This is a genomic window from Verrucosispora sp. WMMA2044, from assembly GCF_027497155.1.
GTDB classification, from domain to species: domain Bacteria; phylum Actinomycetota; class Actinomycetes; order Mycobacteriales; family Micromonosporaceae; genus Micromonospora; species Micromonospora palythoicola.
Map to the genome: position 1 here is coordinate 4,650,485 of NZ_CP114913.1, position 115,098 is coordinate 4,765,582.

The 115,098-nt window shown below is 71.2% G+C and carries 102 protein-coding genes, 1 tRNA gene and 2 pseudogenes (2 of these 105 only partly in view); 42 read left to right on the plus strand and 63 right to left on the minus strand.

All coding sequences use genetic code 11. The annotated features are described in order from the left end of the window. The 3 genes from O3597_RS21095 to O3597_RS21105 form a co-directional block, all read right to left on the minus strand. Positions 1-683, minus strand: partial view of a geranylgeranyl reductase family protein gene (locus O3597_RS21095; protein WP_281602177.1) — the 5' portion only. It extends 460 nt beyond the left edge of the window; only the first 683 of its 1,143 coding nucleotides appear in the window; its start codon is at positions 681-683; its stop codon lies off the left edge, out of view. Positions 684-1,006: 323 nt separating this feature from the next. After that, the gene (locus tag O3597_RS21100) at positions 1,007-1,861 is read right to left on the minus strand and encodes a hypothetical protein (protein WP_281602178.1); all 855 of its coding nucleotides are present in this window, start codon (positions 1,859-1,861) and stop codon (positions 1,007-1,009) included. A gap of 31 nt (positions 1,862-1,892) precedes the next feature. Further along, entirely contained in the window at positions 1,893-3,743 is a 1,851-nt protein-coding gene (locus tag O3597_RS21105) for a phosphoenolpyruvate carboxykinase (GTP) (RefSeq protein ID WP_164446123.1), read from the minus strand. A gap of 417 nt (positions 3,744-4,160) precedes the next feature. On the opposite strand from O3597_RS21105, the gene O3597_RS21110 reads away from it, so the two are divergent. Beyond that, positions 4,161-4,688, plus strand: coding sequence for a GtrA family protein (locus O3597_RS21110; RefSeq protein ID WP_235944505.1), 528 nt, complete (start codon positions 4,161-4,163; stop codon positions 4,686-4,688). Positions 4,689-4,751: 63 nt separating this feature from the next. Next, entirely contained in the window at positions 4,752-5,468 is a 717-nt protein-coding gene (locus O3597_RS21115) for a GtrA family protein (protein ID WP_281602180.1), read from the plus strand. Between the two features lie 39 nt (positions 5,469-5,507). On the opposite strand, the gene O3597_RS21120 is transcribed toward O3597_RS21115, so the two are convergent. Together O3597_RS21120 and O3597_RS21125 are read right to left on the minus strand one after the other, a co-directional pair. Beyond that, entirely contained in the window at positions 5,508-6,065 is a 558-nt protein-coding gene (locus O3597_RS21120; protein ID WP_164446126.1) for a PH domain-containing protein, read from the minus strand. Between the two features lie 166 nt (positions 6,066-6,231). After that, positions 6,232-7,107, minus strand: a complete 876-nt coding sequence (locus O3597_RS21125) for a biotin--[acetyl-CoA-carboxylase] ligase (protein ID WP_281602181.1) — start codon at positions 7,105-7,107, stop codon at positions 6,232-6,234. Positions 7,108-7,182: 75 nt separating this feature from the next. Here O3597_RS21125 and O3597_RS21130 point away from each other — a divergent pair, with 75 nt between their 5' ends. Further along, on the plus strand, positions 7,183-8,766 hold the full coding sequence (locus O3597_RS21130) for an acyl-CoA carboxylase subunit beta (RefSeq protein ID WP_164446127.1): 1,584 nt from the start codon (positions 7,183-7,185) through the stop codon (positions 8,764-8,766). A gap of 49 nt (positions 8,767-8,815) precedes the next feature. Here O3597_RS21130 and O3597_RS21135 read toward each other — a convergent pair whose 3' ends face one another. The 3 genes from O3597_RS21135 to O3597_RS21145 all read right to left on the minus strand — a co-directional run bounded on the left by O3597_RS21135 (position 8,816) and on the right by O3597_RS21145 (position 11,004). Continuing rightward, the gene (locus tag O3597_RS21135; protein ID WP_281602182.1) at positions 8,816-9,700 is read right to left on the minus strand and encodes a hypothetical protein; all 885 of its coding nucleotides are present in this window, start codon (positions 9,698-9,700) and stop codon (positions 8,816-8,818) included. Then, complete coding sequence (locus O3597_RS21140; RefSeq protein ID WP_164446742.1) at positions 9,690-10,193, minus strand: SigE family RNA polymerase sigma factor; 504 nt, start codon at positions 10,191-10,193, stop codon at positions 9,690-9,692. The genes O3597_RS21135 and O3597_RS21140 overlap by 11 nt, the downstream gene beginning before the upstream one ends. A 70-nt stretch (positions 10,194-10,263) precedes the next feature. Beyond that, positions 10,264-11,004: a M50 family metallopeptidase gene (locus O3597_RS21145; RefSeq protein ID WP_164446129.1), complete on the minus strand. Its 741-nt coding sequence runs from the start codon at positions 11,002-11,004 to the stop codon at positions 10,264-10,266. Positions 11,005-11,233: 229 nt separating this feature from the next. Between O3597_RS21145 and O3597_RS21150 the strand changes: the two genes are divergently transcribed. Beyond that, the gene (locus O3597_RS21150; RefSeq protein WP_204004703.1) at positions 11,234-11,983 is read left to right on the plus strand and encodes a GH25 family lysozyme; all 750 of its coding nucleotides are present in this window, start codon (positions 11,234-11,236) and stop codon (positions 11,981-11,983) included. Positions 11,984-12,089: 106 nt separating this feature from the next. Here the strand turns inward: O3597_RS21150 and O3597_RS21155 are convergent, their stop codons facing one another. Both O3597_RS21155 and O3597_RS21160 read right to left on the minus strand, forming a co-directional pair. After that, positions 12,090-12,326, minus strand: a complete 237-nt coding sequence (locus O3597_RS21155; RefSeq protein WP_164446131.1) for a hypothetical protein — start codon at positions 12,324-12,326, stop codon at positions 12,090-12,092. Between the two features lie 1,474 nt (positions 12,327-13,800). Beyond that, a pseudogene (locus O3597_RS21160) lies at positions 13,801-14,961 on the minus strand (serine/threonine-protein kinase); the annotation flags it as partial. Between the two features lie 92 nt (positions 14,962-15,053). On the opposite strand from O3597_RS21160, the gene O3597_RS21165 reads away from it, so the two are divergent. The 5 genes from O3597_RS21165 (at position 15,054) to O3597_RS21185 (ending at position 19,818) form a co-directional block, all read left to right on the plus strand. Continuing rightward, complete coding sequence (locus tag O3597_RS21165; protein ID WP_164446132.1) at positions 15,054-15,266, plus strand: acyl-CoA carboxylase subunit epsilon; 213 nt, start codon at positions 15,054-15,056, stop codon at positions 15,264-15,266. 110 nt (positions 15,267-15,376) lie between these two features. Continuing rightward, positions 15,377-15,877 carry a hypothetical protein gene (locus O3597_RS21170; RefSeq protein ID WP_164446133.1) on the plus strand — a complete coding sequence of 167 codons (501 nt, stop codon included), beginning with the start codon at positions 15,377-15,379 and terminating at the stop codon, positions 15,875-15,877. 1,351 nt (positions 15,878-17,228) lie between these two features. Beyond that, complete coding sequence (mycP, locus tag O3597_RS21175) at positions 17,229-18,389, plus strand: type VII secretion-associated serine protease mycosin (RefSeq protein ID WP_281602183.1); 1,161 nt, start codon at positions 17,229-17,231, stop codon at positions 18,387-18,389. A gap of 109 nt (positions 18,390-18,498) precedes the next feature. Continuing rightward, positions 18,499-19,155 carry a nucleoside triphosphate pyrophosphatase gene (locus O3597_RS21180; protein ID WP_164446134.1) on the plus strand — a complete coding sequence of 219 codons (657 nt, stop codon included), beginning with the start codon at positions 18,499-18,501 and terminating at the stop codon, positions 19,153-19,155. Between the two features lie 9 nt (positions 19,156-19,164). Next, complete coding sequence (locus tag O3597_RS21185) at positions 19,165-19,818, plus strand: O-methyltransferase (protein WP_281602184.1); 654 nt, start codon at positions 19,165-19,167, stop codon at positions 19,816-19,818. 173 nt (positions 19,819-19,991) lie between these two features. On the opposite strand, the gene O3597_RS21190 is transcribed toward O3597_RS21185, so the two are convergent. Continuing rightward, positions 19,992-20,747: an ABC transporter permease gene (locus O3597_RS21190; protein WP_164446136.1), complete on the minus strand. Its 756-nt coding sequence runs from the start codon at positions 20,745-20,747 to the stop codon at positions 19,992-19,994. A 17-nt stretch (positions 20,748-20,764) separates the two neighbouring features. Further along, entirely contained in the window at positions 20,765-21,724 is a 960-nt protein-coding gene (locus O3597_RS21195; RefSeq protein WP_093406253.1) for an ATP-binding cassette domain-containing protein, read from the minus strand. A 185-nt stretch (positions 21,725-21,909) separates the two neighbouring features. On the opposite strand from O3597_RS21195, the gene O3597_RS21200 reads away from it, so the two are divergent. After that, a complete protein-coding gene (locus tag O3597_RS21200; RefSeq protein WP_164446137.1) occupies positions 21,910-23,664 on the plus strand; it encodes a biotin carboxylase N-terminal domain-containing protein in 1,755 nt (584 codons plus the stop codon). A gap of 13 nt (positions 23,665-23,677) precedes the next feature. On the opposite strand, the pseudogene O3597_RS21205 reads toward O3597_RS21200, so the two are convergent. Next, positions 23,678-24,574: pseudogene (locus O3597_RS21205) on the minus strand (LysR family transcriptional regulator ArgP). A gap of 71 nt (positions 24,575-24,645) precedes the next feature. On the opposite strand from O3597_RS21205, the gene O3597_RS21210 reads away from it, so the two are divergent. After that, complete coding sequence (locus O3597_RS21210; protein ID WP_164446139.1) at positions 24,646-25,242, plus strand: LysE/ArgO family amino acid transporter; 597 nt, start codon at positions 24,646-24,648, stop codon at positions 25,240-25,242. A 14-nt stretch (positions 25,243-25,256) separates the two neighbouring features. After that, complete coding sequence (locus O3597_RS21215) at positions 25,257-26,696, plus strand: GuaB1 family IMP dehydrogenase-related protein (RefSeq protein WP_164446140.1); 1,440 nt, start codon at positions 25,257-25,259, stop codon at positions 26,694-26,696. 28 nt (positions 26,697-26,724) lie between these two features. Here O3597_RS21215 and O3597_RS21220 read toward each other — a convergent pair whose 3' ends face one another. Continuing rightward, entirely contained in the window at positions 26,725-27,405 is a 681-nt protein-coding gene (locus O3597_RS21220) for a TetR/AcrR family transcriptional regulator (protein WP_281602185.1), read from the minus strand. Between the two features lie 85 nt (positions 27,406-27,490). Here O3597_RS21220 and O3597_RS21225 point away from each other — a divergent pair, with 85 nt between their 5' ends. Further along, positions 27,491-27,937, plus strand: a complete 447-nt coding sequence (locus O3597_RS21225; RefSeq protein ID WP_164446141.1) for a DoxX family membrane protein — start codon at positions 27,491-27,493, stop codon at positions 27,935-27,937. Positions 27,938-27,969: 32 nt separating this feature from the next. Here the strand turns inward: O3597_RS21225 and thrS are convergent, their stop codons facing one another. Beyond that, the gene (gene thrS / locus O3597_RS21230; protein WP_281602186.1) at positions 27,970-29,190 is read right to left on the minus strand and encodes a threonine--tRNA ligase; all 1,221 of its coding nucleotides are present in this window, start codon (positions 29,188-29,190) and stop codon (positions 27,970-27,972) included. 521 nt (positions 29,191-29,711) lie between these two features. Between thrS and O3597_RS21235 the strand changes: the two genes are divergently transcribed. Beyond that, positions 29,712-30,356, plus strand: coding sequence for a DUF998 domain-containing protein (locus O3597_RS21235; RefSeq protein WP_281602187.1), 645 nt, complete (start codon positions 29,712-29,714; stop codon positions 30,354-30,356). Here O3597_RS21235 and O3597_RS21240 read toward each other — a convergent pair. Next, the gene (locus O3597_RS21240) at positions 30,290-31,693 is read right to left on the minus strand and encodes an NAD(P)H-quinone dehydrogenase (RefSeq protein ID WP_164446144.1); all 1,404 of its coding nucleotides are present in this window, start codon (positions 31,691-31,693) and stop codon (positions 30,290-30,292) included. The genes O3597_RS21235 and O3597_RS21240 overlap by 67 nt on opposite strands. A 106-nt stretch (positions 31,694-31,799) precedes the next feature. Here O3597_RS21240 and O3597_RS21245 point away from each other — a divergent pair, with 106 nt between their 5' ends. After that, positions 31,800-32,255, plus strand: coding sequence for a gamma-glutamylcyclotransferase (locus O3597_RS21245; protein WP_281602188.1), 456 nt, complete (start codon positions 31,800-31,802; stop codon positions 32,253-32,255). 96 nt (positions 32,256-32,351) lie between these two features. On the opposite strand, the gene O3597_RS21250 is transcribed toward O3597_RS21245, so the two are convergent. The 3 genes from O3597_RS21250 to O3597_RS21260 form a co-directional block, all read right to left on the minus strand. After that, positions 32,352-33,089 (minus strand): hypothetical protein, encoded by a 738-nt coding sequence (locus O3597_RS21250; RefSeq protein ID WP_281602189.1) that lies wholly within the window; start codon positions 33,087-33,089, stop codon positions 32,352-32,354. An 86-nt stretch (positions 33,090-33,175) separates the two neighbouring features. Further along, the gene (locus tag O3597_RS21255) at positions 33,176-34,099 is read right to left on the minus strand and encodes a hypothetical protein (RefSeq protein ID WP_281602190.1); all 924 of its coding nucleotides are present in this window, start codon (positions 34,097-34,099) and stop codon (positions 33,176-33,178) included. 4 nt (positions 34,100-34,103) lie between these two features. Further along, positions 34,104-34,736 carry an MBL fold metallo-hydrolase gene (locus tag O3597_RS21260; protein ID WP_281602191.1) on the minus strand — a complete coding sequence of 211 codons (633 nt, stop codon included), beginning with the start codon at positions 34,734-34,736 and terminating at the stop codon, positions 34,104-34,106. Positions 34,737-34,850: 114 nt separating this feature from the next. Between O3597_RS21260 and O3597_RS21265 the strand changes: the two genes are divergently transcribed. Further along, a complete protein-coding gene (locus O3597_RS21265; RefSeq protein ID WP_281602192.1) occupies positions 34,851-35,819 on the plus strand; it encodes a DUF4349 domain-containing protein in 969 nt (322 codons plus the stop codon). Here the strand turns inward: O3597_RS21265 and O3597_RS21270 are convergent. Then, positions 35,776-37,035: an amidohydrolase gene (locus tag O3597_RS21270; RefSeq protein ID WP_164446148.1), complete on the minus strand. Its 1,260-nt coding sequence runs from the start codon at positions 37,033-37,035 to the stop codon at positions 35,776-35,778. The genes O3597_RS21265 and O3597_RS21270 overlap by 44 nt on opposite strands. A gap of 467 nt (positions 37,036-37,502) precedes the next feature. Then, on the minus strand, positions 37,503-39,086 hold the full coding sequence (locus O3597_RS21275) for a methylmalonyl-CoA mutase family protein (RefSeq protein WP_281602193.1): 1,584 nt from the start codon (positions 39,084-39,086) through the stop codon (positions 37,503-37,505). A 208-nt stretch (positions 39,087-39,294) separates the two neighbouring features. Between O3597_RS21275 and O3597_RS21280 the strand changes: the two genes are divergently transcribed. Continuing rightward, positions 39,295-41,424, plus strand: coding sequence for a serine/threonine-protein kinase (locus O3597_RS21280; protein WP_281602194.1), 2,130 nt, complete (start codon positions 39,295-39,297; stop codon positions 41,422-41,424). Positions 41,425-41,472: 48 nt separating this feature from the next. Beyond that, positions 41,473-43,155, plus strand: a complete 1,683-nt coding sequence (locus O3597_RS21285) for a phospho-sugar mutase (protein WP_281602195.1) — start codon at positions 41,473-41,475, stop codon at positions 43,153-43,155. A 51-nt stretch (positions 43,156-43,206) separates the two neighbouring features. Here O3597_RS21285 and O3597_RS21290 read toward each other — a convergent pair whose 3' ends face one another. Together O3597_RS21290 and upp are read right to left on the minus strand one after the other, a co-directional pair. After that, entirely contained in the window at positions 43,207-43,896 is a 690-nt protein-coding gene (locus O3597_RS21290; RefSeq protein ID WP_164446151.1) for a GPP34 family phosphoprotein, read from the minus strand. 53 nt (positions 43,897-43,949) lie between these two features. Beyond that, entirely contained in the window at positions 43,950-44,582 is a 633-nt protein-coding gene (gene upp / locus O3597_RS21295; protein ID WP_164446152.1) for a uracil phosphoribosyltransferase, read from the minus strand. Positions 44,583-44,716: 134 nt separating this feature from the next. On the opposite strand from upp, the gene deoC reads away from it, so the two are divergent. The 10 genes from deoC to O3597_RS21345 all read left to right on the plus strand — a co-directional run bounded on the left by deoC (position 44,717) and on the right by O3597_RS21345 (position 56,491). Further along, on the plus strand, positions 44,717-45,706 hold the full coding sequence (gene deoC / locus O3597_RS21300) for a deoxyribose-phosphate aldolase (protein ID WP_281602196.1): 990 nt from the start codon (positions 44,717-44,719) through the stop codon (positions 45,704-45,706). Positions 45,707-45,711: 5 nt separating this feature from the next. Then, on the plus strand, positions 45,712-47,142 hold the full coding sequence (locus O3597_RS21305; RefSeq protein WP_281602197.1) for an aldehyde dehydrogenase family protein: 1,431 nt from the start codon (positions 45,712-45,714) through the stop codon (positions 47,140-47,142). After that, positions 47,135-47,959 (plus strand): aldehyde dehydrogenase family protein, encoded by an 825-nt coding sequence (locus O3597_RS21310; protein ID WP_281602198.1) that lies wholly within the window; start codon positions 47,135-47,137, stop codon positions 47,957-47,959. Before O3597_RS21305 ends, O3597_RS21310 begins: the two co-directional genes overlap by 8 nt. Before the next feature lie 281 nt (positions 47,960-48,240). Beyond that, complete coding sequence (locus O3597_RS21315) at positions 48,241-48,759, plus strand: BlaI/MecI/CopY family transcriptional regulator (protein WP_348650296.1); 519 nt, start codon at positions 48,241-48,243, stop codon at positions 48,757-48,759. A gap of 10 nt (positions 48,760-48,769) precedes the next feature. Next, on the plus strand, positions 48,770-49,675 hold the full coding sequence (locus O3597_RS21320; protein WP_164446157.1) for a M56 family metallopeptidase: 906 nt from the start codon (positions 48,770-48,772) through the stop codon (positions 49,673-49,675). Positions 49,676-49,788: 113 nt separating this feature from the next. Then, positions 49,789-51,042: a cytochrome ubiquinol oxidase subunit I gene (locus O3597_RS21325; RefSeq protein ID WP_281602199.1), complete on the plus strand. Its 1,254-nt coding sequence runs from the start codon at positions 49,789-49,791 to the stop codon at positions 51,040-51,042. A gap of 10 nt (positions 51,043-51,052) precedes the next feature. Continuing rightward, the gene (locus O3597_RS21330) at positions 51,053-52,060 is read left to right on the plus strand and encodes a cytochrome d ubiquinol oxidase subunit II (protein ID WP_281602200.1); all 1,008 of its coding nucleotides are present in this window, start codon (positions 51,053-51,055) and stop codon (positions 52,058-52,060) included. Next, on the plus strand, positions 52,057-53,730 hold the full coding sequence (cydD, locus tag O3597_RS21335; protein ID WP_281602201.1) for a thiol reductant ABC exporter subunit CydD: 1,674 nt from the start codon (positions 52,057-52,059) through the stop codon (positions 53,728-53,730). The genes O3597_RS21330 and cydD overlap by 4 nt, the downstream gene beginning before the upstream one ends. A 76-nt stretch (positions 53,731-53,806) precedes the next feature. Next, positions 53,807-55,753, plus strand: coding sequence for an ATP-binding cassette domain-containing protein (locus O3597_RS21340; protein ID WP_348650297.1), 1,947 nt, complete (start codon positions 53,807-53,809; stop codon positions 55,751-55,753). 66 nt (positions 55,754-55,819) lie between these two features. Further along, the gene (locus O3597_RS21345; protein WP_281602202.1) at positions 55,820-56,491 is read left to right on the plus strand and encodes a permease prefix domain 1-containing protein; all 672 of its coding nucleotides are present in this window, start codon (positions 55,820-55,822) and stop codon (positions 56,489-56,491) included. A 2-nt stretch (positions 56,492-56,493) separates the two neighbouring features. On the opposite strand, the gene O3597_RS21350 is transcribed toward O3597_RS21345, so the two are convergent. Beyond that, positions 56,494-56,835, minus strand: a complete 342-nt coding sequence (locus tag O3597_RS21350; protein WP_164446160.1) for a helix-turn-helix transcriptional regulator — start codon at positions 56,833-56,835, stop codon at positions 56,494-56,496. Positions 56,836-56,914: 79 nt separating this feature from the next. Between O3597_RS21350 and O3597_RS21355 the strand changes: the two genes are divergently transcribed. The 3 genes from O3597_RS21355 (at position 56,915) to O3597_RS21365 (ending at position 61,684) form a co-directional block, all read left to right on the plus strand. Continuing rightward, positions 56,915-57,928 (plus strand): DNA primase, encoded by a 1,014-nt coding sequence (locus O3597_RS21355; RefSeq protein ID WP_164446161.1) that lies wholly within the window; start codon positions 56,915-56,917, stop codon positions 57,926-57,928. Between the two features lie 64 nt (positions 57,929-57,992). Continuing rightward, positions 57,993-60,317 (plus strand): transposase, encoded by a 2,325-nt coding sequence (locus tag O3597_RS21360; protein WP_281602203.1) that lies wholly within the window; start codon positions 57,993-57,995, stop codon positions 60,315-60,317. 149 nt (positions 60,318-60,466) lie between these two features. Next, positions 60,467-61,684, plus strand: a complete 1,218-nt coding sequence (locus O3597_RS21365; protein ID WP_164446162.1) for an ABC transporter substrate-binding protein — start codon at positions 60,467-60,469, stop codon at positions 61,682-61,684. Positions 61,685-61,780: 96 nt separating this feature from the next. Here the strand turns inward: O3597_RS21365 and O3597_RS21370 are convergent, their stop codons facing one another. The 4 genes from O3597_RS21370 to O3597_RS21385 all read right to left on the minus strand — a co-directional run bounded on the left by O3597_RS21370 (position 61,781) and on the right by O3597_RS21385 (position 66,713). Then, entirely contained in the window at positions 61,781-62,374 is a 594-nt protein-coding gene (locus tag O3597_RS21370; RefSeq protein WP_281602204.1) for an ATP/GTP-binding protein, read from the minus strand. Between the two features lies 1 nt (position 62,375). Further along, positions 62,376-62,753 carry a DUF742 domain-containing protein gene (locus O3597_RS21375; protein WP_091634396.1) on the minus strand — a complete coding sequence of 126 codons (378 nt, stop codon included), beginning with the start codon at positions 62,751-62,753 and terminating at the stop codon, positions 62,376-62,378. 100 nt (positions 62,754-62,853) lie between these two features. Further along, positions 62,854-63,258, minus strand: coding sequence for a roadblock/LC7 domain-containing protein (locus tag O3597_RS21380; RefSeq protein ID WP_013731521.1), 405 nt, complete (start codon positions 63,256-63,258; stop codon positions 62,854-62,856). Next, entirely contained in the window at positions 63,255-66,713 is a 3,459-nt protein-coding gene (locus O3597_RS21385) for a nitrate- and nitrite sensing domain-containing protein (RefSeq protein ID WP_281602205.1), read from the minus strand. The genes O3597_RS21380 and O3597_RS21385 overlap by 4 nt, the downstream gene beginning before the upstream one ends. 460 nt (positions 66,714-67,173) lie before the next feature. On the opposite strand from O3597_RS21385, the gene O3597_RS21390 reads away from it, so the two are divergent. Next, positions 67,174-67,518, plus strand: coding sequence for a hypothetical protein (locus O3597_RS21390; RefSeq protein ID WP_281602206.1), 345 nt, complete (start codon positions 67,174-67,176; stop codon positions 67,516-67,518). Between the two features lie 18 nt (positions 67,519-67,536). Here the strand turns inward: O3597_RS21390 and O3597_RS21395 are convergent, their stop codons facing one another. Then, on the minus strand, positions 67,537-68,616 hold the full coding sequence (locus O3597_RS21395) for an adenosine deaminase (protein WP_164446163.1): 1,080 nt from the start codon (positions 68,614-68,616) through the stop codon (positions 67,537-67,539). Positions 68,617-68,760: 144 nt separating this feature from the next. Between O3597_RS21395 and O3597_RS21400 the strand changes: the two genes are divergently transcribed. Continuing rightward, complete coding sequence (locus O3597_RS21400; RefSeq protein WP_281602207.1) at positions 68,761-69,630, plus strand: putative RNA methyltransferase; 870 nt, start codon at positions 68,761-68,763, stop codon at positions 69,628-69,630. On the opposite strand, the gene O3597_RS21405 is transcribed toward O3597_RS21400, so the two are convergent. The 10 genes from O3597_RS21405 to O3597_RS21450 form a co-directional block, all read right to left on the minus strand. Next, entirely contained in the window at positions 69,627-70,307 is a 681-nt protein-coding gene (locus O3597_RS21405) for a DUF4272 domain-containing protein (protein ID WP_164446165.1), read from the minus strand. The genes O3597_RS21400 and O3597_RS21405 overlap by 4 nt on opposite strands. Before the next feature lie 106 nt (positions 70,308-70,413). Beyond that, the gene (locus tag O3597_RS21410) at positions 70,414-71,694 is read right to left on the minus strand and encodes a thymidine phosphorylase (protein ID WP_281602208.1); all 1,281 of its coding nucleotides are present in this window, start codon (positions 71,692-71,694) and stop codon (positions 70,414-70,416) included. A gap of 217 nt (positions 71,695-71,911) precedes the next feature. Next, positions 71,912-72,616, minus strand: a complete 705-nt coding sequence (locus O3597_RS21415; RefSeq protein WP_164446167.1) for a cytidine deaminase — start codon at positions 72,614-72,616, stop codon at positions 71,912-71,914. A gap of 87 nt (positions 72,617-72,703) precedes the next feature. Then, positions 72,704-73,672: an AfsR/SARP family transcriptional regulator gene (locus O3597_RS21420; RefSeq protein WP_216592684.1), complete on the minus strand. Its 969-nt coding sequence runs from the start codon at positions 73,670-73,672 to the stop codon at positions 72,704-72,706. Between the two features lie 418 nt (positions 73,673-74,090). Beyond that, the gene (locus tag O3597_RS21425) at positions 74,091-75,371 is read right to left on the minus strand and encodes an ABC transporter permease (protein WP_164446169.1); all 1,281 of its coding nucleotides are present in this window, start codon (positions 75,369-75,371) and stop codon (positions 74,091-74,093) included. Between the two features lie 3 nt (positions 75,372-75,374). Beyond that, the gene (locus tag O3597_RS21430; RefSeq protein ID WP_281602209.1) at positions 75,375-76,703 is read right to left on the minus strand and encodes an ABC transporter permease; all 1,329 of its coding nucleotides are present in this window, start codon (positions 76,701-76,703) and stop codon (positions 75,375-75,377) included. 60 nt (positions 76,704-76,763) lie between these two features. After that, positions 76,764-78,509: an ABC transporter ATP-binding protein gene (locus O3597_RS21435; RefSeq protein ID WP_281604604.1), complete on the minus strand. Its 1,746-nt coding sequence runs from the start codon at positions 78,507-78,509 to the stop codon at positions 76,764-76,766. Between the two features lie 161 nt (positions 78,510-78,670). Beyond that, the gene (locus tag O3597_RS21440) at positions 78,671-79,735 is read right to left on the minus strand and encodes a BMP family ABC transporter substrate-binding protein (protein WP_164446745.1); all 1,065 of its coding nucleotides are present in this window, start codon (positions 79,733-79,735) and stop codon (positions 78,671-78,673) included. A gap of 277 nt (positions 79,736-80,012) precedes the next feature. Then, complete coding sequence (locus tag O3597_RS21445) at positions 80,013-80,354, minus strand: hypothetical protein (protein WP_164446171.1); 342 nt, start codon at positions 80,352-80,354, stop codon at positions 80,013-80,015. A gap of 18 nt (positions 80,355-80,372) precedes the next feature. After that, entirely contained in the window at positions 80,373-81,344 is a 972-nt protein-coding gene (locus tag O3597_RS21450; protein ID WP_281602210.1) for a hypothetical protein, read from the minus strand. Positions 81,345-81,446: 102 nt separating this feature from the next. Here O3597_RS21450 and O3597_RS21455 point away from each other — a divergent pair, with 102 nt between their 5' ends. Continuing rightward, positions 81,447-82,043, plus strand: a complete 597-nt coding sequence (locus O3597_RS21455) for a TetR/AcrR family transcriptional regulator (protein ID WP_216592687.1) — start codon at positions 81,447-81,449, stop codon at positions 82,041-82,043. A 73-nt stretch (positions 82,044-82,116) separates the two neighbouring features. Here the strand turns inward: O3597_RS21455 and O3597_RS21460 are convergent, their stop codons facing one another. From O3597_RS21460 to O3597_RS21470, 3 genes are all read right to left on the minus strand, one after another. Beyond that, complete coding sequence (locus O3597_RS21460) at positions 82,117-82,971, minus strand: sugar ABC transporter permease (protein WP_348650298.1); 855 nt, start codon at positions 82,969-82,971, stop codon at positions 82,117-82,119. Continuing rightward, a complete protein-coding gene (locus O3597_RS21465) occupies positions 82,971-83,987 on the minus strand; it encodes a sugar ABC transporter permease (RefSeq protein ID WP_164446174.1) in 1,017 nt (338 codons plus the stop codon). Before O3597_RS21465 ends, O3597_RS21460 begins: the two co-directional genes overlap by 1 nt. Before the next feature lie 105 nt (positions 83,988-84,092). After that, positions 84,093-85,397 (minus strand): extracellular solute-binding protein, encoded by a 1,305-nt coding sequence (locus O3597_RS21470; RefSeq protein ID WP_164446175.1) that lies wholly within the window; start codon positions 85,395-85,397, stop codon positions 84,093-84,095. A gap of 330 nt (positions 85,398-85,727) precedes the next feature. Between O3597_RS21470 and O3597_RS21475 the strand changes: the two genes are divergently transcribed. Both O3597_RS21475 and O3597_RS21480 read left to right on the plus strand, forming a co-directional pair. Continuing rightward, the gene (locus O3597_RS21475; protein ID WP_281602211.1) at positions 85,728-86,810 is read left to right on the plus strand and encodes a LacI family DNA-binding transcriptional regulator; all 1,083 of its coding nucleotides are present in this window, start codon (positions 85,728-85,730) and stop codon (positions 86,808-86,810) included. A 168-nt stretch (positions 86,811-86,978) separates the two neighbouring features. Beyond that, positions 86,979-88,619: a glycoside hydrolase family 13 protein gene (locus tag O3597_RS21480; protein WP_164446177.1), complete on the plus strand. Its 1,641-nt coding sequence runs from the start codon at positions 86,979-86,981 to the stop codon at positions 88,617-88,619. 149 nt (positions 88,620-88,768) lie between these two features. Here the strand turns inward: O3597_RS21480 and O3597_RS21485 are convergent, their stop codons facing one another. The 5 genes from O3597_RS21485 to O3597_RS21505 all read right to left on the minus strand — a co-directional run bounded on the left by O3597_RS21485 (position 88,769) and on the right by O3597_RS21505 (position 92,929). Further along, on the minus strand, positions 88,769-89,206 hold the full coding sequence (locus tag O3597_RS21485) for a hypothetical protein (protein WP_281602212.1): 438 nt from the start codon (positions 89,204-89,206) through the stop codon (positions 88,769-88,771). Between the two features lie 73 nt (positions 89,207-89,279). Beyond that, on the minus strand, positions 89,280-90,203 hold the full coding sequence (locus tag O3597_RS21490) for a YhjD/YihY/BrkB family envelope integrity protein (protein WP_164446179.1): 924 nt from the start codon (positions 90,201-90,203) through the stop codon (positions 89,280-89,282). 63 nt (positions 90,204-90,266) lie between these two features. Then, a complete protein-coding gene (locus O3597_RS21495; RefSeq protein WP_164446180.1) occupies positions 90,267-90,836 on the minus strand; it encodes a 2'-5' RNA ligase family protein in 570 nt (189 codons plus the stop codon). Positions 90,837-90,872: 36 nt separating this feature from the next. Next, positions 90,873-91,898 carry a tryptophan--tRNA ligase gene (trpS, locus tag O3597_RS21500; protein WP_164446181.1) on the minus strand — a complete coding sequence of 342 codons (1,026 nt, stop codon included), beginning with the start codon at positions 91,896-91,898 and terminating at the stop codon, positions 90,873-90,875. 32 nt (positions 91,899-91,930) lie between these two features. Then, positions 91,931-92,929 (minus strand): hemolysin family protein, encoded by a 999-nt coding sequence (locus O3597_RS21505; RefSeq protein ID WP_281602213.1) that lies wholly within the window; start codon positions 92,927-92,929, stop codon positions 91,931-91,933. 81 nt (positions 92,930-93,010) lie between these two features. Here O3597_RS21505 and galE point away from each other — a divergent pair, with 81 nt between their 5' ends. Further along, positions 93,011-93,994 carry a UDP-glucose 4-epimerase GalE gene (gene galE, locus O3597_RS21510; RefSeq protein ID WP_281602214.1) on the plus strand — a complete coding sequence of 328 codons (984 nt, stop codon included), beginning with the start codon at positions 93,011-93,013 and terminating at the stop codon, positions 93,992-93,994. Beyond that, a complete protein-coding gene (gene galK, locus O3597_RS21515) occupies positions 93,991-95,160 on the plus strand; it encodes a galactokinase (RefSeq protein WP_281602215.1) in 1,170 nt (389 codons plus the stop codon). The genes galE and galK overlap by 4 nt, the downstream gene beginning before the upstream one ends. Positions 95,161-95,245: 85 nt before the next feature. On the opposite strand, the gene cysN is transcribed toward galK, so the two are convergent. From cysN to O3597_RS21560, 9 genes are all read right to left on the minus strand, one after another. Continuing rightward, positions 95,246-96,547 carry a sulfate adenylyltransferase subunit CysN gene (gene cysN / locus O3597_RS21520; protein ID WP_164446184.1) on the minus strand — a complete coding sequence of 434 codons (1,302 nt, stop codon included), beginning with the start codon at positions 96,545-96,547 and terminating at the stop codon, positions 95,246-95,248. Further along, positions 96,547-97,455 (minus strand): sulfate adenylyltransferase subunit CysD, encoded by a 909-nt coding sequence (gene cysD, locus O3597_RS21525; protein WP_164446185.1) that lies wholly within the window; start codon positions 97,453-97,455, stop codon positions 96,547-96,549. Before cysD ends, cysN begins: the two co-directional genes overlap by 1 nt. A gap of 74 nt (positions 97,456-97,529) precedes the next feature. Beyond that, on the minus strand, positions 97,530-98,363 hold the full coding sequence (locus tag O3597_RS21530) for an inositol monophosphatase family protein (protein ID WP_164446186.1): 834 nt from the start codon (positions 98,361-98,363) through the stop codon (positions 97,530-97,532). A gap of 180 nt (positions 98,364-98,543) precedes the next feature. After that, entirely contained in the window at positions 98,544-99,134 is a 591-nt protein-coding gene (gene pth / locus O3597_RS21535; RefSeq protein ID WP_281604605.1) for an aminoacyl-tRNA hydrolase, read from the minus strand. A gap of 116 nt (positions 99,135-99,250) precedes the next feature. After that, on the minus strand, positions 99,251-99,940 hold the full coding sequence (locus O3597_RS21540; protein WP_164446187.1) for a 50S ribosomal protein L25/general stress protein Ctc: 690 nt from the start codon (positions 99,938-99,940) through the stop codon (positions 99,251-99,253). Between the two features lie 244 nt (positions 99,941-100,184). Beyond that, complete coding sequence (locus O3597_RS21545; RefSeq protein ID WP_164446188.1) at positions 100,185-101,165, minus strand: ribose-phosphate diphosphokinase; 981 nt, start codon at positions 101,163-101,165, stop codon at positions 100,185-100,187. A gap of 63 nt (positions 101,166-101,228) precedes the next feature. After that, a complete protein-coding gene (gene glmU, locus O3597_RS21550; RefSeq protein ID WP_348650299.1) occupies positions 101,229-102,764 on the minus strand; it encodes a bifunctional UDP-N-acetylglucosamine diphosphorylase/glucosamine-1-phosphate N-acetyltransferase GlmU in 1,536 nt (511 codons plus the stop codon). A 73-nt stretch (positions 102,765-102,837) separates the two neighbouring features. Then, positions 102,838-102,908, minus strand: a tRNA-Gln gene (locus O3597_RS21555). A 47-nt stretch (positions 102,909-102,955) separates the two neighbouring features. After that, positions 102,956-103,807, minus strand: a complete 852-nt coding sequence (locus tag O3597_RS21560) for a helix-turn-helix domain-containing protein (protein WP_281602216.1) — start codon at positions 103,805-103,807, stop codon at positions 102,956-102,958. 133 nt (positions 103,808-103,940) lie between these two features. Here O3597_RS21560 and O3597_RS21565 point away from each other — a divergent pair, with 133 nt between their 5' ends. Then, positions 103,941-104,900 carry an acyl-CoA desaturase gene (locus O3597_RS21565; RefSeq protein ID WP_164446191.1) on the plus strand — a complete coding sequence of 320 codons (960 nt, stop codon included), beginning with the start codon at positions 103,941-103,943 and terminating at the stop codon, positions 104,898-104,900. A 106-nt stretch (positions 104,901-105,006) separates the two neighbouring features. Then, the gene (locus O3597_RS21570) at positions 105,007-105,690 is read left to right on the plus strand and encodes a TetR/AcrR family transcriptional regulator (RefSeq protein ID WP_281602217.1); all 684 of its coding nucleotides are present in this window, start codon (positions 105,007-105,009) and stop codon (positions 105,688-105,690) included. Between the two features lie 17 nt (positions 105,691-105,707). Here the strand turns inward: O3597_RS21570 and O3597_RS21575 are convergent, their stop codons facing one another. From O3597_RS21575 to O3597_RS21600, 6 genes are all read right to left on the minus strand, one after another. Continuing rightward, positions 105,708-106,184, minus strand: coding sequence for a DUF4383 domain-containing protein (locus tag O3597_RS21575; RefSeq protein ID WP_164446192.1), 477 nt, complete (start codon positions 106,182-106,184; stop codon positions 105,708-105,710). A gap of 336 nt (positions 106,185-106,520) precedes the next feature. After that, a complete protein-coding gene (locus O3597_RS21580) occupies positions 106,521-106,976 on the minus strand; it encodes a DUF4383 domain-containing protein (RefSeq protein WP_164446193.1) in 456 nt (151 codons plus the stop codon). 123 nt (positions 106,977-107,099) lie between these two features. Then, positions 107,100-108,902 (minus strand): ABC-F family ATP-binding cassette domain-containing protein, encoded by a 1,803-nt coding sequence (locus O3597_RS21585; RefSeq protein WP_164446194.1) that lies wholly within the window; start codon positions 108,900-108,902, stop codon positions 107,100-107,102. 268 nt (positions 108,903-109,170) lie between these two features. Continuing rightward, positions 109,171-110,118 carry a 4-(cytidine 5'-diphospho)-2-C-methyl-D-erythritol kinase gene (locus O3597_RS21590; RefSeq protein WP_281602218.1) on the minus strand — a complete coding sequence of 316 codons (948 nt, stop codon included), beginning with the start codon at positions 110,116-110,118 and terminating at the stop codon, positions 109,171-109,173. A gap of 77 nt (positions 110,119-110,195) precedes the next feature. Continuing rightward, positions 110,196-111,068, minus strand: coding sequence for a 16S rRNA (adenine(1518)-N(6)/adenine(1519)-N(6))-dimethyltransferase RsmA (gene rsmA, locus O3597_RS21595; protein WP_281602219.1), 873 nt, complete (start codon positions 111,066-111,068; stop codon positions 110,196-110,198). A gap of 18 nt (positions 111,069-111,086) precedes the next feature. Next, positions 111,087-111,995 carry a TatD family hydrolase gene (locus O3597_RS21600; protein WP_164446196.1) on the minus strand — a complete coding sequence of 303 codons (909 nt, stop codon included), beginning with the start codon at positions 111,993-111,995 and terminating at the stop codon, positions 111,087-111,089. An 89-nt stretch (positions 111,996-112,084) separates the two neighbouring features. Between O3597_RS21600 and O3597_RS21605 the strand changes: the two genes are divergently transcribed. Together O3597_RS21605 and O3597_RS21610 are read left to right on the plus strand one after the other, a co-directional pair. Beyond that, positions 112,085-113,341: a hypothetical protein gene (locus tag O3597_RS21605; RefSeq protein WP_281602220.1), complete on the plus strand. Its 1,257-nt coding sequence runs from the start codon at positions 112,085-112,087 to the stop codon at positions 113,339-113,341. 83 nt (positions 113,342-113,424) lie between these two features. After that, positions 113,425-114,276 (plus strand): alpha/beta hydrolase, encoded by an 852-nt coding sequence (locus O3597_RS21610; RefSeq protein WP_281602221.1) that lies wholly within the window; start codon positions 113,425-113,427, stop codon positions 114,274-114,276. Positions 114,277-114,376: 100 nt separating this feature from the next. Here O3597_RS21610 and metG read toward each other — a convergent pair whose 3' ends face one another. Then, positions 114,377-115,098: the end of a methionine--tRNA ligase gene (gene metG, locus O3597_RS21615; RefSeq protein WP_281602222.1), read on the minus strand. Its footprint extends 1,081 nt past the window's final position; 722 of the gene's 1,803 nt are visible here — the last part of the coding sequence; the start codon falls outside the window, past its right edge; the stop codon is at positions 114,377-114,379.

Here is a 115,098-nt window from a genome sequence, read left to right on the forward strand (position 1 = left end):
GCGAGCCGGTCGAGCAGGTGCGCGCGGGTCAGCGACTCGCCCCGCAGCACCTCCCCGTACCCGACGTTCGCCCGGCCGTCACCGATCGGAAACGACCAGGCGTACGCCGGCCAGCGGGCGGCCGAGGTGACGATGAGCTGCGCGGGCGGACCGGGCGGCGCGGGGGCGTACCCCCGGATGGCCAGCGCCAGGTGACGGTCCGGATTCGTCGGCTCGCCGAGTGCCCGGCGCACGACGGACCCGGCGCCGTCGGCACCCACCACGACCCCGGCGGAGATCTCCCCGTCCAGCACGACCCGGTCGGCGCGCACCTCGACCCGGCGCACCGCCCGCCGGCTCAGCGGCACGCCGCCCAGGACCGCCGCCGCCACCAGCCGGGCATCGAACACCTGCCGCGGCACGGTGTACGCGGGCCTGGGCAACGCCCGCGCCACGGCACCGCCGTCCGGTGCCACCAGCCGCAGGGCCGGCACCGGCGCGAACCCGTCCACCGCGTCGCGCACACCCAGTTCGGCGAGAACGTCAAGCGCGTGCGCGGCGATACCGTCTCCGCAGGCCTTGTCCCGGGGAAACTCGGCCCGGTCCAACAGCAGGACCTCGGCACCCGCCCGGCGGGCCGCCAGCGCGGCAGCCGCCCCCGCCGGCCCCGCCCCGACCACCACCACGTCGAACTCGTCGCGCACAGCCCCTCCCCGCTGCAAAGCATCCCGCTGTCCCGCTGTCCCCTGCCCCGCTGCCCCGCCTCGACTGCGCGGCACTCTCTGCTCTGCCGCCTTTGCTCTGCTTCACCCCACGCACTGCGATCGTCCCGGATCCAGTGCGCCCGTTGAAGCAGAGCAAGGAGCCCGGCTCCGAATTGTCGTCCAGCCGCACGTCAAGATCCGGACAACTCGCCGCCGGGGGAACAGGAAGGAGCAACATCAGCGATGTTGTCCCCTCATCGGCACGCGAGACAGCAACATCGGCGATGTTGTCCGCTCGGGCGGGGGCGGAGGCGGGGTGGGGGTCAGGGTGGGGTGGGGGTGGGGTGGGTGGCGCGGTGGATGCCGTAGACGGTGAGGGCGGCGGCGACGACCAGCGGCGCGCCGTCGCGGATCAGGCCGTCGACGCCGAGCAGCCACCAGCACAGCGGAAGGTCGACGGCGAGCACGGCGACCGTGACGACGACGAGCAGGGTGCCCGCCCAGCGTCGACCGCGCAGCAGGAACGCCGTGCAGAACAGCACCAGGTAGCTGGTCGCGATACCGGCTCCCAGCCAGAGCAGCACGGCGGGCACGGCGAGCAGTTGGCCGTCCAGGATCGCGGCGGTGGCGACCAGGGCCGGCACCAGCATCAGCGGGCTGTAGGTGAACGCCGCCACCCGGGCGGTCAACAGCCAGGCGCTCGCCTCAGGCCGGCGCGGTGGCGTTTCCCGCCAGGAGATGCCGGAGCGGTCGATCACCAGTCGGGACCGGTGCCGTACCAAATGCTCGGCGAGCGCCGGCGACCGGTACAGCAACCAGACCACTGTCGCGCAGAGCGTGGTGAGCAGGGCGAAGCCGAGCAGGCCGGGCAGCGGCGGCACGCCCTGGCGGGGCACGATCAGCCGGCCGACCGCGAAGACCGTGGTGACGGCGAGGATCAGGCCGAACGGGCGGGCCACCGTCCGGCCGCGCCGCACGTGCCCGATGAGCAGCAGGAAGCCGAACGAGCGCAGCATCGCCCAGCCGGTGCCTACGGCGAGCCCGAAGCCCTGCTCCGGCGCGTACCACCAGTTGAGCACCTCGACCACGACGGTGGCCGCGGCCGTCACGGCCAGCAGTGCGGTCAGGGCCCGGACGGCGGACGGCCGCCGGACCTCGGTCTCGGCGGCCGTCCTCATGGGATCCGATGATGCCCGGATCCGTCGTCGATCACACCCCTCGCTGCGGTTGCTCCGCGTCGAGCCGAGCCCGCAGTGCGTCCAGCTCGGCCCAGAGGACACCGGGCAGCTTGTCGCCGAACTTCTCGAACCACTCGGTGACCAGCGGCAGTTCGTCGCGCCACTCGTCCGGGTCCACCTTCAGCGCGATGCGGACGTCCTCCGGCGTCATGTCCAGCCCCTCGACGTCAAGCGAGTCCAGGGTCGGCACCATGCCGATCGGGGTCTCCACGGCGTCCGCCCGGCCCTCGATCCGCTCGACGATCCACTTGAGCACCCGCGAGTTCTCGCCGAAGCCCGGCCAGAGGAACCCGCCCTCAGGGTCCTTGCGGAACCAGTTGACGTAGTAGACCTTGGGCAGCTTCGACTCGTCGCCGTCGGCGCCCTTGCCCATCTCGATCCAGTGCCGGAAGTAGTCGCCGCCGTGGTAGCCGATGAACGGCAGCATCGCCATCGGGTCGCGACGGACCACACCGACCGCACCGGAGGCGGCGGCGGTGGTCTCCGAGGAGAGCGTGGCGCCCATGTAGACGCCGTGCACCCAGTCCCGGGCCTCGGTGACCAGCGGCACGGTGTCACGACGGCGGCCACCGAACAGGATCGCGTCGATCGGTACGCCGTTGGGGTCGTAGTAGTCCTCAGCCAGGATCGGGCACTGGGTGATCGGGGTGCAGAACCGACTGTTCGCGTGCGAGGAGAGGTTCTCGCTCTCCGGCGTCCAGTCGTTGCCCTTCCAGTCGATCAGGTGGGCCGGCGGTTCACCCATGCCTTCCCACCAGATGTCACCGTCGTCGGTGAGGGCGACGTTCGTGAAGATGGAGTTGCCCCGGTCCAACGTCCGCATGGCGTTGGCGTTGGTCTTCCAGTCGGTGCCCGGTGCGACGCCGAACAGGCCGTACTCCGGGTTGATCGCGTAGAGCCGGCCGTCCGGGCCGAACCGCATCCAGGCGATGTCGTCACCGATCGTCTCGACCTTCCAACCCGGGATGGTCGGCTCCAGCATGGCCAGGTTGGTCTTGCCGCAGGCCGACGGGAAGGCACCGGCGATGTGGTAGACCCGACCCTCCGGCGAGGTGATCTTCAGGATCAGCATGTGCTCGGCGAGCCAGCCCTCGTCACGGCCCATCACGCTGGCGATACGCAGCGAGTAGCACTTCTTGCCGAGCAGCGAGTTGCCGCCGTACCCGGAGCCGAAGGACCAGATCTCGCGGGTCTCCGGGAAGTGGGAGATGTACTTGGTGTCGTTGCACGGCCAGGCCACGTCCTGCTGACCGGGAGCCAGCGGTGCGCCGATCGAGTGCAGGGCGTGCACGAAGTCGGCGTCGTCGCCCATGGCCTGCAGGACGGAGGCGCCCATCCGGGTCATGATCCGCATCGAGGCGACCACGTACGGGCTGTCGGTGATCTCGACGCCGAACATCGGGCTCTCGGCCTCGACCGGTCCCATGCAGAACGGGATGACGTACATCGTCCGGCCGCGCATCGAGCCGCGGTAGAGCTCCGTCATGGTCCGCTTCATCTCGGCCGGCGCCATCCAGTTGTTGGTGGGCCCGGCGTCCGCTTCGTCCACGGAACAGATGAAGGTGCGCTCCTCGACCCGGGCGACGTCCGTCGGGTCGGTACGCGCGTAGAAGGAGTTGGGCTTCTTGTCGGGGTTCAGCCGGATGAGCGTGCCGGCTTCGACCAGCTCATCGGTGAGGCGACGCCATTCCTGGTCGGACCCGTCCACCCAGACGACCTGGTCAGGGGTGGTCAGTTCAGCGACCTCACGGACCCAGGCGAGGAGTTTCGGGTGGGACGTAGGGGCCTGATCGATACCCCGAACGGTGGCCGGAGCAACCATGACACATCTCCTTGTGGTCGACGCTGACCGGTCTATGGAGTGCACGAGTCTCGGCGCCGCGATGCGCGTCGCCTTCGTGGAAACCTGGGATTGGCCTCAGCGTAAACCGAGGGACCTCTCCAGTCAGTGGGACTGGTTGTGAAGAACTGCACAAGGTGCGGTCACGCTGCGGCATCACGAGCCTTTACCCGCTTTCACGCGCAGTTTCACGCAAATCCTTCGGTGGACCTCCTGCTGACGGCACCCACACCGGCGTTTTTCGACCGGGCGTACCGAAGCGGTGAACAACACCCGATCGCACGGATCCGGTTACGCTCCGTTCGTGCCCGTCCGTGCCGCGGCACCGCCGCACCCCGGTGCCGGTTGCTACCCGCTCCCGGGGTCGCCAACCGGTACGCTCGCACGGTGGCCGCCACGATGACCGGGGAGCCAGGCTCCCGGCAGACCCGCTCGGGTCTGGTTCACTCCCTGATCGACCGTTTCGGTCACCTCGTCCGGGAGATGAGCAAGTTCGCAACCGTCGGCGGGATCGCCTTCCTCATCGACTTCGCACTGTTCAACTACCTGATCGGCCCGCAGGGCGTGGAGCAGATCACCGCGAAGACGATCGCGACGGTCATCGCCGCGACCTTCGCCTTCCTGGGCAACCGGTTCTGGACCTGGCGGCACCGTAAGCGCTCCCACCCGGCCCGGGAGTACGCGCTGTTCTTCTTCTTCAACGCGGTGGGCTTGGGCATCGCGGTCGCCTGCCTCGCGATCAGCCACTACGGGCTCGGCAGCATCTGGCCGTCCGTCTTCCAGACCCGGGTGGCCGACAACGTGGCCAGCTTCATCGTGGGCACCGGGTTCGGCACGCTGTTCCGATTCTGGTCGTACCGACGGTTCGTCTTCGTCGAAGCGGGAACGCCACCCGTCGCGGAAGCGAACCAGGACCGCCGGGCGTGACCTGCCGCCCACTCGTTCGGTCGGAGCCAGCCGACCCCGACCCACTGCCCTAAGGTGTTGCGCATGCCTCTCGTCCGTCTGCTGCCTGAGCGCTGGCAGAAGTTCATCCACGAGGCACTCAAATTCGGCCTGGTCGGTGGCATCAACACGGTCATCAATTACGCCGTGTTCAATGCGCTCGCACTCACGGTCTTCGTCGACGGTCAACTGAAGGCGACCGTCGTCGCCACCATCGTGGCCACCATCACGTCATATCTGATGAATCGGCACTGGACGTACCGTGATCGTCCGAAATCTGCGATGCAGCGCGAATACGCCCTGTTCTTCCTTTTCAACGGCGCGGGGCTGCTGATCGAACTCGGCGTACTCGCCGCCGCCAAGTACGGACTGGGCGTGACCGGGCTGCTGGCGCTGAACATCGCGAAGACCGGCGGTGTGGTGCTCGCGACGCTGTTCCGCTTCTGGTCGTACCGGACGTTCGTCTTCCAGCCCGCCGCGCCGGCCGAGGCGACGCAGCGGTGGCACGGCCTGCCCCGCGACGAGTGGGACACCATGGCCGGAATGGACCCGGTGGCCGAACTCGCGGAGTCGGTGACGGAGCTGGAGGAGGAGCAGCCGCCGGCCGCCCGACCCGGCGTGACCCCCCGGCCACTCCAGCCGAGGTCCGCGTCGCTGCCCGACGAGGCCCGGCTGGCGGCGGAGTTGGACGCCGAGCTGGAGGCCGAGCTGGCCGCCCAGTTGCAGCCCGCCCCGGCTCCCCGTCGCCCTCGCCGACGCTGACCTGTCGCTGCGCGGGGCGGTCGCGCCGGATTCGGGAGGTTACGCCCCGGCAGCCGTGTCGCGCTCGCCGAGAATCTCGCGCAGTTCGCCGTCACCGAGCGAGTGCCGGTCGTCGAATGCCTCCACGAGCTCGTACAGCTTCGTCTGAACCCGGTCGACCCTCGGCACGTCGTGCAGCACGGACTGTCCTCGCTCACCGGCCGACTCGATGGTCAGGGTTCCGTAACCCAGCAACCGGCCGGCGAACTGCTGACTCATCGAGTGGTCGTTGACCCGGCTGAGCGGAATGTCCCGGCGATCGCGGGAGAAGACGCCGTGCTGCAGCACAACCCGTTCGCTGGTGAAGAGGTAGTGGGTGCTGCGCCAGGAGACGTACGGCCACACCGCCAACACCAGCACGGCCAGCAGGGCCAGCCCGCCGATCACCGCGAGCGCCACGGAACCGCCACCGCCCGAGGGCAGGAACAACACGCCGACCACCACCGCCGCGACGGCGAGCACCAGCACCGCCACCGGTCGGATCAGCGCCTTCCAGTGCGGATGCAGGTGCAGCACGACGTGCTCATCCTCACTGAGCACGTCCTCGGGAAACGCCACGGAACCCTCCTCGCCGAAACGGACGCCCAGACCGTAACCCCCTGCGACCACCACCCCCATCCGCCACGCGGCTCATCACTCCCGCCCCATCGCACCGATCATGAAGTTGTTGTCACTCGGACGCGATCCACTCGACAACAACTTCATGATCAACAAATAGGGGCGGTCAGCGGAGGTGGTGGAGGTCGGCGGCGGCCAGGGGGCGCTGGCCGGTGGGGGTGGTGAGGAGGAGTTGGCCGTCGGGGTCGACTCCGGTGGCGGTGCCGGTCAGGGTGGTGCCGTCGGGGAGCAGTGCCCGGACCTCGCGGCCGATGGTGCCGCACGCCGCCAGGTACGCCTCGCGCAGACCGCTGGCCGCCGCATCGCCGCCAGCCGCACGCCACCGCGCGTACCAGTCGGCGACCGAGCGGAGCAGGGCCCGCAACAGCGGATCCCGGTCGGTGGCCGACGCGCCGGCCAGTTGCAGCGAGGTGGCCGGCAGACCGGTCGGAAGCTCCGGCAGTTCGTCGGCGCGCAGCGTCACGTTCAGCCCGATACCGACAACGACCGCCGGCGGGGCGCTCAGCCCCGGCCCGGGCACCCCCTCGGCGAGAATCCCGGCGCACTTGGCACCCCCGACGAGCAGGTCGTTCGGCCACTTCAGGGTGGCGTCCAACTCGGCCAGCAGCGTCACCGCCTCGACCAGCGCCACGCCGGCCAGCAGCGGCAGCCACCCGTACCCCGAAGGTGGCGCCGGCGACCAGCCGCGGGCCGGCACGGCCTCGCCGGGCCGCAGCAGCACGCTGGTGGCGATGCCGGCGCGTGGCGGCGACTGCCAGACCCGCCCGCGCCTGCCCCGGCCGGCGGTCTGCCGCTCGGCCACCACGACCAGGCCCTCCGGCTCCCCCGCCCGGGCCGCCTCGGCGACGTCGGCGTTCGTGGACCCGGTCTCCGTCCGCAACTCCAGCCGGGACCACGGCCCGTACGGCGCGACCAGCGCCCGACGCAGCCGGGCCGCCGACAGCGGCGGACGATCCAGATCGGTGTACGGAGAACCCGGCACACAACCAGCCTACGGGTAGCCCGGTGAGGCGTAGTGCACAGCGGCGGCGACCTGAACCATCGTTATATTCCCAGGGTGACTACCGAGACCGGGACCAACATCCACAGCACCGCGGGCAAGCTGGCGGACCTGGCCAGACGGGTCGACGAGGCGGTGCACGCCGGGTCGGCCCGCGCCGTGGAGAAGCAGCACGCGCGCGGCAAGAAGACCGCCCGGGAGCGCATCGAGATGCTGCTCGACGAGGGGTCGTTCGTCGAGCTGGACGAGTTCGCCCGGCACCGGTCCACCAACTTCGGGCTGGACCGGACCCGCCCGTACGGCGACGGCGTGATCACCGGCTACGGCACCGTCGACGGCCGGCAGGTCTGCGTCTTCGCCCAGGACTTCACGGTCTTCGGCGGCTCGCTCGGCGAGGTCTTCGGCGAGAAGATCGTCAAGGTGATGGACCTGGCCATGAAGATCGGCTGCCCGGTCATCGGCATCAACGACTCCGGTGGTGCCCGGATCCAGGAGGGCGTGGCCTCACTCGGCCTCTACGGCGAGATCTTCTTCCGCAACGTCCGCGCCAGCGGTGTCATCCCGCAGATCTCGCTCATCATGGGCCCGTGCGCCGGCGGCGCCGTCTACTCCCCCGCGGTCACCGACTTCACCGTGATGGTCGACCAGACCTCGCACATGTTCATCACCGGTCCGGACGTCATCAAGACCGTCACCGGCGAGGACGTCGGCATGGAGGAGCTGGGCGGCGCCCGCACCCACAACAGCCGCAGCGGCAACGCGCACTACCTCGCCACCGACGAGGCCGACGCGATCGACTACGTCAAGGCGCTGCTGTCCCACCTGCCCTCGAACAACCTGGACGAGCCGCCGGTCTTCGACGCACCGGCCGACCTGGAGATCAGCGACGCGGACCGGGAACTGGACACGCTGATCCCCGACTCGGCCAACCAGCCGTACGACATGCACCGGGTGATCGAGCACGTGCTCGACGACGGGGAGTTCCTGGAGGTCCAGCCGCTCTACGCGCAGAACATGGTGGTCGGCTTCGGTCGGGTCGAGGGCCGGCCGGTGGGCGTGGTGGCTAACCAGCCGATGCACTTCGCCGGCACGCTGGACATCGCGGCCAGCGAGAAGGCGGCCCGCTTCGTCCGCACCTGCGACGCCTTCAACATTCCGGTGCTCACCTTCGTGGACGTGCCCGGGTTCCTGCCCGGCACCGGTCAGGAGTGGGACGGCATCATCCGCCGGGGCGCGAAGCTCATCTACGCGTACGCCGAGGCCACCGTCCCGAAGGTCACCGTCATCACCCGGAAGGCGTACGGCGGGGCGTACGACGTGATGGGCTCCAAGCACCTGGGGGCCGACCTCAACTTCGCCTGGCCGACCGCCCAGATCGCGGTGATGGGCGCGCAGGGCGCGGTGAACATCCTCTACCGGCAGGAACTGGCCACCGCCGAGGACCCGGCCGCGGTCCGCGCCGAGCGGATCGCCGAGTACGAGGACACCCTGGCCAACCCGTACGTGGCCGCCGAGCGCGGGTACGTCGACGCGGTGATCCCGCCGCACGAGACCCGTACCCAGATCGTCCGGGCGCTGCGGGTGCTGCGTACCAAGCGGGAGACGCTGCCGCCCAAGAAGCACGGCAACATCCCGCTGTAGCTGTCACGAGCGTGCCCCTCCCGAGCGTCGGCGCGTCGGGAGGGGCGGGTCAGCACGGGGGATTGGTGGCGGCGCACATCCGCCCGGCGGCGAGCACCGCCAGCCGACGCAGCTCGGACTCGCTCTCACCGGCCTCGACGTCGACGACCGTGACCAGGTCACCGACCCGCACCACGGCGATGATGTCCGGCGGCGTCGGTCCGGCGAGCACCTCACCGTCGGCGTCGCCTCGACGCGTCTCACCGACCCGGTGGCGGATCAGCACCGACTCGTCGCCGGCGAACTGCCGATCCACCACCTCCCAGTGCTGCACCGCGTGGAACTCGACCCACTCCGCCATGTCGTCGATCGCACCGACCACGACACTCTCCCAGCTCAGACAGTTTCCGATCCGCCGATCGAGGCTGGCGAAGAGGGTTTGCGCCACCTGCGGAGTGATGCGGTACACGTCCTGGGATAGCACGATCGAGATGCCGCTTCCCAATGCCATCCCGTCCTCGATCCGGACATCCTGCGGACGACGCATGGACTGAGAACGGGAGTAACGAGACATCTCCCAGGCCGGAGACATTCCCTTCGCCTGTAGGCACCTCGCCAGCTCAGGATCGACCACGATCGGCTCGGCCAGGCCCGCATTGACGATCGGGGCGTCGACCTCCACCCGCAGATCCTCGGGTTGCAACAGTGCCTCGAACGGAATCTCCGCCCGGCTGATCGCACCTGTCTCCCCCGGCACCGTCGGCGGCCGGGACGGCAGTGCGACGGCGGTCACCAGCGGGATGGACAGCACGACGACGCCGACGGTCACCGCCGCTGCCCTGAACCGGCTGCGTCGCCGCGCCACTGCGCGCACCTCGGCGGTGTCCAGCCAGCGGACGGCCCGCAGCTCCTGTTGCACCCGTTCCACCAGGCCGATGTCGTCGTCAGATCGCATCGGTCGCCTCCTCCAGATCTGACACGACCAACAGCCCGGCCAGTGCGGCACGTCCCCGAGAAAGTCGGGCCTTGACCGTGCCGACCGGCGCGCCGGTCTCCCGGGCGACATCGGCGACGGGCAGGCCCACCAGGTAGTACAGCGCGATCGCGACGCGCTGTTCCTCGGGGAGTTGGCGCAGGGCGGCGACCACCTCGACGGTGTCGGTGGTCGGTTCCGGCACGCTGTCGACCGCGCCGTGTCGCAGGTAGGCCCGGGCCCGGCTACGCAGACTGCGCCAGCGGCTGACCGCGATCCGGGCCGCCACCACGCGTACCCACGCCTCCGGGTCGTCGTAACCGCCCACGCTGGACCAGCGCTGCCAGGCCCGGATGAAGGCCTCCTGCACGGCGTCCTGCGCCTCGGTGAGGTCGCCGGTCAGCACGTAGACGTACCCGAGCAGCCGTTGCCGGCTGCCCCGGTAGAACTCGTCGAACCCCTCGACGTCGGCCACCCGCACCTCCCCGTACCTGACAGAGCACACGCACCGGAGGGTGGTGCGGGTTGCCGGCCGACCGACGGAATCAGGTGAGGCCGGCCTCGGCGAGCAGCGGACCGGCCAGCATCAGGCCGCCGGTCACCAGCACGGTGAGGTTGACCAGGCCGAAGAGGACCACCCAGAAGAACGCCGGCAGCGGGGTGATCCCGGCCAGCTGGTCCGCGTCGGAGGCCGGCATGCCGCGCCGGGCCCGCAGCCGCTGCAACTCCACCACCGGGCGCACGCCACCGAGCAGCAGAAACCACACGCCGGTCCAGGCGAAGGCGGCCTGGACCTGCGGGCTGGCGTACCAGGAGACGGCGAGCACCGCACCCCCGACGATCACCAGTGTCAGCGCGCCGTAGAGGTTGCGGATCATCACCAGCATGGCCAGCAGCAGGAGCACCGCGATCCACAGCAGCAGGGTGATCCGGTTGCCGGCGAGCAGCCACGCCCCACCCAGGCCCACCAGGGGCGGGGCCAGGTAGCCGGCGAGCAGGGTGAGTACCATGCCCGGGCCGGTGGGGCGGCCGGCGGACAGCGTCAGGCCGGAGGTGTCCGAGTGCAGCCGGATGCCGTGCAGCTTGCGCCCGGTGAGTACGGCGACCAGCGCGTGACCACCCTCGTGGGCGATCGTGATCGCGTTGCGGGCGATCCGCCACGGCAGCCGGGTGACGACGACGAGGAGCGCGACCAGCCCGGTGAGCACCACCAGCAGCGGAGGCGGATCAGGCTGCGCGCCGAAGAGGCGTTCCCAGAAGTCGGCCATGCCCTCGATCGACACCATGAGGCGGCAGCCTACCGCTCACGTTCCGCCGCCGGCGTCGCGCCGGGTGACCGTTCCGGTGCCGGTCCCGGGCCGTTCCGCTGGCGGATCGATCCGGCCACGCTGCGTTGATCGCCAGGTGGGTCGCCACCACAACCGGTACATCGAAAGTTGTCTTGATCTCTCTTGCCCTGGCCGACGATCACCTTCAAAGATGTCTGTCTATCGACAGTCGTCTCAGGAGGACGCCATGGGTCGGACCAGATCACTGCGCCGGCTGACCGCCGCCGCACTCGCCGTACTCGCCACCGCCGCCGCCGGGCTGGTCGCCACCGCGACCCCGGCCGCCGCCGCCACCGTGCCGGGCATCGACGTCTCGCGCTACCAGGGCACCATCAACTGGACGAGCGTCCGCAACTCCGGCATCCAGTTCGCCTTCATCAAGGCCACCGAGGGTACGAGCTACCGCGACCCGAACTTCAACACCAACTACGTGAACGCGTACTACGCGGGAGTGATCCGCGGCGCGTACCACTTCGCCCGGCCCAACATCTCCTCCGGCGCGGTCCAGGCGAACTTCCTGGCCTCCAACGGCGGTGCCTGGTCCGCGGACAGCCGCACCCTGCCGGCCGCGCTGGACCTGGAGGCGAACCCGTACAGCGGCGGCTACTGCTACGGCCTGAGCACCACCGGCATGCGTAACTGGGTGCAGGACTTCCTCAACACCTACCGGTCCCGCACCGGCCGGTACGCGGTCATCTACACCACCACCAGCTTCTGGAACCAGTGCACCGGCTCCTGGAGCGGACCGTGGAACAACCACCCGCTGTGGGTGGCCCGCTGGTCGTCCTCCGTCGGGGCGCTGCCGGCCGGCGCGCCGTTCTGGAGCTTCTGGCAGTACACCGACTCCGGCAGCGTCCCCGGCATCAGCGGCGGCGTCGACCGCAACTACTGGAACGGCGACCGCAGCCGGCTGATCGCGCTGGCCAACAACACCTGACGTACGCCGCGACGGCGGGCCGACGTCCTTCGCTCGGAGCGGACGTCAGCCTGCCGTCGCGCCGCACCCGGACCGCTGTCGTCGCGCCGGGTGTCGGCGGGAAATCTCAGGCCCGCCGCCGCGCGGTCATCGCGACCGGCACGCTCATTCCCGCGCCACGGGACACGCTGCCCCGGCGGGTGAGGTGCCAGCCGGCGAACGCGGCTCCGGCGAGTGTCACCAGACTCAGCATGGTCGCCAGCACCGCGACTCCGACCGTGGCGACCAGCAGCACGACGTTGCCCAGCACCACGGCCGTCCACAGTGCCAGCCGGGGCCGGGCATCCCTTCCTCGGTAACCCATCTCGGGCCTCCCTTCCGTCGTCGGAGATCAGATACCCCGAACGGCGGAGGGCCATGCCTGTCGATCAGTCCTGCCGGTCCGGCACGAACTCGCGGAAGATCATCTCGAAGTTCGCCAACTCCTCGTCCCAGTCGCGGTTCGCGACCTCCCAGCGCAGCGCGAAGCCCCGGTTGCTGGCGGTGACGAAGGCCCGGTTACGGACCCTTATCCGGGTGCCGTCGCGGGTCTCCAGCCAGTCCCAGTCGGCGCAGGTCCGCCACTTGCACTCGAACGAGGAGATGTCGATGTACTTGTAGTCGCGGACCAGGTTCTTCCGGTTAGGCTCCTGCGATCGCCAGTCGGCTTCGGCGTCCCGCTTCGGCGTGTCGGTGCGGTCGATGAGCAGTTCCCGTACCCCGTCCGGCTCTTGGTAGATAACCGAAGTGCCGCTGGTGCTGCGTCGCCAGCCGTCGGGGATCGGCACCTTGAAGCCCACCGGGTCGGTCTTTAGCGTCCACCCCTCCGGCAGGCCACCGGCCGATTCCGAGGCGCTGGGCGAGGCCGACGGGCTGGGCGACGCCGACGGGCTGGCCGGCGGGTCACTCGGCGGTGGGGCGGCCGGTTCCGAGCTCGCTGGGGCCGGCGCGCTGCTGGTGCCGTTCGCGGCCGGCGGAGTCCCGCCGTCCTCGTCGCCACCGTTGAGCAGCGGTACCGCCACCACCACGCCGAGCAGCAGCAGCGCCACCACGGCACCGACGAGCACTGCCCGCCGGGTCCGCTCCGAACGGAACTGCCCGGCCTTGAAGACGTTCCCGCGCGTCGGGGCCGGGCTGACCGGGGCCGCCGGCATGACCGAGGTCGGCTGCGGCGTACGCCGGCTGCCGTTTCCTGCCGGCTGATCCACCCGGGTGCGGCCGCTCACCGGCCGGTCACCGCTCGCCCCGTCCGGCGTGCCGCTCGACCGGACCGCCGCTCCGGGCTGCGGACCGCGATCCGTGACCGCACCGCCCGTTCGGGCCGTGTCCGTCGCGGCCCCGCCGTGCACACCGGTCGCCGTCCCGGAGGTTGCGTCGCCCGCGGTCGCCGCACTTTCCGAAGCGTCGGCGTCCGACACGGCGTCGTCCGGGTGCGCCTCGCCGGCCGTCGCACCGTTGTTGGTCTCGTCCGGCGCCGCGTCGGCCCCGGCACTCGTCGGATCCGCCGGGTCAGAGCCGGTCCGGTCGCCGGTGGCGGCATCCGATCCGTCCTGCTCGTCGGGCGGCGCGGGTTGCCCGTCGCCGGTGCCGTCTCCCGGCGCTCCGACCGCGCCAGCGACGACCGGAGCGGTACCACCCTCCGGCCCACCGGCTGCCGCTGCGGCGGTCGACGCGGTGCCGGCAGCGGCGGCCAGGGCGATGTCCCGGTCGCCCGCCGGCGAGTCGCTCCGAGGCTGCCGGTGCTCCGAGTCGTCCGGACCGGCGTCGGTCAGCCCGACTTCCGATTGCCTGCTCGGCGAGAGCTTGGCCGTCGGGTCGGCAGTGGCGCCGCTCTCCGGGCCGGCGACCCGTGTCGTCGAAGCGGCGTCGGCGCGGCCGGCCGAATCGTCGACCTTCGTCGTCGGGTCGGCGTCCGCGCCGGGCTGGTCACCTGTCGAACGGTCCGCTGTGGAACCAGCGGCTGCCGCACCACCGGCCAGCAGCCCTGAGGTGGGTGGCGTACGCGGTGCGGGCGGGGTGACCGGAGTGGACGGCCGCTCGCCGGAGGGACGCGGCGCCGGCACCAGCGGCGGGCGTGGCTCGCGCGGTCCGTTCGGCCCGGGTCGGCGTACGCCGTCGAGCAGTGAGATGCCCCGGGCCCGGCGCCCACCGGCCCGGCGCAGCATGCGTTCGGCCGACTCGGCGGTGATCCGCTCCTCTGGGTCCTTGCGCAGCAGCCCGGCGAGCACCTGCTTGAGCGGGCCGGCGTTGCGGGCCGGCGGCACCGGCTCGGTGGCCAGCGCGGCCAGAGTGCTGATCGCGGACGGGCGCGCGAACGGAGACTTGCCCTCGACGGCGGCGTACAGGGTGGCACCGAGCGACCACAGGTCGGCCTCCGGGCCGAAGGTGCCGTCGCGGGCCCGCTCCGGCGCGATGTACGCGGGCGAGCCGAGCACCATGCCGGTCCGGGTGACGTTCGGGTCACCGGGGATCGTGGCCAGCCCGAAGTCGGTGAGCACCACCCGACCGTCGGTGCCGAGCAACACGTTGCCGGGCTTGACGTCGCGGTGCATGATGCCGGCCTTGTGCGCGGCCTTCAACGCGTTCAGCACGCCCAGACCGATCTCCACGGCACGCGCCGGTGACACCGGGCCGTCCTCGGCGATGGTGTCCTGCAACGACTTGGACGCCACGTACTCCATGACGATCCACGGATCGCCGTCGGTGCGGAGCACGTCGAAGATGCGCACCACGTTGATGTTGTTGAGCCGGGCGATGGCACGCGCCTCGCGGAGCGACCGCTCGCGCATCTCGCGACGTTCGTCGCTGGTCAGGCCCGGCGGCGGAACCAGCTCCTTGATGGCGACGTCGCGGTGCAGTACCTCGTCGCGCGCCTTCCATACCCGACCCATGCCGCCCTGACCGAGCGGCGAGAGCAGCCGGTACCGGTCGGCGACGAGTTGGGGGGCAGCTTCTGACATCGCTGAGACGGTACCCGGCAGCGCAGACGGTCACACCGCCGGCACGCCACTGTCCGACGAAGGTCGGCCTCCGGCCCGCGTACCCTGAGGTCATGTCTGTCGAAGAGCCGTTGTTCCGGGTGGTGCGCGGCGTGCCGACCGCCGAGGAACTGGCCGCGTTGGTGGGCGTGATCGCCGTCCGGTCGCGCCCCACGGCCCGGTCCGCGCCGGCCCCGGCGTCGGTCTGGGCGCGCAGCGGCCGTCCGACGGGTGCGGGGCTGACGCCCGGTGCCGGCAACTGGCGCACCGCCGGCCTCCCTCGCTGACCCCGTCTGGTTCCCGGCAGCTCTGTCGGGCCCGGTCAGGGCTGCCGGAGGGGGCGTTCACCGTCTAACCTCACTCAGGGGAGCGAGCCCGTGACAGATTGGGAGGGCCGATGATCCCTGAGGAGGATCGACACGCGTCCTGGCTGAGTGGTTCCGGGGGCGTCGAGGCCGACATCCGGCAGCTACGCGACTTCGCCGAGCAGCTCCGCGCCGAGGTGGAGAGCAGTTATGCACCGCACCTGCGGTACATCGCCGACGACATGCTCACCGCCGTGCCCAACCCGGCCGACGCGTTCGTCGAGCTGGTGCTCTTCATGCGTACCCACTGGGAGACGCAGCAGGCGACGACCAACGCCGTCTGGGGCGTCGGTGACGCCACCGGCCACCTCGCGGCGGCCGCGAAGCTCGTGGCCGATCAGTACGCCGACACGGACGCTTTCGCCGCCGCCCGCGTCGCCGACGTCCACCGAGCATTCGAGGAGCGGCACGCCGCGCCACCCGTCAGCGAGACGCTCGGGCAGCCGGGCCCGCCGCCAACCTCGGCCGTGGCCTCGCCACCGCTCGTCGACCCGACCGGCACCGACAACACCGGCCCGGTGGTGGTGCCATGAGGGAACCGGGCGTCGGCCGCAGCGGCGGCCTGACGGAGTGGCATCTGATGAACGTGGCCGACATGTGGGCCTGCCTCCAGGGCCACCACACCGACAACCACTGGCGTCACGTCGCCGGCTGGCGAAAAATCGCCGAGCTGTCCGGTCAACATCTCGGCCGGCTGAGAACGTACCGCGAACGCCTGGCCCAGGCCTGGCCGCCCGAGACCAACGCGGCCTCCCACGCCTACCTCGTCAAGCTCGACGAGCTGATCGAACAGGTGCAGCGCACCCACGACGCCGCCGCCACCAACCAGACCGCGCTGTCCGCCGCGACCCTGGCCCTCAGCAGCAGCCGAGACAAAATCGAAAAAATCCACCAGGAGTACGCCGACAAGCTGCAACAGAAGCGATCCTGGGAACAAACCGCCGCCGACCCTAAAGCTGCCGCCGCCAGCCGAGCCATTCAGTCACCGGTCACCGACTCGGACCTGGAGCGGTTGAACACCCAGGCCCGCAACATCATGTACGGCCTCAGCACCGAACTCCAACAAGCCCAAACCCAACTCCGCCACCCCCCACCCCCCTCTCGCGTTAAACCCGGTAGCGACCAGATGCTTGGCGAGAACCAGGCTGCGTCCCCGATAATCCCTCCGGTCATGCCGGTACCAAGTCAGTCAACTAACCCGCATGCGTCAGGGCGCGCACCAACCCTAGCGTCGACAGATGTGCCGACAGTTATTAGGCGAAGCACATCGGAAGTGGGTCCAATCCTTGGCGGAATTCCTGCCCCGGCACCGTCGTCTCCCACGGCTTCGGCGGCTTTACCCCCGACTCCCACCCTGAACTCCGCAAGCAGCACTTCCGGTCCGCCACCATCGATCATTCGATCGCCAACCGTCCCCAGGATAGGGGATTCCCATGAAGTGCGGCCTAGACAACCCGACTTCGGCAGGTCACCCGACTCGCCCCCCGGGAGAGCGAATTCGACTGCGAATCTACCGGGGGGGATAATCGGAGGCGGGCAAACTCCGATTATCGGCCAGCCGTCCGGTAGCCCTGAGGCCCGTCGGGTCAACCCGGTCGGAGGTATCATCGGCGGGGCCGCCGGAACAGGCCCTGCCGGTGCTGCTGGATCCCGCCCCGGCGCTGGAAGGTCGATCAGCCCAATCTACGGTTCCACACCAATCGGCGGTTCACCTCACCAATACCACTCGAACTCGCAACGAGGTTCGCAGGGATCAAGTCTTGCGGAAGCCCGTCATTGGGATCCCGACATGCCTTGGAAGGCGATGGAAGGGGTGCAGCCCATCTTGCGACCACCTGACGACGAGGGTCCGATCGATCCAGGCCCGGCCATCGGTCTTGCGCGGTGAAATTACCCGCCTCCAAGCCCTACGTAGCACCGCTCACCGCTTCGCTCACCTTACTATTCGCGATAATCTCCACTCCAGCGCCAGCTTTGGCAACCCACCAAGCCATCGAGGAGAAACGCCTACAGCAGTGGCATCTTCAGTACCTCTCAGTAAGAGAAGCACACCGAATCAGCAAGGGCCAAGGTGTTACTGTTGCCGTACTCGACACCGGCGTTTATCCGCATGCTGAACTAAAACAAAATCTGCTCCCTGGCACAGATTTTACGGAGAAGGGAGGCAGCGGATTGCAGGACGTTGATGGACACGGCACAGCCATGGCGGGACTTATTGCTGCCCGAGGCCGGGATTCAGCAGTAGGGATTGCACCTTACGCAACCGTCCTCCCGATCAAGTTCAAAGACGATAGCTCCGAAGGAACAGCCGATGGCCTTGCCCAATCAGTAATCTACGCGGTCCAGAGTGGGGTCGAGGTAATTAGCATCTCAGCAGGAGGAGAACAAGACATTGCCGAACAGGAAGCGGTTCAGGCTGCGCTTGACGCTGACATCATCGTCGTTGCCGCCGCCGGAAATCGGCCTCGTGATCAAACTGTGCGCTACCCTGCGGCCTACCCCGGTGTCATTGCCGTAGGCGGCATAGACAAAAAGGGTAATCAGGCCGACGTTTCCGTTACCGGCGACAGAATCGACGTTGTGGCACCGGCCGTTGAGTTGGTTAGCACCAATTTCGATGGTGGTTACCGGGTAGGTACGGGGACTTCTGGGGCGGCGGCGATTGTGGCGGGGGCGGCAGCTTTGGTCCGGGCCAAGTATCCGTATCTGCCGGCTGATGAGGTGGCGCATCGGCTGACTGCGACTGCGATCGACAAGGGGCCGCCGGGAAGGGACGACCAGTACGGCTACGGGGTCATCGATCTGGTGGCGGCGCTGACGGCAGACGTACCGCCGAGGGGTTTCGGGTCGGTGCCGGCGGACGCGCCGGACACGGCCGGTCCTAGCACAGCGGCGGCTGATGGGCCGCCGGCTGACGAGGGGCGGGCGGCGACTGTCCGCGGTCTGGTCACGCTGGGGGTGCTGGTGGCGGCGGGTGGCGCTTGGGCGCTGGTGGCCCGGCACCGACGCCGCTCCGATGATCCGCCACCTCGGATCACTCGCTGACGCATCGGAATTGCGTTTCCCCCGGGCCGTGGGTGCGCGGGGAAGGCCCCAGGTCTGCGGGCGGCGGTGCGCGGTGAGGCGTACGCGGGCAGGCGGTAACGTCGGCGGGGTGTCTGATGCTTTGCCGCTTCGCCTCGTGCTCGCGTCGGCGAGCCCAGCCCGCCGCAAGTCTCTCCAGGCTGCCGGCATCGAGCCGGACGTGCTGGTCAGTGGAGTCGACGAATCGCTCGTGGTGACCGAACGGGCGGAGGATCTCTGCCTCGAGTTGGCTCGGCTCAAGGCGCAGGCCGTGCTGGGTCGGCTGCGTCCCACGGACGACGAGCGCACCCTTGTGCTCGGCTGCGACTCGGTGCTCGCCTTCGACGGCGAGATCTTCGGCAAGCCCGACAACGAGGCCGACGCGACCCGACGGTGGGAGCGGATGCGTGGGCGCAGCGGGGTGCTGCACAGCGGGCACTGTCTCGTCGACATCGCGGCCGGGCGACGCGCGGAGGCGGTGGCCTCCACCGTGGTGCACTTCGCCGACATCAGCGACCACGAGATCGCCACCTATGTCGCGACCGGCGAGCCGCTGGCGGTGGCCGGTGCGTTCACGATCGACGGACTGGGCGGGCCGTTCGTGGAGCGGATCGAGGGGGATCCGGGGACGGTCGTCGGGCTTTCCCTGCCGCTGCTGCGGAGGCTGCTCGGCGAGTTGGATCTGCGGATCACCGATCTGTGGACGAAGGTCGCGCCTGGTAACCAGATCGTCGAACCGCTCGGTTAGGTTCCGAGGATGACGCTGAAGTCGATTCCACTCACCGACGACCTGCACCGGTACCTCGTGGCGCACGGCGCCCCGCCGGACGAGGTCATCAGCGACCTGGCGCGGGAAACGCTCGCGCTGCTTCCCGAGCACGCGTCGATGCAGGTCGCGCCGGAACAGGCCGCATTCCTGACGTTCCTGACCCGGCTGATCGGTGCCCGACAGGCGGTGGAGGTGGGCACCTTCACCGGGCTGTCGTCGCTGGCGATCGCCCGTGGGCTGGCCGAGGGTGGGCGGTTGACCTGCTTCGACATCTCGGAGGAGTACACGAGCGTGGCCCGCCGGTACTGGGCGCGGGCCGGTGTCGACGACCGGATCGACCTGCGGATCGGACCGGCCGGTGACACGCTGCGCGAACTGCCGCACGACCGGCACCTGGACTTCGCCTTCATCGACGCCGACAAGACCGGCTACCCGGTCTACTGGGCCGAGTTGGTGCCTCGGATGCGGCCGGGTGGTGTGATTGCCGTGGACAACGTGCTGCGTAACGGTCGGGTGGTGGCACCGCAGAGCGTCGACGACCGGGCGATCGCGGCGTTCAATGAGGATGTGCTGGCCGACGTACGGGTGGATGCCGTGATGCTGCCGATCGCCGACGGCCTGACCCTCGCCCACGTGCACTGACACCGACGCCGGGGGCATCGACCGACTCCGGTTGCGGCATGTCGCGGCCTCGCGGAGACGGGAAACCGCGACATGCCGCAACTCGGGCCGCCGGCCGCCCATGCCGGACCGGGCCGCCGGCCGCCCCGCCGGACTGGGGCGGTCGGGGGGCGCGGCGGTCGGGGTGGGTGGGGTCAGCGGACGCTGCGGGCGAACTGGCGGGCGGCCCAGTAGACGCCGGCCGCGGCGAGCACCGCGATGATGCTCAACCCCTGCCAGACCCGGTCGTCGCCGATGTCGCCGTTGAACAGGGCCCGGGTGCCGTCGACCGCCCAGGAGAACGGGTTCCACTTGGCGACGCCCTGCAACCAGCCCGGGGCGAAGGCGAGCGGCAGCAGGATGCCGGAGAGCAGCAGCACCGGCTGGGCCACGGTGTTCATCAGCGGCGCCAGGGCGTCCTCGCTCTTCACCTTCAGCGCGACGCCGTAGGAGACCGCCGAGGTCATCAATGCGATCAGGGCGAGCATCAGGTACGCCAGCAGCAGGTCACCGATGAACACCCGCAGGTCGAACAGGAGCGCGAGCAGCGTGATGATGACGGCCTGGGTCATCAGCGACACCACGTCGCGCAGCGACCGGCCGAGCAGCAGGGCGAGCCGACTGACCGGGGTGACCCGGGAACGTTCGATGACCCCGGCCCGTAGTTCGGCGATGAGTCCGAAGCCCTGAAAGAGGCCACCGAAGATGGCCAGCAGAACCAGCAGACCAGGCACGAAGATCTTGTAGGCCTCGGCCTGGGTGGCTGCGCCCAGCGCCGGCTTGAGCAGCGGGGCGAACAGCAGCAGGTACATCACCGGTTGGAAGACGCCGACGAAGACCCACACGGGGTTGCGCAGCAGCAGGTGCAGCTGCCGTTGGAAGATCAGCCAGGTGTCGCGAGCGAGCTTCATGAAATCTCCGGGTCGGGTCAGGACTCGCGCAGCGAGCGGCCGGTCTTGGTGAGGAAGACGTCGTCGAGACTCGGGCGGTGCAGCTCGATCGACCTGAGGTCGAGCCCTGCCGCGTCGACCCGGCGCAGGATCCGCGGGATGGCGGTGGCACCCTCGTCGACGAAGAGCCGCAACCCGCCCTCGTCGAGCAGTTCCAGCCGGTTCACGTACTCCTCGCCGTCGAGCAGTTTCTCGGCCTCGCCGGTGGCGGTGACGTCCAGGCCGACCTGGACCACGTCGCCGGAGATCTCCCGCTTGAGGTCGGCCGGCGTACCCTCGGCGACCACCTCGCCGTGATCCATGATCGCGATGCGGTCGCAGAGCGCGTCGGCCTCGTCGAGGTAGTGCGTGGTGATGAAGACGGTCATCCCGTCGGCGCGCAACCGGCGGATCTCGTCCCACATGTGCGCGCGGCTCTGCGGGTCGAGCCCGGTGGTCGGCTCGTCCAGGAAGACGATCTTCGGCTCGTGGATGATGCCGAGCGCGATCTCGACCCGGCGTCGCTGGCCACCGGAGTACGTCTTGCACTTGCGGTCGGCGAACTCGACAAGTTGGAACGCCTCCAGCGCCCGGGCGGCCCGCCGCTGCGCCTCGGTCTTGCGGATGCCGTACATCCGGGCCTGGAGCACCAGTTCCTCGCGGCCGGTGGATTCGTCCCAGGTGCTTCCGCCCTGGGCCACGTAGCCGATCCGGCGACGCACCTCACCCGGGTCCTTGAGCAGGTCGGCGCCGGCAATGGTGGCCTGACCCCCGTCCGGCTCGATCAGGGTCGCCAGCATCCGCAGCGTGGTGGTCTTGCCGGCACCGTTCGGGCCCAGGAACCCGAAGATCTCGCCGGCCGGGACGTCGAGGTCGACGCCGCGTACCGCCTCGACGGTTTTCGTCTCCCGACCGGCCCGGCTGCGGAACGACTTCCGCAGCCCTCTGGTCTCGATCATGTCCTGCTCCCCGCTCGTGGCCGTTGTCGGCCATCATCGTCACCGGCACTCGACCACATCGGTACGACACCACGCCGCTCAATTACCTCGCCCGGACAGTGCGCCATCCCACACTGAGCGATCGTTAGGGCAATCGGGGTGCCCGATAAACTCCCGGTCAGTAACCCGCCGGGAGGAGCCACCAGGTGCGCAAGGTACTCATCGCCAACCGAGGCGAGATCGCCGTCCGGGTCATCCGCGCCTGCCGGGACGCGGGCCTGGGCAGCGTCGCGGTGTACGCCGACTCGGACCGGGACGCCCTGCACGCCACGCTCGCCGACGAAGCGTACGCCCTGGGTGGTGACACCGCCGCGGATTCCTACCTGCGCATCGACAAGCTGATCGACATCGCCCGACGTTCCGGCGCCGACGCGGTGCATCCCGGGTACGGCTTCCTCTCCGAGAACGCCGACTTCGCCCAGGCGGTCATCGACGCCGGCCTGACCTGGATCGGTCCGACCCCGCAGGCGATCCGCGACCTGGGCGACAAGGTGACCGCCCGGCACATCGCCCAGCGGGCCGGCGCCCCACTGGTCCCCGGCACCGCCGACCCGGTCGGCAGCCCCGACGAGGTGATGGCCTTCGCCGTCGACCACGGCCTGCCGGTGGCGATCAAGGCGGCTTTCGGCGGCGGTGGGCGCGGGCTGAAGGTGGCCCGCACGATGGAGGAAATTCCGCAGCTGTTCGAGTCGGCCACCCGGGAGGCGGTCGCCGCGTTCGGGCGGGGCGAGTGCTTCGTCGAGCGGTACCTCGACCAGCCCCGCCACGTGGAGGCGCAGGTGCTGGCCGACCAGCACGGCAACGTGATCGTGGTGGGCACCCGGGACTGCTCGTTGCAGCGCCGCCACCAGAAGTTGGTCGAGGAGGCGCCGGCGCCGTTCCTCACCGCCGCGCAGCGGGCCCAGATCCACGACAGTGCCAGGGCGATCTGCCGGGAGGCCGGCTATCACGGTGCCGGCACCGTCGAGTACCTGGTCGGCAGCGACGGCACCATCTCCTTCCTGGAGGTCAACACTCGACTCCAGGTGGAACACCCGGTCACCGAGGAGACCGCCGGCATCGACCTGGTCCGTGAGCAGTTCCGCATCGCCGACGGCGAGAAGCTGCGGTTCACCGAGGACCCGACCCCGCGCGGGCACTCCATCGAGTTCCGGATCAACGGCGAGGACCCGGGCCGCAACTTCCTGCCCGCCCCCGGTACGGTCACCGCGCTGCGGCTGCCCACCGGCCCCGGGGTACGGGTGGACGCCGGCATCTCGGCCGGCGACGTGATCGGCGGCAACTTCGACTCCCTACTCGCCAAGGTCATCATCACCGGTGAGACCCGGACCGAGGCGTTGGAGCGGGCCCGCCGGGCACTTGACGAGATGGTGGTCGAGGGGATGGCCACGGCGCTGCCGTTCCACCGTCTGGTGGTGCGCGACCCGGCGTTCACCGCCGAACCGTTCACCGTGCACACCCGGTGGATCGAGACGGAGTTCGACAACACCGTGCCGCCGTTCACCGCCGCCGCCGGGGCTCTTGCCGGCCCGGCGGAGCGCGAGACCGTCGTGGTCGAGGTGGGCGGCAAGCGGTTGGAGGTGAGCCTTCCCGCCGGTCTCGGCGCCGGTACGGTCGGTGCCGCCGCGCCAGCCGCGCGGAAGCCCACCCGTCGGGGTGGTGGGACAACGGCCGGCGCGGCGGTGAGCGGTGATTCGCTCACCTCGCCCATGCAGGGCACCATCGTCAAGATCGCGGTCGCCGACGGCGACACGGTCGCCGAGGGTGACCTGGTGGTGGTGCTGGAGGCGATGAAGATGGAGCAGCCCCTGCACGCCCACAAGGCCGGCACGGTCAGTGCCCTGTCGGCCGAGGTCGGCGCGGTGATCACCGCAGGCGCGGCGATCTGCACCATTGCCTGAGGTGTGACGGGCGTCAGCGGAGGGTTTCCGCGGCGACGGCGCAGACTGCGGCGGTCAGTGCGGTCAGCACCTGCGAGTCGAGGCGCCAGTGCTGCCAGTACAGCGGCACGTCCAGCACCCGGCCGGGTGCGATGTCCACGCAGCGCCCGGCGGCCACGTCGGCGTCGGCGAGCTGCTCCGCCATCAGCCCTCAGCCGAGCCCGAGTCGGATCGATTCGTTGAAGGCCGGCACCGACGGCACGTAGTGCACGGGCGGGTCGAGGGCGCCCCCGGTCACCGTACGCAGGAAGCGGTGTTGGATGCGGTCCTTGCGGTCGAAGACCACCACGGGCGCGACGGCGGCCGACGTCCGGGTCAGCCCGTCGGCGAACCAGCGGTCCGCCAGTTCGGGTGCGGCCAGGGCCCGGTAGCGCATCGCGCCGAGCCGGCGTACCCGGCAGCCCTGCACCGCTTCGCGCTGGGCGGTCACCGCGGCGGTGACCGTACCGGCACGCAGCAGCTCGGCGGTGTGGTCCTGGTCGTCCTGCCGGATGTCGAAGGACAACTCCGGCTGGTCGGGCAGCCGGGCGAGCGCGGCCGGGAACCAGGTGGCGAGCGAGTCGGCGTTGACCACGATGGCGACCCGGGTGCGGCCCCGGTCGCCGCCGAGCGGGCCCCGCGCGTCGGCGAGTGCCTCCCGTTCCAGCAGCGCGAGTTGGCCGGCCAGGCGCAACAGCGGACGTCCGGCCTCGGTGGCGTCGCAGGGCCGGTGGCGCCGGACGAGCACCTGCCCGACGGTCTCCTCCAGCGCCTTGATCCGTTGGCTGACCGCCGACGGTGTCACGTGCAGCAGGCGGGCCGCCGCCTCGAAGCTGCCCTCCGCGACGATGGCCGCGAGGGTACGGAGCTGGGTGGAGTCGACGCCACTCATGAAGCTGAGCTTAACTAGCTGAAGAATCTTTAGCTGGACTCAGGAAAGCAGGCGCCTCTAGCGTCGGCCACATGCTCACCTCCGTCGTCGCCGGCTTCTCCCTCTCCATCGCCCTCATCGTCGCCATCGGCGCGCAGAACGCCTTCGTGCTGCGTCAGGGCCTGCGCCGGGAGCACGTGGTGCCGGTGGTGCTGACCTGCGCGCTCTCCGACGCGTTGCTGATCGGGGTGGGCATCGCCGGGGTGGGCTCGATCGTGGCCGGCCGCCCGGTCCTGCTCACCGCGATCCGTTGGGGTGGGGCGGCCTTCCTCCTCGGGTACGCGGCCCTCGCCGCCCGCCGGGCGTTGCGGCCCGCCGCGCTCGCACCGGCCGACCGGCCACCGGCCCGGCTCGGCCCGACGCTGCTGGCCTGCCTCGCCTTCACCTACCTCAACCCGCACGTCTACCTCGACACGGTGCTGCTGCTCGGCGGGATCGCCCAGCAGCACCCGCACCGGTGGCTGTTCGGGGTGGGCGCGACGACGGCCAGCGTGCTCTGGTTCGCGGCACTCGGTGCGGGCGCGTACCGGCTCGCTCCGCTGCTCGCTCGCAGGCGGGTCTGGCAGGTGCTCGACGGCGTGATCGCGGTGGTGATGATCGCAGTGGCGCTGGCCCTGGTGCTGGGCTGAGTCATGATGGCCGGGTGCGGTTCCTCAACGGCGTGAATCCCGGGTACGACCTGACCTACAACGACGTCTTCATGGCACCGGCCCGCTCGGAGGTGGGTTCGCGGCTCGACGTGGACCTGGCCACCGGCGACGGCACCGGTACCACCATCCCGCTGGTGGTGGCGAACATGACGGCGGTCGCCGGCCGACGGATGGCCGAGACGGTGGCCCGACGTGGCGGCATCGCGGTGATCCCGCAGGACATCCCGATCGACGTGGTGGCGGAGGTGGTCGCCTGGGTCAAGCAGCGGCACCTGGTGCACGACACGGCGATCTCGTTGGGCCCGAACGACACCGTCGGTGACGCCATCCACCTGCTGCCCAAGCGGGCGTACGGCGCGGTGATCGTGGTGGACGACGACGGTCGCCCGGTGGGGGTGGTGACCGAGGCCGACACGGTCAGCGTGGACCGGTTCACCCAACTGCGGCACGTGATGTCGACCGAGTTGCACACGGTGCCCGTCGACGCGGATCCGCGTACCGGCTTCGACCGGCTCTCGGCGGGCCGGCGGCGGCTGGCGCCCGTGGTGGACGACGCGGGCCGGCTGGTCGGCGTGCTCACCCGCCCCGGTGCGCTGCGGGCGACGCTCTACAAGCCGGCGGTGGACGCCCACGGTCGGCTGCGGATCGCGGCGGCGGTGGGCATCAACGGCGACGTGGCGGGCAAGGCGAAGGCCCTGCTGGAGGCCGGGGTGGACACCCTGGTGGTGGACACCGCGCACGGCCACCAGGAGCGAATGATCTCCGCCCTGCGGACGGTACGCGGCCTCGACCCGGCCGTGCCGGTGGCGGCCGGCAACGTGGTCACCGCCGACGGGGTACGCGATCTGGTCGACGCGGGTGCCGACATCGTCAAGGTGGGTGTCGGTCCGGGCGCGATGTGCACCACGCGGATGATGACCGGGGTCGGTCGGCCGCAGTTCTCGGCGGTACTGGACTGCGCGGCGGCGGCCCGGGCCCTGGGCCGCCATGTCTGGGCCGACGGTGGCGTGCGGCATCCTCGGGACGTGGCGCTGGCGCTGGCCGCCGGTGCGTCCAACGTGATGATCGGCTCCTGGTTCGCCGGCACCTACGAGTCCCCCGGTGACCTCTTCACCGACGAGGAGGGCCGGCGCTACAAGGAGAGTTTCGGCATGGCCTCGGCGCGGGCGGTGAGCGCGCGTACCGGCGACGACAGCCCCTACGACCGCGCCCGAAAGGCGATCTTCGAGGAGGGCATCTCGTCGGCCCGGATGTACCTGGATCCGACCCGTCCCGGGGTGGAGGACCTGATCGACGAGATCATCTCGGGGGTGCGGAGCGCCTTCACCTACGCCGGTGCGCGCACCCTCGACGAGTTCCACGATCGGGTGCTGATCGGCGTGCAGAGCACCGCCGGCTACACCGAGGGCATGCCCCTGCCGACCAGTTGGTGAGGTCGGGGCAGGTGCCGGCTGACGATGTTCAGTCGCTGCCCGGCACCGGGGTGAAGAGGTGTCGGATCACCGACCGGGCGGCGTCACCCGGGTCCTCGCCCAGCCCGGCGGGGAGTGCCCCGGCCAGCCAGAGGGTGGCGAAGCCGTGCACGATCGACCAGGCCGCCAGCACGTCTCCGGGCGGTCGGGTGGCGCGGGTGGCGGAGGGCAGCGAGCGGGCGGCCCGGCCGGTGCGGCCGTCCCGGTCGCCGTGTCCGGCATGCCGCTCGGCGGTCTCCATCGTGCCGGCGGCGGGCGTGGCACCGCCGGACCGGTGTGCCAGTCCGGCGCGCAGAACGGCGCCGGAGCGTTCCCGGGCGGCCCGCAGCTCGGAGTCGTCGGCCCGGTAGAGATCGGGATGGAACATCACCTCGAAGTGGGCGCGGTGTCGAACGGCGAACTCCACGTAAGCCACGCCGAGATCCAGCAGCTCGTCGCCGGCCTCGGTGAGCGCGTCGGCGAGGGCGTCGAAACCCTGCACCGCGATCGCGGTGAACAGGCCGGCGCGGTCGCCGAAGTGGTGTGCCGGTGCGGCGTGCGAGACGCCGGCCCGGCGGGCCAGGTCGCGCAGGCTCAACGCCGCCGGCCCTGACTCCTCGATCGTCTGCACGGCCGCGGAGAGCAGGGCGCGGCGCAGGTCGCCGTGGTGGTAGCCGCGGGTGTCACGCATCACCCCACCCTATCTTGTCATTGACAAGATGCGCACCTAGCGACAATCTTGACAGCGACAAGATTTGCGGTTGAGGGAGGTATCCATGGCCCCGCTGATCGCCCTGGTCGCCGGCACCGGGCTCGCCCGACTGGTTGGCCTGGCCGGGCTCTCCGCGCTCGACGGATGGCACCCGGCGCTGCGGGTCGGGCTGGCGCTCATGTTCGTCATGACCGGGATCGTGCACTTCGTCGGCCGTCGGCGGCAGGACCTGATCGCCATGGTGCCGCCCCGGCTGCCACGGCCGGATCTGCTGGTCACGGTGACCGGCGTGCTGGAACTCGCGGGCGCGGTCGGGTTGCTCGTGCCGGCCACCGCCCGCTGGGCCGCCGCCGGGCTGGCCCTGCTGCTGCTGGCCATGTTCCCGGCGAACGTCTCCGCCGCCCGCCGCCGGCTCACCCTGGCCGGACGCCCGGTCACTCCGCTCGGCACCCGTACCGCGCTGCAACTTGTGTTCCTCGCCGCCGCGATCGCGGTCGCGGTCGGACCGTGAGCGGATCCGAGCACGACCGCGACCCGTCGGCGTCAGCGGGCCGGCAGCAGGTCGCCGGAGTGGGCGGCCACCACCGCGCCGATCAGCCCGATCGCCTCGGCCGCCGGCTGCGGCTCCAGCGAGCGGCCGTCGCGCAACCGCAACGCCACCCGGCCGTCGGCCGCCTCCCGGGCGCCCACCACGGCGGCGTACGGGATCCGGCGGCGTACCGCATCGCGGACCCGGGCACCGAGCGAGCCGGCATGGTCGACCTCGACCCGCAGGCCCGCCTCGGTGGCCTGCCGGGCCAGGTCGGCCGCGGCCGGGGCCTGGTCGTCGCCGACCGGCAGGACGACCAACTGCACGGGGGCGTACCAGGGCGGGAAGGCACCACCGTGCACCTCGATCAGGTACGCGAACAGCCGCTCCATGCTGCCGGCCAGGCTGCGGTGCACCATCACCGGACGCCGGCGGGCACCATCGGCGTCGGTGTACGCCAGGTCGAACCGCTCCGGCTTGTCGAAGTCGAGCTGGACGGTGGAGAGGGTGTACTCGCGATCGGCCGCGTCCCGCACCTGGATGTCGATCTTCGGGCCGTAGAAGGCGGCCTCGCCGGGCGCCTCGGTGTACGGCTCCCCGTCGAGGGCGGCGCGGAGCAGGTCCTCGGCCCGCGCCCACTGCGCGTCGTCGCCGACGTACTTCTCCCCCGGCCCGCGCAGCGACAGCCGTACCCCCGCCGGCCGCACGCCCAGCGCCGCGTGCGCGGCCCGGATCAGCCGCAGGATCTCCGACACCTCCTGGCCGACCTGCTCCAGGGTGCAGAAGTTGTGCGCGTCGTTGAGGGTGATGGCGCGGACCCGGGAGAGCCCGCCGAGCACTCCCGAACGTTCCGCCCGGTACATTCCCCCGATCTCCGAGACCCGCAGCGGCAGTTCCCGGTAGGAACGCCCACGGGACCGGTAGACCAGGGCATGGTGCGGGCAGAGCGCCGGACGGAGCAGCAACTCGTCGTCGCCCTCCCCCGGCCGCATCGCGGGAAACATCTCGGCGGCGAAGTAGCCGAGATGTCCGGAGACCTCGAACAGCTCCCGTCGGCCCAGCGGCGGGGTGTACACCTGCTGGTAGCCGGCCCGGCGTTCCAGCTCACGCAGGTACTCCTCGACGGCGTGCCGGGCGGCGGCACCGGCCGGCAGCCAGATCGGCAGGCCGGCACCGCAGAGCGGATCGGTGGCGAACAGGTCCAGGTCCCGGCCCAGCCGGCGGTGGTCGATCATGACAGGCTCCTTGGCGGTAAGCCCCGACACGACCCCTGACCCACGACGCACAAGTGCCCCGGGCGGATCGCCCGGGGCACTTGCGTAGACGAAGACGTCAGTGCGGCGCGCCAGGCTTCCCCGGCGTCGTCGTCAGCACCGCACTGCACATGCGCGGAAGCGTATGCCCGCGCCGCGCACCGCCGCACCTCTTTTTGACCGGGCCGCTGGCACGGGACCTGCCAGCGGCCCGGCGGCGGCCCGGGCGTCAGGAACGGGGGACCCGACGCTCACCGGGCCGCGCGCCGACAACGGTACGCCGCCGAGGGAGATTTCGGCGACCGTGCCTCGCCGTCAACCCTCATCGATATGTTCACGCCTGCGCCGCGCATCCGGTCAGAAGTCCCGCCGGCCGGGTGCCCGACCGCCCGGAGCAGCCGGTCACCCGGGGAAATCCGGATGACCCGTCGGGGTGGTCCCGGGGTCGGATTTCGGTGCTCGTCCCGGATCCGCCCAGGGTGCCCGCGACGACAGGCTGAGACATGCCTGGAATCCGGAGTTACGGAGCACTGGCCCTCGGTGGGATCGTCGTCGCGGCGGTGCTCACCGTCGTCGGTCACGCCGGGGTCAACGACCTGGATCCGGTCAGTCTGACCGTCAGCGACTACGCCGTCTCCGACTCCGGCGGGATCATCCACGTGGCCATGCTGCTGCTCGCCGCCGCCTCCGCCGTGCTCATCCCGACACTGGGTCAGCTCGGTCCACCGCGCGGTAGGCGATCCGCCGCCGCCGAGTGGCTGTTGGCGGCCTGGGCGGGCGGGCTGCTGGTGTCGGGTCTGGTGCCGACCAACCAGCCCGGCACCGAGATGGGTACGACCGCCTACGTGCACCGGTACGCCTCGGTGATCGCCTTCCTGGCGCTGCCGGTCGCCGGCTGGTTGCTCGCCGCCCGGCTGCCCGCCGGTGCCCGGGCCGGGCGCTGGCTGCGGGCGCTGACCGTGACCAGCCTGCTGCTGGCCACGGTCATGGCCTGGTCCGCCTACCCCGGCGACCGCGCCTACTACGGCCTCATCGAGCGCTTGCTGATCCTCGCCGAGGTGGCCCTGCTCGTCGTCATCGCCTACTCCAGCTCGTGGAGCATCAGTTGGCGGCCGGCTTCGGTGACCGAGCCGGAGAGGCTGGGGTAGATGGTGATGGTCTGAGCCAGCTCGTTGACGGTGAGGTTGTTCTCCACGGCCAGCGTGATCGGCATGATCAGTTCGCTGGCCTTCGGTGCGACCACCACTCCGCCGATCACCTGTCCGCTGGCCGGGCGGCAGAACAGCTTGACGAAGCCGTCCGGGATCTCGTCCATCTTCGCCCGGGCGTTGCCACCCAGCGGCAGCATCACCTGACGCGCCGGCACCTTGCCGGCGTCCACCTCGTCCTGGGAGACCCCGACCGTGGCCAGCTCCGGGTCGGTGAAGACGTTCGCCGAGACGGTACGCAGCCGCAGCGGCCGGACCGCCTCACCGAGCGCGTGCCACATCGCGATCCGGCCCTGCATCGCGGCGACGCTGGCCAGCGGCAGCACTCCGGTGCAGTCGCCGGCCGCGTAGATGCCGGGCACGTTGGTCCGGGACACCCGGTCCACCGTCACGTAGCCACCCCGAGCCAGCTCGACGCCGTACTCGGCCAAGCCCAGCTCGGCGGTGTTCGGGATCGAACCGACCGCGATCAGGGCGTGCGACCCGGTGACCGTACGACCGTCGGAGAGCTCGACCTCGACGCCGTCGGCGGTGCGTCGGACGCCCTCGGCACGGGAGTTGTTCAGGATGCTCATGCCCCGGGTCCGGAAGACCCGCTCGATCGCCTGGGCGGCGTCGGCGTCCTCGTGCGGCATCACCCGGTCGCGGCTGGAGACCAGGGTCACCTCGACGCCCATCGCGAGGTACGCGCTGGCGAACTCGGCACCGGTGACGCCGGAACCGACCACGATCAGGTGCTCGGGCAGTTCGGGCAGGTCGTACACCTGCCGCCAGGTCAGGATGCGCTCCCCGTCGGGCAGCGCGGTGGGCAGTTGGCGGGGCGTGGCACCGGTGGCGATCAGCACGGTCGAGGCATCGATGGCGTACGCGGCCTCCTCGCCGTCCGGCGTGACGATCACCCGGTGGGTGTGACCGAGCGTGTCCTCGCCGAGCCGGGCGCGCCCGGACACGAAGGTGACCCCGGCCTTGACCAGCTTCGCGTGGATGTCGGCGGACTGTGCCAGGGCGAGCCGCTTGACCCGGTCGTTGACCGCCTGGGCGTCGACGGTGACCGCCTCCAGCCCGTCGGAGTGCACCCCGAAAACCTCGGTGTCGCGGTAGCCGGTCACCACCTCTGAACTGGCGATGAACGTCTTCGACGGTACGCAGTCCGACAGCACGCAGGCGCCACCGGCGCCCTCGGCCTCCACGACTGTGACGTCGGCGTCCAACTGGGCCGCCACCAGTGCCGCCTCGTAGCCCGCCGGCCCCCCGCCGATGATCACGATCCGGCTCACCACGACCGTCCTTCCTCCATGCTCACAGTGACTTTCTTCTCCCCGACGCGTCCGACACGCACCGTCGTATTCTCCCCCACGCTCCGGCCGGGCTATCGTCATCGCCGTGCGTCATTACGCCGCCTACGGCTCGAACCTGGACCCCGCGCGAATGCGTGCCTACTGTCCGCATTCCCCGATGGTGGGCATCGGCTGGCTGGAAGGCTGGCGGCTCACCTTCGCCGGTGAGGACGTCATCGGCTGGGAGGGCGCGGTCAGCACCGTGGTCGAGTCGCCCGGCGACCGGGTGTTCGTGGCGCTCTACGACATCCACCCGTACGACGCCGCCCAGTTGGACGAGATCGAGGGGGTCACCTCCGGCACGTACCGGAAGCTGACCGTCCGCGTCTCGACCCTGGACGGCGACGTCACCGCCTGGGTCTACGTCTTCGACGGTTACGAGGGTGGCCTGCCCACGTCCTGGTACCTCTCCGAGATCGCCAACGCCGCCGAGAAGGCGGGCGCGCCGGACGACTACGTCACCGACCTGCGGACCCGGCCCACCGGCACCGCGTCGGCGTAGCTCGTCGTCTCCCACCGTCCCAGTCTGCTACCGGTGGTGGTGGCGCCGGGCGCCGACCCCGGGTCTCGGGAAGATCGTCCCGGGATGGCCCGGTTCTCACCGCTGTGCGTGGGTCCGCGCCAGGGTCAGCAGCTCGACCAGTTCCGCACCGTCGGCCGGACCCAGCGCCGTGAACGCCGGAGCGACGAGCCGGTCGGTCATCGCCTCGGCCCACAGCCGCCGCCGCACCAGCGGTCCGACCGGCGGGTACGGTGGCGGCCAGCCGCAGGCCATCGCGCCGCTGGCCCCCTCCGGGCCGGCCAGCACCGCCTCCAGCGGCGTCATCCCGCTGGCACGCACGGCCACCAGGTGCGCCCCGGTGAAGTGTTCGCGCAGCAGGCGTAGGCCGGCGGCGACCCGGGCACCGGCCGTCGCCGCGTCCGACGGCATGGCCCGCCAGGCGGCGAACAGGGGCATCGCGCTCGCGTCGGCCGCCGCGACGGCCCGTTCCACGAGCACCGCGAGACGGTCGACGCGGGGCAGGTCACCCAGCACCTCCTCACCCCACCGGCAGCACTCGGCGAGGCTGGCGGCGGCCACCTCGGCGGGCCGGACCGTGCGGGCGGCGGCGTCCCAGCCGTCGGCCACGGCGTCGGGGGCGATGAAGCCGAGCGCCGCCGCCACGGTCTCGGCCCGTACGTCACCAAGCGCACCGGCCCGACCGGTGACGTAGAAGGCCCACCCGGAGATGCCGAGCAGCCGAGCCCGACGCAGCGTGGTCGGGCACCTGGTGTACGCCTCCCCGAGGGTGAGCACCGCCGGTTTGCTGGCCGCCGCGACCTGCTCCGGCGTCATCCCGCCCCGCCCGCACGTGGTCCACCCGACGCCATGTACGTGAAGGATCCACCCGAAGGTCCGTCCATGGGGGACCAGTCTGCCGGTCAATCGTCGGCGTCGGCATCCCCCTCCTCGGCGTCCAGCGCCTCCATCGCGGCCTCGACCTCGCCGGCCCGTCGCCGGGCGGTGGTGAGCGCCCGTTCGGCGGCCCGACGGGCCAGCCGGGAGCGGCTGAGTTCCTGCTCGGCGACGGCCCGGCGGCGTTCCAGTTCGGCCAGTTCCGCCTCGACGGCGTCCAGCGCGGCCGTCCCGTCGCGTTCGGCCTCGACCGCGCCGGCCAGGTCCGTCTCGGCCCGGTCCTGGTCGGTACGCGCCCGGTCCAGCTCCTTCTGCAACGCCCTACGGCGACGGGACCGTTCGGCACGGGCGGCCCGCTGCGCCTGTTCGGCGCGCAGCGCACCCCGGTCCGGTGGGCGCTGCCGGACCGGCGCGGCGGGCGGCGGTTCCTCGTCGCCGGTCACCAGGCGCAGCTGCGGACGGGGCACCTCGCCGAACCCCGCGTAGTGGGCCGGGCGCAGCAGCCGCCCGGAGCGCACCTGCTCGGCCACCTCGACGTCGGAGAGCGCGGCGTTGAGGGTCGCCTCCACCTCGGCCAGTGGCAGCTTCCCACCCGACGGGGCACCCTCGACGCCGGCGGCGAGCCGGCGTACCTCGGCGACCAGCGCGCCGACCACCGCCCGCCGCTGCGCGGACAGCTCCCGCAGCCGCGGGCCGCGCAGCTCACGCTGCGCCTCCCGCAACGCCTCGGCCAGCTGCGCCAGCTCGGACACCAGCTCCGGTCGCTCCAGCGCGAGCAGGTTGACCAGCCAGGCGGCCACGGTGGGTCGGCGCAGCCGGGCGATCTCCCGGGCGGTGCCCGGGTCACCGGCGCGGCGGGCCTGCGCCACGGCGTCGTCCCGAACGGCGACGAACCGGTCCGGCGGCGTGCGGTAGAGCTGCTCGACGAGGTCGGGGGGCGGGCCGGGCATCGGCTCAGCCGTCGATCCGGCTGCCCGGCTCCAGCCGCTGGTACTCGCTGCCGGACAGCGCCGTGTACTGCCGGTCGAGCACCGCGTAGCCGTTGCCGTTGAGCAGGGCGTCGTGCAGCGCGAAGACCCGACGCGGCGCTACCGCCCGGATGAAGTCGACGACCTCGGAGAACTTCGACCAGGGGGCGTGGATCGGGGCGAAGAGGGTGTCGACCTGGACGTCGTCCGGGACGTACAGGGCGTCGCCCGGGTGGTAGACGACGTCGTTGAGCAGGTAGCCGAGGTTGTCGATCACGGGGATGTCGGGGTGGATCACCGCGTGCCGGCCGCCGTAGGCGCGTACCGGGATCCCGGCGGCGGTGAACGCCTCGCCGGGAGACACCGGGCGCAGCACGTCGGCCGCGTCGCCGAGCGCACCGGCCAGCGACGCCGGCCCGTGGATGACGAAGGGACCCCGCGCCAACTGCCGGTTCACCGCCTCGACGTCGAGGTGGTCCGGGTGCTCGTGGGTGATCAGTACGGCGTCGGCCCCGTCCAACGCCACCGCCGGCTCACTGAACATTCCCGGGTCGATGACCAGCACTCCCCCGTCGTGCTCGACCCGCAGGCACGAGTGGGCGTACTTGGTGAGCCGCATCGTGATGCCTCCCATATCGATTCGTGACGTCCTGAGCGCAGTCTGCCGGAACCCGCGCGGTGGTGTGTGGCGTCCGAGCCATTGCCCGCTCGGGCAGCAGAGAGGGGAACGGGGATGGAGATGCGAAGAGCCCGCCGGCACGGGACCACGGCGGTGGCGACTATGGCCGCGCTGCTGATGCTCGCCGGCTGCGGCAGCGGCAGCGACTCGGGGACCACCGACAGCGCCGCCGCGCCGGCACCGGCCCAGGAAGGCGGGGGTGCCCCGGCGGAGGCCGGCGGTGACGCGCAGGGCGGGGCCGGGGCGGCGGTGGACACCCGGGTGGACCAACGGTCCATCATCTACACCGGATCGATCCGGGTTCAGGTGGACGATGTGGACCTCGCCGCCCGGGACGCCGCCGCGGCGGCCACCCGGGCCGGCGGCTTCGTCGGCGGCGACCAACGCCGCAGTACCGACGCGGACGCGGTGGCCGACCTCGAACTACGGGTGCCGGCGGAGCGGTTCTACGCGGTCGTGGAGGAACTGGCGGGTCTCGGCACCCAGGAGCGCCGGGAAATCGGCACGCAGGACGTCACCGAGGAGACCATCGACCTCGACGCCCGGATCGCCAGCCAGCGGGCCCGGGTGGAGAGTGCGCGACGGCTGCTCGCCCAGGCCGACTCGATAAGCGATCTGGTGAGCATCGAGAACGAACTGGCCCGGCGGGAGGCCGACCTCGCGTCACTGGAGGCGAAGAAGCGGCGGCTGAGCGACCTCACCGCGCTGTCCACCATCACGGTCACCCTGGTGGGTCCGGGCGTCACCAGCGCCGATGAGGAGGACCAGATCGGCTTCCTGGTCGGGCTCAAGGGTGGTTGGCAGGTCTTCCTGTCCTCGATGACCATCCTGCTCACCGTGCTGGGGGCGATCCTGCCGTGGCTGCTCGCGTTCGGCGTACCGGCGGGGGCGCTGTGGTGGCTGGCCCGGCGTCGCCGCCGGAACCGGCCGGCGGTGCCGGCCCTGGTCGCACCGGTCGGCGCGCCACCACCGCCGGGTGTCAGCGCGCCGCCGCCAGTGCCTGGAGCGCGGTCAGCACCATGAGGCGTACGCCCACCGGGATGGCCCGTTCGTCCACGTCGAACGACGCCCGGTGCAGGTCGACGTTCGGCCCGGAGCGGCCGACCCCGAGGCGGGCCAGGGCACCGGGGACGTACTCCAGATACCAGGAGAAGTCCTCGCCGCCCATGCTCTGCGGGGTCTCCGCGACGCCCTCCGGGCCGAGCGCGGCGGCGGTGGCCGCGTTGAGCACCCCGATGGCCCGCGCGTCGTTGCAGACCGGTGGGCGACCGCGTAGGTACTCCAGGTCGACGGTGGCCCCGGTGGGCGCGATGACGTCCCGGACCACCTGCGAAACGATCTTCGGGGCCAGTTCCCAGGTGTCGCGATCCATCACCCGCAGGGTGCCGGAGGCGGACGCCTCGGACGGGATGACGTTGTACCGGGTGCCCGCGGAGGCGTGCCCGAAGACCAGCAGCAGTCCACTGTTCGCCGGTACCCGACGGTTGACCAGGGCGGGCACCTCGGTGATCAGCCGGCCGAGCGCGTCGACCAGGTCCACGGTCAGGTGCGGGCGGGCGGTGTGACCGCCGGGGCCGGTGAGCCGGACGGTGACGTTGTCGGCGGCGGCGGTGATCGGGCCGACCCGCAGGCCCACCTGACCGACGGGCAGGCTGGGGTCGCAGTGCAGCGCGAAGATCTGCACCACGTCGTCGAGGCCGCCGGCCTCGATCACCTCAAGTGAGCCGCAGGGCAGGATCTCCTCGGCGGGCTGGAAGATCAGCCGGACCCGGCCCGGCAGCTCGCCCAGGTCGGCCAGCTGCGCGAGCAGCATGCCGACGCCCAACATGATCGTGGTGTGCACGTCGTGACCGCAGGCGTGGCAGACCCCGTCGACCGTGGAGCGGTACGGCACGTCCTTGACGTCGGCCAGCGGCAGCGCGTCGATGTCGGCGCGCAGCGCGATCACCGGACCGTCCGGGCGGCCGTTGATGTCGCAGATCACCCCGTTGCCCTTGGGCAGCAGGCGCGGCTGCAACCCGGCCAGGGAGAGTTCCCGGGCGACCAGGGCCGCGGTCTCGAACTCCGCGCCGGACAGCTCCGGGTGGGAGTGGATGTGACGGCGCGTGGCGATCAGGCCCGGTACCCGGAGGGCGAGCAGGTGGTCCAACTCGAAGGGCAGGGGCTGGGAACCGGTCGGCCCATCCGGCCAGGACGGCGCCAGCTGGTGACCGGTCGGCATCGTCAACGCACTCGTCACGTCGAATTCTCTTCGATCACTAGAAATGGATGGATCATCGGGAACAGCAGACAGCGTAGACCCCCGACGGTAACTCTGCGCAACCTCGTTCCAGTGATGATCGGACCGCGCAGCGTCACGTATGCCCTGCTGAGAGCGTCCGTAGGTGGGCGGCGCAGCAGGTAGATCGCGGTCGTACGCCGTCATCCACCCCTCACCTCCTACAACGCGTAATCGTGCCGAGAGCGCCGAGAATCTTCTCGAAACCCTCGTCGCCGTTCCGAATTGTCGCATTAGTCGTGCCGATGAACTGACGGTACGACAATTTCCCGACCACTCACGGCAACGATCACCCGTGGACGTTCACACGCAGCGCGGCCCCACGACCGCACACCGTGTGCGTCTGGGTGATCACCGGCAGCGGAGTACCCGGGTACGGCCCGTTCGACACGCTCGGCGACGGACAGTGCTCGGCACGAAACCGTCGGTCAGAACCGATCGGTGGGCTGATAACGGCCCCAGACCTCGCGGAGCGCCCCGCACACCTCGCCGACGGTGGCGCGCTCGCGCAGCGCCGCCTTCATCGGGTGCAGCACGTTCGCGGTGCCGGAGGCGGCCTCCCGCAGCTCGACCAGGGCCCGCTGCACGGCTGCCGAGTCCCGCTGGGCCCGCAGCTTCGCCAGCCGCTCGGCCTGCGCCGCCTCGATCGCCGGATCGACCCGCAGCGGCTCGTACGGCTCCTCGGCGTCGATCGTGAACCGGTTGAGTCCGACGACCACCCGCTCACCCGAGTCGATCTCCTGCGCGATCCGGTACGCGGACTGCTCGATCTCCCGCTTCTGGAAGCCGACCTCGATCGCGTCCACGGCCGACCCGTGCTCGAAGACCCGGGCCATCAGTGCGTCCGCCGCCGTCTCGATCTCGGCGGTCATCGCCTCCACCACGTACGAGCCGGCGAACGGGTCGACCGTGGCGGTCAGATCGGTCTCGTACGCCAACACCTGCTGGGTACGCAGCGCCAGCCGGGCCGCCTTCTCGGTGGGCAGCGCGATCGCCTCGTCGAAGCTGTTGGTGTGCAACGACTGGGTGCCGCCGAGCACCGCGCCGAGCCCCTGCACCGCCACCCGGACCAGGTTCACCTCGGGCTGCTGGGCGGTCAACTGCACGCCCGCGGTCTGGGTGTGGAAGCGCAGCATCATCGACTTCGGGTTCTTCGCACCGAACTCGTCACGCATCACGCGGGCCCAGATCCGCCGGGCCGCCCGGAACTTCGCCACCTCCTCCAGCAGGGTGGTGCGGGCGACGAAGAAGAACGACAACCGAGGGGCGAAGTCGTCCACGGCCAGCCCGGCGGCGATCGCCGCCCGGACGTACTCCACGCCGTTGGCCAGCGTGAACGCGATCTCCTGCACGGGAGAGGCGCCGGCCTCGGCCATGTGGTAGCCGGAGATGGAGATGGTGTTCCACTTCGGCACCTCGCTGCGGCAGTAGCCGAAGGTGTCGGCGACCAGCCGCAGCGAGGGCTTCGGCGGGAAGATGTACGTCCCCCGGGCGATGTACTCCTTGAGGATGTCGTTCTGGATGGTGCCGTTGAGCGCCGAACCCGGTACCCCGTTCTCCTCGGCGACGAGTTGGTAGAGCAGCAGCAGCACCGAGCCGGGCGCGTTGATCGTCATCGAGGTGGAGACCTTGTCCAGCGGAATGCCGTCGAACAGCAGCCGCATGTCCTCGATGGAGTCGATGGCCACGCCGACCTTGCCCACCTCGCCGTGCGCGATCGGGTCGTCGGAGTCGTACCCCATCTGGGTGGGCAGGTCGAAGGCGACCGAGAGGCCCATGGTGCCGGCCCGCAACAACTGGTGGTAACGCGCGTTGGACTCGGTGGCGGTACCGAAGCCTGCGTACTGGCGCATCGTCCACGGACGGGAGGTGTACATGGTGGGGTAGACCCCACGGGTGTACGGGAACTCACCCGGTGCGCCGAGCCGGGAGTCCAGGTCGCCGGGCAGATCGTCGGCCGTGTAGACGCCCTTGATCGGGAAACCGGACTCGCTTGACCGCGGTTCGCTCATCAACGGATGGTAGGACGCGCGGAGGGCCACCGACGGGTTAGGGGTACCCCACAGTACGCCCGCGCTGCGGCGACAAGAGGTGAGTGGCCGCACACGTACCGTCGAGTAGTTGAAACGTCCGCCGCGCCGGCTTTCGCATCGGGCGCCTGAACCAGCAAGATAGGGGGGTTGTGTCCCAGCCCTCTCGACTTCCCCCGGTGGCTTTTCTGTGACTCAGATCCCGACGTGGAGCGGCGGACCAGTCAGCACTCCCACCAACAGACGCGCGACACCCGGCACCGTCATCGGCGACCGGTACTCGCTGCGCTCGGCGGTGGGCAACGGTGGTATGGGTACGGTCTGGCGGGCCACAGACACCCTGTTGCGCCGTGACGTGGCGGTCAAGGAGGTCGTCCTCCCACCCGGCCTGGCGCCGAGCGACCGCGACGCGATGTACGAACGCACCCTGCGCGAGGCCCGTGCCGCCGCCGCCATCGCCCACCCGGCGGTGGTCCAGGTGTACGACGTGGTCACCGAGGCCGGCCGGCCCTGGATCGTGATGGAGCTGCTGGACGCCCGCAGCCTCGCCGACATGGTGATCGAGGACGGTCCGATCGCCCAGCGGGTGGTTGCCAAGATCGGCATCGCGCTGCTCGGCGCGCTCGAGGTGGCGCACGCGATCGGCGTGCTGCACCGCGACGTCAAGCCCGCCAACGTGCTGATCTGCTCGGACGGCCGGTGCGTGCTCACCGACTTCGGCGTCGCCCGGATGCCCACCGACGTGCAGCTCACCACCCCGGGCATGGTGCTGGGCTCGCCGCACTTCATCTCTCCCGAACGGGCCATGGGGCAGGAGTTCGGCCCGCCCAGTGACCTGTTCTCCCTCGGCGTGACCCTCTACACCGCCGTGGAGGGCCGGCCGCCCTTCGACCGGGGCGATCCGATCGAGACCATGCACGCCGTGGTCGAGGATCCGCCCGCGCCGCCGCAGCGCAGCGGCCCGTTGACCCGGGTGCTGATGGGTCTGCTGGAGAAGGACCCGGCCCGCCGACTCGACGTGCACACCGCCCGCGCCATGTTGCGCGAGCTGCTGGCCGGTCCGCTGAGCAGCAGCGCCGCCGGGGTCAACTCGATGACCGACCAGTACTCCGTGATGCCGGTGCCGCAGCCCGCGCCGATCAGCGCGCCGGCCGCCCCGGCCAAGCCGGCCCCGTCCGGGCAGATCGGCGGCCGGGCGATGCTGGGGCCCGGCGAGTCGCTCACCGACCGGCTGGCCGCGCTGCGTCGGGGCGAGCGCCCCGGCCAGGCCGCCGCGGCCAGCGCCGCGGCGATGGAGGACACCAGCGCCGACGCCCTGGCCCGTCCCGGGCAGCGGGGTACGGCCATGTCCCCGCCCGCCGGACGCACCTACGGCGGTGCCGACGCGACCCAGCGGATCGGCTCGGACAGCACCCAACGGGTCGGGCCGGAGGTCTTCGGCTACGGCGGCCAGCCCGACGCGACGCAGCGGATCGGCGGCTACGGCGCCGGGCCCGACGCCACCCAGCAGCTCGGTGGCTACGGCGCGCAGCCCGAGGCGACCCAGCGGGTCGGCGGCTACGGCCCGCAGCCCGACGCGACGCAGCAGGTCGGCGCCTACGGTGCCGCGCAGTGGCCGGCCGCGCCCCACCAGCCGTACGGCGCGCCGGCCCCCGCCGCCGGCGGCGGCAGCCCGGTCGACCGGGCGAAGGCCGCCGGCACCCGGGTGGTCGACACCGTGAAGGGCTGGCCCCGCAAGATGCAGCTGGCCGCGGCCGGTGGTCTCGCGGTACTGCTGCTGATCGGCATCGTGGCCTTCGCCAGCGGCGGCGACGAGACGCCCACCACGCCGGTCGCCGAGCCGTCCACCTCGGCGGACGAAGGCCCCGGCATCGAGATGCAGGAGCACTCGGCACGCGGGGTGCAGATGCTGGTGCCCAAGGGCTGGAAACGGGCCGCGCCCGCCGGTGGGGTCTACATCGACTACACCGACCCCGAGGACAGCGGCCGTCGGGTACGCATCCTCAACGAGAAGTGGAGCGGCACCTCGGTCCGCTGGGCGCAGGTCGCCGAGAACGGCCTGAAGACCCGGTCGGCCTCGTGCGCCAAGCCGTACACCCAGGTGGCCATGGCGGAGAAGGAACTGGCCGGCAAGCCCTCGGCCGAGTTCGAGTACACCTGCGGCGAGGGTGCCGAGATGCGGCACGGCATCTGGCACGGGGTGGCCCACGACGGCCGGCTCTACTCGTTCTACCTCACCTCGACCGACGCGCGCTTCGAGGAGAGCAAGCCGATCTACGCGGAGATGCTCAAGTCGTTCCAGCTCACGGCGGCCGGCTGAGTCAGGGCAGCCGCCCGGGGAGATCCGTCGCCGTGCTATCAAGAGGCCATGGCGGCGGAGAACACTGACCTCGACACGATCCGCGAGCGGGCCGAACGCTGGCTCGCCGACGACCCGGACCCGGCCGGCCGGGCGGAGCTGCGGGCGGTGCTCGACCAGCTGCCGGGCAGCGCTCCGGAGCTGGCCGACCGGTTCGCCGGGCCGCTGACGTTCGGCACGGCCGGGCTGCGCGGGCCGCTGCGCGCCGGCCCGAACGGGATGAATCTCGCGGTGGTCACCCAGGCCGCTGCCGGCCTGGTCGCCTGGCTCGCCGCCCAGGGCGGCACCGGCCCGCTGGTGATCGGGTACGACGCCCGGCGCGGCTCCCGCGAGTTCGCCGAGCGCACCGCCCAGGTGGCCACCGGAGCGGGCCGCCCGGCCCTGTTGCTGCCCCGCCCGCTGCCCACCCCGGTGCTCGCCTACGCGGTGCGGCACCTGTCGGCGGTGGCCGGGGTGATGGTGACCGCCAGCCACAACCCGCCGCAGGACAACGGCTACAAGGTGTACCTCGGTGCCGAGCTGGGCGGGAAGCAGGGTGCCGGTGCGCAGATCGTGCCGCCGGCCGACGCCGGCATCGAGGCCGCCATCCGCGCGGTCGGTCCGCTGGCGCAGGTGCCGCTCGGCCCCGCCGGTCAGGTGCTCGGTGACGATCTGGTCGCCGCGTACGTGGCGCGGGCGGTCGGTGTCGTCTCCCCGGGCGGGCCCCGGGAGCTGACCGTGGCGTACACCCCGCTGCACGGTGTCGGTGCGGCGGTGCTCACCGCCGCGTTCGCCGCCGCCGGCTTTCCGACGCCCGGGGTGGTGCCCGACCAGGCCGAGCCGGACCCGGACTTCCCCACCGTCAGCTTTCCCAACCCGGAGGAGCCGGGCGCGGTGGACCGGCTGGTCGCGCTCGCCGAACGCACCGACGCCGACCTCGCCATCGCCAACGATCCCGACGCCGACCGCTGCGCCGTCGCCGTCCGGGAGCCGTCGGGCGGGCCCGGCTGGCGGATGCTGCGCGGGGACGAGGTGGGCGTGCTGCTCGCCGACCACCTGATGCGACGCGGGGTCACCGGCCTGTACGCCACCACGATCGTCTCGTCGTCACTGCTGCGGGCGATGTGCGCGGCGCGCGGGTTGCCGTACGGGGAGACGCTCACCGGGTTCAAATGGATCGTCCGGGCCGGCGACGGCAGCGAGCCACTTGTCTTCGGCTACGAGGAGGCGCTCGGCTACTGCGTCGCCCCGGACCACGTACGCGACAAGGACGGCATCACCGCCGCACTGACCGTGGCCGAACTGGCCGCCGGCCTCAAGGCGGAGGGCCGCACCCTCACCGACCGGCTCGACGAGTTGGCCGCCGAGTTCGGCGTGCACCAGACCGACCAGCTCTCGGTACGCGTCGACGACCTGCGCCTGATCGCCGACGCGATGGCCCGGATCCGCGCCGCCACCCCGACCACCCTGCTCGGCCAGCCGGTCACCGAAGCACAGGACCTGCTCCCCGACGCCGACGTGGTGATCCTGCGTACCGCGGCGGCCCGGGTGGTGATCCGCCCCTCCGGCACCGAACCGAAGCTGAAGGCGTACCTCGAAGTGGTGGAACCGCCCTCCGACGGCGACCTCACCGCGGCCCGCACCCGCGCGAGCGCCGCCGTCACCACCCTCCGCACCGAAATCGCCAACGCCCTAGCCGTCCCACCTGGTTGATCATGAGGTTAGCGGCGAAGTTGATCTCTGGGAATTCCGCTAACCTCATGATCAACGCGGTTCGGATGGGCGGCGGGGGCCGAGGGCGTGTTCGACGGCGCGGCCCAGGGCGGCCACCACCAGGGCTACCGAGGGGCGGATCACGGAGTCTTCCAGGTTGACCTCGCCGGAGAAGCCGGCGCCGCTGGCGATCTCCTCAAGCCGGCGGCGGGCGGCGTCGGCGTCCTCGCCGGTGACCCCGAGGGCGGACTCCATCCGCAGCACGGCGACCAGGGTCGCGAGTGCGGCGGTGCGCTCGTCCGGCGCGGCACCGGTGAGCACCACGGCAAGCCGCTGCCGGGTCTCCTCCTCCACCGTCGGGTCCACCACCGGGTAACGGTGCACGTGGATGAAGCCCAGCTCGGTCTCGTCGACGTCCCGAACGACGCCCTGCTCGCAGAGGTCGCCGAGGATCCGGTCGCGCAGGCCGTGCCGCAGCCGCTGCACCCAGGAGGAGGGGCTGTGCGGCGTGTCGGCCACGATCTTGGCGAGCACCGCGTCGGTGACCGGTTCGCCGGTCGGGGTCGGGTCCACCGCGGTCAGGGCCCCGTCGGTGTACGCGATCCGCCCGGCCAGAGCCAGCTCGATGAGGACGGCGGCGGCCATCCCCAGGTCGAGGCTGATCCGCGGCAGCGTCGCCTTACCCGTTTCGTCGTCGTACGCGAGCAGGAGCAGTTCCTCGGCGAGCGGAACACCAGTCATGGCCCGAGACGGTAGCCGGTGCCGGCACCACCCGCACCACAAACCGCCGGGCCTCAGAAGCGAGGCATGCCGCCGAACTGCCGGTCCCCGGCGTCGCCGAGGCCGGGCACGATGAACATGCTGTCGTTGAGGCCGTCGTCGATGGCGGCGGTGACCAGGCGCAGCGGCAGCCCGGAACGCTCCAACCGCTGGATGCCGGCCGGCGCGGCGAGCACACAGAGCACGGTGATGTCGGTGCAGCCCCGCTCGGCCAGCAGCCGGCAGCAGTGCTCCAGGGAACCACCGGTGGCCAGCATCGGGTCGAGGACCAGCACCGGCAGGCCGGCGAGGTCCCGGGGGAGGGACTCCATGTAGGCGCGCGGCTCGAAGGTCTCCTCGTCACGGGCCAGCCCGACGAAGCCCATCGAGGACTCGGGCAGCAGCCCCAGCGCGGCGTCGGCCATGCCGAGACCCGCTCGCAGCACCGGCACCAGCAGCGGCGGGTTGGCCAGCCGGGTGCCCTCGGTGGCGGTCACCGGCGTCTGCACCGGGTACGTCTCCACCGGGAAGGAACGCGCGGCCTCGTACACCAGCATGGTGGTGAGTTCGTGCAGCGCCGCCCGGAACGTAGAGGAATCGGTGCGCTCGTCCCGCATGGCGGTCAGCCGGGACTGGGCGAGCGGGTGGTCAATGACGAGTACGTCCACGATCGCTCAACCTACCCGCCCCGGATACCGACGTGCGGGCCCCGGCCGCGACCAGCGACCTCGCTCACCCGTGCGCGCTCCGGCGAACCCAGTGACCAAGATCACGCGGCGTCAGCCTGCGTAGACTTCGGGGCATGACGGCGACAGCGACGTCGGCCCGCTCGGACCTCTCCGAGCTGGGACGATCCGAGACCGCTCTGCGGACCTTCCTGCACGGCCTACCGGGCGTGGACCATGTCGGCGCGGAGCAGCGGGCAGCCCAACTCGGCACCCGATCCATCAAGACCACCGCCAAGGCCGAGGCGATCGACCTCGCCATCCGGATGGTCGACCTGACCACGCTGGAGGGCGCGGACACCCCCGGCAAGGTACGGGCGCTCGCCGCGAAGGCGCTGCGGCCCGATCCGGCCGACCCGTCCTGCCCGCACGTCGGCGCGGTCTGCGTCTACCCCTCGATGGTCCCGTACGTGGCGGAGGTGCTGCGCGGCAGCGACGTGCATCTGGCCAGCGTGGCCACGTCCTTCCCGTCCGGTCAGGCGCCGCTGGAGATCAAGCTCGCCGACACCCGCGCCGCCGTCGAGGCGGGTGCCGACGAGATCGACATGGTGATCAACCGGGGCGCCTTCCTGGCCGGGCGCTACACCGAGGTGTACGACGAGATCGTCGCCACCAAGGAGGCCTGCGGCGGTGCCGATGCCGGTCGCCAGGGGCGACCGCGAGCCCACCTCAAGGTGATCCTGGAGACCGGCGAGTTGGCCACCTACGACAACGTGCGCCGCGCCTCCTGGCTGGCGATGCTCGCGGGCGCCGACTTCATCAAGACCTCCACCGGCAAGGTGCCGGTCGCCGCCACGCTGCCGGTGACCCTGGTGATGCTGGAGGCGGTCCGCGACTTCCGGGCCGCCACCGGGCGGCAGGTCGGCGTGAAGCCGGCCGGCGGCATCAAGACCACCAAGGACGCGATCAAGTACCTGGTCATGGTCAACGAGACCGTCGGCCCGGACTGGCTGCACCCCGACTGGTTCCGCTTCGGCGCCTCCAGCCTCCTCAACGACCTGCTGATGCAGCGCACCAAGCTGACGACCGGCGTCTACGCCGGCCCCGACTACTTCACTCTGGACTGACCGCGATGTTCGAATACGCACCCGCACCCGAGTCGCGCTCGGTGGTGGACATCAAAGCCTCCTCTGGGCTGTTCATCAACGGCGAGTTCGTCGACCCGGCCGACGGCGGCAGCTTCAAGTCGATCAACCCGGCCTCCGAGGAGGTGCTGGCCGAGGTCGCCGAGGGCGGCGCGCAGGACGTGGACCGCGCGGTCCGGGCGGCCCGCAAGGCGTACGAGAAGGTCTGGGGTCCGATGCCGGGCCGGGACCGGGCCAAGTACCTGTTCCGGATCGCCCGCATCATCCAGGAACGCTCGCGTGAGCTGGCTGTGCTGGAATCGCTCGACAACGGCAAGCCGATCAGGGAGTCCCGCGACGTCGACCTGCCGCTGGTCGCCGCGCACTTCTTCTACTACGCCGGCTGGGCCGACAAGCTGCCGTACGCCGGCTTCGGCGCGAACCCGCGGCCGCTCGGCGTGGCGGCGCAGGTCATCCCGTGGAACTTCCCGCTGCTGATGCTGGCCTGGAAGATCGCTCCGGCACTGGCCGCCGGCAACACGGTGGTGCTGAAGCCGGCCGAGACCACCCCGCTCACCGCGTTGCTGTTCGCCGAAATCTGCCAGCAGGCCGACCTGCCGGCCGGTGTGGTCAACATCGTCACCGGCGCCGGCGAGACCGGCCGGGCGCTTGTCGAGCACGCCGACGTGGACAAGGTCGCCTTCACCGGCTCCACCGACGTCGGCCGGGCCATCGCCCGCGCGGTCGCCGGCAGCCGCAAGAAGCTCACCCTGGAACTAGGCGGCAAGGCCGCCAACATCGTCTTCGACGACGCCCCGGTCGACCAGGCGGTCGAGGGCATCGTCAACGGGATCTTCTTCAACCAGGGGCACGTCTGCTGCGCCGGCTCCCGGCTGCTGATCCAGGAATCCGTCGCCGAGCAGGTGCTGGAGTCACTCAAGCGACGAATGGCCCAACTACGCCTCGGCGACCCGCTGGACAAGAACACCGACATCGGTGCCATCAACTCGGCCGCCCAGCTCTCCCGCATCCGCGAGCTGACGGCGGCCGGTGCCGCCGAGGGCGCGCAGCAGTGGTCACCGCCGTGTGAGCTGCCCGAGCGGGGCTTCTGGTTCGCACCGACCATCTTCACCGGGGTCACCCAGGCACACCGGATCGCCCGGGAGGAGATCTTCGGCCCGGTGCTGTCCGTACTGACCTTCCGCACCCCGGCCGAGGCCGTGGAGAAGGCCAACAACACGCCGTACGGGCTGTCGGCGGGGATCTGGACCGAGAAGGGCTCCCGGATCCTGTGGATGGCCGACCGGCTGCGCGCCGGGGTGGTGTGGGCCAACACGTTCAACAAGTTCGACCCGACCTCGCCGTTCGGCGGCTACAAGGAGTCGGGCTACGGTCGCGAGGGCGGCCGGCACGGGCTGGAGGCGTACCTCAATGTCTGAGCGGGTCGCGGTACGCAAGACGTACAAGCTCTTCGTCGGCGGGAAGTTCCCGCGTAGCGAGTCGGGACGGTCGTATCTCGTGCAGGACTCCAACGTGTCGCTGGCCTCCCGCAAGGACGCGCGGGACGCCGTGGTGGCCGCCCGCGCGGCGGTGAAGGGCTGGACCGGGGCGACCGCGTACAACCGGGGTCAGATCCTCTACCGGGTCGCCGAGATGCTGGAGGGCCGACGCGAGCAGTTCGTCGCGCTCGGAGTGCCGGGCGACGAGGTGGACGCGGCGACCGACCGCTGGGTCTGGTACGCCGGCTGGTCGGACAAGCTCCCGCAGGTCTACGGGGGCGCGAACCCGGTCGCCGGGCCGTACTTCAACCTGTCGGCGCCCGAGCCGACGGGTGTGGTGGCGGTGGTAGCCCCCGAGGCACCGGCCCTGCTCGGGCTGGTCAGCGTGATCGCCCCGGCGATCGTCACCGGCAACACGGTGGTGGTGGCCGCCTCGCCGACGGCGCCACTGGCCGCGGTGACCCTGGCCGAGGTGCTGGCCACCTCCGACCTGCCCGGCGGGGTGGTCAACATCCTCACCGGCCGGTTGTCGGAGACCGTGCCCACGCTGGCCGCGCACATGGACGTCAACGCCATCGACCTGACCGGCGTGACCGACGCGGAGCTGGCGGCCGACCTGGAGGTCAAGGCGGCGGAGAACCTCAAGCGGGTACTCCGGCCCGTGTCGGCCGGTCACGACTGGTCGGTGGACCCCGGTCTCGGCCGGATGACGGCCCTGCTGGAGACGAAGACGGTCTGGCATCCCAAGGGGGTGTGAACTCTCCTCGCTCTGGGGGTTTCCGGGGAGCCCCACCCGCTCCGGGCGGTCAGGCTTGATCCCTGCGCGGGTGGGGCTCCCCGGAACCCCTGACGTGCGCATGGACCGTCTGTGGGTCACGGCTGGCGGGGCGCTGCCCAGCGTCGGGTCCCCGGTCCGGACAACTTGCCGGGAACTGCTGGGTCGAGTTGGTGACGAGGCAGCACTATCCCCGAAGTTGCTGCGGTGGGGCGGACGGGCGTGGGTGGGGGTGGGTCTACTACGGGGGGTAGGATTGGGGGGTGACTCGGCTGGGGGATCTTGAGCGTGCGGTGATGGACGTGCTGTGGGACACGGTGCCCGGCACGTCGGATGGGGTCACCGTGCGTGAGGTGGCCGACGCGTTGGACGGACGCGAGTTGGCGTACACCACCGTGATGACGGTGCTGGACCGGCTGGCCGGCAAGGGCATGGTGCAGCGCGAGCGGGAGGGTCGGGCGTGGCGGTACCGCGCTGCGGCCAGCCGGGAGGCGTACATCGCCCAACTCATGCTCGACGCGCTCGACCTGGGCGGTAGCCGGGACGCGGCGCTGGTCCGGTTCGCCCGCTCGGTCACCGGCACCGAGGCCGACGTGCTGCGCGCCGCGCTCACGACGGAGGCCGGGCTGACGGTCGATCCGACCGGGCACGGCCGGACGGAAGGCGACGTGCGAGGCGATGCCGGGAACAATCCCGGTCGAGGGTTGACCGATCGGGTCGAGTCGCCACCGGCCGACGGAGCGTCACACCCAGACCTGGCCGACAAGGCCGTGGAGCGGTAGGGGCGACGCCGTGGCGCACACCCTGCACTTCGCCGCCTCGATGGTGGCCTGCTGGCTGATCGCCCAGGTGCTGGCCCGCTCCACCTGGACGTGGCGCAGCCCCCGGGTGGCGATCCTGTGCTGGCAGGCGATCGGCCTGGGGGTCGGTCTCTCCGCGATGGGTCTGCCGATCGCGTCAGGTCTCGCCCCGTACCAGCGGGGCACCGGCAGCGCCCTGCTGGCGCTGGTCGGCGATCTTCGGCACGGCACCCTGCCGCCCGGCCTCGGTGCCGTGCACCTGGGTCTGGTCGGCGTCGGTCTCGGCATCGGGGCGGTGCTGCTGACCACGACGGTACGCAGCATCCACGGCGCGGTACGCGCCCAACGCCGGCACCGGGACCTGCTCACCCTGGTCGCCCGACGGGATCCGACCGTGCCCGGCGCGCTGGTGCTCGACCACCCGGGTGCGGCGGCGTACTGCCTTCCGGGAGTGAAGCCACGGGTGGTGGTGAGTGCCGGCACGCTCAGCCTGCTCGACCGGGCCGAGTTGGCGGCGGTGCTGACCCACGAACGGGCGCACGCGCAGGAGCGGCACGACCTCGTGCTGCTGCCGTTCACCGCACTCTGCCGCGCGTTGCCCTGGTTCCGCTGGGTCCGCGAGGCGCACGAGCGGGTTTCCCTGCTGGTCGAGATGCGCGCCGACGACAAGGCCCGCGAGTTGCACGCCGAGGCCCCGCTGGCCGGTGCGCTGCGCCGGTTCGCCGCCGCCGGGAACCGGATCACGCCGGCCGGCGCGCTCGGTATGGGCGACCGGGATCTGGACGTACGGGTGCAGCGGTTGCTGGTCACCGGCCGCCCACCCCGACTGCTCGGCGCCACCGCGCTGGCCGTGACGGCGACCGTGGCCGCCCTGCCGATCTCACTCTTCCTCAGCTGACGGACCCTGAACTAACCCTGATCATGCCGGTCCGGCGCGCAGCACACCCCTATATGTAGGAGAACTACAGGTAGGCTCCCTATCTGCATCGACCCCGTCCCGGGAGAGCCGACATGGACACCCTGCTCCTCGCTCGCCTCCAGTTCGCCATGACCGCCTCGGTCCACTTCCTCTTCGTGGCCGTCACACTCGGCCTGGTCACCCTGCTCGTCGGGATGCAGACCACCTGGGTGCTGACCGGTAACCCCAGGTGGGAGCGGCTGACCCGATTCTGGGGCCAGCTCTACGTGATCAACTATGTGCTCGGCATCGCCACCGGCATCGTGATGGAGTTCCAGTTCGGGCTGAACTGGAGCGGGCTGTCCCGCTACGTCGGCAACGTCTTCGGCGCCCCGCTGGCCATCGAGACCATGGCCGCCTTCTTCCTGGAGTCGACCTTCCTCGGCATGTGGATCTTCGGCTGGCACCGGCTACGCCGTGGCGCGCACCTCGCCCTGCTCTACGGCGTCGCGATCACCGCGTACGTCTCGGCTTTCTGGATCATGGTGGCCAACTCCTGGTTGCAGAACCCGGTCGGTTACGAGGTACGCGACGGCGTCGCCCAGCTGACCGACTTCCCGGCACTGCTGACCAACCCGGCCCTGTGGATGGCGCTCGGGCACGTGGTGTCGGCGGCCCTGCTGACCGGCGGGCTGCTGATGGCGGCGGTCAGCGCGTGGCACCTCGCCCGACGTACCACCGACCACGCGCTGTTCCGCACCTCGCTGCGGATCGGGCTGGTCACCGCCGCGCTGTCGATCACTCTCGTGCAGGGGTTCGGCTTCGCCCAGTTCGGGCCGGTGGGCGGGATACAGCCCACCAAGTTCGGGGGTAACCCCGAAGCCGACGCGCTGATAGCCGACTGGACCGCCAGGTTCGGCCCGGGCGACTACCTGCCACCGGCGCTGTCCAACGTCGGGCTCGGCTTCATGATCCTCATCGGTTTCGCCCTCGGCCTGCTCTGGCTGCTCGTCCCACTGCTCTGGCGGGACTGGATCATTCGCCTCCGGTTTCCGCTCTGGCTGCTGATGCTCGCCCTGCCCCTGCCGTTCATCGCACTGATCCTCGGCTGGATCGCCCGCGAGGTCGGCCGCCATCCCTGGGTGGCGTACGGGCTGCTACCGGTGGACCAGGCGGTCTCGCCGGTCAGCCCCTGGTTGATGGCGACCTCGCTGGTCGGCTTCACCCTGCTGCTCGGCACCCTCGCCGTCACCAACTGGGTGCTGCTCGCCCGGCACGCCGCCCGAGGTGCCGCCGATCCCGCGCTCGGCCGCCCGCCTGCCCAACCGCCCGCCGACGATTCCCGTCCCGAACCCGCGTTCGCCTGAGGAGCCGGAGATGGAACTCGCCTGGTACGCCCTGCTCGGCCTCTTCTTCGCCGGCTACCTGGTGCTCGCCGGCTACGACTACGGCGTCGGCCTGCTGATCGCCGGTGGCGCCGACGCGTCCCGCCGCCGCGCCGCGCTCAACGCGGTCGGGCCCTTCTTCCTCGGTAACGAGGTGTGGCTGGTGGCCGCCGCCGGCGTCCTGTTCGGCGCGTTTCCGCTACTGGAGGGGGAACTGCTCGCCGGCAGCTATCCGGCGGTGGCCGGCGCGCTCGTCGGGGTGATCCTGGTGACCGCCGGGGTGCAACTACGCAGCCGTCCGGGCAGCGCAGGGGCCCGCACCGCGTGGGATCGAGTGATCGTGGTCGGTAGCCTGCTCGCGGCGCTCGGCTGGGGCGTGGTGCTCGCCGGACTGCTCCAGGGCGTGCCGCTGCGGCCCGACGGACACGTGGCCGGGGTGACACACCTGTTCACCCCGTTTGCCGCCGCCACCGGGTTGGCCCTGGTGGCGCTGGTGGTGGCACACGGGGCGACTTTCCTCGCGCTCCGGTTACCCGCCGTCGAGGGCGACCGGCTCCGGCCGTTGGCCCGCCGCCTGCTCCTCACCGCGATCGTCGCGGTCGGCGCGGCCGCCGTCGTCGGTGCGTTCTCCGACCGGGTACGCGCCGCCGCGCAGCGTCCCGCGGTCGGCGTACTGCTGGTGGTGTTGCTGGTGGTGGCCCTGCTCGCGGCGCGGGCGGCACTCCGACGGCAACGGCCCGGCGTGGCCTTCGCGGCCACCGCGACGGCGCTGGCACTGCCGGTGCTGCTGGTCGGGGCGACCCTCTGGCCGTACGTGCTGGTGTCGACCGTCGAACCGAGCGCCTCACTGACGGTTACCGACGCGGCCGCCAGCGGGCCGACCCTGCGGCTGCTGGGCTGGCTGACGGTACCGCTGCTGCCGGCCCTACTAGGCTTCCAGGCGATGTGCGTGTGGATTTTCCGAGGACGAACCGACGGTAGGGCACCGGTGTACTGGTGAACCGTCGCCCCTTCGACCCGCGGCTGCTGCGCCGGGTTCCTGCGGCCCGACGCGACCTCGCCCTGCTCACGCTGCTCGGCGTGCTCGCCGCCGGGCTCGTCGTGGCGCAGGCCACCGCCCTGGCCGTGCTACTGGCCGATGCCTTCACCGGGCGCCTGGACCGGGCCGCGCTCGGCGGTTTCGTGGCCGCCGTCGCGGCCCGCTCGCTCGTGGTCTGGGCGCAGGGCGCGGTGTCCGCACGGGTGGCCGCCACGGTCAAGGCGGCGCTGCGGGCCGACCTGTTGGGCGCGGTCGCCCGGCACGGACCCGGTTGGGTCGCCGGCCAGCGGGCCGGACAACTGGCCACTCTCGCCGGTCGGGGTCTGGACGCGCTCGACGCCTACTTCACCGGGTATCTGCCGCAGCTCGTGCTGAGCGTCACCGTGCCGGTCGCGGTGCTGGGTCGGGTGTTCCTCGCCGACTGGAGCTCGGCAGTGATCATCGCGCTGACGCTGCCGCTCATCCCGATCTTCGGAGCGCTGCTCGGGTGGCAGGCGCAGGCCGCCACCGAGCGGCAGTGGCGACGGCTGTCGCTGCTCGGCGGGCACTTCCTGGACATGGTGGCCGGGCTGCCCACGCTGCGTGCGTTCGGCCGGGCCCGGGCGCAGACCGACGCGGTACGGCGGATGGCCGACGGTCACCGGATCGCCACCATGAAGACGCTGCGGATCGCCTTCCTCTCCGCGCTGGTGCTCGAACTCGTGGCCACCCTGTCGGTGGCGCTGGTCGCCGTCCCGGTCGGCATCCGGCTGCTCGGCGGTGGTCTGGCGCTGCAGACCGCGCTGCTGGTGCTGCTGCTGACCCCGGAGGCGTACCTGCCGCTGCGGGCGGCCGGCAGCCGGTTCCACGCCAGCATGGAAGGGCTCACCGCACTGGACGAGGCGCTCACCCTCTCCGACTCGGCACCCCGAGCGTCCATGGGTCAGGTGGGCACCCGACCGGACGGGCGCGCCGAGATCCGCTTCGAATCGGTGACCGTGGCGTACGGACGCACCACGGCGCTGCGGGACGTGACGCTGACCATCCGGCCCGGCGAGCGCATCGCGATCATCGGACCGAGCGGCGCCGGCAAGAGCACCCTGCTCAACCTGCTGCTCGGCTTCGTCCGTCCGACCGACGGTCGGGTCACCGTAGGCGGGGTCGACCTGACCGACGCCGACCTCGACGACTGGCGGCGACAGGTGGCGTGGGTGCCGCAGCGGGCCCACCTGTTCGCGGCGTCGCTGGCCGACAACATCCGGCTCGGCACCCCCGACGCCGCACCTGCCGCCATCGCCACCGCGGTCCACGTCGCCGCACTGGACGAGGTGGTCGCCGCCCTGCCCGACGGACTGGACACCCCGCTCGGTGAGCGGGGGCACGGCCTGTCCAGCGGGCAGCGGCAACGGGTGGCGCTGGCCCGGGCGTTCCTGCGGGACGCCCCGGTGGTGCTGCTCGACGAGCCGACCGCACGCCTCGACGCCGCCGCCGAGGCGGTGGTGCTGTCGGCCACCCGCGAACTGGTCGCCGGCCGCACCGCGCTCCTGGTGGCCCACCGGCCGGCACTGCTCACCGACGTCGACCGCATCCTGCGGGTCGAGGACGGGCGGGTCACCGAGCTGACCCCGATACCGGCCGGTGAGCGTCCATGAGCGAGCGCAGCGAGCGAATCATCAGGTTCGGTGCGGTGGCGCCTCATCGTGACGCCGAGCGAAGCGAGGTGGCGCGATGAGCGAGCGCAGCGAGCGAATCATCGGGTTCGGTGGGCCCCTGCCCGAACTGATCGTGCTGCGGCTGGCCCGGCCGTACCTGAAGCGCCTGGTCGGTGCCGGGCTGCTCGCCGCGGCGACCGAGTTCGCCGGGCTGGCCCTGATGGCGACCGCCACCTGGCTGCTGATGACCGCCGCCGGTCAACCCCCGCTGGACCGGCTCACCGTAGCGATCGTGGCGGTACGGGCGCTGGCGGTCAGCCGTGGGGTGCTGCGTTACACCGAACGCCTGGCCGGGCACGACGCGGTGCTACGACTGGTCACCGATGTCCGGGCCGGGGTCTTCGACACCCTGGCGAGCCGGCGCGGCAACCCACCCCGCAGTGGGGACGCGCTGAGCCGGCTGGTCTCCGACGTGGAGGCGGTACAGGACCTGCTGCTGCGGGTGGTCGTGCCAGCCGCCGCGGCCGGGCTGGTGAGCGTACTGGCCGTCGGGCTGGCCGCGCTGGTCTCGCCGCCGGCCGCGCTCGCGCTCGCCGCCGGGCTGCTGGTGGCCGCCGTCGTCCTGCCTGCGCTGGCGACCGTGCTGACCCGACGGGCCGCCGCGGAGGTGGCCCCACTGCGCGGAGCGCTCGCCACCGACGCGATCGACCTCACCCACGGCGCCGCCGACCTGGCCGCCTTCGGCGCGACCTCGGACGCACTGGCGGCTGCCGGGCGACGGGCCCGCCGACTGGCGCGGCTGGAGCGGCGGCTCGCCGCGCTCGGCTTCGCCGTCGACGCGGCCGGTGTACTGGTGGCCGGCCTCACCGCCGGTGCGGTGGTGTACGTGGCCCTCGGCGCCGGCGTGGACGGAGTGCTGGTCGGTGTTCTGGCCGTCGGCACACTGGCCGCCGTGGAGATCGCCCTCGCGCTGGTCGGCGCGGCCCGTCAGTGGACCGGGTTGCGGTCCGGACTGGCTCGGGTCGCCCACCTCCTGGCACCCGACGACGCGGGCTTAGGGACCGCCCGGACCTCCGTCGACCAGCGGGCGGCCGACACCGCGAGCCCGCGCCACGCCGGCACCGCCGGCCGGAGCATCGACGGGCTGGCCGAGCGGGCCCCTGAGACGGCCGGCCCGAGCCCGGCCGGCCCTACCGAGACCGCCGAGACCGCCGAGACCGGACCGTCCGGCACGCCGGCCGGTGGGTACGCGGTGCACACGGCACCGTCGGTCCGGTTCGACGGGGTGACGGTTCGCTACCGGATCGGCGCTGCCGCCGCGCTCGACGGCTTCGACCTGGAGCTGCCACCCGGCCGCCGGGTCGCGGTCGTCGGTCCGAGTGGGGCGGGCAAGAGCACCCTGGCCGCCGTCCTGACCGGCGCGGTGTCCCCCACCGCCGGCCGGGTCACCCTGGACGGGCGGGACGTGTCGGCTCACCCGTCCCAGGAACTACCTCGCCTGGTCGGCGGGCTGCTCGCCGAGGCGTACGTCTTCCACGCCACCGTGCGGGACAACATGCTGCTCGGTCGACCGGGCGCGGACGAGGACGCGCTGCTCACCGCCGCCACCGCCGCCGGGCTGTCGGACTGGGTCCGGGCCCAGCCGGACGGCTGGGACACCGTGGTCGGCGAGGAGGGCGGACAGCTCTCCGGTGGTCAACGTCAGCGGCTCGCGCTGGCTCGCGCCCTGCTGGCCGCGCCCGGCGTACTGGTGCTCGACGAACCCACGGAGGGCCTCGACCCGGTCGCCGCCGACCAGGTGCTGGCCAGCACGTTGGCCGCGACTCCCACCGGGCACTCGGTACTGCTGATCACCCACCGGCTCAGCGGTCTCGCCGAACTCGACGAGATCGTGGTGCTGGACGCCGGCCGGGTCGTGCAGCGGGGCCGGCACGCGGCGCTCGTGGCGACCCCCGGGTGGTACCGGGACCAGTGGGTGTTGCAGCAGGCCGCCGAGCACGGATACCTCGCTCTGTCGGGTTGATCCGTCAAGCCGCCTCCGGGATGTCCCGGAGGCCGGAACACGAGCCGGCATGGCAGGGTTGGGGCCATGCCGGTCAGGGACGACATGTTGGTCGAGGAGCACCTGCGGCAGCTCGCCGGTCGGCTCCGTGGGCCACGCCGGCTGCGGACCGACCTGATGACCGAGGCCCGGCACGGGCTGCTCGACGCCGTCGAGGCGTACCGGGACAGTGGCCTGCCGGCGGGTGAGGCGTCGCGACAGGCGGTCGCCGACTTCGGTACGCCGGATCAGCTGGCCCCGGCTTACCAGGCCGAACTCGCGGTGGCCGCGCTGCGCGGGCTGTCGCTGCGAGTGGTCGCCTTCGCCGCGACCGGCTCGATCGCCGGTGACCTGACCTGGCACGGATCGAGTTGGAGCACCGGCCCCCCACCGCCCTCGGGTTACCTGCTGTTGTCACAGTCGGTGGAGTGGATCTGGGCAGGGGCGTTCCTGTTCGGTCTGGCCGGGCTGGCGCTGGTCGCGGCCACCGCCCGTTCGGCGCGTCCGGCATTGACCGCGCTGGCGCGCGGCGCCGGTGTCGCGCTGACCGGCGCCGCCCTGCTGGGCGCGGTGGCCGGGGCCGGGCTGTTCTCCTGGTCGATCCTGCTGTGGGACGCGGCCCTGAGCTGGCCACCGATGATCATCGGAATGGTCGTCGGCGCCGCCGCCCATGTGTGGCTGGGCAGCGCCGCCCGCACCTGGCTGCTGGCCACCCGCTGACGTCAGCCCGCCGTGGTGGGGGTGGTGCCCGGGTCCAGGAATCGGCCGACGGTGGCACTGAACTCACGCCAGCCGGAACGCTGGTCGGTCAGCGCCCGCCGGCCGGTGTCGGTCAGCTCGTAGGTACGCCGTTCCCGCCCGTTCACGGTGTTCCACGCGCTGACCACGTGGCCGGCCCGCTCCAGCCGTCGCAGCGCCGGATAGACGGTGCCGGTGGGCAGGTCGAGGCGACCGTCGCTGCGCGCCCGCAGTGCCTCGATGATGGCGTAACCGTGCAGGGCCCCCCGTTCCAGCACGGCCAGCAGCAAGGCGTCGAGGTGTCCGTGCAGCGCCTGGGCGTTCATGCGTAGACACGCTACTTGTTATCCGAGTGGCGAGCCACCGGGGTGCGGCCAGCGGTTACCGAGCGCAGCCAACTAGGGTATGTGCCCAGAGTCACTCACCGGCATCAGCGCCGGGGGTGGTAGCCCGACGCACACGGAGGTCACCGTGGCACGCCAGTCGCCCCAACGGCCGGACGCCGACGAGCCCGAGCTCGATGACACGACCGGCACCAGCGAGCCGGACGTCGCCGAGCCGGCCGACGCCGCGCCCGACGTCGCCGCGGCGGAGACCGCGAACCGCGCACTCTGGGACGAGCTGCGGATCGATCCGGTGGAGATCGCCCTGCCGGCCGGTACCGGCTTCACCCTGCGCGCGTACCGGTCGGCCCGTGAGCTGACCCCGACCGACGTGGCGGAGCGGGACGCCGACGACCCCTTCCTTGCCCGTCGGCAGGTCGGCCCGGCAGAGGACGACGCCGATGAGGGTGACGTCGTCATCCTCGACGAGGACGTCGCCCGGGAGTTCGCCGAGAGCGAGGACGAGGAGCAGCGGGCACAGCGCGACGACGACACCACCGAGGACGGCAAGGACGACGCCGACGAGGTCACCGCCGACGAGGCCGGCGACGAGGAGGTGCCGATCTTCCTGACCCACAAGGGCCGGCTGTTGCTGTTCAAGACGCCCGAGTCGCTTGTCAGCTTCGTTCGGTCCGGCGCCCCCAATGACCTGTCTCAGCTGGACAGTTGGGATGAACTGTCCGAACGGGTGGAACCGGCCGACATCGCGCCGCTGGACGATGACGTCTACGAACTCGACCTCGTCGTGGAGAACCTCCGCGGCGGGCACGACACCTGGGATCCGACGCTGCTCATCGAGGCCGGCGAGGTCGCCCGCGACCTGGCGTACGCCCTGCGGCTGCCCGCGGTGCTGGACATGCTCGCCACCGGCTCCAGTCTCGACGACCTGGACGAGGCGCTCCGGGCATCGGTCGGCGGCGGCATCGGCGGCTTCATGGGACGGCGTAGGCTGAAGAAGATCGGGGCACAAACCGCAAGCCTGGGTTGGCGGACCATTGTCGGGAAGATCTCTGCGGTCGTGGACTGGCGCGACTGACCCGCACCAGGGACCATCAGTCTTTGGCAGAGAAAGCCCTGAGTCCCGGGAGGAGGACGACGCCGTGGCGCTCGTGCGCGTGTACTGCGGTCTGACCTCGGCGGACCCGGCCGACCGACCGGTCTCGACCGGATCGGCGCTGACGTCCGCTGTGGTCGACGACGCAGGCCGTCTGCTGCATGTCTGCGAGATCGGCGATGACCCGACGGGCTACGCCCGGCTGGTCACGCTACTCGTAGAACGCTCCGGCGGGCCGAGCGGTGCGGCGATAGCCGCCGACAGCGACGACCACACCATCACCTCCCTGCTCAGCGCCGCCGGTCGCCCGCTGGCGATCGCCGACGACGACTCGGTCGACGACTTCGCCGAACGGTTCGCCGACGACGACTCCCTGGAGGAGATGCAGTCACCGCCGGCAGTTCGGCGCGCCGTCGGTCTCGCCCGGTCGCTGCAGGCCGGCGCACTGTCGGCGGTGACCCTGCCGGCGCCTCGTGACCTCGCCGGGTACAAGCAGATCCTCGCCGCACACGCCGCGCTGGCCAGCGGTCGGCACTCCGCCGCGGTCGCCCTGCGCGAGGTGCTCCGCGAGCTGTACCCGGCCGCGTTGCGCGCCTACCCCGACCCTGCCGAGCCGATCCCGCTGGCCGTGCTGGACGCACTTCCCGAGCCAAGCATGCTCACCGACGCCGCCGGCCGTGGCCGCGACGCCGCGGTCACCGCGGACGCCGTCACCGCCCAGCTCGCCGCCGAAGGAGCCGGTGACGCGGAGGCGATCGACGAAGCGGTCACCGCACTCCGGGTCGCCATCTCCGAGACGCCGCGGCGGGCCACCGTCAACCGGGCCCTGACGTCGGCCGCCGCGGAGACCATCAGGCAGGCGGTCGCCTCGGTGCGGGCCTGCGACGCCGGCTGCGATGCGCTCGTCGGTGCCCTGCGTGCCCGCACCGCCGGGCCGGCGCCGGCGTCCGGCCGGCGAGCCGCCGCACGACGCGGCGAACAGGTCGGTGAGTTGTCGGCGAGCGTGCCCGGCACCCAGACCGGCCTGCGGTCGGTGCGCCCCGGCGGCCCTGAGCCGGCCGGGGGCCGTCGCAGTCGACCGGAGCCGGTGCCGGGCAACGCCCCGCCGGCCTCCCCGCGCCCCCTCGGCCCCCCGCCGGTGGCACCCGCGCCGGTGACTCCCCCACCGGTCGCGCCCGCGCCCGTGACGCCGGCCGCCATGGCCGGTCCGCCCGCCGCGCCGTCACGGGCGGAGTCGCACCCGTCCCGGGTGGACGCTCCGACCAACCGGCCGATCTCCGCGCCACCCCCGCCGCCGCCCGGGATCACGCCGATCGCGCCGACGCAGCGCGGCGCGATCCCGCCCGCCGAAGCGGGCGAGCCGTTCCGGCCGACCCTCACCACCGCGGCGATCAACAACGCCCGGGCCGAGCGCCAGCGGACCGTCATCCCGCCCCGGCCGAAGACGAACGGCGAACCACCGGCACCGACCGGCGGCTTCAGCGCCACCGACCTCAGCGTCCCGGTGCCGGCGGCCCGTCCGGATCAGGAGAAGACCGCTCCGCCGGGATCCCGCTCGAACTGGCCGCTGGTCAACAACCCGGACAACCCGGCCGACACCACGCCCCGCAACCCGGTCGTCGGCTCCTATGAGGACCGGGGTCGGCGCAGCGCCCCGGAAACCCCCACCGACCACGGCGCCGACCGTCGGGTCACCCCGCCCTGGCTCGCCGACGACCTACCGCCGGAACCGCCGGTGTTGCGGCTCGTCGAGCCGCCGCCGCTGGCCGACCGGGCGTTGCGCAATGGAGCCCAGCCGTCACCGGAGACGCCGCCGCTACGGCTCGTCGACCGGGGCGGCGCCGAACGCGGCAACCGGGGAGCCGAGCGACTGGACCTCCCACCGGCCCGCCGTCCGGCGGAACCGCCGATCGAGCACCGGCCGCCATTGGTCTCCGACGAGGGCGACGGCGATCTACTGATCTTCGCGCAGGCCCGCTCCGCGTGGTTCGTGGGCCACGGCGAGGAAGCCGACCTGGACTGGTCGACGATGGCCGACACCGGTTGGCAGGCCGCCGAGCAGGCCGCCCGCCCCGCGGTGGGTGCCGAGACGAACGCCGGGCTACCCAAGCGGGTGCCACAGGCCAACCTGGTGCCCGGCTCGCCGTTGCGGGAGGAGCGTCCGCTGCGGATAGTGCGCGACGCGGCCAGCCTTGCTGAGAACACGACCGGTTACTTCCGGGGCTGGCGCCGCGGGCAGGAGATCGGTGGGTTCGCGGTCGGCGGGCGCCCCGGGCGGGAGTCCGCAGGCGGCTGGGATTTCAGCCGCGACACCGGGGACCGCGACGACGATCGGGAGTACGAGTACCGCTCCGCCGGATACCGCTCCTGACCGCCGCACTGGGGCGCCAGCGGTGCCGGCTCATGGCCGTTCACCTGCGTGTTTCTGCCCACAGCCGGATAATTTGACGCCGGGTCCTCGGGGCCGGAACCATACCCGCGGAACAGCCGGCGGCAGATCGCCGGGCGGGAAGGCGACTCATGGCGACACCGGCAACCGGCCCCAGCGTGGTCACTCGACGGGGCGTACTGGCCGCGGCGGCGGGCACGCTGCTGCTGGGGGCCTGCGGGCGGGACGGCGGGCGAGAGAACGCCGTCACCCGGCCCACTCCCGGTCACGAGTTGGTCGTCGGTGCCACGCTTGAGCTGAGCGGTCCAGGTGCCGCGCTGGGGGTGCTCCAGCAACGCGCGCTGGCCATCAGCGCGGCGGCCCTCAACGAGAAGGGTGTGGCGGTCGGCAACCTCCGCCGGACGGTCCGCGTCGAGGTGCTGGACAATCGCAGCAACCCCCGGCTGGCCGCCCAGCAGGCGACCGAGCTGGGTCGCCGGGACGACGTGCACGCCCTGCTCGGAGCCACCTTGGCGGAAACCTCGATGTCGGTCATCGGGGTGGCGCAGAAGCTCCGGCTGCCGTTCGTGTCGTTGGCGTTCGGTGACTCCATCGCGGTGCCGCTGGCCCAGCGGACCTACGTCTACAAGGTCACCCCGGACGCCGGAGACGTGGCACGGCGGCTCGCCCAGCTGGTCAGCGCCGAAGGGCTACGCCAGGTGGTGCTGCTGGCTGAGGACGGGCTGCACGGCGACTCGGGTGTCCGGGCCATGCGGGGCGCGCTGCGGACCGCGGAGGTGGGTCTGGCCCGCACCGTACGGCTGCCGACCGGCAAGGCTGGCCTGGCCCGCGCCGCAGAACAGGCCGTCGCGGCCCGCGCCGACGGGGTGGTGGTGTGGGCCACCGCGCCCACGTCCGGTGCCGCCGCGCGGGCGCTACGCGCCGCCGGACACGACGGTGAGGTGTTCTTCGACGCCGGGGCGGTGGCCGAGGAGACCCTGGAGGCTGCCAATCTGCCCGCCGTCGAGGGCGCCTACGCGGTCCACCCGTCCTCGCTGGGTGGCTCCACCATCGCCAACAGCAGCGCCACCGGGCGCGCCTACCGCGACCTCGTCTCGACGTACATCCGCGCGCACGGCAGCTACCGTGGCTTCGCCCCGTACGCCTCGGACGCGCTGCTGCTGATCAGTACGGCGGCTCGGTTGGCCGACAGTGTGGACCGTGGTCGGCTGCGGGCCTACCTGCAGAACCAGGTCACCGATGGGCTGGCCGGCATGTACTCGTTCACGCCCATCCGGCACAGCGGCATGGACCGGCACTCGCTGGGGGTGTACCGCGTCGACGGCGGGGCCTGGAACCGGCTCAGCTGACGACGGTGGGCGCTCAGGGGCGTCCACCGTCGTCATCCGGTCACCAACCAGCGCCCGGTGTCGGCGGTAGCCGTCACCGGGCGCTGGGGCCGATCATCAGGCGGGCGCGACGGCCCGGGAGCGACGCATCGTGAGCACGTACTCGACAAGCGAGATCAGCACGTGCTTGGTCGACTCCCGGTTCCGGGCGTCGCAGGCCACCACCGGCACGTCGCTGGAGATGGCGAGCGCCTCCCGGACGTCCTGCGGATCGTGGTACTGCATCCCGTCGAAGCAGTTGATGGCCACCAGGTACGGCAGCCGCCGGTGCTCGAAGAAATCGATCGCCGCGAAGCAGTCGGCCAGCCGGCGGGTGTCCACCAGCACGACCGCGCCGATCGCACCCCGTACCAGCTCATCCCACATGAACCAGAAGCGGGTCCGACCCGGCGTACCGAACAGGTACAGGATCAGGTCGCGATCGATCGAGATGCGGCCGAAGTCCATGGCCACCGTGGTCGTCGTCTTGCCCGGCACCTGCCGGGTGTCGTCGACGCCGACTCCGGCGGAGGTCATGATGGCCTCGGTGGTCAGCGGCGTGATCTCCGAGACCGAGCCGACCAGCGTCGTCTTGCCGACGCCGAATCCACCGGCGATAACGATCTTCGCCGACGTCACGCGCCCGCTCGGGGCCGGCGGCCGGTGCGACATGTCAGAGCCTGCGAAGTCCACTCAGCACCCTCTCCAGCAATTCAGTGCCCACCGCGTCGTCCGAGTCGTCCAGGATGGTCGGCTCGTGGACCGCGACCAGGCCGTCCGTCGCCATGTCGGCGATGAGCACCCGGGCCACGCCGAGCGGAAGCTGCATGCGCGCCGCGATCTCCGCGAGCGACTGCACGCGTCCGTCACACAGCGCGGCGATGTACTGGTGCTCACGGCCTTGGCCACCATTGCCAGTGGCAGCGGCCCGACCGCGCACCGTCGTCTCGACCAGCGCCTCCAGGGCGATGTCGAGGCGGGGACGGGTACGACCGCGGGTCACGGCGTATGGACGGACCAGCGCGCCGGTCGGCTCGTCACGATCAGCCATGTTGCCGTTCACCTCCTTCGTACCCGGCACCGGTTGGACCGGTGCTACCCGTCGTATGCAATGTTCTCGCCCCGCCTGCCCCCACCGGCCGGCGCGACGATCAGCCCATCATCCCCACAGCCGTACGCGGCTGTGGGGTCAGGGCGTCGCCCACCCGGTCGACGAGCAGGGCCATCTCGTAACCAACCTGTCCCACGTCGCAACTACGCGCGGCGAGTACCGCGAACGACGAGCCGTCGGAAATCGACATCAGGAACAGGAAGCCATTGTCCATCTCGACCACGGTCTGCAGCACGGCGCCTCCCTCGAAGCAACGGGCCGCGCCCTGGGTCAGGCTGACCAGGCCGGAGGCGATCGCCGCCAGCTGGTCCGCCCGGTCCCGCGGAAGGTCTCGGGACGACGCCAGGAGCAGGCCGTCCGCAGAGACGGCGACCGCATGCGCGACACCGGGCACCCGATCGGCGAAGTTGGCCAGCAGCCAACCGAGATCCTGCGTACTAGTCATCCTTCTTGCTCCTTCTGCCCGCTCCCGGCCACCGGGCCAGAGCCAGACTGCGAGGATTGCTGCCCGCCCGGAGTTCCCTCCGGGCCGGTCGGGTTGCTGTCCGAGGGGTGACTACGTCCCCGTTGGACACCCCGGTGGTAGGCGGAGAGCAGACCGCGTACCGATTCCGGGTTACGGCGCTGCACCGAGGTGGTGGGCTTCTCCACCGCCCCCGGTACGAGCTGTGCCATCGGCGTGCGCTTCGGCAGCCCGGTCTCGGTGGTGCCAGCCGGTGGCGCCTGGCTGGCGGCGGTGGCCGCCCGCCAGCCGTCGTCGGCCGCGGTCCGCCAGATGTTCTCCTGTGGTGTCGGGCGGTGCCCGGGCGCGCTGTCGGCAGCGCCGGGCCGAGGCCCGCCACCCGCTGCCGCGCCGTTCCCGCCGGACGCGCCCGCCCCCGTCGGAGTCTGTGCCATCGGTGCGTTACCTGTCGTCCCGGTCTGGGTCTGCTGGGCCGGCCGATTGACGACGTCGACCGTGGAGAGCTGCTGGGTCGTCGCGCCGGCCGTGGCCGACTGACGCGCGCCCGCCGACTCCTCCGGGCCCGGCCGGCGGGTACGGAACCACGCCGACTCCAGCTCCCGGAAGATCGGCAGTTCCATCGTCTCGTCGGCGTACCGCTGTCGGTTCTGGGCCTGCGGCGGCGTCGGCGTGCTCGGCTGGTGCTGCGCCGGGGCGGGACGCGCGGCCGGCGTCTGACGTTGCACCCGAGGCAGTTCGGTGGTCATGTCCAGGGCGGCGGCCAGCCGCTCGGGCACGGGCGGGGCGGCCGGCTCCCCGGCCACCGGCGGCCATGCCGGAGGAGCCGAGGACGTACCGGCGCCGGGTGCCGCCGAGACCGGCCGCTGCGGCAGCGGGTTGCCGGGCGGAGTCGAGACGGGTGAGCCGGAGACCGGGGGCGCCGAGACCGGCGGGGCCGAGTACGGCGTACCGGAGACCGGGGGCGACGACACCGGTGGCACCGGCGGGGCGGACACCGCCGGCGGGGCGTACGGCCCGGCCTCCGGGCTGCTCGGCAGCTGACGCGGGATGGACGGCGGCTGACCACCCGGCTCGTCGGTGGACCGGCGCTGCGGCAGCGGGTCGATCGGGTGACCGTTCGAGGTGAGCGGGGCGAAGCCGTTGCCGTTGCCGTTGCCGTTGCCGCCGGTGCCGCTGGCACCGGTCAGGTCCGACCAGGCGGGCAGGTTGCCGCCGCCCACGGTGGTGGGCGTTCCGGAGCCGTTGCGGCTGGCCGGATCGAAGGGGCGACCGCCGAGGGTCACCTGGTTACCCGAGCTGCCGGGAGTACGCGCGGCGGGCGGGACCGGCGGGTGTGCGCCGTTGCCGAGCGCCGCCAGCGCACCGAACGCCGGGGTCGGTCCGGACGAGGGGCCGGCAGCGGCCGGCAGCGCGGCGGGCTGCTGCTGCCCGCGGCCGGACAGTGCCCGGGGCACCAGGACGGTCGGCGGCAGCGTGACCTCGGCGACGGTGCCCCGGTCGCTGCCTGGGCGCAGCTCGACCTTGACGCCGTGCCGGGAGGCCAGGCGGGCGACCACGACCAGACCCATCATCCGGGAGACGGCGACGTCCACCTGCGGTGGCGTGGCCAGCCGTTCGTTCAGTTCGGCCAACTGCTCGCCGCTGATGCCGATGCCTCGGTCCTCGACGTAGAGCGAGGCACGGTCGCCGACCCGGCGAGCTTCCACCAGCACCTGGGAGTCCGGCGGGGAGAAGGCGGTCGCGTTGTCGAACAGCTCGGCGACGAGGTGGACGAGATCGTTCACCGCGTGCGCGGCGACCTCGATGTCCCGGTCGATCACCCCGAACTCGATCCGGGTGTAGTGCTCGACCTCGGACTGGGCGGCCCGCAGCACGTCGATCAGGGCGGCCGGCTCGCGCTGCACGCGGGTCGAGTCGGCGCCGGCGAGGACCAGCAGGTTCTCGTCGTTGCGGCGCATCCGGGTGGCGAGGTGGTCCAGCTGGAACAGCTCCGCCAGCCGGTCCGGGTCCTCCTCGCCACGCTCCAGGCGGTCGAGGTGGCCGATCAGTCGGTCGACCAGGATCTGCGACCGACGAGCCAGGTTGACGAACATCGTCGCGACCGACGAGCGCAGCGCGGCCTGCTCGGCAGCGGTCCGGACCGCCTCCAGGTGGACCGCGTTGAACGCCTCGGTCACCTGGCCGAACTCGTCCTTGCTGCGCACCGGCAGCGGTTCGGCGATCTGGTTGGCCAGTTGGACCGGCGAGAGCTGCCCGGTGACCTGCGGGTCACGCAACCGGGCCACGGCCTGGGGCAGCCCGTACTGGGCGATGGAGAGCGCACCCTGACGCAGCTCACGCAGCGAGCGGGCCATCGACCGCGCCACCAGGAAGGCCAGGAAGATGGCCAGCAGCAGCATCGTGAGCAGCAGGCCGGTCTCCAGGAAGACGGTGCGCTGCACCTCGGAACGCAGTTCGCCGGCCTGCTCAACCACGTCGGAGTCGAACTTCGACTCGACCGAGCGGATCAGCTTGCCGTTGGCGACCAGCGCCTCGTCCCACTGCTGGGGGGTGAACGAGATGCCGGCGAGGTTCTGCGAGTTGTCGGCGTTGACCTGGCTGATGTAGATCGTGGCCTGCCGGCGGTCGCCACCGCCGATGGTCTGGGCGTGGAACTCGGCCTCCGCCTCGGTGGCCACCGCGTCGAAGCTCTGCTGCGCCTGCTGCTGGCCGGTCTCGCTGGAGATGTAGTCGGTGCGCAGGGTCGAGCTCATGCCGCCCGAGATCAGCGCGCGGTGCACGACCACCCGGCGAACGGAGAGCCACTCCTTCTCCCGCGCGACCGCGGCGGCGGCCCGCATCCGGTCGCTCAGGTCGTTGTCACCGGCCAGCTGGCTGGCGGAGTCCCTGATGGTGAGCAGCTGGTTGATCAGCTCGTCGTAGGACTGGAGCGCGTCGGTGATCCGGAACTTGCCGTTCAGCACCTGGCTGCGGGCACCCGGCAGGTCACCGAGCCCGTCGTCGATCTGCCCGAGCAGCGCGTTCAGGCTGACCGGCAGGTCGGTGAGGTCGGACCGCTGCCGCAAGTAGGGCGCCTTGTCCTGGTCGACCCGCGCCGCCACCTCGTTGTAACGGGTGGCCGCCGCCTCCTTCTGCGCCGCGGTGCTGCGCTGCGGATCCAGACCCAGCAGCAGTACGGCCGCTGTCCGCTCGTCCTGCAGGCCGTCCACCAGCTCACCGGAGTGGCTGATGAGTTCGGCCAGGTCGCCGGCGCGGTTCGCGTCGTTGAGCGCATCCAGGTGGTCGACCAGACCGCTGGTACCCACGACGACCGTGGCGATGGTCGGCACGATCATGATGAGACCGAGCTTGGACCAGATCGGCATGTCGCGGAGCCGACCTGCCGGCCGGCGTAGACGCGACAGGAGAGAACCTGCCGTCTTCGGCCGTTTGCTCACGTCACCGCCCTCGTGATTGCAGCGTCCGCGTTGCCCCCGGACAACGCCCAGCAGCCGACCCGGCGGGTCGGACCATCCGAGATTCCATCACGCCGCCACGGAAAGAGAAAGCCCAGGTTGGCCCCAGCCGGAGGTGTGATGAGATGTTGATGCAATTTGATCGCGTTCCGTCTGTTCGGAGTTACTAGTAGTAATGAGCAGCCCGCACCGAGTCGTCCTCCTGGCCGGCCCTTCCGGCTCCGGAAAGTCGTATATAGCGCAACAAACCGGGCTGCCAGTGCTCTGTTTGGACGATTTCTACAAGGACGGCGATGACCCAACGTTACCGAGACGGAACGGTCAGATCGATTGGGAGTCGCCCGATTCGTGGGACGCCGAGGCAGCGGTGGAAGTTATTGACCAATTGGTCCGGCACGGCCGGGCAGACGTGCCGGTGTACGCCATCAATGAGGATCGACGGGTGGCCACTCGGCGCTTCGAGCTGACCAGTTCGCCACTTTTCGTGGCCGAAGGGATCTTCGCCGCCGAGATCGTCGGAGAGTGCCGGCGACGCGGGCTGCTCGCCGGGGCGTACGCCCTGCGCCGGCCGCGCAGCGCGACCTTCCTCCGTCGGCTGGCCCGCGATCTCGCCGAGCAGCGCAAGGGCCCCCGGGTCCTGCTGCTGCGCGGCCTGGCGCTGCTGCGCGCCGAGCCGGCGGTGCTGCGTCGGCAGACCGGGCTCGGCGCGGAGGCCGCCCGGGGACGGGACGTGCTGCGCCGGGTGGCGGGCCTGCTCGCCGCCGGTCATCCACCGCAGACCGGCTGACCCGGCCCGGACGTCCGCTCAGCCCAGCAACTTCGCGTACGCCGGCTTGATCACCTCGTCGATGATCCGTAGCCGCTCGTCGAAGGGGATGAAGGCCGACTTCATCGCGTTGATCGTGAACCACTGGAGCTCGCGCCAGCCGTAGCCGAACGCGTCCACGAGCAGCGCCATCTCCCGGGACATCGAGGTGCCGCTCATCAACCGGTTGTCGGTGTTCACGGTCACCCGGAAACGCAGATCCCGCAGCAGCCCGATCGGATGCTCCGCGATGGACGCGGCGGCGCCGGTCTGCACGTTCGACGACGGGCACAGCTCCAGCGGGATCCGCTTGTCCCGCACGTACGCGGCCAGCCGGCCGAGCTGGGGCTGCGGGCCGGGGACGATGTCGTCGACGATGCGGACCCCGTGGCCGAGGCGGTCGGCGCCACACCATTGGATCGCCTGCCAGATGGAGGGCAGCCCGAACGCCTCACCGGCGTGAATGGTGAAGTGGAAGTTCTCCCGCTGGAGGTACTCGAAGGCGTCCAGGTGACGGGTGGGCGGGAAGCCCGCCTCCGCACCGGCGATGTCGAAGCCCACCACACCGTGGTCGCGGTGCCGTACGGCCAGCTCGGCGATCTCCTGCGAACGGGCCGCGTGGCGCATCGCGGTGAGCAGCGTGCCCACCCGGATCGGCGTACCGGCCTCGGCGGCGAGCGTGCTGCCCTCCACGAAGCCGGCCAGCACCGCCTCGACCACCTCGTCGAGGGTCAGGTTCTGCTCCAGGTGCTGCTCCGGAGCGAACCGCACCTCGGCGTAGACCACCCCGTCGGCGGCCAGGTCGAGGGCGCACTCCCGAGCCACCCGGCGCAGTGCGGCACCGGTCTGCATCACGGCGACGGTGTGCGCGAAGGTTTCCAGGTAGCGCTCCAGGGAGCCCGAGTCGGCCGCCGCGACGAACCAGCGCCCCAACTCCGCCGGATCGTTGGTGGGCAGAACGTGACCGATCTCCTCGGCCAGGTCGACGATCGTGGCCGGGCGCAGGCCGCCGTCCAGATGATCGTGCAACAACGCCTTCGGCGCCCGGACGATGTCCTCGTATCCGACTACCGTGCTCATCGCCGCTCGTCCCGCTCACAACCCATGCTCCCGACCCTAGTCGCCTCGTCCGGTCGGCGACCCGCGCAGGGCGTGTGTCGCCGGCTCTCGACCACCGGGACGGCACAACCTACGCCCTAGACTCGGGCGCGTGAGACAGCCGTGATGGATTTCCGCGTCGTGGCCCGGCTGCGCTGTCCCGTCTGCCACGACCCGCTCGCCGAGGTCGTGGCCGGCGGATCCCGGTCGTTGCGTTGCCCGCGCCGGCACAGCTTCGACATCGCCCGGCAGGGCTACGTCAATCTGCTCACCGGCCGGGCACCAAACAGCGGCGACACCGCCGAGATGGTCGCCGCTCGGGCGGAATTCCTGTCCGCCGGCCACTACGACGTCATCTCCGCCGCCCTCGCCACCGCCGCCGACGCTGGCCTCGCCGACGCCGCACCCGACCCGGTCGCCGGCGCGTACCCGCTGGTGGTGGACGCGGGCGCGGGCACCGGCCGGCACCTGGCGGCGGTGCTGGCTGCCGTGCCGGAGACCGTCGGTCTCGCGCTGGACATCGCCAAACCGGCGCTACGCCGGGCCGCCCGCGCCCACCAGAGGATCACCGCCGCGCTGGCCGACACCTGGCAGCGACTCCCGCTGGCGGACGCCTCGACGGCGCTGCTGCTGAACGTCTTCGCACCCCGCAACGGCGCCGAGTTCCGTCGGGTTCTCGCCCCCGGCGGACGGCTGCTGGTGGTGACCCCGGCCGACGACCATCTCACCGAACTGGTCGCCGCGCTCGGCCTGCTCCGGGTCGACCCGGCCAAGGCGGACCGGGTGTCGGCGAGCCTGGCCGGGCACTTCACCGAGGAGTCGACGACCGTGCACCGGCAGGAGCTGACGCTGTCCCGCGCGGAGGTGGCCACCCTGGTCGGCATGGGTCCGAGCGCCTGGCACACCGACCCTGCGGAGCTGGCCGCCCGGATCGACACCCTCGGCGAGCCGGTCCGGGTGACCGTCGCGGTGCGGCTGGGGACGTACCGGCCCTAGGTGGAGAGGTCGACCTCTTCCCAGCCGGGGGGCTCGTCGTGGTACGGCCCGCGCAGGATCACCGCCCACTCCAGCGCCCACCGACGTTGACCGATCGCGTTGGCGTCCACCAACCCCGGCAGGCTCCGGTTGGCGCGGCTCACCTCCAGGTACGACCAGTCCAGGCAGTAGTGCAGGTCGAGCAGGGCCGCCGCGTCCGCCGGATGTTGCGGCGCGGCGAGGATCCGGGACCGCCACTGCCGGAAGGTCTCCCCCTCGGCGATGTGCGGCAGCCGCTCCACCAACCGGTCGTCGGCCGGCATGGTGGGATCCAGCTGCTTGGTCAGGCCGAGCACCCAGGCCAGCGAGAACAGGGCGTCGTGATGCAGCACGAAGGAGCGGTGGTCGCCCTTGGCGCCGGTGACGAACTGGAACTCCGGCGGGGTGACCATCTCCATCAGATGCGAGGCGAGCAGCCAGCTCATCGCGGCCTGGGGCGGCATGCCGAAGCACCGGGCCAGGATCAGGTGCAGCACCGCGATCCGCGCCTCGATCTCCGCCGTCGGCCGCAGCTCGATGTCATCGCCCGGTTCCCAGACCAGCGGGAACTGCGGCGGCGGCAACGGCAGCCGCAACCGGGCCAGCTCCTCCAGGCTCGCCTCACGCACCTCGCGGGGGTCGGGGGCAGGCACGATCACGGCAACATCCCTGTCTGATAACGATGTCTCGGCGCCGACGGTCCCCCCTGGCCTGCGACAATAGCGGTCCTCACGCTCCGACACCATGGCCGGGGCCCGGGTTTCGTCACTCGACGCGTTCGATCACCAACGGCGCCGCGGCCGGTGGTCGAGCGGCGACGGTCACCGCCCGCGCGGCCTCCGCCAGCGCCGCCGGAATCAGCTCCGACCGCTCGGCCCGCAGCTCGTAGAGGGGGTCACCGGCTCGCACCGGGTCGCCGGGGCGCTTGTGCAGCAGCACCCCGGCCGGCACGCTCACCGGGTCCTCCTTGCGCGCCCGACCCGCGCCCAGCCGCCAGGCGGCCACCCCCATGGCGTACGCGTCGACCGCCGCGACGTGACCGTCCGTGTCGGCGCGGACCACCTCGACCTCGGTCGCCTCGGGCATCGGGGCGTCCGGGTCCCCGCCCTGCGCCCGGATCATCGAGCGCCAGACGTCCATCGCCCGCCCGTCTGCAAGGGCGGCGGCAGGGTCGACGTCCGGCCGTCCGGCCGCGTCGAGCATCTCCCGGGCCAGCGCCAGGGTCAGTTCCACCACGTCGGCAGGCCCGCCACCGGCGAGCACCTCCACCGACTCGGTCACCTCGATGCCGTTGCCGATCGCCCGGCCGAGCGGGGTGGACATGTCGGTGAGCAGGGCGACGGTCTTCACCCCGTGCGCGCCGCCCAGCTCCACCATGGTCCGGGCCAGCTCCCGGGCGTCGTCGACCGACTTCATGAACGCGCCGGAGCCCACCTTGACGTCGAGCACCAACGCCCCGGTTCCCTCGGCGATCTTCTTGCTCATGATCGAGCTGGCGATCAGCGGGATGGCCTCGACGGTGCCGGTCACGTCACGCAACGCGTACAGCCTGCGGTCGGCCGGAGCGAGCCCGGAGCCGGCCGCGCAGATCACCGCGCCGATGTCCCGCAGTTGGGCGGTGAACTCCTCGTTGCTCAGCGCCGCACGCCAGCCCGGGATCGACTCCAGCTTGTCCAGCGTGCCGCCGGTGTGTCCGAGACCGCGCCCGGACAGCTGGGGAACCGCGGCTCCGCAGGCGGCCACCAGCGGGGTGAGCGGCAGAGTGATCTTGTCGCCGACCCCACCCGTCGAGTGCTTGTCGACGGTCGGTCGCGCCACCGAGGAGAGGTCGAGCCGCTCGCCACTGGCGATCATCGCGGCCGTCCAACGGGCGATCTCCGGGCCGGTCATCCCGTTCAGCAGAATCGCCATGGCCAGCGCGGACATCTGCTCGTCGGCCACCACCCCCCGGGTGTACGCGTCCACCACCCAGTCGATCTGCCCGTCCGACAACACCCCCCCGTCCCGCTTGGTCCGAATAACGTCAACAGCCGCAAACCCACTCATCAGACAATCTTTCCTAGTCGTCCAGCGATACAGACTCACGCACCGCGCCCCACCGGGAGACGAAGCATGCCGTCACCGTCGCGCGTCCGGCGACCACGACGGGCCGGGGCCGACCGTGCCCGGCGGAGGGATCAAGCCTGACCGCCCGGAGCCGGGCACGGTCGGCCCCGGCCCCGGCCCCAAGCGCAACCGAGTCCAACCGCAACCGACCACAAGATCAACCCCAGCGAACCGGAATCTCCGTAGGCGGCTCACCCTCACCGGCCCAGAAGATCGTGCCGGACGCGTCGACCACCACCACCCGGGGCGTACGCGCCAGCCCCCAACCGATCGCCTCCGCCGGGTCGTCCCAGCTCGGGCCCTCCTCCAGCACCCCGGTCTCGGCGCCCGCGTCGTCTCCGGCCGAGCGTTCCCAGTAGGCCGTCCAGACCTGCTGACCGGCGGAGAGGTCCGGGTGCACGAAGACGGTGCCCCGTCCGCGCCAGGCAGCCAGCCGGTCGGGTACCACCGGCACCGGCCGCTCCCCGGTGACCGCCTCGATGTCGGCCACGTCGAAGGCGTGCGGCAGCAGTTCGGCCATCCGCAGCGGCCCGCCCCTGGCCTCGACGAGACATTCCGGCCCGCCCTGTTCCCACAACAACTGCCGGCAGCGCCCGCAGGGCATCAGCGGCTCGCCGGTCGCATCGACGCAGGACAGCGCGACGATCCGGCCGCCGCCCGTCGCGTGCAGCGAGGAGACCACTCCGCACTCGGCGCAGAGCACCACGCCGTACGCGGCGTTCTCGACGTTGCAGCCGACCACGACCCGGCCGTCGTCGACGAGCGCCGCGGCACCGACAGGAAACTTCGAGTACGGCACGTACGCGTGCCGCATCACCTCGGTCGCGGCGGCCCGCAGCCGCTCCCAGTCGATCTCACTCATCCCGACATTCTGCCGTAGCCTGCTGACCAGCACAGACGCGGCACCACCAACGACGGCCGGATCCTCGACACAGCGTCAGGCCGGGCGTCACGACGCCCGTTCAGCAGTGCCGCGCCCGCCACCCGCGCGGCGTGGCCCGTCATGGTCGAGCGTGTCGGCAACCATCGGTCGAGGCGCGACGATCGCGCCGACGGGTGGATGCGGGCTCCTCGAACCGGTGAGCAACTCGGCGACGACCTTCAGTTGGTCAAGCGCGGAACGCAGGAGGTGCAGCGCCTCGGCGGTCACGGTCAGGTCACCGGAACGCGAGTCGGCACCCTCGTGGGAGGCGAGCAGTCCACGGTGCACCCGCTCCACGAATGCCCCCGTCTCGATGCCCAGCTCCGCCCGCAGCCGTGACTGCAGGCTCTGCAGAACATGTAGCGCCTCTGCGGTACGACCCATGTGGTGCATCGCGAGGGCGAGCTGGCCGTGCAGATTCTCGTGGTACGGATATCGGGTGACCCATCCGGAAAACTCCACCACGACGCCGGCGTTGTTGCCACGGGCGAGCTCGACCTGGCCGTATTTCTCGACCAACCCCATCCGCAGTTCCTCAAGGCGTGTCGCCGCAGGCGCGAGGGCGTCCGAGCCCACGTCCTCCAGGGCTTCCCCAGACCACAGATCAAGCGCTCTCCGCGCGGTATGCGATGCCTCTTTCAGGTCCCCTCGTCGGGCACGCACCTGGACGTCCGTACACAGCCGCCGGAAACGCACCGCGTCGATCTGCTCGACCGGCAGCTCCAGAAAATAGCTGGAGGACATCCGGGTCAGCTCCGCCTCGACCGCCATTTCCGACAGACATCTTCGGAGTGCCCCTACGCAGTTCTGTACCTGTTGGACAGCAGTTGTTGGCGGATCTTCACCCCAGATCACTTCCACGAGTTGCGAGGTGGAAACAGGACGGTTGGGATCGACCAACATGGCCGCCAGTATTTTTCGCTGGCGATGCGCGGAAATCGAACGGAATCTGCCGTTCGAACGCACAGACACTGGTCCCAAGATTTTGAAATCCATACACTCCCCCGTGAGCCAGACCTCGCCCCCATCCTGCGCGTACGCTGATGGCGCGTCAAGACCGCAGTCCGCGCTGACAGGCACCCCGGCGGCCGCCCGTCACAACCGGTAACCGGAAAGGCAATCACCGAGAGCCATTCGTGGCCGCAAATGCAGCCGGGGAACCTCGCGGCACGGCGTTGCGCCGCAGTCCGACGGCCTGAAGACCCCGACGGCAGCTACGGACCGCTGAGTTCGGCGAGGCGACACGGAGTCACGGCGGCGAGTGTCGTCGCTGCCAGTTGCCCCCGGGCCACCCGGCATGATGTCGCTCACGACTGCCCCAGCCGGACGGATCCCGGGCCGGACGAGTTGCCAGGGCCGGCGGCGACCCGGGATCCGTGACAGGCGTCGCGAAGGAGGCTGACCCGAGCCCCGGTCAGCCCTTGATGTACGGCTTGCCGTCGGCGGCCGGTGCCCGAACCCGGCCGACCAGCCCGGCCACGGCCAGAATCGTCGCCAGGTAGGGCAGCATGGCCAGGAACTGGCCAGGAATCACACTGTTGATCGCGCCGAGGTAGGTGGCCAACTGGTCGGCGAAGCCGAAGAAGAGCGCGGCGAGCAGCGCACCGGTCGGGCTCCACCGGCCGAAGATCAGTGCCGCCAGGGCGATGAAGCCCTTGCCACCGATCATGTTCTTGGTGAACGAGAAGAGCGCCAGCGTGTAGGAGGCGCCACCGATGCCGGCGACGGCACCGGCCATGATCACGTTGCGGTAGCGCAGGCCCAGCACCCGCACCCCCAGGGTGTCGGCCGCCGTCGGGTGCTCACCGACCGAGCGGGTCCGCAGGCCCCACCGGGTACGGAACAGCGCGATGTGGATCACGAGCACCAGGAGCAGGGCCAGGTAGAGGAAGATGTTGCCTCGGAACAGCGCCGGCCCGAGCAGCGGGATGTCCGACAGCAGCGGGATCTCCCAGTTGCTGAAGCGCGGTGCGCTGTTGTAGCGGGCAGCGTCGGTCTGCATCAGCCGCTCGTAGAGGAAGCCGGTGATGCCGACCGCCAGCAGGTTCAGCACGATGCCCATGACCACCTGGTCGACCAGGTAGCGGATGCTGAACACGGCGAGCAGCAGCGAGATGAGTGAGCCACCGATGGCGGCGGCGAGCAGACCCACCCAGACGTTGCCGGAGATGCTGCCGAAGAGCGCGCCGCTGAAGGCGCCCATCAGCAGTTGCCCCTCGATGGCGACGTTCACCACGCCGGAGCGCTCGCACAACACACCGGCCAGCGAGCCGAAGATCAGCGGCAGGGCGAGCAGGAAGGTACCCCGCACGATGTTGACCAGCGGCATGAAGTTCTGCCCGGTCGGCGCGGCGGAGACCTGCCAGCACAGGAACGACAGCACGAACGCGACCAGGCCGACGGCGAGCACCGGCACGAACCAGCGTTTCGGCAGGCCGGCGAGCATCGAGCCGCCGGCGGCGAGCGCGATCAGGCCGAAGACGATCGCACCGACGGTGCCCTTGACCTCCAGCGCGGCGCCCGCGGCGTCCTCGCTGAGCGTGAAGCGGGCCTGCTCGCCGGTGGCGAGCGCACCGAACAAGACGGCGGCCAGCAGGCCGAGGGCCAGCAGCACCAGCCCGACCTTGCGGTTACGGGTCCAGAAGCCCTCGTCGACCGCCGCGACCGCGACGTCGGGAACAGCCGTGGTGGACATGCCTCACCAGCCCTTCGCGAGGCTCGTCTGCAACCGGGCGGTGCGCGCGGCCCGGAGCTGGAAGATCGCCTTTACCAGTGCCGGCGCGGCGATGAAGATGACGATCAGGGCCTGGAGGACGGTGACCAACTCCAGTGAGATCCCCGAGTACGACTGCATCCGGTTGCCGCCGGCCTGCAACGCACCGAACAGCAGCGCGGCCAGCGCCACCCCCCACGGTTTCACCCGGCCGAGCAGGGCGACCAGGATGCCGTCGAAGCCGATCTGGGCCACCACCAGCGGGGTCAGGGCCGCGGCGGTGGTGCCGAGCACCATCTGCGAGCCGCCGAGACCGGCCAGCGCCCCGGCGAAGACCATGACCAGGACGTACGTCCGGGTGACGCTGATACCGGCGGTGCGGGCGGCGTCCGGGTTGGCGCCCACCGCCCGCAGCTCGAAGCCGAGCGTGGAGCGGTTGAGCAGCCAGGCGACGGCCCAGGTGGCCAGCACGGCCAGGATGATGCCGGCGTGGGCGCGTAGTCCGTCGCCGAAGAGTCGAGGCAGTTGGGCGGAGGCGTCCACCGGCCGGCTGATCGCGTCGGTGCGGCTCGGGTCCTGCACCCCGTTCTGCACGATCAGCCAGGTGAGGAAGTAGACCGCGATGTAGTTGAGCATGATCGTGTTGATCACCTCGTGGGCGCCGGTCCGCGCCTTCAGGATGCCCGGGATGAAACCCCAGATCGCCCCGCCGAGCGCACCGGCCAGGACGGCGACCAGCAGGTGCAGGCCGGGCGGCAGCGGCAGCAGGAAGCCGGCCAGCGCGGCCAGGATGACACCCATCGTCGCCTGACCCTGCGCACCGATGTTGAACAGGCCGCCACGGAAGGCCAGCGCCACCGACAGACCGGTGAAGACCAGCGGTGCCGTGTAGGTGAGCGTCTCCGAGATCGGGCTCAACGCCGCGTTGACGGTGGTCGCGGCCGGATCGAAGACCGACCCCTTGAACAGGTTCGCGTACGCCTCACTGACCAGCGTCCAACTGGCGTTTATCGCGTCCGACGGGCGGGCGGTGATGTAGCCGTAGGTGGCCAGCACCTCCGGATCGGAGATGATCATCAGGACGGCGCCCACGACCATCGCCAGGACCAGCGAGAGCAGGGTCACGGTGAAGGTGTTGGCGGCCCAGAGATTCTCCAGGAAGAGCCGCCCCAGCGTGGGGCGCGGCCCGGGCCCGCCGGGGGTGGTGGCCGCCTCGGCGCGTTCGGTGTTGCCGAGCGCGGTCCGGCCGGCCTGCTCCTCACTCGCCGGTTCCTTGTCCGGGGATCCCGGCTGCGCCGAGTTCGGGTCACTCATGGCGGGACTCCGCTTCGCTCCGTGCCGCCACGAGGCCGCCGTGCCTGGTGTTTCGCTCGCTCATCGGTTCTTCTCGTCCTCGCTGCCGGGGCCCTCGGCGGCCGGCGCCACGCCGTCGGTGGTGGCCGCGACGTCGCGATCGGTGGTCGCCGGAGTGCCCGTACCGGAAACCGCGTCCGCATCGGTGGTGGCGGCCGGGTCCGAGTCGACGGTCGCCGTCGGTCCGGCCTCGGCGCCGGACCCGACGTCGGGGGAGCCACCCTGCTGGTCCGGGGTGATGCCGGCCATCAGCAGGCCGATCTCCTCGCGGGCAGTGTCCGGGCCGACCACGCCGATGATCCGTCCGCGGTACATCACCGCGATCCGGTCGGCCAGCCCGATCACCTCGTCGAGTTCGCTGGAGACCACCAGCACGGCGGTGCCGGCGTCGCGTTCGTGGACGACCCGGCTGTGGATGAACTCGATCGAGCCGACGTCCACCCCCCGGGTGGGCTGGGCTGCGATGAACAGCTTCAGCGGCCGGGACAGCTCCCGAGCCACGATCACTTTCTGCTGGTTACCGCCGGAAAGGGTGCCGACCGGCGCCTCTGCCGACGAGGTGCGTACGTCGAACTGCTCGATCCGTTCCCGCGCGGCCCTGCCGATCTCGTCCGGCCGCAGCGACAGCCCCCGGCCGAAGGGCGGCCGGTCGTACACGTCCAGCACCAGGTTCTCTGCGACGGTGAACTCCTTGACCAGACCGTCGACGCTGCGGTCCTCCGGCACGTAGCCGACGCCCGCCCGGAGCACCTTCTTGGTCGACCAGCCGTCGATCCGCTGCCCGTCGAGGGTGATCGTGCCGGCGAGCACCGGGCGCAGGCCCATGATCGCCTCGATCAGTTCGGTCTGTCCGTTGCCCTGCACACCCGCGACGCCGAGCACCTCGCCCGCGCGTACGGTCAGGTCGACGCCGTCCACCGCCCGCACCTGACGGTCGTCGTCGACGACCAGGTTGGCGAGTTCCAGGACCGGCTCGCCCGGGGTGGCCGGAGCCTTGTCCACGGTGAGCCGGACGGTACGGCCGACCATCAGCGCGGCCAGCTCGTCCCGGCTGGCCTCGGGCGAGGCGGTGCCCACGGTCTTGCCGCGCCGGATCACCGTGATCCGGTCGGCGATCGCCTTGACCTCGCCGAGCTTGTGGGTGATGAAGACGATCGACTTGCCGGCGGCCTTGAGTGACCGCATCACCGTCAGCAGTTCCTCGGTCTCCTGTGGGGTGAGCACGGCGGTGGGCTCGTCCAGGATGAGCAGGTCGACGTCCCGGGTGAGCGCCTTGACGATCTCCACCCGCTGCTGGATGCCGACCGGCAGATCCTCGATCACCGCGTCCGGGTCGACCCGCAGGTTGTACCGCTCGGAGACCTCGGCGACCTCGCGCCGGGCACGGCGCCGGTCCAGGAACCCGGCGATCCCGCCACGCACCTGCTCGGCGCCGAGCATGATGTTCTCGGTGACGGTGAAGACGGGCACCAGCATGAAGTGCTGGTGCACCATGCCGATGCCGGCCGCGATGGCGTCGGAGGGGCCGCGCAGCTTCAGTGGCTTGCCGTCGACCAGGATCTCACCCTCGTCGGGCTGGTAGAGCCCGTACAGCACGTTCATCAGGGTCGACTTGCCCGCGCCGTTCTCGCCGAGCAGGGCGTGGATCTCTCCAGGCTCCACCGTCAGGTCGATGTGGTCGTTGGCGACCAGATCACCGAACCGCTTGGTGATGCCGCGCAGTTCGAGTCTCAGCGCAACCTCCTGGAGTGCGAAGCGATGGTGCAGCGTAGCTGCTGGCGAGCGGGCGCGGCGTCGGCCGGACCGGTGGCGCGGACCGGCCGCTGCGGCACGACGGGTCTCCCCCGCGCCGCAGCGGCCGGATCAGGTGTGCTCTGCTCCGCCGGCCGCCCCTGGTGATCGTCTCACCGGGGGCGGCCGGCGACGGGTCACTTCGGCTGCGCGGCCGACTCGACCTTGACGGTGCCGGCGGCGATGTCCGCCTTCAACTTGTCGACCTCGGCCTTCAGCTCGGCCGGGACCTTGTCGTCGAACTCGTGGTACGGGGCCAGCGAGACGCCGTCGTTGGCCAGGGTGCCGATGAAGCCCGGGTCCGCCTGGAGCTGCTCGCCACCGGCGGCCTTGAGCACGGCCTCCTTGACCGCGCCCGGGATGTTCTTCACCACGGTGGTGATGATCGCCGGGCAGTTCGGGGTGCTCTCGCAGCCGTCGACGTCCACCCAGATGGTGTTGTACTTCCCGCCGGAGGCCTGGGCCGCGCCGGTGGTGCCGAGGCCGGCGCCGCCGGCCACCGGCATGATGATGTCCGCGCCCTGGGCGACCAGCGCGTCGCTGACCTTCTTGCCCTCGTCCTGCTTGACGAAGTCGTTGGTGAAGGAGCCGTTCTGGGTCTCCTTGTTCCACCCGAGGACCTGGACGTTCTTGCCCTTGGCCTCGTTGTAGTAGGCGACCCCGTCGGCGTAGCCGTCCATGAAGATGGTCACCGGCGGAATCTTCAGGCCGCCGTAGGTGCCCACCTTGCCGCTCTCGCTCATGCCGGCGGCGACGTAGCCGGCGAGGAAGGCGGCCTGGGCGGTGTCGAACTGCATCGGGTAGACGTTGGCGACCGCCGGGTCGGCGTCGACGATGCCGAACTGCTGGTCCGGGTTCGCCTCGGCGATCTTCTTGGTCGCGTCGCCCATCAGGCCACCGACGGCCAGGATGAAGTCGCAGTCCTGGTTGACGTACTGGGTGAGGTTCGGCTCGTAGTCCGCCTCGGCCTTGGACGCGACGTACTTGATCTCGATGTTGTCGTTCTCCGCCTTGGCGTCCTCCAGGCCCTGCCAGGCCGAGGCGTTGAACGACTTGTCGTCGATGCCGCCGACGTCGGTGACCATACAGGCGCTGTACGCCTCGCCGCCGGAGCCGGCGTTGTTGTCCTCATCCGGAGCCTCGCCACAGGCGGCGGCGCTCAGTACGAGCCCACCCGCCGCGATGATCGAGGCGATCCGCATCCCACGCACCGAGCGCAAGACGTCTCCTTCCCATTGCACACCGCGTGGTACGCGGTGGCAGCCCTTGAGCCGGCCTGCGCCTTGCCGCCGGCGTCCCACGTTACGGGAGCAGAGCGTACGCCCGCGCCCACCTGCCGACCGCCAATCGTGCAGGACTGTTGGAGCCCTGTTACCCCTACGTAATGCTCGGGTGGGGCACATCACTCACCAGTGCCGGCAGGCGGGCCCGCACCTGCCGGAAAAGTCCCATTTTGCTGGCGCCGCCCCGTCGCCGCGACTATCGCCAGAAGACCGCCACGGCGGCGTTGACCAGGGTCAATCCCACGATGGCGAGAAAGTGCCCCCGGTTGACCACGTCCCGCTTACGGGAGAAGAAGACCATGACGAAGATCAGCAGAGCGAGCACCAGCTTCGTCACAAGCTTCGCGGGGGCCGGCTCGTCGCCGTCGCGCAGCGGGGCACTCAGGCCGATGCCGGTCAGCAGGCCGATCACCGACCCCCACAGCATGGCCGCGTTGATCCGGATATTGCCGCTGAGGTACTGGGTCAGCGCGCCACCGAGCAGCAACGCGAACCCGATCAGGTGGACGTAGAGGAGGATGAGTCGAAGTGCTTCCACCCGACCCATCCTGCCCTATCAACGACCGTTTGTAGTAGAGGCATCCCGGTGCATCCGGGAGGCCACCAGCACCAGCGCCAGCCCGACCACCGCGTAGCCGGCCAGCACGGCGATCGGGCGACCGGCGCCGGCGCCGTCGAAGAACGCCACCGAGCGCAGCAGGGTGCCACCGGCACCCACCGGCAGCCACTGGCCGAGCGCGCCCCACGGCTGCGGCAACAGTTCCGGCGCGGCGCCGACCGCGGAGAGCGGATTGCCGAGCAGGAAGACCAGCAGCGCACCCAGCCCGATGCCGGGTCGCCCGAGGAGGGCACCGAGTCCGGCCACGATGGCCGACGCGGCCAGGGCGAACAAGCCGATGGCGGCACCCTCGGCGAGCCAGTCCCCGGCGATGACGCCCAGCCAGCCGTGCAGGACGGTCACGCCGACCAGGCCCGCCAGCAGGCCGGTCGCCACCAGCCCGACCAGGCGCGCCAGGCCGCCGGCGACCAGCAGGACCAGCAACGCACCGGCGAGCAGGCTCGTCATCGCCAGCGGCAGGAAGCCGGCGGCGAACCCGGCACCCCGCGGATCGTCGGTGGTGGTCGGCACCACCTCGACCACGGTGACCGGATGCCCTTCGCCCAACTGGCCGACCGCCTCGGCGAGCAGGGCGGCAACCGTGGGACTGGCGGCCGAGGCGGTGTGCAGGGCGAGGCCGTCGGTTCCGATCACGAACGCGCCGTAGATCTCCCGATCCCGTAGCGCCCGGTCGGCCGCCTCCGCGTCAGGCAACGTGGTCACCGAGAAGGCACCGGGCCGCGCGGCAGCCAGCCGCCCGGTCAGCTCCGCCACGGCCGGCGCCGGGCCGGCGACGGCGACCGGCAGGTCGCGCGGAGCCAGGTTCGCCGCCGGAGCCGCGAACAGGGGTACGAGCAGCGCCTGCCCGATGACCGCGAGTGCGGCGACAAGGACGGCGAGCAGCAGGGGTGACCGGTTCCGGGTCGGCATGACTGCACTCTCCTAAAACGAACACTCGTTCTTTTATGACGTCAGCCTCCGCCCGCCGCTCGATTCCTGTCAAGAACGAACGCTCGTTCTACGATGTAACCCGTGCCACGTGTCTCGGAGGAACACCTCGCCGCCCGCCGCCGCCAGATCGTCGACGCGGCTCGCCGTTGCTTCCTGCGGGAGGGTTTCCACCGCACGACGATGCAGGACGTGATCGCCGAGGCAGGACTCTCGGTCGGCGCGGTCTACCGCTACTTCCCGAGCAAGGCGTCCCTGATCAGCGCCATCGCCGAGGAGACGATCGGCGGTGCCGAGCAGGTCCTCGACGAGTTGGCCCGGCAGGATCCGCCGCTACCCCTGGACAAGGCGCTGGAGTACGCGCTGGCGTACATGGCGGAGCAGGCCGGCGACGAGGGGGTGCTGCGGATCGCGATCCAGGTGTGGGGAGAGGCGCAACGGGACCCGGCACTTGGCGAGTTCGCGGCGAGCAGGTACACCAAACTTCGCGGGTACTTCGAGGTGCTGGCCAGAAGGGCCCAGGAAGCCGGCGAACTGCCCGCCGACGCCGACCCGGCGGCCGTGGCCGCGGCCCTGTTCGGCCTCTTGCCGGGCTGGTTCCTGCAACGTATCATCACCGGCGGCCCGGACGTGGCGACCTATCTCTGCGGCGTCCGCGTCCTGTTCGGCCGGCAGCGCTGACCACCACCGTCGGGGCGGGCGGGCGTGGTTGACACGCCCGCCCGCTGACAGCGCCCACCCGCGCCCCGCCCGGTCAGCCCTTCGTGCCGCCGGCGGTCAGGCCGGAGACCAGATGCTTCTGGGCGAAGAAGAAGACCAGCCCGGCCGGCACGGTGACCAGCACGGCAGCGGCGGTCAGGTACTCCCACTGCGGATTGAACTGCGGCACGAACTGCTGGAGCCCGTACGCGAGGGTGAACTTGTTGTCGGTCTGGATGAAGGCCGACGCGTACGCGACCTCGCCCCACGCGGTGAGGAAGGTGTAGAAGGCGGTGACCGCCACGGCCGGGCGGGCCAGCGGCAGCACCACCCGCCAGAAGGTGGCGAAGGGGCCGCACCCGTCCAGCGCCGCCGCCTCGTCCAGCGAGGTCGGGATGGAGTCGAAGTAACCCTTCAACATCCAGGCGCAGAACGGCACCGCGATGGTCAGGTACGCGATGATCAGCGCGGGCATCGTGTTGATCAACCCCAGGCGGGCCATGATCGTGTAGATCGGCACGATCAGGATGGCCACCGGGAACATCTGGGTGACCAGGAAGACCATCATCAGCGGCCGGCGGCCCGGGAAGTTGAACCGGGACACCGCGTACCCGGTGGTGGCCGACAGGAAGATGCCGATACCCATGGTGAAGGCCGCGACGATCACCGAGTTCAGGAACCACCTGGGGAAGTTCGTCTCGGTCAACACGTAGGCGTAGTTGGCGAGCGTGGTGTCCCGGAACAGGGTCAGCTCGCTGCTCTGGATCGCGTACCCGGGCTTCAGCGAGGAGAGCAGCACCCAGACGATCGGGCCGATCGCGATCACCGAGGCCACCAGCAGCGTGCCGTGCAGCAGGACGGACCGCGCCGGGCTGCGCCGGCTACGCGCGGGCCGCTTAACCCGACTCATCACCACACCTCGCCTTGCTTGCGTAGCGCTCGGCGGTAGAACACCGAGAACACCAGCAGGATGGACAGGATCAGTACGCCGTAGGTCGAGGCCAGCGAATAGTTGCGGATGCCCTCGAAGGCGGCCCGGTAGGCACCGGTCACCAGGATCTCGCTCTGCCCGGCCGGCTGCCCCTCGGTCACCAGGAAGATGATCGGGAACATGTTGAACGTCCAGATGGTGCCGAGCAGGATCACCGTCATGCTGACCGGCCGCAGGCCGGGCAGGGTGATGTTCTTGAACCGCTGCCAGGCGGAGGCGCCGTCGATCTCGGCCGCCTCGTACAGCTCCGACGGAATGGTCTGCATGCCACCGAGCAGCGCCACCATCATGAACGGCACACCGAGCCAGATGTTGGTGACGATGGCGGTGAGCAGCGCCGTCCACCGGTCGGCGAACCACGAGACCGGGTCGATGCCGACCGCGGAGAGCAGCGCGTTGGCCAGGCCGAAGCGCTCGTTGAAGATGAACTTCCAGGCGAACGCGCTGACGAAGGCGGGCACCGCCCAGGGCAGTACGAGCAGCACCCGGTAGAGGCTCCGGAACCGCATCGGGCGGTTGAGCATGGTGGCCAGGCCGAGGCCGAGGCCGAAGTGAAAGGCCACGCAGACGAAGGTCCAGATCAGCGTGGTGCCGGTCCACTGCCAGAACTCTCCGACCTCACCGGTGAGCACCCGGACGTAGTTGTCGAGGCCGACGAACTCCCACCTGTTGGGGTTCTCGGCACAGACCTCACTGCCGGTGATCGACTTGGTGCAGATCTCGGCGACCTGGTTCGCTTCGTTCAGGTTGGTGAAGGACAGCCAGATCCCGCGAAACAGCGGGTAGAAGATCAGAACTGCCAGGACGATGACGACGGGCAGCACCATCGCCCAGGCGTACCAGTGCTTGTCCCAGCTGCGGCGCAGCCGGGACGGACGAGCGGATCGGCCGGACGGCGTCGAAGGCGGCGCCGGTTCGGCTGTCACGGTGGTCATCAGCTGCGCTCCATGATGGGAGGCCCGGCAGGGCCCCGTGACCGGGGACGGTCACGCGACCCTGCCGGGTGCCGAGAGGTCACCGGCTCAGAGCCGGCGGTGAGGTCAGTTCTCGTAGGAGGGGACGACCTCGGCCTTGTACTTCTTGGCGACGGTGTCCAGCGCGGCCTTCGGGTCCTTGTTCTGGATCAGAACCTCGGTGGCCATCTGGTCGAGCGGGCCGAAGAACTGACCGGCCTCGGGGATCCACGGGCGACCCACACCGGCCTCCACGACCGGCTGGAACGCGGCGACGACGGGGTTGTTCTTGACCGCGTCGAGCTCGTACGCCGAGGTGCGGGTCGGCAGCAGGCCCAGCTTCTCCGACAGGAAGGCCTGCGACTCGGCGGAGCTCATGAACTTGACGAACGCGACGGCGGCGTCGACCTTCTCCTGCGGCATGCCGGACCAGATCACGTAGTTGTGGCCGCCGACCGGGCCACCGGCCTTGGCCGAGCCACCCGGCACCGGTGCGATGCCCAGGTTCTCCAGGCCGCCGAAGTCCGGGGCCTGCTGGACGTTGTTGACCTCCCACGGGCCGTTGATGATCATGGCGACCTTCTTCTCCTTGAAGAGGGTCATCATGGTGCCGTAGGCGTCGTTGGCGGACGGCTTGACCGCCGCGCCGCTGTCGATCAGGTCCTTGGCGATCGCCAGTCCGGCCGCGTTCTGCTCCGAGTCGATGACGATCTTCTTGCTCGCGGTGTCGACCAGATCGCCGCCCTCGCCGTACATGAAGGGCAGCAGGAAGTAGCCGGCCGGGTTGATGTAGACGCCCTCGGCGTCGGTCTTCTCCTGGACGGTCTGCGCCGCGGTCTTCAGCTCGGCCCAGGTCTTCGGGGGCGCGCTGATGCCGGCCTCGCTCAGCAGCTCCTTGTTGTACATCAGCGCGAGGCTGTCGGTGACCTGGGGAACGCCGTAGGTCTTGCCGTCGAACTTGTTGGAGGCGAGCGGGGTCTCCAGGAAGTCCGACTCGTCGGCGAGCAGCTCGGAGCCGTCCAGCGCGTAGAGGTAGCCCAGCGAGGCGAATTCGGGCACCCAGGCGACCTCGGCCCGCAGGATGTCCGGTGCACCGGAATTCGCCTGTGCGGCGGTCTTGAACTTGTTCTGCGCCTCGCCGAACGGGACCGACTGGTAGTTGATCTTCACGTTCGGGTAGGTCTGGTTGAACTTGGCGATCAGTTCCTGGAACGCCGGACCCTCGTTCTTCGGATCCGACGTGTCCCACCAGGTCAGTTCTGCGGTGAGGGAAGCGGGGTCGACCGCCGGCTGCTCCTCGGCCGCCTGGTCGTCCTCCCCGCCGCACGCGGCGACGGAGAGGGCGAGAGTGGCGGTGGCGAGTACGGCGATCCCCCTGGCTGTGCGGCGCATGTTCGCTCCTAAATTGCCTGCCGGGTAACGGCGGGGACAGTAGCAAGAACTTTCGAAACTAGAAACCCCTTGCGAACGCCCCGGCAACAACCGTGCCCCATCCGCAATGTCGACCGTTGCCAAGTGTTGCCATCTGGGCATTTTGCCCCCGAGTGGGGTGACCGAACTCCCTTTCAGCGTCACCGTAAGCACATCCCGGGCGCACTCAACGTTCCGACAAGAGTCCGCCCCGGGCAGGTGCCGTGGGAACGCTCCCGATGGCTGCTGCTCGATTCTGCAAGTTCTTGCCGACCAATGCGCAAGAACTTGGCGGTGAGCTACAGTGCCGCCATGCGCGCTCGCCTGTCCGACATCGCCCAGCAGGCCGACGTCAGCGAGGCCACGGTGTCGCGGGTGCTCAACGACCGCCCCGGCGTGGCACCCGAGACTCGGCAGGCTGTCCTGACCGCCCTCGACGTGCTCGGGTACGAGCGTCCCGCGCGGCTGCGCAAGCGCAGCGCCGGACTGGTCGGCCTGGTGGTCCCGGAGCTGGACAATCCGATTTTCCCGGCGTTCGCCCAGATCATCGAGTCGGCCCTGGCTCCCACCGGCTACACCCCGGTGCTGTGCACCCAGACCCCCGGCGGCGTACGCGAGGACGAGTACGTCGAGATGCTGCTGGACCGGCAGGTCTCCGGGATCGTGTTCGTCTCCGGTCTGCACGCCGACACCGCCGCCGACCACGACCGGTACCGCACCCTGCTCGCCCGCCCGCTGCCGATCGTGATGATCAACGGGTACGCGCCGGGCATCCCGGCACCCTTCGTCTCCTGTGACGACCGGGAGGCCGCCGAGCTGGCCGTGGCCCACCTGGTGGCCCTGGGCCACCGACGGATCGGCCTGATCACCGGCCCGGACCGCTTCGTGCCGGTGCAGCGCAAGGTCAGCGGCTACAAGGCGGCGATGGAGCGCCTCGCCGGCGTCGACGCCGGCGAGCTGGCCGAGCTGACCGAGCTGTCGCTGTTCGGCGTCGAGGGCGGCGAGGCGGCGGCCGGTCGGCTGATCGAGCGCGGCGCCACCGGGATCGTCTGCGGTTCGGACCTGATGGCGCTCGGCGCCATCCGGGCCGCCCGACAGCGGGGCATGTCCGTACCGGGGGACCTCTCGGTGGTCGGCTACGACGACTCGCCGCTGATGGCCTTCACCGATCCGCCGCTCACCACCATGCGGCAACCGGTGGCCGCGATGGCGGTCGCGGCGGTACGGGCACTGGTCGACGAGATCAACGGACACGGCGCCCCGCATTCGGAGTACCTGTTCCGGCCGGAGCTGGTGGTGCGCGGGTCGACCGCCGTGGCGCAGCAGGACGACCCGTCCGCAGCGGGCGGCCCGCGGCAGCGACCGGCATCGTCCGCGCTGGCAGTTCCGGCGTGAGTGGCCCGGCGTGACGTAGCTCGCGCTGGAGCTGCTGCCAGGCCTTCTTGCGCAAGAAATGCTTGACTCTTGCAGAGTCGGCGCGGCATTCTGCTCAGACACCCGTGCGTCCCCACCTCGCCAACGCCGGGTAGCCGCCGTACCGCGCCACAGAACGGGGAACACCCGATGACCGTCAGCATCCCCTCGCCGCTGACCGCCGACGCCGACTGGTGGCGATCCGCCGTCGTCTACCAGGTCTACGTCCGCAGCTTCGCCGACTCCGACGGCGACGGCATCGGAGACCTCCAGGGCATCCGGGCACGCCTGCCCTACCTGCGCGAGCTGGGCGTCGACGCGCTCTGGCTGACCCCGTTCTACACCTCGCCCATGGTCGACGGCGGCTACGACGTCGCCGACTACCGCGACGTCGACCCGATGTTCGGCAACCTCGCCGACTTCGAGGCGATGATCACCGACGCCCACGCGCTCGGCCTGCGGATCATCGTCGACATCGTGCCGAACCACACCTCCGACAAGCACCCCTGGTTCACCGCGGCGCTGGCCGCCGCCCCCGGCTCGCCCGAACGGGCGCGCTACCTCTTCGCCGACGGCAAGGGCGACGACGGCGCGCAGCCGCCGAACGACTGGGAGAGCATCTTCGGCGGCCCGGCCTGGACCCGGGTTCCCGACGGCCAGTGGTACCTGCACCTGTTCGACCCCGCCCAACCCGACCTGAACTGGCGGCACCCCGAGGTACGCAGCGAGTTCGAGGACATCCTCCGCTTCTGGCTGGACCGGGGCGTCGACGGCTTCCGGATCGACGTGGCCCACGGCATGATCAAGGCCGCCGGGCTGCCGGACGTCGGTTTCAACTCGATGACCACCGGCCGGCGCCAGTCCGAGCTGCTCGGCAAGGGCCGGCTGCCCTACTTCGACCAGGACGAGGTGCACGACATCTACCGCGCCTGGCGACCCATCCTGGACAGCTATCCGGGTGGTCGGATGGCCGTCGCCGAAGCGTGGGCCGAGACACCGCAGCGACTGGCCCGCTACATCGGCCCGGACGAACTGCACCAGGCGTTCAGCTTCGACTTCCTCGACGCCACCTGGTCGGCCGACTCGTTCCGCAAGGTGATCGACACCGCGCTGGCCGAGTCCACGATCGTCGGCGCACCGACCACCTGGGTGCTGTCCAACCACGACCGGCAGCGGCACGTCACCCGCTACGGCGACGGCGAGGTGGGGCTGCGTCGGGCCCGGGCCGCCGCGCTGCTGATGCTCGCCCTGCCCGGCTGCGCCTACCTGTACCAGGGTGAGGAACTGGGCCTGCCCGAGGTGCTCGACCTGCCCGACGAGCTGCGTCAGGATCCGGCCTTCCTGCGCACCGGCGAGAGCCGGGACGGCTGCCGGGTGCCGATCCCGTGGAGCGGCGAGCTGGCACCGTACGGCTTCGGGCCGGCCGGCAGCGACCTGAGCTGGTTGCCGGCCCCGACGACCTGGCGGGCCCTCTCGGTGGCCGCACAGACCGGCACCCCCGGCTCCACCCTGGAGCTGTACCGGGCGGCGCTGCGGATCCGCCACACCCATCCGGCGCTGGCCGGCCTCGGCGGCATCACCTGGCTGGAGACCGGCCCGGGAGTGCTCGCCTTCCAGCGCGAGGCCGGTGACACCGTGCTGACCTGCGTGGTGAACATCAGCGACGCACCGGTGGTGATCGACGGGTACGGCACGCCGCTGGTCGCCAGCAGCACCCTCACCGAACGCGACGGCGGCCACCTGCTGCCGGTCGACGCGGCGGTCTGGTTCGAGCGGCGCCTGAACGGGTAGCCCGCCATCGACTCGGCCGTCCGGCGTGCGACGCGCCGCCGGGCGGCTGGGCACGACCCCTTGTGGTGGGGGGTGCGACGGTGCCGGCGCAGCCGGGGTGATCCCCCGGGGCGCCGGCACCCGGTCCTTTCGACCGCCGACGGGCCGGGTCAACCGCCGGTGAGCTGGGCGGCGATCCGAGCGAACCCGGCACGCAGCTCGGCCACGTCCGGCGCCGGCAGCGGGCCCGCCGCCCGGTCGTGCTCGGCCGCCTCCAGTTCCTTCTCGTCGATGGTGTCCTCGTAGTCGCCGTAGAGGTCGGCCTGGTCCACCCGGGCCACCTCGTCCTGCGCGGCGAGCTGCGCGGCGGCGATCTCGCCCCGGATCTGCTCCACCGACACCGCTGGCACCAGCGGTTCCACCACCGCCATCAGCTGTTCCTCGGCGACCACCGCCTCGGCCAACGCCAACGCGTGCGGTCGCTCGTACGGGCCGCACACCACCGGCTCCCACTCGTCGGCGTCACCGAGGGGAGCGAACGTGATGATCCACGGCAGCTCCAGCATCGGCGAATCGGCCGGCAGGTCCAACGTCACGAGTGCCCCCACGCGCCCATCATCGTCGGTGTTCCGGCAGGTGGGGGTGAGTTCGGCGGAAGGTACGACCGCCGGGAGCAGCGACTCAACCCGCCCCGCCCGGTGTACCGGGATCGGAGTCCACGTCCAGGTCGACAGGTGGGCGCCGGCCGGCCAGGTCCACCGTCCGTCCGCGCCGGCTCGTCGCCGCCAGCGCCGCGCCGAAGAGCACCAGTTGGTTGAGCAGGTAGAGGTAGACCAGCAGCCCGACGGCGGTGGCGACCACCGTGTACGCCGGGTTGTGTTCGACCCGCCCCACCCAGAACCGACCGACGGTGTTGAGCAGGGTGATGCCGACCGCGACGATCAGCACCACCGGCCGCAGCCGGGACCGGCTCATCCGCACCCGAGGGACCGCGACCAGCAGCAGCGTGGCCAGTACCGCGTTGACCAGCACGCTGAGCAGCGCACTGACCGTGGTGAGCGCGAACGAGCCGGTGCTGCGCAGCAGGAACCGCAGCAGCGTCTCCAGCGCGTCCACGGCCGCCACCGAGAGGCCGAGCAGCACGAAGACGACCACCAGCACACCCAGGTCGACCAGGCGGCGCACGACCAGGTTGCCCGGATGCTGGTTGAGCCCGTGGATCAGCCGCTGCGAGGAACGGATCGCCTCCACCCACCCGATTCCGGTCAACACCAGGATCAGCAGACCGACCACCCCGGCGGTGCCGCTGCTGTCAGCCACCTGGGCCGGATCGAGAAACGGCAGGTTCTCGCCGAGGAACTCCTCCGCTGCCGCGCTCACCTCGTCGTTGTCCTCCAGGATCGCGCCGAAGATCGCGTACGCGACCAGGGCCAGCGCGAAGACCGCGAAGAAGCCGTAGTAGGCGATGGCGGCGGCCAGCCGGCCGCCCTGAAGATCGGTGTAGAGCACCCCGGCACGCCACAGGTGACCGAAGGCCGGGGAACGGCGGCGCGCGGCGGTCAGCCGGCGGTCGACGGCCGCCTCGACCCGACCCAGAACGTTCACGTCGTCATCCTCACCGATCCGTCGTCGCCGTGTCAGAGGTACCCGACGTGCCGGCCGGGGCGGTCAGCCACCCAGTCGGAAGTCCCGGCGTGGCTGCCACCGCGCCTGCCCGCTGTGCGAGAAGAGCGTGAAGTGGTCCACCTCGAACATCGCGGAGAAGTCCGCCAGGTCCTCGTACGCCTTGTCCAGCGCCTCCGGCGCGACGTCCTGGGCGACCGTCACGTGCGGATGGTAGGGAAAACGAAGCTCCCGGCGTAGCTGCGGGGCGGAATTGATCGCGGCGGCGAGCAGTTCGCATTCGCTGATGCCGGCGGCGACCGCGACGAAGACCACCTGGGTCACCGGCCGGAAGGTGCCCGTACCGCGCAGGTGCAGGCTGAACGGCAGATGGGCGGCGGCGACCCGGGCCAGGTGCCGCTCCACCGCCGGCAACGCGGTCACCGGAATCTCCGTCGGCCCGAGCAGGGTGACGTGAGCCGGCACCGCGTTCGGGTCACCGGCCTCCAGCCGACGTCTTGTCAGCAGGCCGCCCCACGGCTCCGGAATGTCGACCGCGATGCCGATCTGGACACTGTCGCCGACCGCCGGCGCTCCGGTCCCCTGATCCACGCTGCACGCCACCCCTCCGGCCACCGGCCCCTGCCCGCACCACCACCCTCGCTCGGGCGGTCACTCACCGCGCACCGGGGGGAAGAAACCCACCCGCTCGTACGCGGTACGCAACGTCGGCGCCGCCACCGCACGGGCCTTCTCCGCGCCAGCGGCGAGGAGCTTGTCCAACTGGGCGGGATCGTCGAGATACGAACGGGTGCGCTCCTGGATGGGGCTGACGAACTCCCGGACCACCTCGGCGAGATCTTTCTTCAGGTCCCCGTAGCCCTTACCGTCGTAGGCCGCGACCAGGTCGTCGATGCTCCGACCGCTCAACGCCGAGAAAATGGTGAGCAGGTTGGAGATCCCCGGTTTGGTCGTCTCGTCGAAGACGATCTCCCGGCCGGTGTCGGTCACCGCCGACCGGATCTTCTTCGCCGAACGCGCCGGGTCCTCGAGCAGGTCGACGATGCCACCCGGCGACGAGGACGACTTCGACATCTTCGCGGTCGGATCCTGCAGATCGGTGATCTTCGCGGTGGCCTTGACGATGTGCGGCGCCGGGACCGTGAAGGTCCGGCCGAACAGCGAATTGAACCGCTGCGCCAGGTCCCGGGAGAGCTCCAGGTGCTGGCGCTGGTCCTCACCGACCGGTACGGCGTTGGCCTGGTAGAGCAGGATGTCGGCGGCCTGCAGGATCGGGTAGGTGAACAGGCCGACGCTGGACCGCTCGTTGCCCTGCTTCTGCGACTTGTCCTTGAACTGGGTCATCCGGCTGGCCTCGCCGAACCCGGTGAGGCAGCCGAGCACCCAGGCCAGCTGGGCGTGCTCGGGCACCTGGGACTGCACGAACAGGGTGCAGCGTTCCGGGTCCAGACCGACCGCGAGCAACTGCGCGGCGGCCACCCGGGAACGCTGGTGCAGCACCTTCGGGTCGTGCCCGGCCGTGATGGCGTGCAGGTCGACCACGCAGTAGAACGCGTCGTGCGACTCCTGCAACGCCACCCAGTGCCGCACCGCGCCGAGATAGTTGCCGAGATGGAACGAGTCGGCGGTCGGCTGGATGCCGGAGAAGACGCGGGGGCGGACGGGAACGTCGGACATGCCGGCAATTCTGTCAGCTAGCCCGGCGTACGTCATGACGGGCCGGCGGGTCGCGCCGGGTCGGCGGCCGAGAGCACCTCGCGCCGCTGCTCGGGCAGGCGCCCGGCGGTGACCGCCAGCCGGGCCACCCGCCTACCTTCCAGGGTCAGCACCCGCAGCAGCCAGCCACCGCCCGGCGTCCCCGTCGATTCGGCGGGGACCGGCACCTCGTCGCCCGGCGCCGGCAGCCGCCCCAGCGCGGCCATCACGAACCCGCCCACCGTCTCGTACGGCCCCGGCGGAAGGGACACCCCGGTGCGTTCGGCGAAGTCGGCGAGATTGAGTCGACCGTCCACCATCGCCGGCAGCCCGGTGTACCCGGGCTCGGGGGTGTCCGCGTACTCGTCGTGGATCTCACCGACCAGTTCCTCGATCAGGTCCTCGCAGGTGACGATGCCGGCGGTGCCCCCGTACTCGTCGACCACCACCGCCAGGTGATGCCCCTCCCGTCGCATCTCCGTCAACGCGGCGAGCACCCGTTTGCTGGCCGGCAGCCGCTTGACCTCCCGGGCCAGCTGACCGACCGTGGTCCCCGGTTCCCGGTCCGGGCCGAGCAGCAGGTCACGCAGGTGCACGACGCCGACCACGTCGTCATGGGTGCCGTCGACCACCGGATAGCGGGTGTGCGGACCGGCCCGTACCAGCGGCTCCGCCTCGACGACCGGCAGCGTCGCGGAGAGGAACACCACCTCGGTACGGGGCATCATCACCTCACGCACCAGGCTGGCACCGGCCGCCAGCACGTCGTCGATGATGCGCCGCTCCACGGGATCGAGGACCGTGTTGACGGCGACCAGATCCCGCAGTTCCGCCTCACTTATCCGCTCCCGGCCGGCGGTCGGGCCGGCACCCAGCAGGTCGGTGACGAGCCGCAGGGCACCGTCGGCGGCCCGGACCACGACCCGGGCGACCGCTCGAGCCAACGGTCCCGGCTGGCGGCGGTGCAGGTCGTGGCCACGCCGTCGGGGTATGCGCCGACGCGAGGCCCGCATGGGAGTGATGGTAACCAGCCCAGGGCCGTAGGGTGACCACCACGAGGCCGCGACCGTGCCGGCCAGGCGGGAGGACCAGACGTGAAACTGCTCGTCACCGGCGGGGCCGGTTTCATCGGCAGCGTGGTGACCCGGATGCTGCTCGACGCCGGACACGAGGTGGTCGTGCTCGACGATCTGCGCACCGGCCATCGGGGCGCCCTGGCTCCCGACGCCACCCACATCGAGGCCGGCATCCACGACGCGGGCACGGTACTCACCCCGCGGGCCGGCTTCGACGGCGTACTGCACTTCGCCGCGTTGATCGCCGCCGGCGAGTCGATGGTCGCCCCCGAGCGGTACTGGCACAACAACACCGTCGGCACGCTGGCGCTCATCGACGCGGTGCGGACCGCCGGCGTACCACGGCTGGTATTCTCCTCGACCGCCGCCGTCTACGGCAACCCCACCGAGCTGCCGATCCCGGAGACCGCCGTCAAGGCACCCACCAACACGTACGGGGCGACGAAGCTCGCCGCCGACATGATGCTCACCGCCGAGGCGATCGGGCACGGCCTGGCCGCCGTGTCGCTGCGCTACTTCAACGTCGCCGGTGCCCACCTCGACGGTGACGTCGTCCTCGGCGAACGGCACGACCCCGAGACCCACCTCATCCCGATCGCCCTGGAGGTGGCCGCCGGCCGGCGGGACAAGCTGCAACTCTTCGGCGACGACTACCCCACCGTCGACGGCACCTGCGTCCGCGACTACATCCACGTATCCGACCTGGCCCGGGCCCACCTGCTCGCCCTGGACGCGGCCACCAGCGGCCAGCACCGCATCTACAACCTCGGCAACGGCAACGGCTTCACCAACCGGCAGGTAGTCGAGGTCGTCCGCGAGGTCACCGGGCACCCGGTGCCGGTCGAGGTGGCACCGCGCCGCGAGGGCGACCCGGCCGAGCTGGTCGCCTCCTCCGCCCTGGCTCGCGCCGAGCTGGGCTGGGAGCCGCGCAAGCCCACCCTGCGCGACATCGTGACCGACGCCTGGGCCTTCTACCAGGCACAGGTCCTGGACCGCCGGTGAACAGTCGCTCCGACACGGTGGCCGACCGCGCCACCGACTGCTTCCAGCACGCGTACGGCCAGGCACCCGCCGGCCGCTGGGCGGCTCCCGGCCGGGTCAACCTGATCGGTGAGCACACCGACTACAACGACGGGTTCGTGCTGCCGTTCGCGCTGCCGCTGCGTACCGTCGTCGCGGCCACGCCCCAGCCGACCGGCAGCTGGACGGTCTGCTCCGAGCTGACCGGCGACGCGGTCAGCTTCGGCACCGACGAGGTGACCCACCCCGGTCGGGTGACCGGTTGGGCGGCGTACGTGGCCGGGGTGGTGTGGGCGCTGCGGGAGGCTGGCCACGCCGTGCCTGGTGCCCGGCTGGCCGTCGCCTCGGACGTGCCGCTCGGCGCGGGACTCTCCTCCTCCGCCGCGCTGGAGGCCGCCGTGCTCGCCGCGCTCGTCGACCTGGGCGGGCTGGACCTGCCGGCCGCGCAGCAGCCCCGGCTGGCCCAGCGCGCCGAGAACCAGTACGTCGGCGCGCCCACCGGCATCATGGACCAGTCGGCGGTGATCCGCTGCCGCGCCGGACACGCCCTCTTCCTCGACTGCCGTACGGAACGGGTCGAACACATCCCTTTCGACCTCGACGGCGCGGGCCTCGCGGTCCTGGTGATCGACAGCCGCGCCCCGCACCGGCACGCCGACGGCGAGTACGCGGCCCGCCGCGCCAGCTGCGAGAAGGCGGCCGGCCTGCTCGGCGTACCCGCCCTGCGTGACGTGCCGTCCGCCGGTCTCGACGAGACGCTGGCCCGGCTGCCCGACGAGGAGACCCGCCGCCGGGTCCGCCACGTGGTCACCGAGGACCAGCGCGTGCTCGACACCGTCGCGCTGCTGCGCGCCGGGCAGGTCCGGCGGATCGGGCCGCTGCTCACCGCCTCGCACGCCTCCATGCGGGACGACTTCGCCATCACCGTCCCCGAGGTGGACCTCGCGGTCGAGGCCGCGCTGGCCGCCGGGGCGCTCGGTGCCCGGATGACCGGTGGTGGCTTCGGCGGCTGCGTGCTGGCCCTGGTCGAGGCGGACCAGTCCGATCGTGTCGGCGCCGCCGTCGCCGCCGCCTACGCCGACCGTGCCTTCACCGCACCGACCCTCACCACCGCCACCCCCGCCCCAGGCGCCACCCGCCTGGACTGACCCCACCGTCGACCAAGAAGTTCTGGTCGGGACCGCGTTGGATCCCGACCAGAACTTCTTGGTCGACCAGGGAGTGCCGGGTGGGTCAGGGGGTTTCGACGATCATGCCGGCGCCGACCGTGCGGTTGGTGGCCTCGTCGATGATGATGAACCCGCCGGTGGTGCGGTTGCGGCGGTACTCGTCGGCCAGCAGCGGGATGGTGGTCCGCAGCCGGACCCGCCCGATCTCGTTGAGCCCCAGCTCGGTCGCCGACTCGTCGCGATGCAGGGAGTTGATGTCGAGGCGGTAGTGCAGGCCCCGGACGATGGCCCGCGCCGCACGGGTCGTGTGCTTGATCGAGTACTTGCCGCCGACCTGCAACGGACGGGTCTCATCCATCCAGCAGACCATCGCCTCGATGTCCTGGGCCACCGCCGGCGCGTTGTTCGGCCGGCAGATCATGTCACCACGCGAGATGTCGATCTCGTTCTCCAGGCGTACCGTCACCGACATCGGCGGGAACGCCTCCGCGACCGGCCCGTCGGCGGTCTCCACCGCGGCGATCCTGCTGGTGAAGCCCGAGGGCAGCACCATCACCTCGTCACCCGGCTTGAGCACCCCCGAGGCCACCTGACCGGCGTAGCCCCGGTAGTCGGTCACCGTGGTCGACTGAGGGCGGATCACGTACTGCACCGGGAAGCGGACGTCGACCAGGTTACGGTCGCTGGCGATGTGCACCCGCTCCAGGTGATGCAGCAATGCCGGGCCCTCGTACCAGGGCATGTTCTCCGAACGGCTGACGATGTTGTCGCCCCGCAACGCGGAGATCGGCACCACCGTCAGATCCGGCACGTCCAGCTTCGCGGCGAACGCGGTGAACTCGTCGGCGATCCGCTCGAAGACCTCCTGCGAGAAGTCGACCAGATCCATCTTGTTGACGCAGAGCACCAGGTGCGGCACCCGCAACAGCGAGCAGAGGAAGGCATGCCGGCGGGACTGCTCGACCAGACCCTTGCGGGCATCCACCAGGATCAACGCCAGGTCGGCGGTGGAGGCCCCGGTGACCATGTTCCGGGTGTACTGGATGTGCCCGGGGGTGTCGGCGATGATGAACTTGCGCCGGGGCGTGGCGAAGTAGCGGTACGCCACGTCGATCGTGATGCCCTGCTCTCGTTCCGCCCGCAACCCGTCGGTGAGCAGCGCCAGGTTGGTGTACTCGTCACCGCGGGCCGCGCTGACCGCCTCCACCGCCGCCAACTGGTCGGTGAACAGCGACTTCGTGTCGTAGAGCAGCCGACCGATCAGGGTCGACTTACCGTCGTCGACACTGCCGGCCGTGGCGAAGCGCAGCAGGTCCATCGGCCGGCCCTCGGCGACCGCAGCGGTGGCCAGAGTCTCGGTGCTCATCAGAAGTAGCCCTCCCGCTTGCGGTCCTCCATCGCGGCCTCGCTGACCCGGTCGTCACCCCGGGTCGCGCCCCGCTCGGTGATCCGGGTCGCGGCGACCTCGTCGATGACCTTCTCGACCGTGTCCGCGTCGGAACGCACCGCCGCCGTGCAGGAGGCGTCGCCGACCGTGCGGTACCGCACCCGGGCCTTGAACCGATCCTCACCGGCCCGCGCCGGCAGGAACTCGTTCACCGCGTAGAGCATCCCGTCCCGCTCGACCACCTCGCGGTCGTGCGCGTAGTAGATCGACGGCAACTCGATCCGCTCCCGGGCGATGTAGTGCCACACGTCCAACTCGGTCCAGTTGGACAGCGGAAACACCCGGATCGACTCGCCCGGATGATGCCGACCGTTGTAGAGCGCCCACAGCTCCGGCCGCTGGTTCTTCGGATCCCACTGGCCGAACTCGTCCCGGAAGCTGAACATCCGTTCCTTCGCCCGAGCCTTCTCCTCGTCCCGCCGTGCCCCACCGAACAGGGCATTGAAACGGTGCTTCTCCACCGCCTCCAGCAGCACCGGCGTCTGGATCCGGTTACGCGTGCCGTCCGCCGGCTCCCGGACCAGACCGCTGGCCAGCGCCTCCGGCACACTGGCCACCACCAGCTGCAGGCCCAGCTCGGCGACCCGCCGGTCGCGGTAGTCGAGCACCTCCGGGAAGTTGTGACCCGTGTCGACGTGCATCACCGGGAACGGAATGTGACCCGGTGCGAACGCCTTCTGCGCCAGCCGGAGCATGACGATCGAGTCCTTGCCACCGGAGAAGAGCAGCACCGGCCGCTCCAACTCGGCGACCACCTCGCGCATCACGAAGATGCTCTCCGCCTCCAGCGCGTCGAGATGGGTGACCTGGTAGGCAGCACTGGTCATGACACCGGCTCGATTCGCTCGGTCATCCGCTTTCCAGACCTTTCCGGTCGGGGATGTCAGGAAGTAGCGACAGGCTACCCGCAATGCCGCTGCAACGCCGCAAGTAACCGGCTGGCGAGATCCTTGCGGCACACCAGCAGGTCCGGCAGGCGCGGATCCGCCTCGTTGTATTTCAGCGCAGAACCATCGATCCGGGAAGCGTGCAGTCCGGTGGCCGTCGCCACAGCCACCGGCGCCGCCGAATCCCACTCGTACTGCCCGCCGGCATGGATGTACGCGTCCACCTCACCGGTGACCACCGCGGCGATCTTCGCCCCGGCCGAACCCATCGGCACCAGCTGCGCCCCAACCTCCTCGGCGAGATCGGTCAGGAACACCGGCGGCCGGCTGCGACTCGCCGCCAACCGCAACCGGCCCGCGCCACCCGCCGTCGCCGCCTCCGGCGTCATCGGCGGATAGGCCGGCGGCAGATCCGTACCCAGCACCCGGTGCTGCGCCGGCAGCCCTACCGCACCGGCGACCAGACCGTGCGAGGTGGCCGCGTTGCGCGCCCAGAGCGCGACATGCACCGCCCAGTCCGCGCGCCCCTCCTCGCTGAACTCCCGGGTGCCGTCCAACGGGTCGATGATCCAGACCCGGTCGGCGGTCAACCGCGACACCGCACCGGCGTTCACCTCGGCCGCCCACGCCAGCCGGGAACCCTCGTCCTCCTCGGAGAGCACCGCGTCACCCGGGCGCCACCTCGCCAGCTCGGTACGGATCAGGTCGTGCGAGACCTTGTCCCCCGCCGACTTCAACGCACCGGCATCGGCGAACCCCATCTCCGCCCGCAGGCCCAGCAACGCCTGCCCGGCCCGATCCGCCAGCCACCGCGCGAACGCCCCGTCGATCATCGGTGGACCGCTCATGCTTCCGCTCCCGTCGCCACGATCCGCGTACGCCGAGCGGCCGGCCCCGCCCCGACCGCCGAACCCGCACACTACCGGGCCACCGGCGAACCCGACCGCCACAGTCCGCCCCCCGACGCGTGTGTCGAGGTCACCGGTCGAGCCGAGACGAAGGTCAAACGGGGCAGTTCGGAACCCGCACTAGACGCCGTGGTAGAGGTTCTGGGTCGGCTCCACACCCCGACTGACCACGGACTCCACCACGTCCGCGGCCCGATCCACCAGGAAGTCCAACTCCTTGCGCTCCACCGTGCCGAAATCCGACAGCACATAGTCCGCCGGATCCTGCCGTCCCGGCGGTCGCCCGATCCCGAACCGCACCCGCACGTAGTCCTTCGTGCCCAACGACTTCGACATCGACCGCAGGCCGTTGTGCCCGCCCTCGCCGCCGCCGCACTTGACCCGCACCTGGCCGTAGCCGATGTCCAGTTCGTCGTGCACCGCGATCACCCGGCCCGGCGACACCTTGTAGAACTGCGCCAGGCCCACCACCGGCCCACCGGACAGATTCATGTAGGTCAGCGGCTTGGCCAGCACCAGCTTCGGCCCGCCCAACCCCAGCCGGCCCTCGGCGACCTCCGCCACCGCCCGCCGGTGCCGGCCGAACTTCGCACCCAACCGACCGGCCAGCAGGTCGGCGACCATGAACCCGACATTGTGCCGGTTGCCCGCGTACTCCCGACCCGGGTTACCCAGGCCCACCACGAGCCACGGCCCGGTCTCGTCCGTCACCGCCCGCCCCTCCCGCTCGTACCGGCGGTCAACCACCACCCGCGCCGCCGATCATCCGATACGGCGACAGGCGCCCCCGCAGAACCGGGGACGCCTGTCACAAAACTCTGCGCCTGTCAGGCCTCGGTACGACCCTCGGTGCCCGCCTCGCCCTCGGCGGCCGGCGCCTCGGCAGCACCCTCGGTGACCTCGCCGACCTCGGCCTCGGCCTCCTCGGTGGCCTCCTCGACCTCGGGCAGCGTCGACTCCAGCTGCTCGGCGGTCGGCGCGGCGGTGATCGAGGCGACCAGCATCTCCGGGTCGCCGGCCAGCTCCACACCCGCCGGCAACGACACGTCAGCGGCGGTGACCTGGGAACCCGCCTCGGCGCCCTCGATCGAAGCCTCCAGGTGATCCGGCACCTTCGTCGCGTCGGCGGTCACCGAGAGGGTGTCATGGTCGTGCACGATCAGCGTGTCGCGCGCGGCCTCACCCGTGAGCTGGACCGGCACGTCCACGGTGACCTTCTCACCGCGACGCACCAGCAACAGGTCGACGTGCTCGAAGGTGTCCTTGATCGGGTCCCGCTGGATCGCCTTCGGCAGCGCCAGCGCCTGCGTGCCGTCGCTGATGTCGAGCGCGAGGAGCTGGTTGGCCCCACCGTTACGGATGGCCGCCGCGAACTCGCGCGCCGGCAGCGCGATGTGCTTGGGCTTCTCGCCATGGCCGTACAGCACGGCGGGCACCTTGCCGGCCCGGCGGGTACGACGGGCACCACCCTTGCCGAACTCGGTGCGGGGCTCGGCGCTGATCTTTACCTCGGACACGGGGAAACTCCTGATGCTTCGCTGCGGCAGCTTGTCGTCTGGCGGTGCTGGGCGGGGGGCTCGCAGGGGCTCATGCGTCAGAAGACTGCCCGGAGCACCGCGTCGATCACGGTGCCTCCGTGCGGCGCTTCTCAGCGGCCCGCAGGGCACCCTCGCCGTGGCAACCGGACCAGTCTACCCGAGCGATTTCCCGGGTTGACGGCAGTCCCCGTACCCGCCCAGCCGACTCAGTCGTGAACCGCGCTCAGCTCAGCCCGCCGAAGAGAGTGGTCACCGAGCCGTCGTCGAAGACCTCGCGGATGGCCCGGGCCAGCAGCGGCGCGATCGACAGCACGGTGAGCTTGTCGAGCTGCTTCTCCGGCGGCAACGGAAGCGTGTTGGTCACCACGACCTCGCTGATCGGGCTGTTCTTCAACCGCTCCGTCGCCGGATCGGACAGCAACGCGTGGGTGGACGCCACGATCACGTCCGCCGCCCCCGACTCCTTCAGGATGTCCGCCGCCCGGCAGATCGTGCCACCCGTGTCGATCATGTCATCGACGATCAGGCAGACCCGACCCTCGACCTCACCGACCACCCGGTTCGCCACCACCTGGTTCGGCTTCATCGGATCCCGGGTCTTGTGGATGAACGCCAGCGGGCAACCACCCAGCCGGTCCGTCCACCGCTCGGCCACCCGCACCCGGCCCGAGTCCGGCGCGACCACTGTCATCGGCCGGCCCGCGTACTTGCGCTCCACGTACTCGGCCAGGATGTCCATCGCGAAGAGGTGGTCCACCGGGCCGTCGAAGAAACCCTGGATCTGCGCCGTGTGCAGGTCCACGGTGAGGATCCGGTTCGCCCCGGCGGTCTTCAGCAGGTCGGCGACCAACCGCGCGGAGATCGGCTCCCGGCCGCGGTGCTTCTTGTCCTGCCGGGAGTACGGATAGAACGGCAGGACGACCGTGATCCGCTTGGCCGAACCACGCTTCAGCGCGTCGACCATGATCAGGGTCTCCATGACCCAGGTGTTCACTCCGTGCGTGACCGACTGCACCACGAAGGCGTCCGAACCACGTACCGAGTCCTTGAAGCGTACGAAGATCTCGCCGTTGGCGAACTCGTACGCGTCGGCCGGCGTCGGCGCGACGCCGAGCACCTCGCCGATCTCCTTGGCCAACTCCGGAAAACCACGTCCGGAGAAGAGCATCAGGCTCTTGCGGTTTTCGGCGACGATGCTGCCCATGGGCCCGTCTGCTCCCGTATTCGGTCGGCGGGTACCCGGCCTGCGGTGGTGGTCGGCCGGGGACTATTCGGTTGCAGTATCTCCCGGCTCCGGCGTACCGCCCACCGACTCGGCACCGCCGTGGATTGGCTCACCTTCGCTTGCCGACGACGGGACGACCGGAGCACCCTGCGTACCGCCCAGGGCACGCTCGGCCGCCTCGGCGGCGGCGGTACCGGCCCGACGCTTGAGCACCCAGCCCTCGATGTTGCGCTGCCGCGCCCGAGCCACACCCATCGCACCCGCCGGCACGTTCTCGATGATCACCGAACCGGCCGCGGTGTACGCCCCGTCACCCACCTCGACCGGCGCGACGAACATGTTGTCCGCGCCCGTCCGGGCATGGCTGCCGATCACCGTGCGGTGCTTGCGCGCCCCGTCGTAGTTCACGAACACCGACGCCGCACCGATGTTGCTCTGCTCGCCGATCGTGGCGTCACCCACGTACGTCAGGTGCGGCACCTTCGAGCCCGCGCCGATCTCCGAGTTCTTCACCTCGACGAACGTGCCGACCTTCGCCCGCTCCGCCAGCCGGGCGTCCGGCCGCAGGTACGCGTACGGCCCCACGCTGGCGCCCGGCCCCACCTCGGCGCCGACCGCGTGACTGCGCACCACCGTCGCGCCGGGCCCCACCACCGTGTCGATCAACGTCACGTCCGGCCCGATCACCGCGCCGGCGCCCACCACCGAGCCGCCCCGCAACTGGGTGTTCTGATCCACGACCGCGTCCCGGTCCAGGGCCACGGTCACGTCGATCCAGGTGGTCTCGGGGTCGAGCAGGCTGACACCGGCCCGCATCCACCGCTCGTTGACCCGGTCACGCAGCAGCCGGCGCAACGCCGCCAGCTCCACCCGGTCGTTGCAGCCGAGCGTCTCGATGTGATCGACCGCCAGGTGCACCCCCACCGGCTCACCGGCGGAGACCAGCATCTTGAAGACGTCGGTGAGGTACTCCTCGCCCTGGTCGTTGTCGGTCGACAGCTTGCCGAGCACGTCCCGCAGTCGAGCCGCGTCGAACGCGTAGATGCCGGCGTTGATCTCCCGAAGCGCCAGCTGGGCGGCGGTCGCGTCACGCTGCTCGACGATCTGTTCCAGCCGGCCCGCAGCATCCCGCACGATGCGTCCGAGCCCGGTCGGGTCCGGCACCTCCGCCGCGAGCACGGTCGCCGCGGCGCCCTCGCCCTCGTGCGCCGCCACCAGCTCACCGACCGTCTCCGGCCGCAGCAACGGCACGTCGCCGTTGAGCACCACCACCGTGCCGGTGACCTCCGGGGCGGCCTCCAGCGCGATCCGCACCGCGTGCCCGGTGCCGAGCTGTTCGGCCTGGTGAACCGCGGTGGCCTCGGGGGCGATCCCGGCGAGGTGGGCGCGAACCTGGTCGGCGCCGTGCCCCACCACCACCAGGGTGCGCGCCGCACCCAGCGGGTCGGCCGCGTTGAGGACGTGGCCCACAAGCGTCCGGCCGAGCAGCGGGTGCAGGACCTTGGGCAACGAGGACTTCATCCGCTTGCCCTCACCGGCGGCGAGCACGACGACGGTACGGGTTTGGGGCTCGGGCACGACGTGGCTCCCGTCGGAACGCGGACAGTCTCGCGGCCATGCTAACCAGACATCAGCCGCAGATCAGCGGAAGCTCCCGGGAGAGGATTCGAACCCCTATAATCAGGACCAAAACCTGACGTCCTGCCATTAGACGACCCGGGATGGGCTAAAGCGGACAAACCTCGCCACTAGCTGGACTCCACTACACCTTAGCGTCCCGCCGTCCCGATGCCATCGGCCATACCCTTCATGATCCCTTCGATCTTCCAGTACAACCGACGGGATCGCGGCACCTCGACACTCAGACAGCCCCGATAGGTCGTTCCCGTGTTGCGGCGAACGGTTGTCGGGCGATGCCGCTTCATCGTCGAGGGCTGGAACGCCTCGGCCGGCACGCCGATCTGCCCAGCCCACCAGTTGACCGCCTCGGCGGCGTCGGCCGACTCATGGATCGCGACCCGGTAGCGCAACGCCGCACGCCGCTCGCCCAACGCCTCCACGAACTCGACGAACAGAGCGACCAACGCGGGATCGCTGTTCACGAAGCGGACCCGGCAGTCGTGTGGCCGCCAAGGCTTGGCTTTGGTGCCCTCAGCCCAGTAGAGGGCCGCCCCGACCAGTACGAGGTCGCGATAGCGCAGGCCCTTGACCCAGGCAGCGGCAGCGTCGACCGTCGCCGCCCGTGCGGCATCACGGATCCGGCGATGCTCCTCCCACTGTGCGTCGGTCATCACCTTCGAGTGGGCGCGCCGGCGCTCGCGTTCCTCCTCGGGGTCTCGCTTCAGTGGAATGTGCCGCACCCAGAGGTACGCCGTCGACCGGCTCACGCCGAGCCGTCGCGCGATCTCCGGCACCGGATGTCCCGTCGAGCGCAGCGCCACCGCCTCGGTGCGCAGGTCGTCCTTTGCTCGGGGGCGCCTGGTCCGTTCCGGCGCGGGGACGCCCCGTAGCAGCTCGTGGATCCGGTTCCGGCCGAGGCCCGTACGAGCGCGGATCTCGCGCACCGAGAGCTGCTCCTCGGTACGCAGCCGGCGCACCTCGGTGGCGTCGAAAGCGGTCATGCGGTGCAGGTTAGGACGCGCGTACGACAAGGCCGGCATCCATTCGCGTCGCTGTCTGATGTGATCTACCGGGCCCTTAAGTTACGGTGACGTAGGCGTAGATTCGCGAACCGACCGTCCCCTGCGAGGTGCCATGTCCGCCACCGTGCTCGACCCGCAACCGGCCACTCCCAAGCCACTCACCCAGGGCACCCAGTCACGCGGCATCCTGATCGCGCTCTGGTCCTTCGTGGTGATCCCGTTCGCAGCGCTGATCGCCGCCGTGCCGGTGGCCTGGGGTGGCTGGCTCAGCTGGGTCGACGTGGGCATCGCGGCCTTCTGGTACGTGCTGTCGGGCCTGGGCATCACGGTCGGATACCACCGTTACTTCACCCACGGCTCGTTCAAGGCCAAGCGGTGGTTGCGCATCGCGATGGCCGCCTCGGGCTCACTCGCCGTGCAGGGCGAGATCATCCAGTGGGTGGCCGACCACCGGCGGCACCATGCCTTCTCCGACCTGGAGGGGGATCCGCACTCGCCTTGGCGGTTCGGCACCACGGTGCGAGGTCTGATCAAGGGACTGTTCCACGCGCACATGGGCTGGCTTTTCGGCCGCGAGCTGTCCAACCGGGAGCGCTTCGCGCCGGATCTGGTGGCCGACCGGGACATCCGGCGGATGGACCGGTTCTTCCCGGTGCTGGTGGTCGTCTCGGTGCTCGGGCCGGCGGCGATGGGCTGGCTGTTGACGTGGTCCTGGCAGGGGGCGTTGACCGCGCTGTTCTGGGCGGGACTGGTCCGCATCTCGCTGTTGCACCACGTCACCTGGTCGATCAACTCGGTGTGCCACGTGTACGGGGAGCGGCCGTTCATGATGCGTCACGGCGACCGGGCGGCGAACTTCTGGCCCCTGGCGCTGCTGTCCTTCGGCGAGAGCTGGCACAACCTGCACCACGCCGATCCGACGAGTGCCCGGCACGGGGTGCTGCGGGGGCAGATCGACATCTCGGCCCGGGTGATCTGGCTGTTCGAAAAGGTCGGCGCGGCGTGGGACGTGCGCTGGCCGAAGCCGGAACGGATCGCGGCGAAGCTGGCCAAGCCGGCAGCCCCGCGGTAACCGGGCGGCCAACCCGCAAGTTACCTGGCAGTATGTTCGGGTGACCGGGCGGAAGACAGGCAGCATCCCACGACAGGGCGTCACCGAGCGCCAGCGAGGTGACGAGATGGCCGAGACTCCCCACGAGGAGGGCGGCAAGCGACGTCGCGTGGTGCCGGCGCCGGGCAAGCCGCCGGCCCGGGTACGCATGTCCGCCGCCCAGCGTCGCGAGCAGTTGATCTCGATCGGCCGACAGATCTTCGCCGAACGCGGTTTCGACGCCACCTCGATCGAGGAGGTCGCGTCGCGGGCGAAGGTTTCCAAGCCGGTGGTATACGAGCACTTCGGCGGCAAGGAGGGGCTCTACGCGGTGGTGGTGGACCGGGAGGTCCGGTCCCTGCTGGATCGGATCACCACGGCGCTGACCGCAGGCCATCCACGGGAGTTGCTGGAACAGGCCGCCCTGGCGCTGCTCGGCTACATCGAGGAGGAGACCAGCGGGTTCCGGGTGCTGGTGCGGGAGTCGCCGGTGCTCTCGGCGACCGGCAACTTCAGCAGCGTGATGAACGACGTGGCCCACCAGGTGGAGCACATTCTCGGCGCGGAGTTCTCCAGTCGAAATTACGACCCGAAGTTGGCCGAGTTGTACGCGCAGGCGCTGGTGGGCATGGTCGCGTTGACCGGCCGCTGGTGGTTGGAGGTGCGTAAGCCGCGTAAGGAGACGGTCGCCGCGCACCTGGTGAATCTTTCCTGGAACGGGTTGTCGCATCTGGAGGCCAAGCCGGGGCTGATCACGGCGGGCGGTCGCTGACCGGCCGGTGTACCGGGTCAGCGTCGGTGGATCTCGGCGACGGGGTGGTTTCGACGGCTCCGCTCGGCCTCGGCGTCCTCGTGCGGTCCGACTTTGTCGTAGAGGCCGGTGCCGAGCAGGATCAGCCCGAAGAGCATCGAGACGATCACCGTGGACATGGAGAAGTTCAGGAAGTTGGCCCCGGTCTGCAGCACCGACATCATCAGGATGCTGGTGACCAGGAAGACCGCTCCGGCGGTGAGGTTCATGTAGTGGCCGAGGTTGGTTCGCCGGGACGCGCCGATGATGAGCACGATCCCGAAGGCGATGGAGGCCAGCGAGAAGGCCAGGTTGGTGCGGAGGCCGAGAGCCCAGTTGCCGTTCCGACCGAACAGCGGGTCACCCCAGGTGAGGGCGGTTCCCCAGACGCCGAAGATCAGGATGTAGAGCCCGACCAGACCGGACAGCGCCCGGTAGAACGGCCGCGCCGGATGGTTGACCGGAAAGTGCGGCATCGCTTCCTCCACGCAAAGCGGGACAACAAGAACATTGTCCCCCAGTCGCGCAGCCCACGTCCCCCGAACGCCAACAGCAGCAGCAACCCGGCGAAGGCACGCCAGGAATCGGCCGCGAGGCTGCCCGAGGCGCAACCAGGCACCTTAAGATCCCCGCCCTCCGGCCGGGCGCTCCGGACGGATGCGCAACCCCGACAGGTCTTCGCCGGAGCCCGACCCGCGCAGGGATCAAGCCTGACCGCCCGGAGCGGGTCGGGCTCCGGCGAAGACCCACAACCGAAACCGAGACGGATCGGGCTCCGGCGAAAACCCACAACCGAAACCAGAAGCAAAACCTCAGAGCACGAGCCGAGCCTTCTGCCACGCCTCGTGCTCGTCGTCGCTGCCGACCTTGCCGTACATGCCGGCCATCAGCAGCACCAGGCTGAGCACCATCTGGACGATCACCGTGGCGACGCTGAGGTTGAAGATGTTGGCCTCGGTCCGGATGAAGGCGAGGCCCGCCAGGCTGACCACCATGATCAGATAGGCCGACCACTGGTTGATCAACACGTCGAGGTTGCGCCCGATGGCGGTGCCGGCCAGCACGATCGCACCGACCACGATGTTGAACAGGGAGAAGCCGAGGTTCGTCCCCTGCCCCAGGGCCTGGGTGTCGCCCTGGCTGAAGAAGGGCTCACCGGTGCTGGTCAGGAAGCCGATCACACCGAAGACCACCAGGTACAGACCGACGAGCCCGCCGATCGCCCGGTAGATCGGCCGCGCGGGGTGGTTGACGGGGGTGTGGGCCATGTCTGTTTCTCCAACGCCGTTGGGTGAGGGTCGACGGCGATTCTCCCGCATCCGGCGCTGTGACGCCGCACACGGGGTCCCGGGAACGGCACGTCAGGGCAGAGACCGGCCGGGTGGGCCGGGTCAGCTGGCGGGGATCTCGTCGGCCAGGATCAGCCAGGCCTGCTCGGCCTCCTCGCGCTCGCCGCGTACCTGGGTGAGCTGGGCGTCCAGCTCGGCCACCTTGCTGTAGTCGGTGGCGTTCGCGGCGAGTTGGTCCAGCAGGGTGGCCTCCTTCTGTTCCAGCTTGCCGACCTGCCGTTCGAGGCGGGCCAGTTCCTTGCGGGCCTGCCGGGCCTCGGCGGCGCTCATTCCGCCAGCGGCCGGCGCGGTGGCCGGTGCGACGGGTGCCGGGGTACGCCCGGACCTCGGGCGGTCGCTGGCGCGAGCGAGGTACTCGTCGACACCGCCGGGCAGGTGCACCAGCCGGCCGTCGCCGAACATGCCGTACGCGGTGTCGGTCACCCGCTCGATCAGGTAGCGGTCGTGGCTGGCCACCACGATCGTGCCGGGCCAGGAGTCGAGCAGATCCTCCAACGCGGCGAGGGTGTCGGTGTCGAGGTCGTTCGTGGGTTCGTCGAGCAGCAGCACGTTCGGTTCGCCGGCCAGCAGTCGCAGCATCTGGAGTCGCCGCCGCTCGCCGCCGGAGAGGTCGCCCACCGGGGTCCAGAGGCGCCGGTCGTCGAAACCGAACACCTCGGCGAGCTGGGCGGCGGAGATCTCCCGATCGCCGAGGCGGACCCGCCGGGCGACCTCCTCGACAGCTTCAAGGACACGCAGGTCGCTTGGCAGTTCGGCGAGTTCCTGGGAGAGGAAGGCGGGACGTACGGTGCTGCCGGTGATCAGCCGCCCGCCGTCGGGCCGGGTGACGCCGGCCAGCATCCGCAGCAGGGTGGTCTTACCCGCGCCGTTGGCGCCGAGGATGGCGACCCGGTCGCCGGGACCGACCTGCCAGCTGACCTCGTCGAGGATGGTCTTGGGGCCGGCGTGCAGCCGGACGTCTTCCAGGTCGTACACCTGCTTGCCGAGCCGGGCGGTGGCCAGCCGTTGCAGCGACGTGGTGTCGCGCGGTGGCGGCACGTCGGCGATGAGCGCGTTGGCGGCGTCGATGCGGAACTTCGGCTTCGAGGTGCGGGCCGGTGGTCCGCGGCGCAGCCAGGCGATCTCCTTGCGGAGCAGATTCTGCCGGCGGGCCTCGGTGGCGGCGGCGATCCGTTCCCGCTCGGCGCGGGCGAGGATCCAGGCCGCGTAGCCGCCCTCGTAGGCCCGCACGGTCTGGTCGGCGACCTCCCAGGTGGTGGTGCAGACGGCGTCGAGGAACCAGCGGTCGTGGGTGACCACGACCAGGGCACCCTTGCGGCTGAGCAGGTGCCGGGCCAGCCAGTCGACGCCGCTGACGTCGAGGTGGTTCGTGGGTTCGTCGAGGATCAGCAGGTCGGCCTCGCGGACCAGCAGTGCGGCCAGGGCCACCCGGCGGCGTTCGCCACCGGACATCGGCCCGACCGGGGCGTCGAGACCCAGGTGGGGCATGCCGAGACCGTCGAGGATGGCGCGTACGCCGGCGTCGCCGGCCCATTCGTGCTCCGCGCCCATGCTCTCGGCGAGCCACTCGGTGCCGAGGACGACGTCGCGGACGGTGGCCTCGGGGCTGAGGGTAAGGTTCTGGGGCAGCCAGGCGACGCGCAGGTCACGCCGGTGGGTGACCCGACCGTCGTCGGGCTGCTCGGTACGGGTCAGCAGCCGCAGCAGGGTGGACTTGCCGGCGCCGTTGAGCCCGACGACGCCGATCCGGTCGGCGTCGTCCAGGCCGAGCGAGACCTCGGTGAGCAGTGGCCCGGCCGCGCCGTAGCCCTTGGACACCCGGTCCAGGTTGACGATGTTGGCCACGTACCCACCTTCCATGATCAAGGCGTCCCGGTGCCGGCGGGCACCTGGGGACGCCTGTCGTTCCAGGGTACGCGGAGCACCCCCGTATCCCGGCGGCCGCCCGATCGGGCCGATCCCAGCGCGACGCGTCGTCGCCGTCAGCTCGACACGCGACGTGCCGGCCAGAGCGGTGTCTCTTCCGGCGCGATCCGTTCGCCGGCGGCCGGGGGGCCGCACCCGACCACCCTCGGCCCAGTAGGGTCAGCCCGGCCGGACGGTCCGTCGACCGTCAGCTGACGCGGGCGCCGTGCACCGGGCCGTGGGCGACGCGGGCCTGCCGGCAAACCCCGGCGGCCTCCAGTTCGGCGGCGACGCGTTCGGCGTCGGCGGCGTCGGCGGTGAGGAACACGCAGGTGGGCCCCGACCCGGAGACGATGCCGGCCAGCGCTCCGGCGGCCTCGCCGGCCTTCAGGGTGTTCGCCAGCGACGGTCGCATGGCCAGGGCGGCGTCCTGAAGGTCGTTGCCGAGGGTCGGTGCGAGCACCCGGGGGTCGCGTTGTCGCAGCGCGGCCAGCAGCCCGTCGGTGCTGCCCAGCGGCGGCCCGGCGGCACCGGTCTCGCGGAGCCGGTCGAGTTCCCGGTACGCCTGCGGGGTGGACAGGCCGCCGTCGGCGATGGCGACCACCCAGTGCCAGGAGGTGGGCCGGGCCAGCACCGGACTGACCGCCTCGCCCCGCCCGGTGCCCAACGCGGTGCCGCCGTGGATCAGGAAGGGCACGTCTGAGCCGAGGTCGGCGGCGATGCTCGCCAGCTCGTCGCGGGACAGGCCGGTGCCCCACAGCGCGTCGCAGGCGACCAGGGCGGCCGCCGCGTCGGCGCTGCCGCCGGCGAGCCCACCGGCCAGCGGGATCTGCTTGCGCAGGTGCAGCCGGGCGTGCGGCATCACCCCGGCGTACCCGGCGAGGGCGTGCGCCGCGCGGATGATCAGGTTGGAGTCGTCCAGGGCGAGTTCCCCGGTGCCCTCGCCCTCCATGGTGAGGGTCAGCGTGTCGCCGCGCCGCGCGGTCAGCTCGTCGTAGATCGAGATCGCGTGGTAGACGGTGTTCAGCTCGTGGTAGCCGTCCCGACGCAGCGGTCCGACCCCCAGGTGCAGGTTGACCTTGGCGGGCACCCTTACCCGGACCGGACCGCTCGCCCCACGCGGCTCGTCGTCCTCCGGACGCCAGGCCTCGGTCACGGGGTGATGTCCCAGACGGACAACCGCACGTCGAACGGCTTGGTCACGATCAACTCCTCGGCAGGCACAGGCTCAGCCTACTGGGCTGCCGGCGTACGGCTCGGGGCCGACGCGGCCACGGCGGCGAACTGCTCGACGGTGAGTGACTCGCCGCGTGCGCCGGGGTCGACGCCGGCGGCGGTCAGCGCGACGGCGGCCCGGTCGGCACCGCCGGCCCAGCCGGCCAGGGCGGCGCGCAGGGTCTTGCGCCGCTGCGCGAAGGCGGCGTCCACCACCGAGAAGACCTGTGCCCGGGGTACGTCGGCACGGGGCGGCTCGCGGCGGGTGAAGGCGACCAGACCGGAGTCGACGTTCGGCACCGGCCAGAACACGTTCGGCGGCACCTTCCCGGCGGCGCGGGCGTGCGCGTACCAGGCGAGCTTGACCGACGGTATGCCGTACACCTTGGAGCCGGGACCGGCGACGAGCCGGTCGGCGACCTCCTTCTGCACCATCACCAGCCCGTGTCGGAGGCTGGGCAACTCGGCGAGCAGGTGCAGCACCACGGGCACGGCGACGTTGTAGGGCAGGTTCGCCACCAGTGCGGTGGGCGCCAGGTCGCCCAGGTCGGCGGCGCCGATCCGCAGGGCGTCGGCGTGGTGCACGCTGAGCCGGTCGGCGGCCGGGCCGGCGTGCCGGGCGGCGGTGCCGGGGAGCGCGCCGGCCAGCGTGGCGTCGATCTCGACGGCGTGCACGTGGGCGGCGGCGGGCAGCAGGGCGAGGGTGAGCGAGCCCAGCCCGGGGCCGACCTCCAACGCCACGTCGTCGGGAGTGAGCCCGGCGGTGGCGACGATCCGGCGGACCGTGTTGGGGTCGTGCACGAAGTTCTGGCCGAGTTTCTTGGTGGGCGCGACGCCGAGCCGGGCGGCGAGGTCCCGGATCTCCGCCGGGCCGAGCAGGTCTGCGGCCATAACCCGACAGCGTACGGGTCAGCCGCCGACGCCAGCCGGGTGCCAGGGGCCGAAGGCACGTTCGCCGGTGGTCGAGATGGCGGCGCAGAGTGCGTCGAGGTCGGCGCCGGTGGCGGCGGCCAGCGCCCGGACGGTCAGCGGGATGAGGTAGGAGGCGTTGGGTCGGCCACGGTGCGGCACGGGGGTGAGGTACGGCGCGTCGGTCTCCACCAGGATCTGGTCCAGCGGGGTCAGCGCGGCGGCCTCACGCAGCGCGCCGGCGCTGGCGAAGGTGACCGTGCCGGCGAAGCTGAGCAGGTAGCCGCGGCGGACGCACTCGGCGGCGAACTGGGCGTCGCCGGAGAAGCAGTGCATCACCACCGTGTCCGGTGCGCCTTCGTCGTCGAGGATGCGCAGCACGTCGGCGTGCGCGTCCCGGTCGTGGATCACCAGCGTCCGGCCGTACCGTTTGGCGATGGCGATGTGCGCCCGGAAACTCTCCTCCTGCGCGGCGCGGCCCTCGTCACCGGTGCGGTAGCGGTCCATCCCCGTCTCACCGACGCCGCGGACCCGCTCCTGCCCGGCCAGTGCCTCGATCTCGCGCAGGGCCGCGTCGAGGTCGGCGAGCCGGGGCGCCTCGTTGGGATGCAGTGCGACCGTGGCCAGCACCGCCGGGTATCTGCCGGCCACCTCGACACCCCAGCGGGAGGAGGCGACGTCCACCCCGACCTGCACCAGCCGGTCCACTCCGACGGCGGCGGCGACGTCGATGGCGGCGGCGACCGGGTCGGCGGGATCGCCGCCACCGGGTACGCCGGCCTCGCTGACGGTGATGTCGAGGTGGGTGTGGCTGTCCAGCACCGGGCGGGGCAGCGGCTCGGGTGCGGGTGGGAACTCTCCGGCGCGGCGGGCCGCGCGCTGGCTACGGGACTCGGTGGGCTCGCTCATCTCCTCGACAGGATCACACACCGCACGAGTCCACCCGGAGGCCACCCGGAGTTCACCTCGGCTACGCCCCGCGCACCTACCGTCGCGGGGTGGACGCGCGAAGCGAGCTTTTTCGGCCCGGCGGGACGGTGCCGGAGCGGACCGGTCTGCGGGTGGCGTTCGGCGGCGCGGTGTACCCGGCCGAGGAGATCGCCCGGGGTGCGGCGTACGAGTTGTTCAGCGCCGACGAGGTGGCCGGTTTCGAGTGGGCGCCCCGGCTGAACTCGGCGCTCCCGTGGCGGCGGTTCGTGCACGTCACCGAGGTCGGCGCAGTGCACGGGGGGACCGAGCAGGCCGAGGACCCGGAGCTGCCGCTGCTGGTGCCGCTGCACCGGGAGCGGGGTTGGTCGGAGGTGCACCGGCTCTCCCAGCAGCCGGCCGCCGCGGACGACCCGTTGGTCACCGCGGTACGCGCCTCGGCGGGGGTACGGCGTGGTACCCGGATGATGAAGATCCTCTCGGCCCGGCAGCTCGCCGGATACGTCCGGGGTCGGCTGCCGCACGGGTTCTGCTACCGGGAACACGACGTGGCGCACCTGCGCACCCCGGCGACGACGAGTGTGCTGCGCACCGACGGCGAGGACAGCCGCGACGGTGCGGACGTGACGTACGCGTTGCGTTGGCGGGCCGCCGACCCGGGCGACTACGACGTGCCGGCGGGTGCGGCGTACCGGGGACTGACGGCGCTGGGTGCCCGGGACCGGTTGGGTCCGGCGGTGCTGGGTACCGGCTTCACGCCCAGCAGTCACCACCTGATCCCCGAGTTCGTCACCCGGGACTTCGCCGACCTGCCGATGCCCGCGAACGCCACCCTGCTGGCCTATCCGGCGGAGGGCCTGGAGGTGGTGCTCTACGCCTACCAGGCCGAGCAGCGGGGCTGGCTGCGGATGGTCGGGCCGCAGTGGCGACACCTGCTCGCCGCCGTGCCGGGTCTGTCGCCGGATCAGGAGTACGTGCCGACCGGGGAAGCGCCGCGGTCGACCCGACTGGTGGGCACGTACGCGGGCGGGGAGTACGAGGCGGTCGCCGACCTGCCCGGCGATTTCCGGGTGCTGGCGTTGACCCGGGCCGCCCGGTACCCGGTCGACGGGGTGAGCCGACGGGTGCGCCTGGCCGCCTGGCGGGGGGTGCCGTGTCTGGTGTTGCGTGAGGAGGCGGGCTGGCTGCGGTTGCGGTTGCGACGCCCGGATCCGGACGCGGTCGCCGCGACCGCCGCACAGTGTCACGAACGGGGCGTCTACGAGACGTGGGCCCCGGGCGGTGAGGTGACCGACGACCAGGTGGTGGACCACCCGTACCTTCTCTGACCTGACCCGTCAGGTCGGGCGGCGCAGGAATATCGGATGCCCGCCGGGGAAGCCTCGGTTTCCCACCCTGACAGGAGGACGAGATGCCCTTCATCACCGTCGGCACGGAGAACTCCGCGCCCATCGACCTGTACTACGAGGATCACGGGTCGGGACAGCCGATCGTGCTGATCCACGGCTTCCCGTTCAACGGGGCGACCTGGGAGAAGGTCTCCGGACCGCTGCTCGACGCCGGATACCGGGTGATCACGTACGACCGGCGCGGCTTCGGTAACTCGGCGCAGCCGGCGTTCGGGTACGACTACGACACCTTCGCCGCCGACCTCGACGTGCTGATGACCGAGCTGGATCTGCGCAACGCGATCCTGGTCGGCCACTCGATGGGTACCGGCGAGGTGACCCGCTACCTGGGTGCGTACGGCTCGGACCGGGTGGTCCGGGCGGTGCTGCTGGCACCGCTGGCGCCGTACCTGCGGCAGGCACCGGACAACCCCGAGGGTGTCGAGCCGAGTCTCTTCGAGGGGTTCAAGCAGGCGATCACGCAGGACCGGTTCGCCTACCTCACCCAGTTCTGCAACAACTTCTTCAACTACGACGAGAACAAGGGCAAGCTGGTCAGCGAGGAGGCGTACCGGGCGCACTGGAACATCGGGGCGATGGCCTCCGCCACGGCCACGCACGACAGCGTGGACGCCTGGGGCACCGATTTCCGGGCCGACGTGTCCCGGATCAACGTGCCGGTGCTGATCGTGCAGGGCGACAAGGACAACGTGCTGCCGTACCCGAAGACCGGTCAACGGTTGCAGCCGATGCTCGCCGACAGCCGGCTGGTCACCCTCAAGGGCGCGCCGCACGGCACGCCGTGGACCAACGCCGACGAGGTGAACAAGGCGATCATGGAGTTCATCGGTTCGCCGGCCATGGCCCGCGCCTGATCCGGTCCGGGCCGCCGTCTGGCGCGCATCGCACCGCGCCCGGCCACGCGGACGACACGATGGGCGCGACCCGGTGCGGGACGCGCCCATCACTGCGCTGTCAGCCCTCGAGCCGGGCCAGTTCCTCGTCCACGATCGAGGGATCGAGCTTGCGGAAGACCGGCTTGGGTGCCGCGAGCGGCCGGCCCACCACGAGCGGTACGGACTCCCACCGCGCGCCCTGGGTGTAGTCACCGGTCAGCACCGGGTAGGCGGGCCCGACGTCGAGGTCGGCGACCTCCTCGATCACCGGCATCGGTGCGTGCACCCCGGTGCCGCCGAGCAGCTCGTGGATCTTCTGTGCGGAGTGCGGCAGGAACGGGGTCAGCAGCGTGTTGGCGTCGCTGACCACCTGGAGGGCGACGTGCAGGATGGTGCCCATCCGGGGCTTGGCGGCCGGGTCCTTGAGTTTCCACGGCGCCTGCTCGGAGAGGTACCTGTTGGCCTCGGCGACCACCTTCATCGCCTCGCCGATGGCCTGCTTCTGCCGGTGCCGGGCGATCAGGTCGCCGACCGTGTCGAAGCCGGCGCGCGCCACGGCCAGCAGCGCCTCGTCGGCCTCGGTGAGCCCGTCCGGACCGATCGGTGGGATCTCGCCGAAGTTCTTCGCCGCCATCGAGACCGACCGGTTGACCAGGTTGCCCCAGCCGGCGACCAGCTCGTCGTTGTTGCGGCGCAGGAACTCGGCCCAGGTGAAGTCGGTGTCGTTGTTCTCCGGCCCGGCCACCGCGATGAAGTAGCGCAACGCGTCGGCGTCGTAGCGCTGGAGGAAGTCCCGGACGT

Excerpts from the sequence above, each read along its gene's own strand:
- O3597_RS21100 (WP_281602178.1), bottom strand. The coding sequence starts at position 1,861 with ATGAGGACGGCCGCCGAGACCGAGGTCCGGCGGCCGTCCGCCGTCCGG.
- O3597_RS21105 (WP_164446123.1), bottom strand. The coding sequence starts at position 3,743 with ATGGTTGCTCCGGCCACCGTTCGGGGTATCGATCAGGCCCCTACGTCC.
- O3597_RS21110 (WP_235944505.1), top strand. The coding sequence starts at position 4,161 with ATGACCGGGGAGCCAGGCTCCCGGCAGACCCGCTCGGGTCTGGTTCAC.
- O3597_RS21115 (WP_281602180.1), top strand. The coding sequence starts at position 4,752 with ATGCCTCTCGTCCGTCTGCTGCCTGAGCGCTGGCAGAAGTTCATCCAC.
- O3597_RS21135 (WP_281602182.1), bottom strand. The coding sequence starts at position 9,700 with ATGCGATCTGACGACGACATCGGCCTGGTGGAACGGGTGCAACAGGAG.
- O3597_RS21145 (WP_164446129.1), bottom strand. The coding sequence starts at position 11,004 with ATGGTGTCGATCGAGGGCATGGCCGACTTCTGGGAACGCCTCTTCGGC.
- O3597_RS21150 (WP_204004703.1), top strand. The coding sequence starts at position 11,234 with ATGGGTCGGACCAGATCACTGCGCCGGCTGACCGCCGCCGCACTCGCC.
- O3597_RS21155 (WP_164446131.1), bottom strand. The coding sequence starts at position 12,326 with ATGGGTTACCGAGGAAGGGATGCCCGGCCCCGGCTGGCACTGTGGACG.
- O3597_RS21165 (WP_164446132.1), top strand. The coding sequence starts at position 15,054 with ATGTCTGTCGAAGAGCCGTTGTTCCGGGTGGTGCGCGGCGTGCCGACC.
- O3597_RS21170 (WP_164446133.1), top strand. The coding sequence starts at position 15,377 with ATGATCCCTGAGGAGGATCGACACGCGTCCTGGCTGAGTGGTTCCGGG.
- O3597_RS21185 (WP_281602184.1), top strand. The coding sequence starts at position 19,165 with ATGACGCTGAAGTCGATTCCACTCACCGACGACCTGCACCGGTACCTC.
- O3597_RS21190 (WP_164446136.1), bottom strand. The coding sequence starts at position 20,747 with ATGAAGCTCGCTCGCGACACCTGGCTGATCTTCCAACGGCAGCTGCAC.
- O3597_RS21195 (WP_093406253.1), bottom strand. The coding sequence starts at position 21,724 with ATGATCGAGACCAGAGGGCTGCGGAAGTCGTTCCGCAGCCGGGCCGGT.
- O3597_RS21210 (WP_164446139.1), top strand. The coding sequence starts at position 24,646 with ATGCTCACCTCCGTCGTCGCCGGCTTCTCCCTCTCCATCGCCCTCATC.
- O3597_RS21220 (WP_281602185.1), bottom strand. The coding sequence starts at position 27,405 with ATGCGTGACACCCGCGGCTACCACCACGGCGACCTGCGCCGCGCCCTG.
- O3597_RS21225 (WP_164446141.1), top strand. The coding sequence starts at position 27,491 with ATGGCCCCGCTGATCGCCCTGGTCGCCGGCACCGGGCTCGCCCGACTG.
- thrS (WP_281602186.1), bottom strand. The coding sequence starts at position 29,190 with ATGATCGACCACCGCCGGCTGGGCCGGGACCTGGACCTGTTCGCCACC.
- O3597_RS21235 (WP_281602187.1), top strand. The coding sequence starts at position 29,712 with ATGCCTGGAATCCGGAGTTACGGAGCACTGGCCCTCGGTGGGATCGTC.
- O3597_RS21250 (WP_281602189.1), bottom strand. The coding sequence starts at position 33,089 with ATGACGCCGGAGCAGGTCGCGGCGGCCAGCAAACCGGCGGTGCTCACC.
- O3597_RS21255 (WP_281602190.1), bottom strand. The coding sequence starts at position 34,099 with ATGCCCGGCCCGCCCCCCGACCTCGTCGAGCAGCTCTACCGCACGCCG.
- O3597_RS21260 (WP_281602191.1), bottom strand. The coding sequence starts at position 34,736 with ATGCGGCTCACCAAGTACGCCCACTCGTGCCTGCGGGTCGAGCACGAC.
- O3597_RS21265 (WP_281602192.1), top strand. The coding sequence starts at position 34,851 with ATGGAGATGCGAAGAGCCCGCCGGCACGGGACCACGGCGGTGGCGACT.
- O3597_RS21275 (WP_281602193.1), bottom strand. The coding sequence starts at position 39,086 with ATGAGCGAACCGCGGTCAAGCGAGTCCGGTTTCCCGATCAAGGGCGTC.
- O3597_RS21285 (WP_281602195.1), top strand. The coding sequence starts at position 41,473 with ATGGCGGCGGAGAACACTGACCTCGACACGATCCGCGAGCGGGCCGAA.
- O3597_RS21290 (WP_164446151.1), bottom strand. The coding sequence starts at position 43,896 with ATGACTGGTGTTCCGCTCGCCGAGGAACTGCTCCTGCTCGCGTACGAC.
- deoC (WP_281602196.1), top strand. The coding sequence starts at position 44,717 with ATGACGGCGACAGCGACGTCGGCCCGCTCGGACCTCTCCGAGCTGGGA.
- O3597_RS21305 (WP_281602197.1), top strand. The coding sequence starts at position 45,712 with ATGTTCGAATACGCACCCGCACCCGAGTCGCGCTCGGTGGTGGACATC.
- O3597_RS21310 (WP_281602198.1), top strand. The coding sequence starts at position 47,135 with ATGTCTGAGCGGGTCGCGGTACGCAAGACGTACAAGCTCTTCGTCGGC.
- O3597_RS21325 (WP_281602199.1), top strand. The coding sequence starts at position 49,789 with ATGGACACCCTGCTCCTCGCTCGCCTCCAGTTCGCCATGACCGCCTCG.
- O3597_RS21330 (WP_281602200.1), top strand. The coding sequence starts at position 51,053 with ATGGAACTCGCCTGGTACGCCCTGCTCGGCCTCTTCTTCGCCGGCTAC.
- O3597_RS21340 (WP_348650297.1), top strand. The coding sequence starts at position 53,807 with ATGAGCGAGCGCAGCGAGCGAATCATCGGGTTCGGTGGGCCCCTGCCC.
- O3597_RS21345 (WP_281602202.1), top strand. The coding sequence starts at position 55,820 with ATGCCGGTCAGGGACGACATGTTGGTCGAGGAGCACCTGCGGCAGCTC.
- O3597_RS21350 (WP_164446160.1), bottom strand. The coding sequence starts at position 56,835 with ATGAACGCCCAGGCGCTGCACGGACACCTCGACGCCTTGCTGCTGGCC.
- O3597_RS21355 (WP_164446161.1), top strand. The coding sequence starts at position 56,915 with ATGTGCCCAGAGTCACTCACCGGCATCAGCGCCGGGGGTGGTAGCCCG.
- O3597_RS21365 (WP_164446162.1), top strand. The coding sequence starts at position 60,467 with ATGGCGACACCGGCAACCGGCCCCAGCGTGGTCACTCGACGGGGCGTA.
- O3597_RS21370 (WP_281602204.1), bottom strand. The coding sequence starts at position 62,374 with ATGTCGCACCGGCCGCCGGCCCCGAGCGGGCGCGTGACGTCGGCGAAG.
- O3597_RS21375 (WP_091634396.1), bottom strand. The coding sequence starts at position 62,753 with ATGGCTGATCGTGACGAGCCGACCGGCGCGCTGGTCCGTCCATACGCC.
- O3597_RS21380 (WP_013731521.1), bottom strand. The coding sequence starts at position 63,258 with ATGACTAGTACGCAGGATCTCGGTTGGCTGCTGGCCAACTTCGCCGAT.
- O3597_RS21395 (WP_164446163.1), bottom strand. The coding sequence starts at position 68,616 with ATGAGCACGGTAGTCGGATACGAGGACATCGTCCGGGCGCCGAAGGCG.
- O3597_RS21400 (WP_281602207.1), top strand. The coding sequence starts at position 68,761 with ATGGATTTCCGCGTCGTGGCCCGGCTGCGCTGTCCCGTCTGCCACGAC.
- O3597_RS21410 (WP_281602208.1), bottom strand. The coding sequence starts at position 71,694 with ATGAGTGGGTTTGCGGCTGTTGACGTTATTCGGACCAAGCGGGACGGG.
- O3597_RS21415 (WP_164446167.1), bottom strand. The coding sequence starts at position 72,616 with ATGAGTGAGATCGACTGGGAGCGGCTGCGGGCCGCCGCGACCGAGGTG.
- O3597_RS21420 (WP_216592684.1), bottom strand. The coding sequence starts at position 73,672 with ATGGATTTCAAAATCTTGGGACCAGTGTCTGTGCGTTCGAACGGCAGA.
- O3597_RS21425 (WP_164446169.1), bottom strand. The coding sequence starts at position 75,371 with ATGTCCACCACGGCTGTTCCCGACGTCGCGGTCGCGGCGGTCGACGAG.
- O3597_RS21430 (WP_281602209.1), bottom strand. The coding sequence starts at position 76,703 with ATGAGTGACCCGAACTCGGCGCAGCCGGGATCCCCGGACAAGGAACCG.
- O3597_RS21440 (WP_164446745.1), bottom strand. The coding sequence starts at position 79,735 with ATGCGGATCGCCTCGATCATCGCGGCGGGTGGGCTCGTACTGAGCGCC.
- O3597_RS21450 (WP_281602210.1), bottom strand. The coding sequence starts at position 81,344 with ATGCCGACCCGGAACCGGTCACCCCTGCTGCTCGCCGTCCTTGTCGCC.
- O3597_RS21460 (WP_348650298.1), bottom strand. The coding sequence starts at position 82,971 with ATGAGTCGGGTTAAGCGGCCCGCGCGTAGCCGGCGCAGCCCGGCGCGG.
- O3597_RS21465 (WP_164446174.1), bottom strand. The coding sequence starts at position 83,987 with ATGACCACCGTGACAGCCGAACCGGCGCCGCCTTCGACGCCGTCCGGC.
- O3597_RS21470 (WP_164446175.1), bottom strand. The coding sequence starts at position 85,397 with ATGCGCCGCACAGCCAGGGGGATCGCCGTACTCGCCACCGCCACTCTC.
- O3597_RS21475 (WP_281602211.1), top strand. The coding sequence starts at position 85,728 with ATGCGCGCTCGCCTGTCCGACATCGCCCAGCAGGCCGACGTCAGCGAG.
- O3597_RS21480 (WP_164446177.1), top strand. The coding sequence starts at position 86,979 with ATGACCGTCAGCATCCCCTCGCCGCTGACCGCCGACGCCGACTGGTGG.
- trpS (WP_164446181.1), bottom strand. The coding sequence starts at position 91,898 with ATGTCCGACGTTCCCGTCCGCCCCCGCGTCTTCTCCGGCATCCAGCCG.
- O3597_RS21505 (WP_281602213.1), bottom strand. The coding sequence starts at position 92,929 with ATGCGGGCCTCGCGTCGGCGCATACCCCGACGGCGTGGCCACGACCTG.
- cysN (WP_164446184.1), bottom strand. The coding sequence starts at position 96,547 with ATGAGCACCGAGACTCTGGCCACCGCTGCGGTCGCCGAGGGCCGGCCG.
- cysD (WP_164446185.1), bottom strand. The coding sequence starts at position 97,455 with ATGACCAGTGCTGCCTACCAGGTCACCCATCTCGACGCGCTGGAGGCG.
- O3597_RS21530 (WP_164446186.1), bottom strand. The coding sequence starts at position 98,363 with ATGAGCGGTCCACCGATGATCGACGGGGCGTTCGCGCGGTGGCTGGCG.
- O3597_RS21545 (WP_164446188.1), bottom strand. The coding sequence starts at position 101,165 with ATGGGCAGCATCGTCGCCGAAAACCGCAAGAGCCTGATGCTCTTCTCC.
- O3597_RS21560 (WP_281602216.1), bottom strand. The coding sequence starts at position 103,807 with ATGACCGCTTTCGACGCCACCGAGGTGCGCCGGCTGCGTACCGAGGAG.
- O3597_RS21565 (WP_164446191.1), top strand. The coding sequence starts at position 103,941 with ATGTCCGCCACCGTGCTCGACCCGCAACCGGCCACTCCCAAGCCACTC.
- O3597_RS21570 (WP_281602217.1), top strand. The coding sequence starts at position 105,007 with ATGGCCGAGACTCCCCACGAGGAGGGCGGCAAGCGACGTCGCGTGGTG.
- O3597_RS21575 (WP_164446192.1), bottom strand. The coding sequence starts at position 106,184 with ATGCCGCACTTTCCGGTCAACCATCCGGCGCGGCCGTTCTACCGGGCG.
- O3597_RS21580 (WP_164446193.1), bottom strand. The coding sequence starts at position 106,976 with ATGGCCCACACCCCCGTCAACCACCCCGCGCGGCCGATCTACCGGGCG.
- rsmA (WP_281602219.1), bottom strand. The coding sequence starts at position 111,068 with ATGGCCGCAGACCTGCTCGGCCCGGCGGAGATCCGGGACCTCGCCGCC.
- O3597_RS21600 (WP_164446196.1), bottom strand. The coding sequence starts at position 111,995 with ATGAGCGAGCCCACCGAGTCCCGTAGCCAGCGCGCGGCCCGCCGCGCC.
- O3597_RS21610 (WP_281602221.1), top strand. The coding sequence starts at position 113,425 with ATGCCCTTCATCACCGTCGGCACGGAGAACTCCGCGCCCATCGACCTG.